Source organism: uncultured Roseibium sp. (assembly GCF_947496995.1).
GTDB lineage: Bacteria > Pseudomonadota > Alphaproteobacteria > Rhizobiales > Stappiaceae > Roseibium.
Genome location: NZ_CANMFD010000001.1, coordinates 1,434,728 through 1,549,540, shown reverse-complemented (window position 1 = coordinate 1,549,540; position 114,813 = coordinate 1,434,728). Strand labels below are relative to the sequence as shown.

104 protein-coding genes and 2 tRNA genes (2 of these 106 only partly in view) are annotated in these 114,813 nt (G+C 60.5%); 51 read left to right on the top strand and 55 right to left on the bottom strand.

Annotated elements, in window-relative coordinates; genetic code table 11:
• The 4 genes from Q1B40_RS06915 to Q1B40_RS06900 all read right to left on the bottom strand — a co-directional run.
• On the bottom strand, positions 1–1,007 hold the 5' portion of the coding sequence (locus Q1B40_RS06915) for an MFS transporter (RefSeq protein ID WP_299811763.1). It extends 184 nt beyond the left edge of the window; 1,007 of the gene's 1,191 nt are visible here — the first part of the coding sequence; the start codon lies at positions 1,005–1,007; the stop codon falls past the left edge of the window.
• Entirely contained in the window at positions 1,004–2,452 is a 1,449-nt protein-coding gene (locus tag Q1B40_RS06910) for an FAD-dependent oxidoreductase (protein ID WP_299811761.1), read from the bottom strand. The genes Q1B40_RS06915 and Q1B40_RS06910 overlap by 4 nt, the downstream gene beginning before the upstream one ends.
• A gap of 50 nt (positions 2,453–2,502) precedes the next feature.
• A complete protein-coding gene (locus Q1B40_RS06905) occupies positions 2,503–2,844 on the bottom strand; it encodes a helix-turn-helix transcriptional regulator (RefSeq protein WP_299812572.1) in 342 nt (113 codons plus the stop codon).
• 169 nt (positions 2,845–3,013) lie between these two features.
• Positions 3,014–4,615 carry a peptide chain release factor 3 gene (locus Q1B40_RS06900; RefSeq protein WP_299811759.1) on the bottom strand — a complete coding sequence of 534 codons (1,602 nt, stop codon included), beginning with the start codon at positions 4,613–4,615 and terminating at the stop codon, positions 3,014–3,016.
• 200 nt (positions 4,616–4,815) lie between these two features.
• Here Q1B40_RS06900 and Q1B40_RS06895 point away from each other — a divergent pair, with 200 nt between their 5' ends.
• On the top strand, positions 4,816–5,352 hold the full coding sequence (locus Q1B40_RS06895; protein WP_299812571.1) for a DUF2585 domain-containing protein: 537 nt from the start codon (positions 4,816–4,818) through the stop codon (positions 5,350–5,352).
• A gap of 54 nt (positions 5,353–5,406) precedes the next feature.
• Here the strand turns inward: Q1B40_RS06895 and Q1B40_RS06890 are convergent, their stop codons facing one another.
• A complete protein-coding gene (locus tag Q1B40_RS06890; protein ID WP_299811757.1) occupies positions 5,407–6,081 on the bottom strand; it encodes a GntR family transcriptional regulator in 675 nt (224 codons plus the stop codon).
• On the bottom strand, positions 6,074–7,120 hold the full coding sequence (locus tag Q1B40_RS06885; protein ID WP_299811755.1) for a Gfo/Idh/MocA family oxidoreductase: 1,047 nt from the start codon (positions 7,118–7,120) through the stop codon (positions 6,074–6,076). Before Q1B40_RS06885 ends, Q1B40_RS06890 begins: the two co-directional genes overlap by 8 nt.
• A gap of 186 nt (positions 7,121–7,306) precedes the next feature.
• On the opposite strand from Q1B40_RS06885, the gene Q1B40_RS06880 reads away from it, so the two are divergent.
• From Q1B40_RS06880 to Q1B40_RS06855, 6 genes are all read left to right on the top strand, one after another.
• On the top strand, positions 7,307–8,320 hold the full coding sequence (locus Q1B40_RS06880; protein ID WP_299811753.1) for a TRAP transporter substrate-binding protein: 1,014 nt from the start codon (positions 7,307–7,309) through the stop codon (positions 8,318–8,320).
• An 84-nt stretch (positions 8,321–8,404) separates the two neighbouring features.
• Complete coding sequence (locus Q1B40_RS06875) at positions 8,405–8,935, top strand: TRAP transporter small permease (protein WP_299811751.1); 531 nt, start codon at positions 8,405–8,407, stop codon at positions 8,933–8,935.
• Positions 8,932–10,215, top strand: coding sequence for a TRAP transporter large permease (locus Q1B40_RS06870; RefSeq protein WP_299811748.1), 1,284 nt, complete (start codon positions 8,932–8,934; stop codon positions 10,213–10,215). Before Q1B40_RS06875 ends, Q1B40_RS06870 begins: the two co-directional genes overlap by 4 nt.
• Before the next feature lie 110 nt (positions 10,216–10,325).
• Positions 10,326–10,616: a putative quinol monooxygenase gene (locus Q1B40_RS06865; RefSeq protein ID WP_299811746.1), complete on the top strand. Its 291-nt coding sequence runs from the start codon at positions 10,326–10,328 to the stop codon at positions 10,614–10,616.
• The gene (locus Q1B40_RS06860) at positions 10,613–11,410 is read left to right on the top strand and encodes an N-acyl homoserine lactonase family protein (protein ID WP_299811744.1); all 798 of its coding nucleotides are present in this window, start codon (positions 10,613–10,615) and stop codon (positions 11,408–11,410) included. Before Q1B40_RS06865 ends, Q1B40_RS06860 begins: the two co-directional genes overlap by 4 nt.
• A 94-nt stretch (positions 11,411–11,504) precedes the next feature.
• Positions 11,505–12,620: an isocitrate/isopropylmalate family dehydrogenase gene (locus tag Q1B40_RS06855; RefSeq protein WP_299812570.1), complete on the top strand. Its 1,116-nt coding sequence runs from the start codon at positions 11,505–11,507 to the stop codon at positions 12,618–12,620.
• Positions 12,621–12,645: 25 nt separating this feature from the next.
• Here Q1B40_RS06855 and Q1B40_RS06850 read toward each other — a convergent pair whose 3' ends face one another.
• Positions 12,646–13,680: a LacI family DNA-binding transcriptional regulator gene (locus Q1B40_RS06850; RefSeq protein ID WP_299811742.1), complete on the bottom strand. Its 1,035-nt coding sequence runs from the start codon at positions 13,678–13,680 to the stop codon at positions 12,646–12,648.
• A 202-nt stretch (positions 13,681–13,882) separates the two neighbouring features.
• Between Q1B40_RS06850 and Q1B40_RS06845 the strand changes: the two genes are divergently transcribed.
• From Q1B40_RS06845 to Q1B40_RS06800, 10 genes are all read left to right on the top strand, one after another.
• Positions 13,883–15,406 (top strand): sugar ABC transporter ATP-binding protein, encoded by a 1,524-nt coding sequence (locus tag Q1B40_RS06845; RefSeq protein WP_299811740.1) that lies wholly within the window; start codon positions 13,883–13,885, stop codon positions 15,404–15,406.
• Between the two features lie 2 nt (positions 15,407–15,408).
• Positions 15,409–16,431 (top strand): ABC transporter permease, encoded by a 1,023-nt coding sequence (locus tag Q1B40_RS06840; protein WP_208986146.1) that lies wholly within the window; start codon positions 15,409–15,411, stop codon positions 16,429–16,431.
• Between the two features lie 103 nt (positions 16,432–16,534).
• Positions 16,535–17,491, top strand: coding sequence for a substrate-binding domain-containing protein (locus Q1B40_RS06835; protein ID WP_299811734.1), 957 nt, complete (start codon positions 16,535–16,537; stop codon positions 17,489–17,491).
• 97 nt (positions 17,492–17,588) lie between these two features.
• Entirely contained in the window at positions 17,589–18,644 is a 1,056-nt protein-coding gene (locus Q1B40_RS06830; RefSeq protein ID WP_299811732.1) for a sugar phosphate isomerase/epimerase, read from the top strand.
• Positions 18,645–18,798: 154 nt separating this feature from the next.
• Positions 18,799–19,959, top strand: a complete 1,161-nt coding sequence (locus Q1B40_RS06825; protein ID WP_299811730.1) for a Gfo/Idh/MocA family oxidoreductase — start codon at positions 18,799–18,801, stop codon at positions 19,957–19,959.
• 234 nt (positions 19,960–20,193) lie between these two features.
• Positions 20,194–21,147 (top strand): galactofuranose ABC transporter, galactofuranose-binding protein YtfQ, encoded by a 954-nt coding sequence (ytfQ, locus tag Q1B40_RS06820; protein ID WP_299811728.1) that lies wholly within the window; start codon positions 20,194–20,196, stop codon positions 21,145–21,147.
• Between the two features lie 79 nt (positions 21,148–21,226).
• Positions 21,227–22,756, top strand: a complete 1,530-nt coding sequence (locus Q1B40_RS06815; RefSeq protein WP_299811726.1) for a sugar ABC transporter ATP-binding protein — start codon at positions 21,227–21,229, stop codon at positions 22,754–22,756.
• Positions 22,756–23,796, top strand: a complete 1,041-nt coding sequence (locus Q1B40_RS06810; RefSeq protein WP_299811724.1) for an ABC transporter permease — start codon at positions 22,756–22,758, stop codon at positions 23,794–23,796. The genes Q1B40_RS06815 and Q1B40_RS06810 overlap by 1 nt, the downstream gene beginning before the upstream one ends.
• The gene (yjfF, locus tag Q1B40_RS06805; protein ID WP_299812569.1) at positions 23,796–24,785 is read left to right on the top strand and encodes a galactofuranose ABC transporter, permease protein YjfF; all 990 of its coding nucleotides are present in this window, start codon (positions 23,796–23,798) and stop codon (positions 24,783–24,785) included. The genes Q1B40_RS06810 and yjfF overlap by 1 nt, the downstream gene beginning before the upstream one ends.
• Positions 24,782–25,501, top strand: a complete 720-nt coding sequence (locus tag Q1B40_RS06800) for a FadR/GntR family transcriptional regulator (protein ID WP_299811722.1) — start codon at positions 24,782–24,784, stop codon at positions 25,499–25,501. The genes yjfF and Q1B40_RS06800 overlap by 4 nt, the downstream gene beginning before the upstream one ends.
• Before the next feature lie 91 nt (positions 25,502–25,592).
• Here the strand turns inward: Q1B40_RS06800 and Q1B40_RS06795 are convergent, their stop codons facing one another.
• The 4 genes from Q1B40_RS06795 to Q1B40_RS06780 form a co-directional block, all read right to left on the bottom strand.
• Positions 25,593–26,312 (bottom strand): HAD family hydrolase, encoded by a 720-nt coding sequence (locus Q1B40_RS06795; RefSeq protein WP_299811720.1) that lies wholly within the window; start codon positions 26,310–26,312, stop codon positions 25,593–25,595.
• Between the two features lie 6 nt (positions 26,313–26,318).
• The gene (locus Q1B40_RS06790; RefSeq protein WP_299811718.1) at positions 26,319–28,001 is read right to left on the bottom strand and encodes an ABC transporter permease subunit; all 1,683 of its coding nucleotides are present in this window, start codon (positions 27,999–28,001) and stop codon (positions 26,319–26,321) included.
• Positions 27,998–29,041 (bottom strand): ABC transporter ATP-binding protein, encoded by a 1,044-nt coding sequence (locus Q1B40_RS06785; protein WP_299811716.1) that lies wholly within the window; start codon positions 29,039–29,041, stop codon positions 27,998–28,000. Before Q1B40_RS06785 ends, Q1B40_RS06790 begins: the two co-directional genes overlap by 4 nt.
• 167 nt (positions 29,042–29,208) lie before the next feature.
• On the bottom strand, positions 29,209–30,207 hold the full coding sequence (locus tag Q1B40_RS06780; protein ID WP_299811714.1) for an ABC transporter substrate-binding protein: 999 nt from the start codon (positions 30,205–30,207) through the stop codon (positions 29,209–29,211).
• A 206-nt stretch (positions 30,208–30,413) separates the two neighbouring features.
• On the opposite strand from Q1B40_RS06780, the gene Q1B40_RS06775 reads away from it, so the two are divergent.
• Entirely contained in the window at positions 30,414–31,169 is a 756-nt protein-coding gene (locus tag Q1B40_RS06775) for a DeoR/GlpR family DNA-binding transcription regulator (protein ID WP_299811712.1), read from the top strand.
• Positions 31,170–31,367: 198 nt separating this feature from the next.
• Here the strand turns inward: Q1B40_RS06775 and Q1B40_RS06770 are convergent, their stop codons facing one another.
• The 7 genes from Q1B40_RS06770 to chvE all read right to left on the bottom strand — a co-directional run bounded on the left by Q1B40_RS06770 (position 31,368) and on the right by chvE (position 40,561).
• On the bottom strand, positions 31,368–32,876 hold the full coding sequence (locus Q1B40_RS06770; protein WP_299811710.1) for an aldehyde dehydrogenase (NADP(+)): 1,509 nt from the start codon (positions 32,874–32,876) through the stop codon (positions 31,368–31,370).
• Positions 32,877–32,903: 27 nt separating this feature from the next.
• A complete protein-coding gene (locus Q1B40_RS06765; protein WP_299811708.1) occupies positions 32,904–33,827 on the bottom strand; it encodes a Gfo/Idh/MocA family oxidoreductase in 924 nt (307 codons plus the stop codon).
• On the bottom strand, positions 33,827–35,569 hold the full coding sequence (araD, locus tag Q1B40_RS06760) for an L-arabinonate dehydratase (RefSeq protein WP_299811706.1): 1,743 nt from the start codon (positions 35,567–35,569) through the stop codon (positions 33,827–33,829). The genes Q1B40_RS06765 and araD overlap by 1 nt, the downstream gene beginning before the upstream one ends.
• 3 nt (positions 35,570–35,572) lie before the next feature.
• A complete protein-coding gene (gene araD1 / locus Q1B40_RS06755; RefSeq protein WP_299811704.1) occupies positions 35,573–36,574 on the bottom strand; it encodes an AraD1 family protein in 1,002 nt (333 codons plus the stop codon).
• Between the two features lie 4 nt (positions 36,575–36,578).
• Positions 36,579–37,823: a multiple monosaccharide ABC transporter permease gene (mmsB, locus tag Q1B40_RS06750; protein ID WP_299811702.1), complete on the bottom strand. Its 1,245-nt coding sequence runs from the start codon at positions 37,821–37,823 to the stop codon at positions 36,579–36,581.
• Between the two features lie 13 nt (positions 37,824–37,836).
• Positions 37,837–39,351, bottom strand: coding sequence for a multiple monosaccharide ABC transporter ATP-binding protein (mmsA, locus tag Q1B40_RS06745; protein WP_299811700.1), 1,515 nt, complete (start codon positions 39,349–39,351; stop codon positions 37,837–37,839).
• Positions 39,352–39,496: 145 nt separating this feature from the next.
• Positions 39,497–40,561, bottom strand: a complete 1,065-nt coding sequence (chvE, locus tag Q1B40_RS06740) for a multiple monosaccharide ABC transporter substrate-binding protein (protein WP_299811698.1) — start codon at positions 40,559–40,561, stop codon at positions 39,497–39,499.
• 167 nt (positions 40,562–40,728) lie between these two features.
• On the opposite strand from chvE, the gene Q1B40_RS06735 reads away from it, so the two are divergent.
• Together Q1B40_RS06735 and Q1B40_RS06730 are read left to right on the top strand one after the other, a co-directional pair.
• The gene (locus tag Q1B40_RS06735; protein ID WP_299811696.1) at positions 40,729–41,685 is read left to right on the top strand and encodes a LysR family transcriptional regulator; all 957 of its coding nucleotides are present in this window, start codon (positions 40,729–40,731) and stop codon (positions 41,683–41,685) included.
• 229 nt (positions 41,686–41,914) lie between these two features.
• Positions 41,915–43,363, top strand: a complete 1,449-nt coding sequence (locus Q1B40_RS06730) for a DASS family sodium-coupled anion symporter (RefSeq protein ID WP_299811694.1) — start codon at positions 41,915–41,917, stop codon at positions 43,361–43,363.
• Positions 43,364–43,437: 74 nt separating this feature from the next.
• On the opposite strand, the gene Q1B40_RS06725 is transcribed toward Q1B40_RS06730, so the two are convergent.
• Complete coding sequence (locus Q1B40_RS06725; protein WP_299811692.1) at positions 43,438–44,205, bottom strand: IclR family transcriptional regulator; 768 nt, start codon at positions 44,203–44,205, stop codon at positions 43,438–43,440.
• A 113-nt stretch (positions 44,206–44,318) separates the two neighbouring features.
• Here Q1B40_RS06725 and Q1B40_RS06720 point away from each other — a divergent pair, with 113 nt between their 5' ends.
• A complete protein-coding gene (locus Q1B40_RS06720; protein WP_367279110.1) occupies positions 44,319–46,079 on the top strand; it encodes a thiamine pyrophosphate-requiring protein in 1,761 nt (586 codons plus the stop codon).
• Between the two features lie 850 nt (positions 46,080–46,929).
• Here the strand turns inward: Q1B40_RS06720 and Q1B40_RS06715 are convergent.
• The 10 genes from Q1B40_RS06715 to Q1B40_RS06670 form a co-directional block, all read right to left on the bottom strand.
• Positions 46,930–47,005 (bottom strand) — tRNA-Phe (locus Q1B40_RS06715).
• 332 nt (positions 47,006–47,337) lie between these two features.
• On the bottom strand, positions 47,338–48,933 hold the full coding sequence (locus Q1B40_RS06710; RefSeq protein WP_299811690.1) for a bifunctional UDP-sugar hydrolase/5'-nucleotidase: 1,596 nt from the start codon (positions 48,931–48,933) through the stop codon (positions 47,338–47,340).
• Positions 48,934–49,188: 255 nt separating this feature from the next.
• The gene (yacG, locus tag Q1B40_RS06705; protein WP_299811688.1) at positions 49,189–49,389 is read right to left on the bottom strand and encodes a DNA gyrase inhibitor YacG; all 201 of its coding nucleotides are present in this window, start codon (positions 49,387–49,389) and stop codon (positions 49,189–49,191) included.
• A gap of 49 nt (positions 49,390–49,438) precedes the next feature.
• Entirely contained in the window at positions 49,439–50,065 is a 627-nt protein-coding gene (locus Q1B40_RS06700) for a Maf-like protein (RefSeq protein WP_299811686.1), read from the bottom strand.
• Positions 50,066–50,106: 41 nt separating this feature from the next.
• The gene (gene infA / locus Q1B40_RS06695; RefSeq protein ID WP_068413114.1) at positions 50,107–50,325 is read right to left on the bottom strand and encodes a translation initiation factor IF-1; all 219 of its coding nucleotides are present in this window, start codon (positions 50,323–50,325) and stop codon (positions 50,107–50,109) included.
• Between the two features lie 243 nt (positions 50,326–50,568).
• Complete coding sequence (locus Q1B40_RS06690) at positions 50,569–51,021, bottom strand: low molecular weight phosphatase family protein (protein WP_299811682.1); 453 nt, start codon at positions 51,019–51,021, stop codon at positions 50,569–50,571.
• Between the two features lie 5 nt (positions 51,022–51,026).
• The gene (locus Q1B40_RS06685; protein ID WP_299811680.1) at positions 51,027–51,530 is read right to left on the bottom strand and encodes a UPF0262 family protein; all 504 of its coding nucleotides are present in this window, start codon (positions 51,528–51,530) and stop codon (positions 51,027–51,029) included.
• Between the two features lie 27 nt (positions 51,531–51,557).
• On the bottom strand, positions 51,558–52,865 hold the full coding sequence (gene hisD / locus Q1B40_RS06680; protein WP_299811678.1) for a histidinol dehydrogenase: 1,308 nt from the start codon (positions 52,863–52,865) through the stop codon (positions 51,558–51,560).
• Positions 52,866–52,940: 75 nt separating this feature from the next.
• Positions 52,941–53,378, bottom strand: a complete 438-nt coding sequence (locus tag Q1B40_RS06675; protein ID WP_299811676.1) for a DUF2948 family protein — start codon at positions 53,376–53,378, stop codon at positions 52,941–52,943.
• A 142-nt stretch (positions 53,379–53,520) separates the two neighbouring features.
• The gene (locus tag Q1B40_RS06670; RefSeq protein ID WP_299811674.1) at positions 53,521–53,766 is read right to left on the bottom strand and encodes a hypothetical protein; all 246 of its coding nucleotides are present in this window, start codon (positions 53,764–53,766) and stop codon (positions 53,521–53,523) included.
• Between the two features lie 147 nt (positions 53,767–53,913).
• Between Q1B40_RS06670 and Q1B40_RS06665 the strand changes: the two genes are divergently transcribed.
• Positions 53,914–54,393, top strand: a complete 480-nt coding sequence (locus Q1B40_RS06665; RefSeq protein ID WP_299811672.1) for a DUF3124 domain-containing protein — start codon at positions 53,914–53,916, stop codon at positions 54,391–54,393.
• 30 nt (positions 54,394–54,423) lie between these two features.
• On the opposite strand, the gene murA is transcribed toward Q1B40_RS06665, so the two are convergent.
• Positions 54,424–55,713 (bottom strand): UDP-N-acetylglucosamine 1-carboxyvinyltransferase, encoded by a 1,290-nt coding sequence (gene murA, locus Q1B40_RS06660; protein ID WP_299811670.1) that lies wholly within the window; start codon positions 55,711–55,713, stop codon positions 54,424–54,426.
• 240 nt (positions 55,714–55,953) lie between these two features.
• Entirely contained in the window at positions 55,954–56,133 is a 180-nt protein-coding gene (locus Q1B40_RS06655; protein WP_299811668.1) for a hypothetical protein, read from the bottom strand.
• A gap of 530 nt (positions 56,134–56,663) precedes the next feature.
• Between Q1B40_RS06655 and Q1B40_RS06650 the strand changes: the two genes are divergently transcribed.
• The 10 genes from Q1B40_RS06650 to Q1B40_RS06605 all read left to right on the top strand — a co-directional run bounded on the left by Q1B40_RS06650 (position 56,664) and on the right by Q1B40_RS06605 (position 67,728).
• Positions 56,664–56,738: transfer RNA gene (locus Q1B40_RS06650), tRNA-Thr, on the top strand.
• Between the two features lie 41 nt (positions 56,739–56,779).
• Positions 56,780–57,064, top strand: a complete 285-nt coding sequence (locus Q1B40_RS06645; protein WP_299811666.1) for a hypothetical protein — start codon at positions 56,780–56,782, stop codon at positions 57,062–57,064.
• 174 nt (positions 57,065–57,238) lie between these two features.
• Positions 57,239–57,784, top strand: a complete 546-nt coding sequence (locus Q1B40_RS06640; protein ID WP_299811664.1) for a heme NO-binding domain-containing protein — start codon at positions 57,239–57,241, stop codon at positions 57,782–57,784.
• A complete protein-coding gene (locus tag Q1B40_RS06635) occupies positions 57,781–59,142 on the top strand; it encodes an ATP-binding protein (protein WP_299811662.1) in 1,362 nt (453 codons plus the stop codon). Before Q1B40_RS06640 ends, Q1B40_RS06635 begins: the two co-directional genes overlap by 4 nt.
• A 207-nt stretch (positions 59,143–59,349) precedes the next feature.
• Positions 59,350–60,822: a bifunctional diguanylate cyclase/phosphodiesterase gene (locus Q1B40_RS06630; protein ID WP_299811660.1), complete on the top strand. Its 1,473-nt coding sequence runs from the start codon at positions 59,350–59,352 to the stop codon at positions 60,820–60,822.
• 139 nt (positions 60,823–60,961) lie between these two features.
• Positions 60,962–61,954 carry a response regulator gene (locus tag Q1B40_RS06625; RefSeq protein ID WP_299811658.1) on the top strand — a complete coding sequence of 331 codons (993 nt, stop codon included), beginning with the start codon at positions 60,962–60,964 and terminating at the stop codon, positions 61,952–61,954.
• 204 nt (positions 61,955–62,158) lie between these two features.
• Entirely contained in the window at positions 62,159–63,226 is a 1,068-nt protein-coding gene (locus Q1B40_RS06620; RefSeq protein WP_299811656.1) for a response regulator, read from the top strand.
• Positions 63,223–64,431: an HD domain-containing phosphohydrolase gene (locus Q1B40_RS06615; protein ID WP_299811654.1), complete on the top strand. Its 1,209-nt coding sequence runs from the start codon at positions 63,223–63,225 to the stop codon at positions 64,429–64,431. Before Q1B40_RS06620 ends, Q1B40_RS06615 begins: the two co-directional genes overlap by 4 nt.
• A gap of 463 nt (positions 64,432–64,894) precedes the next feature.
• A complete protein-coding gene (locus Q1B40_RS06610; protein ID WP_299811652.1) occupies positions 64,895–65,791 on the top strand; it encodes a phosphate/phosphite/phosphonate ABC transporter substrate-binding protein in 897 nt (298 codons plus the stop codon).
• A complete protein-coding gene (locus Q1B40_RS06605) occupies positions 65,776–67,728 on the top strand; it encodes an ATP-binding protein (RefSeq protein WP_299811650.1) in 1,953 nt (650 codons plus the stop codon). The genes Q1B40_RS06610 and Q1B40_RS06605 overlap by 16 nt, the downstream gene beginning before the upstream one ends.
• Before the next feature lie 265 nt (positions 67,729–67,993).
• On the opposite strand, the gene Q1B40_RS06600 is transcribed toward Q1B40_RS06605, so the two are convergent.
• Positions 67,994–68,635 (bottom strand): TetR/AcrR family transcriptional regulator, encoded by a 642-nt coding sequence (locus Q1B40_RS06600; RefSeq protein WP_299811648.1) that lies wholly within the window; start codon positions 68,633–68,635, stop codon positions 67,994–67,996.
• Positions 68,636–68,774: 139 nt separating this feature from the next.
• Between Q1B40_RS06600 and Q1B40_RS06595 the strand changes: the two genes are divergently transcribed.
• The 6 genes from Q1B40_RS06595 (at position 68,775) to Q1B40_RS06570 (ending at position 75,553) form a co-directional block, all read left to right on the top strand.
• A complete protein-coding gene (locus tag Q1B40_RS06595) occupies positions 68,775–69,608 on the top strand; it encodes a xanthine dehydrogenase family protein subunit M (RefSeq protein WP_299811646.1) in 834 nt (277 codons plus the stop codon).
• The gene (locus tag Q1B40_RS06590; protein WP_299811644.1) at positions 69,605–70,105 is read left to right on the top strand and encodes a (2Fe-2S)-binding protein; all 501 of its coding nucleotides are present in this window, start codon (positions 69,605–69,607) and stop codon (positions 70,103–70,105) included. Before Q1B40_RS06595 ends, Q1B40_RS06590 begins: the two co-directional genes overlap by 4 nt.
• On the top strand, positions 70,102–72,483 hold the full coding sequence (locus Q1B40_RS06585) for a xanthine dehydrogenase family protein molybdopterin-binding subunit (protein WP_299811642.1): 2,382 nt from the start codon (positions 70,102–70,104) through the stop codon (positions 72,481–72,483). The genes Q1B40_RS06590 and Q1B40_RS06585 overlap by 4 nt, the downstream gene beginning before the upstream one ends.
• 47 nt (positions 72,484–72,530) lie before the next feature.
• Entirely contained in the window at positions 72,531–73,586 is a 1,056-nt protein-coding gene (locus tag Q1B40_RS06580) for a C4-dicarboxylate TRAP transporter substrate-binding protein (RefSeq protein WP_299811640.1), read from the top strand.
• A 78-nt stretch (positions 73,587–73,664) separates the two neighbouring features.
• Entirely contained in the window at positions 73,665–74,228 is a 564-nt protein-coding gene (locus tag Q1B40_RS06575) for a TRAP transporter small permease subunit (protein ID WP_299811638.1), read from the top strand.
• Positions 74,225–75,553 (top strand): TRAP transporter large permease, encoded by a 1,329-nt coding sequence (locus tag Q1B40_RS06570; protein WP_299811636.1) that lies wholly within the window; start codon positions 74,225–74,227, stop codon positions 75,551–75,553. The genes Q1B40_RS06575 and Q1B40_RS06570 overlap by 4 nt, the downstream gene beginning before the upstream one ends.
• Before the next feature lie 129 nt (positions 75,554–75,682).
• On the opposite strand, the gene Q1B40_RS06565 is transcribed toward Q1B40_RS06570, so the two are convergent.
• Positions 75,683–76,597: a PhzF family phenazine biosynthesis protein gene (locus Q1B40_RS06565; protein ID WP_299811634.1), complete on the bottom strand. Its 915-nt coding sequence runs from the start codon at positions 76,595–76,597 to the stop codon at positions 75,683–75,685.
• An 85-nt stretch (positions 76,598–76,682) separates the two neighbouring features.
• Between Q1B40_RS06565 and Q1B40_RS06560 the strand changes: the two genes are divergently transcribed.
• Entirely contained in the window at positions 76,683–77,618 is a 936-nt protein-coding gene (locus Q1B40_RS06560; RefSeq protein ID WP_299811632.1) for a LysR family transcriptional regulator, read from the top strand.
• Between the two features lie 56 nt (positions 77,619–77,674).
• On the opposite strand, the gene Q1B40_RS06555 is transcribed toward Q1B40_RS06560, so the two are convergent.
• The 3 genes from Q1B40_RS06555 to Q1B40_RS06545 all read right to left on the bottom strand — a co-directional run bounded on the left by Q1B40_RS06555 (position 77,675) and on the right by Q1B40_RS06545 (position 84,211).
• Complete coding sequence (locus tag Q1B40_RS06555) at positions 77,675–78,589, bottom strand: DNA-binding response regulator (RefSeq protein ID WP_299811630.1); 915 nt, start codon at positions 78,587–78,589, stop codon at positions 77,675–77,677.
• Complete coding sequence (locus Q1B40_RS06550; RefSeq protein ID WP_299811627.1) at positions 78,579–81,968, bottom strand: ATP-binding protein; 3,390 nt, start codon at positions 81,966–81,968, stop codon at positions 78,579–78,581. The genes Q1B40_RS06555 and Q1B40_RS06550 overlap by 11 nt, the downstream gene beginning before the upstream one ends.
• Before the next feature lie 314 nt (positions 81,969–82,282).
• Positions 82,283–84,211 carry a PAS domain-containing protein gene (locus tag Q1B40_RS06545; RefSeq protein WP_299811625.1) on the bottom strand — a complete coding sequence of 643 codons (1,929 nt, stop codon included), beginning with the start codon at positions 84,209–84,211 and terminating at the stop codon, positions 82,283–82,285.
• 256 nt (positions 84,212–84,467) lie between these two features.
• Here Q1B40_RS06545 and urtA point away from each other — a divergent pair, with 256 nt between their 5' ends.
• The 8 genes from urtA (at position 84,468) to Q1B40_RS06505 (ending at position 94,672) form a co-directional block, all read left to right on the top strand.
• A complete protein-coding gene (urtA, locus tag Q1B40_RS06540; protein WP_299811623.1) occupies positions 84,468–85,754 on the top strand; it encodes an urea ABC transporter substrate-binding protein in 1,287 nt (428 codons plus the stop codon).
• A 277-nt stretch (positions 85,755–86,031) separates the two neighbouring features.
• Positions 86,032–87,654 (top strand): urea ABC transporter permease subunit UrtB, encoded by a 1,623-nt coding sequence (urtB, locus tag Q1B40_RS06535; protein ID WP_299811621.1) that lies wholly within the window; start codon positions 86,032–86,034, stop codon positions 87,652–87,654.
• Entirely contained in the window at positions 87,651–88,880 is a 1,230-nt protein-coding gene (gene urtC, locus Q1B40_RS06530) for an urea ABC transporter permease subunit UrtC (protein ID WP_299811619.1), read from the top strand. Before urtB ends, urtC begins: the two co-directional genes overlap by 4 nt.
• A gap of 4 nt (positions 88,881–88,884) precedes the next feature.
• Entirely contained in the window at positions 88,885–89,631 is a 747-nt protein-coding gene (gene urtD, locus Q1B40_RS06525; protein ID WP_299811617.1) for an urea ABC transporter ATP-binding protein UrtD, read from the top strand.
• A 100-nt stretch (positions 89,632–89,731) separates the two neighbouring features.
• Positions 89,732–90,427 (top strand): urea ABC transporter ATP-binding subunit UrtE, encoded by a 696-nt coding sequence (gene urtE / locus Q1B40_RS06520; RefSeq protein ID WP_299811615.1) that lies wholly within the window; start codon positions 89,732–89,734, stop codon positions 90,425–90,427.
• A 137-nt stretch (positions 90,428–90,564) separates the two neighbouring features.
• Positions 90,565–91,863, top strand: a complete 1,299-nt coding sequence (locus Q1B40_RS06515; protein WP_299811613.1) for an ArgE/DapE family deacylase — start codon at positions 90,565–90,567, stop codon at positions 91,861–91,863.
• A gap of 191 nt (positions 91,864–92,054) precedes the next feature.
• A complete protein-coding gene (locus Q1B40_RS06510; protein ID WP_299811611.1) occupies positions 92,055–93,362 on the top strand; it encodes a UDP-glucose/GDP-mannose dehydrogenase family protein in 1,308 nt (435 codons plus the stop codon).
• Between the two features lie 557 nt (positions 93,363–93,919).
• Positions 93,920–94,672, top strand: coding sequence for a sugar transferase (locus Q1B40_RS06505; RefSeq protein WP_299811608.1), 753 nt, complete (start codon positions 93,920–93,922; stop codon positions 94,670–94,672).
• 69 nt (positions 94,673–94,741) lie between these two features.
• Here the strand turns inward: Q1B40_RS06505 and aroQ are convergent, their stop codons facing one another.
• Positions 94,742–95,185: a type II 3-dehydroquinate dehydratase gene (aroQ, locus tag Q1B40_RS06500; RefSeq protein ID WP_299811606.1), complete on the bottom strand. Its 444-nt coding sequence runs from the start codon at positions 95,183–95,185 to the stop codon at positions 94,742–94,744.
• Between the two features lie 199 nt (positions 95,186–95,384).
• On the opposite strand from aroQ, the gene Q1B40_RS06495 reads away from it, so the two are divergent.
• A complete protein-coding gene (locus Q1B40_RS06495; RefSeq protein ID WP_299811604.1) occupies positions 95,385–95,606 on the top strand; it encodes a hypothetical protein in 222 nt (73 codons plus the stop codon).
• Between the two features lie 32 nt (positions 95,607–95,638).
• On the opposite strand, the gene Q1B40_RS06490 is transcribed toward Q1B40_RS06495, so the two are convergent.
• The gene (locus Q1B40_RS06490; RefSeq protein ID WP_299811602.1) at positions 95,639–96,160 is read right to left on the bottom strand and encodes a response regulator; all 522 of its coding nucleotides are present in this window, start codon (positions 96,158–96,160) and stop codon (positions 95,639–95,641) included.
• Positions 96,161–96,438: 278 nt separating this feature from the next.
• On the opposite strand from Q1B40_RS06490, the gene Q1B40_RS06485 reads away from it, so the two are divergent.
• Positions 96,439–96,627 carry a hypothetical protein gene (locus Q1B40_RS06485; RefSeq protein WP_299811600.1) on the top strand — a complete coding sequence of 63 codons (189 nt, stop codon included), beginning with the start codon at positions 96,439–96,441 and terminating at the stop codon, positions 96,625–96,627.
• Positions 96,628–96,639: 12 nt separating this feature from the next.
• On the opposite strand, the gene Q1B40_RS06480 is transcribed toward Q1B40_RS06485, so the two are convergent.
• The 15 genes from Q1B40_RS06480 to Q1B40_RS06410 all read right to left on the bottom strand — a co-directional run bounded on the left by Q1B40_RS06480 (position 96,640) and on the right by Q1B40_RS06410 (position 110,780).
• The gene (locus Q1B40_RS06480; RefSeq protein WP_367279109.1) at positions 96,640–97,341 is read right to left on the bottom strand and encodes a class I SAM-dependent methyltransferase; all 702 of its coding nucleotides are present in this window, start codon (positions 97,339–97,341) and stop codon (positions 96,640–96,642) included.
• A gap of 45 nt (positions 97,342–97,386) precedes the next feature.
• The gene (ccoS, locus tag Q1B40_RS06475; protein ID WP_299811598.1) at positions 97,387–97,539 is read right to left on the bottom strand and encodes a cbb3-type cytochrome oxidase assembly protein CcoS; all 153 of its coding nucleotides are present in this window, start codon (positions 97,537–97,539) and stop codon (positions 97,387–97,389) included.
• Between the two features lie 7 nt (positions 97,540–97,546).
• Positions 97,547–99,748: a heavy metal translocating P-type ATPase gene (locus Q1B40_RS06470; RefSeq protein ID WP_299811596.1), complete on the bottom strand. Its 2,202-nt coding sequence runs from the start codon at positions 99,746–99,748 to the stop codon at positions 97,547–97,549.
• A gap of 10 nt (positions 99,749–99,758) precedes the next feature.
• Positions 99,759–100,271: a FixH family protein gene (locus Q1B40_RS06465; protein ID WP_299811594.1), complete on the bottom strand. Its 513-nt coding sequence runs from the start codon at positions 100,269–100,271 to the stop codon at positions 99,759–99,761.
• Between the two features lie 10 nt (positions 100,272–100,281).
• Positions 100,282–101,745: a cytochrome c oxidase accessory protein CcoG gene (gene ccoG, locus Q1B40_RS06460; protein ID WP_299811592.1), complete on the bottom strand. Its 1,464-nt coding sequence runs from the start codon at positions 101,743–101,745 to the stop codon at positions 100,282–100,284.
• A gap of 165 nt (positions 101,746–101,910) precedes the next feature.
• Complete coding sequence (ccoP, locus tag Q1B40_RS06455) at positions 101,911–102,789, bottom strand: cytochrome-c oxidase, cbb3-type subunit III (protein ID WP_299811590.1); 879 nt, start codon at positions 102,787–102,789, stop codon at positions 101,911–101,913.
• Between the two features lie 3 nt (positions 102,790–102,792).
• The gene (locus Q1B40_RS06450) at positions 102,793–102,948 is read right to left on the bottom strand and encodes a cbb3-type cytochrome c oxidase subunit 3 (protein WP_103222083.1); all 156 of its coding nucleotides are present in this window, start codon (positions 102,946–102,948) and stop codon (positions 102,793–102,795) included.
• Positions 102,949–102,952: 4 nt separating this feature from the next.
• Complete coding sequence (gene ccoO, locus Q1B40_RS06445) at positions 102,953–103,687, bottom strand: cytochrome-c oxidase, cbb3-type subunit II (protein WP_299811583.1); 735 nt, start codon at positions 103,685–103,687, stop codon at positions 102,953–102,955.
• Positions 103,688–103,700: 13 nt separating this feature from the next.
• Positions 103,701–105,356, bottom strand: coding sequence for a cytochrome-c oxidase, cbb3-type subunit I (gene ccoN, locus Q1B40_RS06440; protein WP_299811581.1), 1,656 nt, complete (start codon positions 105,354–105,356; stop codon positions 103,701–103,703).
• A 374-nt stretch (positions 105,357–105,730) separates the two neighbouring features.
• A complete protein-coding gene (locus Q1B40_RS06435) occupies positions 105,731–105,871 on the bottom strand; it encodes a hypothetical protein (RefSeq protein ID WP_199823582.1) in 141 nt (46 codons plus the stop codon).
• Positions 105,872–105,990: 119 nt separating this feature from the next.
• Positions 105,991–106,257 (bottom strand): DUF1488 family protein, encoded by a 267-nt coding sequence (locus tag Q1B40_RS06430; RefSeq protein WP_299811573.1) that lies wholly within the window; start codon positions 106,255–106,257, stop codon positions 105,991–105,993.
• Positions 106,248–107,384: an alanine/ornithine racemase family PLP-dependent enzyme gene (locus Q1B40_RS06425; protein ID WP_299811571.1), complete on the bottom strand. Its 1,137-nt coding sequence runs from the start codon at positions 107,382–107,384 to the stop codon at positions 106,248–106,250. Before Q1B40_RS06425 ends, Q1B40_RS06430 begins: the two co-directional genes overlap by 10 nt.
• Positions 107,381–108,580, bottom strand: coding sequence for a DUF1611 domain-containing protein (locus Q1B40_RS06420; protein ID WP_299811569.1), 1,200 nt, complete (start codon positions 108,578–108,580; stop codon positions 107,381–107,383). Before Q1B40_RS06420 ends, Q1B40_RS06425 begins: the two co-directional genes overlap by 4 nt.
• 706 nt (positions 108,581–109,286) lie before the next feature.
• Positions 109,287–109,604 (bottom strand): hypothetical protein, encoded by a 318-nt coding sequence (locus tag Q1B40_RS06415; RefSeq protein WP_299811567.1) that lies wholly within the window; start codon positions 109,602–109,604, stop codon positions 109,287–109,289.
• 135 nt (positions 109,605–109,739) lie between these two features.
• The gene (locus Q1B40_RS06410; RefSeq protein WP_299811565.1) at positions 109,740–110,780 is read right to left on the bottom strand and encodes a TerC family protein; all 1,041 of its coding nucleotides are present in this window, start codon (positions 110,778–110,780) and stop codon (positions 109,740–109,742) included.
• 463 nt (positions 110,781–111,243) lie between these two features.
• Between Q1B40_RS06410 and Q1B40_RS06405 the strand changes: the two genes are divergently transcribed.
• On the top strand, positions 111,244–111,516 hold the full coding sequence (locus Q1B40_RS06405) for a hypothetical protein (protein ID WP_299811563.1): 273 nt from the start codon (positions 111,244–111,246) through the stop codon (positions 111,514–111,516).
• A 23-nt stretch (positions 111,517–111,539) separates the two neighbouring features.
• Here Q1B40_RS06405 and Q1B40_RS06400 read toward each other — a convergent pair whose 3' ends face one another.
• Entirely contained in the window at positions 111,540–112,022 is a 483-nt protein-coding gene (locus Q1B40_RS06400) for a MarR family winged helix-turn-helix transcriptional regulator (protein WP_299811561.1), read from the bottom strand.
• Between the two features lie 166 nt (positions 112,023–112,188).
• On the opposite strand from Q1B40_RS06400, the gene Q1B40_RS06395 reads away from it, so the two are divergent.
• The gene (locus Q1B40_RS06395) at positions 112,189–114,114 is read left to right on the top strand and encodes an FAD-binding monooxygenase (RefSeq protein ID WP_299811559.1); all 1,926 of its coding nucleotides are present in this window, start codon (positions 112,189–112,191) and stop codon (positions 114,112–114,114) included.
• 2 nt (positions 114,115–114,116) lie between these two features.
• On the opposite strand, the gene Q1B40_RS06390 is transcribed toward Q1B40_RS06395, so the two are convergent.
• Positions 114,117–114,813, bottom strand: the 3' portion of a protein-coding gene (locus Q1B40_RS06390; RefSeq protein WP_299811556.1) for a LysR family transcriptional regulator. The gene runs 200 nt beyond the window's last position; 697 of the gene's 897 nt are visible here — the last part of the coding sequence; the start codon falls outside the window, past its right edge; it ends in the stop codon at positions 114,117–114,119.

The window sequence follows — 114,813 nt, the reverse complement described above, 5'->3', positions numbered from 1 at the left end:
CGTCCCATCATGCGCGGGTAATCCTCCGCCCCGAAGGCGACGAGCGGTAGCGCTCCGCGTGCGATCGACCAGAGCCCGTTGCCTGCGCCATAGGCCAGAAGAGCCACCGCTGCGGGAATGCCCATCAGCAGGCCGGCAAAACCGAAGAAAACGAACGCGGTGGCAGCGATCATCGTCCAGACCGGATGGTGCCGTTCTCTGCCGAGCATCTCCAGAACACGTGCGCCGACTTGCGCCGGGCCGATCAGGGTTCCCAAGCCGACAGCGACAGCAAGTGCATACCCTTGTGCGGTCAAGATCGTGATGAGATGGACGGACCAGATCGAGGCAACCATGGCAAGCACCGTCCCGGCGGCCGCAATACACCAGAACCGCAACCGGAATGTGTTGCCGACGTTGCCGGCACCCGGTTCGGAGGGGAGGTCCCTTACAGGATCGTCTTGCTTGTCCGGCACTGCAAACCAGCACATGGGCGCCGTGATCAACAGGTGAACGAGCGCATAGACCAAGCAGGTAGCCCTCCAGCCGTAGCTTTCGACCAGAAAGGCCGAGATTGGCCAGCAAACGGTGCTGGCGAACCCGCCCCAGAGTGTCAGGACCGTGATTGCCGACCGGGCGTCGCGCCGGTAGAGGCGACCAAGGGTGGAAAAAGCCGCGTCATACAGGCCCGCCGACATGCCCAAGCCGATAAGGCACCAGGCCGCGAAGTAGGTCGGCAAGTTCGTGGCAAAGCCCAGCAAGGCAAGCCCGCAAGCAAGCAAGAGCATGCCCGCGGCCATGACCCGCCGTCCCCCTTCTGCCTGAATCAGACGGCCCACTTTCCTTGCGAACATCCCGGAAACGAGCAGGCCGAGCGAAATCCCTCCCGTGATCGCCGCGGAGCTCCAGCCGGTGTCCCGGGCCATCGGGGCGGCGAGAACAGCCAGCAGGTAGAACGAGCTGCCCCAGGCAAAGATCTCGACAATACCGAGTACGGAAATCGTGCGCGCCCGCTCGTTCCCGATCATGCCGGAACGGGCTCTGCGAGCTGATCGGCCGTGCCACAGCCGCATCCGGCTTGCCCCTCGGCCTTCGCCTGTTCGTCCTTCAGGCAACAGGCATCGTCATTTTTCAGCGGCGCTCCGCCACAACAACCGGTTTCCCCGGCTGGTTCGGTTTCAGCACCACCCCCGCAGCAACTGCCGCTGCTGTCCACCGGATCGCTCTTGCAGACACCGGTTTCCGGCAACTCGAGATGAACTTCACGAGCCGCAAGATGATCACCGGCGAGTTCGGCAACAACCGAGCGCACCTGCTCGTATCCGGTTGTCATGAGGAAGGTCGGGGCCCGCCCGTAGCTTTTGGATCCCACAATATAAAAATCCTTCTCCGGATGCGTGAGTTCGGTGACGCCATGCGGACGCACGGTTCCGCATGAATGCAGGTTCGGATCGATCAACGGCGCCAGCGCAGGCGTTGCCTCCACCGCAGGATCAAGGGACAGGCGCAATTCACTCAAGATAGATAGATCCGGACGGAACCCGGTCGCAACGATTATTCTGTCCACCCCGATTTCGACCGTTTGCTCCCCGTGAAGCGCATCCACGAACATCGTCTCTTCCAAATTGCGGATACGCCGGATCGAAAAGGGAGATTTCAGATCCACGCGCCCCGCGCGTATGGCTTCGACAGCGCGCAAACCCAGCCTGCCTCGGCCCGGCAACTCATCGTTCAGCCCGCCTCCGAGCAGTCTGGAAATGCCGCCTGCCCGGGTTGCCCAGGTTACCCGCGTCTGCGGGGCTTCTTCCTGTAGGTCGACCAGATCGAGCACCGCATTGATAGCCGAGTGTCCCGCTCCGACCACGAGCGTGTGCCTGCCCTCGTAACGCTGCCGCACCTCTCCCTTAACATCGGGAATGCCATAGGCGATGTTGCAGATGTTTTCCGGCTCACCCTCGACGGCAAGACCGTCCACACCTATCGGGTTCGGCTTTATCCAGGTGCCGGATGCGTCGATGACGGCACTCACCAGCTCCCGGTGGCGGCTGCCGTTCCGGTCACGCCAGACAACAACAAAGGGACTTTCCCCCCTCCCTTCGGAAGCAAGTTTCGACCGATCCTTCCTGCTGACCGAAACAACTTCCGCCCTCAGATTCACATGCCGCGCGATGCCGGGGTGGGCTGCCAGCGGAGCCAGATAGTCCCGGATCAGTTCGCCTCCGGTCGGCAGGTGGTCGGCGTCCGGGGCCTGCCAACCGCTGCTTTCCAGCAAGGCGCGTGCCGATGCATCGATGTTGTAGCGCCAGGGAGAAAACACGCGAACGTGGGACCATCTGGAAACCGATGCGCCGGCAATCGCGCCAAGCTCGAATACCATTGGGGTCATGCCCCGTTCGACAAGCCGTGCAGCTGCAGCAAGGCCGACAGGACCTGCGCCGATCACGGCAACAGGAAGTGATTTCCCCTGAGTCATTTCACTCTCCTTCTGTATTTCCGGAATAATGGAAATAAAAGACAAAAAAGTCAGCAGCGGCCCGGTGGTGTCGAAAGATCCTCATGGGTGGATGGGCCGCATCCACCTTCATCCGCGCAGCATTCGTCCGAAAGAAAGCCGATCAGCGCCGACATGGCCGGATACTCCGCGTGACAGATCAGGCTTGTCCCGGACCGCTCCTGCCGCACCAGCCCTGTGTCGATCAACCGCTTGAGATGATGCGACAAGGTTGATCCGGCGATTTCCATGCGCTCCTGAAGACTTCCGACAGTCATTCCGCCACGTCCGGCCCTGACCAGAGTGCGGTAGATCTGCAGTCTCGTCCGATTGCCTAAGGCTTCAAGTTGCCGGGATACTATTTCTATATTCATGGAAATAAATTTGGTCATCCGGACGTTTCTGTCAAGCGCTATTTCGAATTTTGTCGAAATAGCGCTTTATCCAGGTGTCCGGGTGATGGGGGCAGAACGCTCCGCCATGCTATCAATGGCACGGCCCCGGGGAGGGCTTCCCCGCTGCGATCGTTCCGTTTTGCGGCGGTTAAGCCTCGTAGACGATCTCGCGCGTCTCGCGGAATTTCACGTCCGGGAATTTCTCGGTGATATGGCCGATTTCCCAGGCGTTCTTGAACAGGAACACCGGTTTGTCGTCGCGGTCGTTGGCGATCGACATGCGGTGGCCTTCAATCATTTTCTGAAGGGTCTGGTTGTCGGTCTCGATCCAGCGTGCGGTGGTATAGGGCACGGTTTCAAAGCCGATCTCGGTGCCGTATTCGGCGTTCAGCCGGTCGACCACCACATCGAGCTGCAGCGCGCCGACGACGCCGACGATCCAGTTCGACCCCAGATCCGGCTTGAAGATCTGCACGAGGCCTTCCTCGGCCAGGTCCTGCAGGCCCTGACGCATCTGTTTAACGCGCATGGTGTCTGCAAGACGTACCCGGCGCAGGATTTCCGGCGCGAAGGCCGGCAGGCCGGTGACGTGGATATTCTCGCCCTCCGTCAGCGTGTCGCCGACACGAAGCTGGCCGTGGTTGGGCACGCCGATGACATCGCCCGGATAGGCAAGGTCGGCGATCTCGCGCTCCTCGGCAAAGAAGAATATCGGCGCGGTGACCGCGATCTGTTTGCCGGCGCGCACGTGTTTCAGCTTCATGCCCCGCTTGAAGGTGCCCGAGCACAGGCGCAGGAAGGCAATCCGGTCGCGGTGTTTCGGGTCCATGTTGGCCTGGACCTTGAAGACAAAGCCGGTGACCTTGTCCTCGCCCGGCATGATCGTGCGGCCGCCGGTGGCCGGCTGGGAATGCGGCGGCGGTGCGAATTCGGCGATGAAATCGAGCAGTTCCTCGATACCGTAGTCGCGCAGCGCCGAGCCGAAGAAGACCGGCGTCAGGTGGCCTTCCAGGAAGCTTTCCCGGTCGAATTCGGCATAACCTTCCGCACCGAGTTCAACGTTTTCCTCAAGTTCGTTCAGAACCCGGTCGAAGACCGTGCCGGTCAGGATCTCGTCGTCCAGGCCCGAAACGTCCTTTGTCTGGGTGTAGGCCCCTCCCCGCTCGCCGGCGGAGGTGTGGAATTTCTTCTTCTGCCAGTCGTAGACGCCGAAGAAGTCGGAGCCCATGCCGACCGGCCAGGTCTGCGGGCTGACGTCCAGCGCCAGCGCTTCCTGCACCTCGTCGAGGATTTCCAGGGCATGGCGGCCTTCGCGGTCGATCTTGTTGACGAAGGTGATGATCGGGATGTCGCGCAGGCGGCAGACCTCGAACAGCTTGCGGGTCTGGGTCTCGATACCCTTGGCGGCGTCGATCACCATGACAGCGGCATCGACGGCGGTCAGGGTGCGATAGGTGTCCTCGGAAAAGTCCTCGTGGCCCGGCGTGTCGAGCAGATTGTAGATGATGCCGCGGCGCTCGAAGGTCATGACGGAGGAGGACACGGAGATGCCGCGTTCCTGCTCGATCTTCATCCAGTCGGAGCGGGCGCGGCGACGTTCCCCGCGGGCACGCACCTGACCGGCGGCCCGGATCGCGCCGCCCGACAGCAGCAGCTTTTCCGTCAGCGTGGTCTTGCCGGCGTCCGGGTGGGAAATGATCGCGAAGGTGCGCCGGGCTTGATAGGGCGCCGCGCCGTTGAGGCTCGTCATGAAGGTCTCCTGGTCCGCTGATCCTGAAGAGCTGCGCAAACGCGACGGTTGGAACCGGGGCGCACCTTCAATCTTCATGGCCGGACGGATTGATGTATCGTTGGCGCAAGGTCATAGAGAGAATCAGGCGAAATTTCCAGCATAGAATCGCCGGTGCCCCTTTCCGCAGCAAGGAGTCCACCTTGAGCCACCGTAAATGCCTGATCATCGGCCTCGTGATGATCGCCGCAACCGCCGCCATTCTGCTGGCGATGGGGCGGATCCCGATCTGCGACTGCGGCTATGTGCTGTTCTGGACACCGGCCGACGATCTTGCCGGCTCGTCCCAGCACATTGCCGACTGGTACACGTTCTCGCACATCATCCACGGGTTTCTGTTCTATTGGTTCCTGTGGCTGCTGTTCCGGCGCAGCAGCGTGTGCGAACGGGCTCTTGGCGCGATCTTCATAGAAGCCGTCTGGGAGCTCTTCGAAAACAGCCCGTGGATCATCGACCGCTACCGGGAGGCGACGATTGCGGTCGGCTATACCGGCGACAGCGTTCTGAACTCGGTTTTCGACATCCTGTGGATGCTTGCCGGCTTCTTCTTCGCCTGGCGCCTGCCGGTCTGGGTGACGGTTCTGACCGGCGTTGTCTTCGAACTGATTGCCCTGTGGGTGATCCGGGACAATCTCACGCTGAACGTCCTGATGCTGGTCTACCCGATCGAGGCGATCAAGGTCTGGCAGGGCGGATGACCGTGACGCTCCAGGAGCGCAGACCGGTCTTTTGAACGTCCGCGCCCCAGTTGGTCACAGATGGAAGAGCTTGTGCTTCTTCAACAGCTCGATCAGCACTTCGCGTGCGTCCTGCCGGTGGCTTCTGTGGCTTTCGCGGGCCAGCGCCGCGTCGCCCTTGCAGATGGCATCGAAAACCGCCCGGTGATCGGCGTTGGATTTCACCGGCAGAGGCCGGATGTAGAGCGTCATCGCACGGGCTCGGCGGACCTGATTGGACATCATCGAGACAATCGACTGGACGCGCGAGTTTCCACCGAGGCGCACCAGTTCGTCGTGGAAGGCGTTATCGGCGACCGCCCAGGCTTCCCGGTCCTCGCGGACCAGCGCTTCCTCCATGGCCTCGATCGCCTGTTTGAGCGCTCCGAGGTCCTTGTCGGCATATCCCGCCTTCGCAGCTTCTTCTGCCGCCAGGCTCTCGAGTTCGGTCAGGACAGCGTAGATCTCTTCCATGTCCTTGAGCGACAGGGTCGCGATCCGGACGCCCTTGCGCGGGCGTACTTCCAGAAGCCCCTGCTGCGCCAGCATGAGCGTTGCCTCGCGCACGGGAGTGCGGGACATGCCGAGCCGGTCGGCCAGCTCACTCTCCAGGTGATCGGACCCCGCGGCCAGCTCGCCGTCGAAAATCAACTGGCGGATCTGCTCCATCGCCTGCGTGGTGATCGTTTTGGGTTTCTGTGCCTCAAGCACTGTCAAACTCCCGGATTTTCTGTCCCAGCCGATCCGAGTCGTAAATCGCCTGTTCGATCGCGATAACCTTGAGATAGTCGCGTGCCTTGTTCTCCAACGGCTTTCCGTCCAGAAGGCCGTCGATCACATGGTTTATCAGATTCCCGACACAGTCACCGCCAAAGCCTTGCCACTGCCTTGCGGCCAGCAGGACCTTTTCCTGCTGTTCGCCGAAGGCCCGCAGGCGCACCGAACCGTCGCCTGAAAGCGTGATCGTTCCCTGCGTGCCTTCCACCAGAGCTTCCCCGAGGGTCGTGCGGCAGTTCTCCGCCGCGTGGTCCAGCAGACGGTTGCCGTCGAACAGGGCCCGGACCCCACCCGCATAGTCGAAGACAAAATAGCCGGCGTCCTCTCCCTCGATCACGGGGTTCAGCCTGCGCAGATCCGCATAGACCGCCTCAGGTTCCCCGAGCAGGTAGCGGAAGGTGTCGATCCAGTGAACGCCTGTCTCGTGGATCAGAAGCCGCGGCATCTCCTGGAAATAGGGCTGGCGGTCGAGATAGGCGCGCGGCCCCTGCCCGTCCCCGGTCCGGAGCCGGAAGGTGAGCTGCAGCAGATCGCCAAGCAGGTTGCTCTCCAGGGCCTGCCGGATGGTGCGGTACCACGGCTGGAAGCGGAAGTTCTCATGGATGACAAGCGTGACGCCGGAGGCTTCGGCCAGATCCGTGGCTTTCGTGGCTTCCTCCAGTGAGGTGCAGAAGGGCTTCTGGCAGATGATGGCCTTCACGCCCCCGGCAATCGCCCGCTCAATTGCGTCAAAATGGGTTGGCGGCGGGGTGATGATGTCCAGCAGGTCGGGCTTCGCCGTTTCCAGCATGGTGTCCAGGTCGCCGAAAGCTGCCAGGCCGGTGGCTTCGGCCTTCTCCTGATCCCTGTCACAGGCACCAACGAGATGGGCGCGCGTGACCCGGCGCCAGGCTTCGTAATGAAACTGCGCGAAATAACCGGCCCCCAGACAGGCAACCCGCATGGCTTTCGAGCCTTCGTTCATGGACTTCATCCTCCCAGTCCTCCTGCCAACGCCCCTGCCACTCGTACGGGCAGCCTGTTCGAGACAGCAATTGCGTTGCTGGATTTTTGATAGTCGACATTACCGTCGTTGACAAGGGATTGGTTTGCGTATACGTAATTCAATGTTTAAATCAATACGGCCTTTTTTCCGAAGCCGCCGTGGGAGGAGATTGATATGTTAGACGAGAGAACCCTGAGCCGCCTGGCCTTGAGCACCGCCATCCTGGTGGCCGGCATGAGCAGCGCATGGGCCGTGGAAACCCTTCGTTTCAGCCATACGGACAATCCGGGCGGATCGCGCCAGGCCGCAGCTGAACTTTTTGCGGAAAAGGTCGCGGAATATACGGACGGGCGCTATGAAGTGCAGGTCTTCCCGTCAGGCCAGATCGCCAACGACCCGAAAGCCATCGAACTGCTGCAGCTCGGCGGCATCGATTTCACCGTATCGGCAACAGGCAGCTACGCGACCCATCTGCCGAGCCTCAACCTGACTGCCATGCCCTTCCTGGTCGACACCTATGAGCAGGGCTGGGAACTCTATGACAATTCGGACTGGCTGCAGGGCGAATTCGCCAAGCTGCCGGAAAAGGGCTTCCGGGTCCTGTCGACGTGGGAAGCCGGTTTCCGCAGTTTCACGACCAACGAACCGCTGAATTCTCCGGAAGACGCCAAATCCATGAAAATGCGCGTTTTCCCGAATGACATGATCCGCTGGTCCATGGACGCAATCGGCTTTCAGACCGTCGTCATGCCGATCACCGAGGTCTATCTTTCCATCCAGCAGGGCATCGTGAACGGCCAGGAAAACCCGGTCGACACGATCAAGTCGCTGCGGTTTTACGAAGTCGCGCCCTACATCACCCTGACGCGTCACGTTTACAGCCCCCTGCCCCTGACGGTGGCCGAGAAAACCTGGCAGTCGTTTTCCGATGAAGACAGGGAAGCCGTGATGAAGGCCGCGGTCGAATCCGCTGCGTTCAGCCGCAACCTGGTCAAGAGTTCGGTGGAAAGCCAGCTCGCCGAAATGCAGGAAGACGGCGCGACGGTGAGCGTGCCCGAAATCGGTCCGTTCCGCGATGCGGTGCAATCGGTCTATGGCAAGGCCAAGGACGTTTACGGCGCAGAAGCCGTCGACGAGATCCTGGCCGATGCCGCAGCCATCCGCGAAAAGCTGCCGGCCAAGAACTGATCAGTGACTTGAGTTAAATCCGGCCGGAACCCGGGCACTTTTTGCTGCGGTTCCGGCCCTATCCTCAAAATTATGAGAAGTCCCTTGGATTACCGTGATCATTATCCGGCCGCTTTGCGCTGGCTCAGTCACCTGGTCGACACCTGCCTGGTGCTCGGTGGTTTTTCGATTGTCGCCCTGGTCTTCTGCAACGCGTCTCTGCGGGGCTTTGCCGGGTTCGATCTGGCCTGGTCCCTGGAGGTCACCAGCTTCCTGCTGCTGTGGAGCACCTTTATCGGCTGCGCCGGAGCGGTGGCGCGCGGCGCACACATGCGCGTAACGGAAATTGTCGAGAAACTCTTCCCGCGCACGGCCCAGCGCTTGCTGTCCATCGCAATCGACCTGATCATCGTCGTGCTGCTGATCAGCCTGATCTTCACCGGCTACAACATCTCGGCCCATACCTGGGCGCAGAAGACGACGGTGCTCTACTGGCCGGTCGGTCTCCTGTACGCCTCCATGCCGGTCGGCATGGGCCTCAGCCTGATTTTCCATCTCTTCAACATGGTGTTCGACATGAGGAACCCGGTGGTTCCGCATGCAATCCACACCGACGGCGGCGAGACACTGACATGATCCTGCTTTTCGTTGTTGCGGTCTTCCTGACCACCATCTTTCTCGGTGTCCCCCTGGTCTGGGCGATCCTGATCACCGCCGTTCTGCCGATCCTGGTCTTCGATCTCGGCTATCCGCTGCAGGCGCTGTATCTGAATTTCATCGGCGGGGTCGAACCCAACCACTTCCTGGCGATCCCGCTGTTTATCGTTGCCGGCGAAATGATGAGCCGCGGCGGTGTCGGCCTGCGCATCATCGGTTTTGCCCGCGCGGCCTTCGGTTTCATGGCCGGCGGGCTCGGCATGGTCGTCGTCGGCGCCTCGATGATCTTCGGCGGCATATCCGGATCGGCAATCGCCGACTCGGCCGCCATCGGCTCGGTGATGATCAAGAACATGTCCCGCGAGGGCTACAATACGGCCTTCGCCGCCGGGCTTGTTGCCGCCGCCGGAACGATCGGCATCATCATCCCGCCGTCCATTCCCATGCTGATCTACGGGTTTGTCGGCAACGTCTCCGTCGCGGACCTGTTCCTGGGCGGCATGGTTCCCGGGCTTCTCTTCGGAGCCTTGTTCATGGCGGTCTGCTACTATGTCGGCAAGACTACCAAATGCGACCCGGGCGGCCGCAGGACGAGCATGAAGGAACTGACATCCTCCTTTATCGGCACGGCTCCTGCCCTCTTCATGCCGGTCCTGATCCTCGGCGGCATTTTCACCGGCTGGGTCACCCCGACGGAATCCGCCGCGCTGGCGGTCGTCTACGGTCTGTTCGTCACGACCGTCATCTATGGGGATTTTCATCTCAGGGACCTGCCGCGCCTCTTGGTCGATTCCTTCATCACCAGCGCGGTTGTCATGGTGGTGATCGGTGCGACGACCGTGCTCGGCTGGCTGATCACCCTGGAACAGATGCCGCAAATTCTCGTCGGCTTCGTCCAGGACTATTCGTCCGGTCCCTGGATGTTCCTGCTGATGGTCAACATCGTGCTTCTGGTTCTCGGTCTTGTTCTCGACCCGGTGCCGGCCATTCTCCTGACCGCTCCCCTGTTCCTGCCGACGGCCCAGGTTTTCGGTGTCGACCCGGTCCATCTCGGGGTGATCATGACCTGCAATGTCGCCGTCGGCCTGTTCACGCCGCCGGTTGGCGCGACGCTCTATGTCGCCTCGCGGATTTCCGGTGTCGGCGTCCTGTCCATCGCGCGCAAGATGGCGCCTCTTTATGTCGCCGCCATCGTCGCCCTGCTTGCGGTGACTTACATCCCCGCCGTTTCGATGGGTATGGTGCATCTGTTCCGCTAGATCATAGCCCCTCCGGCCGGCAGAGGCCGGAGGTTCGCAAGCAATTGAATTCAAAGTGTCAATGTCACCTGCAGCCGACAAGCGCGGAAGACACCCAGGGAGAGGAAAGAATGTTCGCAGTCACCGTAGTGTTCGAGATCCACGATGGCCAATTCGAGACCTTCATGCCTCTCATGATTGCCAACGCACAGGCATCTCTGAAGCAGGAGCCCGGATGCAGCCGGTTCGACGTATGCACCGATCCGGAAAGACCCGGCGAGGTCTTTCTCTACGAGCTTTATGACGATGAGGCCGCCTTCAAGGCCCATCTTGATACCCCGCATTTCAAGGAATTCGACAAGACCGGCGGCCCCATGATCGCAGGCAAGACCCTGCGCACCTACGCACAGGTGGCTTCATGACGCCCTGGGAAGTCTTCGCGGTCAAATACGCCGACAGGAACGCCCGGACGCGCAAGGACAGTTTTCTGTTCGACGACAATCACGACCAGCCGCACGAGATGAACTATTTCATCTGGGTGCTGCGCCGGGACGACGAAATCCTGATGGTCGACACAGGCTACGACCGGGAAGAAGGCGACCGGCGCGGCCGGCCCGTGCGGATGGAACCGGCCGAAGCGCTGGCGCCGCTGGGAATCGCGCCCGAAGATGTCTCGACCGTCATCGTCACCCACCTGCATTACGACCACGCGGGCGGGCTCAGGCACTTCCCCAATGCGACCATCCATCTGCAGGCCGCCGAAATGGCCTATGCCACCGGCCCCTGCATGTGCCACGGCACCCTACAGGCGCCGTTTACGGCGGATCATGTCTGCGAGGCGGTGCAGCGGCTTTATTCCGGCAAGCTGGTCTTTCACGAGGGCGAAGGCGAAGTCCGCGAAGGCGTGACGGTGCATTGCATCGGCGGCCACAGCAGAGGCCTTCAGGCGGTGCGTGTTCTCACGGATGCGGGCTGGATGTGCCTGGCCTCCGATGCTGCGCACTATTACGAGAACTTCCTGGAAGCCAAGCCTTTTCCGATTGTCGTCGATCTTCAGGAGATGCTGGAGGGCTTCAGCACGATCCGCAGGCTGGCAAGTTCCGACAAGCTTGTCATTCCGGGCCATGACCCGCTTGTGCGCAGGTTTTTCCCGGCAGAGGGAGCAGACCACATCATTCGCCTCGACCGCGGCCCCCTGAAGGAGCCCGGCACATGAAATTCGGCATCACCGCCGCCTCTTGCCTCAACCGGCATCAGTTGACGCGATCCTTGAATATTTTGACGTTGAATGGACTTAAGGAATGGCACTCATGAAAATTGCCCTGATCAAAGGCGACGGCATCGGCGTCGATGTGGCGGAGGCAACTATCGCCGTCGTCGAGGCAGCTCTTCAGAGCGCCGGTGAACCCCTGCCCGTTTACGACGCGATCCATGCGGGTGCAGGATACTTCAAGGAAACCGGTTTGGATATCGAGCCGGACGGGGAAGAGCGGGCGGAAGCCGCCGATGCGATCTTTCTCGGCGCCATCGGACTGCCGTCGATCCGGCACCAGAACGGCACGGAGATCTCACCGCATCTGCGCCTGCGCGACCGCTTCGGGCTTTATGCAGGCGTGCGTCCGGTCAAGGCCTACCCGAACGCGCCACAAAAACTTGCCGACCCAAGGGCGGCGGGCATCGACCTGATCATTCTGAGGGAATCGACCGAAGGCCTGTTCTATTCAGCCGCCGTCCATGACCGCAGCCTGGTTGTCACGGACGACGAGGTGCAGGATGTCCTGCGGATCACCCGCAAGACAACGACCAAGCTGCACAACTTTGCTTTCAACCTTGCGCGCAAGCGCCGGGAACGAGGGAAATCCGGCACCCTGACCTGTGTCGACAAGGCCAATGTCTTCAACTCGATGGCCTTCTTCCGAAAGATATTCGACGAAGTGAAGCAGACCTATCCGGATGTTCCGGTCGGCTATAATTACGTCGATGCGCAAGCGCTCGATCTGGTACGCAAACCCTGGGATTTCGATGTCCTTGTGACGGAAAACATGTTCGGCGACATCCTTTCCGATCTGGCGGGCGGGCTCGTCGGCGGTATGGGCATGGCGGCCTGTGCGGAGATCGGCGACACGACCGGCCTCTTTCAGCCCGCCCATGGCAGCGCACCCGACATCATGGGCCAGGACAAGGCCAATCCGCTGGCGGCGATCCTCAGCGGTGCGCTGATGCTGGACTATCTGGCTGAAAAATTCGACCGGCCGGGGCTTGCCGATGCGGCGGATCTCGTCAACGGCGCCGTGGAGAAAGGTTTTGCGGCAAACCTCCTGCGGCCGATGGAATTTGGCGGAGACATGGGAACGAAAGCGGTCACCAACCAGTTGCTGTCCCTCGTCGCCGATCAGACGTCCACGCGCAGATCGGCCAGCGCCTGAGGAACAGACGGAGCTTACCGGAAGACTACTGCGATTTGCGCGAAACGCCGGAGCAGCTCTCGCGCACGATGAGGTCGCCGTGCAGCAGCAGCGTTTGCGTGGAAAGAGACCGGTTCGCCAGACGGTCGAGAAGGATGTTCATCGCCTTTTCGCCGATGTGATGGCGGGGCTGGCGGATGGTGGTGAGGCCGGGTGTGAAGTTGTTGGCAAAGGGAATGTCGTCAAAGCCGAGCACCGAAAAGTCCTCCGGCACCCGATACCCACGCAGTTGCAGGGCGGAGATCACCCCGATGGCGGTGTTGTCGTTGAAACAGAAAAAGGCAGTCGGCAGGTCGTCCTTGATGAAGAGCCGTTCGACCGCCGCGCGGCCGCTCTCGCTGGAGCCGTCACCCTCGACTCTCCAGTCGCGCAGCCGTTCCGGCGATTCCCCGAGGCCCTTGCGGTAACCGGCATGACGCAGGTCGCTGCGGATGTCCGCCGGTCCGCCAGATATGTAGGTGATCTTTCTGTGACCGAGGGAAATCAGGTATTCGGTCGCGACCTTGGAGGCAGCGACATCGTCGACGCCGACATAACTGATCTCCGCATTGGCGACAGGCCGTTCCGTCGCCACGATGGGCGGCAGGGTCGCCAGCGGTGCCTGCGGCTCACCGGCCACGGGAATGTGCCCGGTCAGCAGCACCAGGCCGTCGGCCATACCGGTCGACAGGAAGCGCAGGTAGTTCTGCTCCAGACCCGTCGTTCCCTCTGTATTGCCGATCAGGACACCGTAGCCCCTGTCGTTGGCGGCTTTTTCAAGCCCTGTCAGGATACCGGCAAAGTTCGGATCGGCAATCGAGGACGCCAGCACCAGAACCATCTGCGAGCGCTGCATGCGCAGGTTCTGCGCCATGGCATTGGCAGTGTAGCCGGTGCGGGCAATTGCGGCGGTGACTTTCTTGCGGGTGCTTTCGGCAACCTTTTCCGGCGAACGCAAGGCCCGGCTGACTGTGGCGATGGACACGCCCGCAAGCTTTGCAACATCTTCAATTGTCGCCGGACGGTCTGCCGGTTCACCCATAATCCACCCTCGCCCATGCTGCGGTGCGGGCGTCATTTAAGTGCATGATTTTCAACACTGTCTAAGCTGTATACCGCCTAATGTGTTTCATGAAAAGGTTTACATTCGTCAATGTAAAGGTTTACACGCCTTATGAAAACGTTTACATTTTGACTGTGGCGCCATTGTGGAAGAGGGCAACGGCGCTTGGGAGGAAACATGCATGCACGCTGAAACGTCCGCTCCGGCGGCGATCATCGAAGCTGTAAACATCAGCAAATCTTTCGGGCCGGTTCCCGTGCTGTTCAGTGTCAGCATGGATGTACGTCCCGGTGAGGTCCATGCGCTGATCGGAGAAAACGGCGCCGGCAAATCCACCCTGATGAAAATTCTTTCCGGGTTTCACGACCCGACCTCCGGCCAGATCCGGCTTGACGGCAAACCGGCCGCCCTCCCCCCGAACGGCGCGGCGGAGAAACTCGGCGTGGTGCTGATCCACCAGGAACTCAATCTTGCCGAACAGCTGACCGTGGAGGAAAATGTCTTTCTCGGCCGGGAGTTGAAGAAAAACGGTTTTCTGGACCGGGCTGCCATGCGGGCAGCCGTCCAGAAACACCTGGATGAAATCGGCCTCGACATTCTTCCGACGGACCGGATTTCCAGCCTGACGATTGCCCAGAAGCAGATGGTCGAAATCGTCAAGGCCGTGAGCCGCAACGCCCGGATCCTGATCATGGACGAGCCGACCGCGGTTCTGACCGAAGAAGAGACCCTGGTGTTCTACCGGCAGGTGGAAAAGCTGAAAAACAGTGGCGTCGGCATCGTCTTCGTGTCGCACAAGCTCAACGAGGTGAAGGCGATTGCCGACCGGGTGACTATCCTGCGCGATGGCCAGTGGATCGACACCCGCTCCTCGCAGGACCTGACGCCGGACATGATGGCGCAGATGATGGTCGGGCGGGAACTCTCCGATCTCTATCCGCCCATGCAGGAGGCCGATGTCGATGCGGAAGTCGTGCTGGCGGTCGATCGTCTTTGCACCGCCGATGTCGACAACGTCAGCTTCAGCCTGCGCAAGGGCGAAATTCTCGGATTTTCCGGCCTGATCGGCGCCGGCAGAACCGCCGTATTCGAGGCCATCTGCGGCCTCGCTCCCATGGAGAGCGGCACAATCAGACTTTTCGGCCGCGACGTTGGCCCCATGACGGTTGCGGAAGCGAGAAACGCAGGTCTTGCGTATCTCACCAAGGACAGGAAAGAAAAAGGACTGCTGCTCAACAAGAAGATGCAGCCGAACCTGACCCTGTTCGCATTGCCGAAGTTCGTGAAGAATTTCACGATAGACCGGAAGGCGGAAGAAGACGCGCTACAGCGCGCGATCCGCCGTTTCGACGTGCGCACCCTCGATCCGGAAATCACGGTCGGCAAGCTCTCCGGCGGCAACCAGCAAAAACTTCTGCTTGCCAAGATCATGGAGTGCGATCCGAAAATCGTCATTATCGACGAGCCGACCCGCGGCATCGACGTGGGCACCAAGCAACAGATCTATCATTTCATCGCCGCGCTTGCCGCCGAAGGCGTTTCCGTTGTCGTGATCTCCTCGGAGATGCCGGAGATCATCGGCATCTGCCACCGGGTCATCGTGATGCGCGAAGGCCATATCACCGGTGTGCTGACGGGCGATCACATCAACGAAAACGAAATCATGCGCTATGCCGCAGGGCTGAAGCGAGAGGAACTCCATTGACCATGACGCGTGCATCCGAGGGCATGGCCGGCAAGAGCCCCAGACGGGTCTCCATCGATCTGAAGACGCTCGGTCCGGCGATTGCATTGCTGCTGCTGTGCATCATCGGGTTTCTGCTGAACCCGGCCTTCATCAGCGAGGGCAACCTCACCAATCTTCTGACCCGCTCTGCCTTCATCGGCATCATCGCCGTCGGCGCGACTTTCGTGATCACCGCGGGCGGTATCGATCTTTCGGTCGGCTCGATGGCAGCCGCCATCGCCGGCGTCATGATCATCGTCATGGACAATGCGGTGGAAACGCTCGGCAGCGGTGTTCCCACCGTGCTGCTGGGCTGCGGCGTTGCCATCATCCTTGGCATCGGCGCAGGCTGGGTCAACGGCGCACTGACGACGAAGGGCAAGATCGAGGCCTTCATCGTCACCCTGGGAACCATGGGGATCTACCGCTCGCTGGTGACTTACTTCGCCGATGGCGGCACGCTTTCGCTGAACTTCGAGGTGCGCGGCACGTACCGGCCCGTCTATTACGACAGTTTTCTCGGCCTCCCCTTCCCTGTCTGGGTGTTTATCGCGGTCGCTATCTGCGGCTGGCTGCTGCTCAACAGGACGGCGTTCGGACGCTATTGCACGGCGATCGGTTCGAACGAGGCGGTGGCGAAATACTCGGCCATCAATGTCGACCGGGTCAAAACGCTCACCTACATCATCCAGGGACTGTGCGTCTCGTTCGCCACGATCATCTATGTTCCACGCCTCGGCTCCGCATCCGCCTCGACCGGCGTGCTCTGGGAACTGGAGGCGATTGCCGCGGTCATCATCGGCGGCACCGTGCTCAAGGGCGGTTACGGACGGATCGGCGGCACCATACTCGGCGCCCTGATCCTGACGACCATCGGCAACATTTTGAACTTCACCGATATGATCTCAAATTACCTGAATGGCACCATGCAGGGTCTGATCATTATCGTTGCGGTTTTTTTACAGCGCAGCGACTGGAAGCTCGGCAAGAGCAAAAAGTCGTAACACGCAACCCATAGAGATCGGGACCCGTCCCCAAATTCAAGAAGAACGGTTCGCACCGGACGGGAGAGGTGCGTCCAGATCACCAGTATTGGAGGAGGAAACAATGCTCATGAGGAAAACTTTAGGCATGATGGCCGTGACCGGGGCACTGGCATTTGCCGGATCCGCGGTCGCACAGGACACCATCAAGATCGGCGTCAGCTATCCGACCCCGACCCATGCGTGGGCGGCCGGCATGAACTGGCACGCGGAGCAGGCTGAAAAGCGTCTGGAAGAGCTTTATCCGGATGTGGACCTGATCCTGGTCAATTCACCGGATCCGGGTGCGCAGGCCAGCGCGCTGGAAGATCTTGTCTCGGTCCATCAGATCGACGCGCTGGTTGTGCTGCCGTTCGAATCCGAGCCGCTCACCGACCCGGTGCTCAACGTCAAGAAATCCGGTGCCTGGATCACCGTGGTGGACCGCGGCCTCAGCCAGCCGGGCATCGAGGACCTTTATGTCGCCGGCAACAATCCGGAACTGGGACGGGTCTCCGCCCAGTACATGAAGACCCGTCTGAAGGATGGCGACAACATCGTTATCCTGCGCGGCATTCCGACCGTGATCGACAATGAACGTTTCGACGCGTTCATGGAAGAGATCGAAGGGGCCGGCATCAATGTGCTCGACCACAAGCATGCCAACTGGAACCGCGACGACGGCTTCGAAGTCATGCAGGATTTCCTGTCCCGTTTCCCGGACATCGACGCGGTCTGGGCACAGGATGACGACATCGCCATCGGCGTGGTCGCTGCCCTGAAACAGGCAGGCCGTGACGGTGACGGCATGTTTGTCGTCGGCGGTGCCGGCATGAAGGAAACCATCAAGAGCATCATGGACGGCGACACGTTGATCCCGGTCGATGTTCTCTACCCGCCCGCGATGATCGCCACCGCGATGGATGCAACCGTCGCGGCCTTCAAGTCGAACGGACCGGTCGCGGGCCGCTACATCCTCGGCGCGACGTTGATCACGCCCGAGAACGCAGCAAACTATTACTTCCCGGATTCGCCGTTCTAAGGCACCGGAGAGTAACGGGCCGGGACCTTTCGCGATGGGGTTCCGGCTCTTTTTCCCGAATTTCCCGATTTCCAATTCCCATCTCCAGGAGGCAATCATGAAGACGATAAAAGGCCCTGCGTTGTTTCTTGCCCAGTTTGCAGGGGACGACGCGCCGTTCAATTCCTGGAACTCGATCACAAGATGGGCCGCGGACTGTGGCTACATCGGCGTCCAGATTCCCAGCTGGGACGGCCGGCTGATCGACCTGGAAAAAGCCGCCAGTTCCAAGACCTATTGCGACGAACTGGTTGGAACCGCCCGCGACAACGGCATCGAGATCACCGAGCTGTCCACCCATCTTCAGGGCCAGCTGGTCGCGGTTCATCCGGCGTATGACACGGCTTTCGACGGCTTCGCTGTTCCGGAAGTCCGCGGCAATCCGTCGGCGCGGCAGGCCTGGGCGGTGGATCAGGTGAAACTTGCTCTTGCGGCGAGCCGAAATCTCGGCATTTCAGCGCACGCCACCTTTTCCGGCGCACTCGCCTGGCCATACATCTACCCTTGGCCGCAACGTCCCGCCGGGCTTGTCGAGACGGCATTCGACGAGCTCGCCCGGCGCTGGCGGCCGATCCTCGACTATGCGGACGAAATGGGTGTCGATGTCTGCTATGAAATTCACCCGGGCGAAGACCTGCACGACGGCATCACCTTCGAGATGTTTCTTGAGCGTGTGAACGGGCACGGCCGCTGCAAGATGCTCTACGATCCCTCCCATTACGTGCTGCAGTGTCTGGATTATCTGGACAACATCGACATCTACAGCGAGCGGATCGGCATGTTCCACGTCAAGGACGCGGAGTTCAATCCGACCGGGCGCCAGGGTGTCTATGGCGGGTACCAGCCCTGGGTGGAGCGCGCCGGACGGTTCCGCTCACTCGGGGACGGACAGGTCGATTTCGGCGCCGTTTTCTCGAAGATGGCTGCCATAGATTTCGACGGCTGGGCTGTCGTAGAATGGGAATGCTGCCTGAAACATCCGGAGGACGGAGCCCGCGAAGGGGCGCAGTTCGTCCGCGACCACATCATCCGCGTAACCGAAAAAGCCTTTGATGATTTTGCCGGTGGCGGTACTGATGAGGCAGCCAACCGCAAGATGCTCGGCATCGGTTAAATGCTGAAGTCGAGTTGCTGCAAGCAAGTCACTCGAGAACCTCATCTCCGGAAAGACCACCAGGTCCGTCCCGAGGGATGCGGGCAGCATGAAGACACAAGAACGGCTGAATAACCCGGCGCTATAGCCGGGAAGACGAAACAGGAGGAGCAATATGGCGATTGAAGGCAAGGATAACCCGCAGACCCGCCCGATCCGGCTGGGCATGGTCGGCGGTGGCAAGGACGCCTTTATCGGCGCGGTTCACCGGATCGCCTCCCGCATCGACGGGCGGTATGAACTGGTCGCGGGAGCACTGTCCTCGACCCCGGAGAAGGCGCAGGAGTCCGGACGGGTGCTCGGCCTGAAGGAAGACCGGATTTACGATTGCTTCCTCGACATGGCAAAGCGCGAGGCCCGGTTGAAAGACGGTATCGAGGCGGTCGCCATCGTCACACCCAACCACATGCATTATCCGGTGGCGAAGGAATTCCTGAAGCGCGGGATCCATGTGATCTGCGACAAGCCGCTAACCTCGACGTTGCCCGATGCCAAGAAGCTCGCCAAGGCGGCGAAAAGCTCCGATGCCCTTTTCTTCCTGACCCACAATTACACCGGCTATCCGATGGTCCGCCAGGCTCGGGAACTGGTCAACAATGGCGATCTCGGCACCCTGCGCGTTGTGCAGGTCGAATATGCCCAGGATTGGCTGTCGACCGACGTGCACAACAAGCAGGCCGACTGGCGCACGGATCCGGCCCGCTCCGGGATTGGCGGATCGACAGGCGACATCGGCACGCATGCCTTCAATCTGGCCTGCTTCATCACCGGGCTTACCGCCGAAAGCCTTGCGGCCGATCTGCAGTCCTTCGTGCCGGGCCGCAAGGTCGACGACAACGCGCACGTCATGCTGCGGTTCGACGGCGGCGCGCGGGGCATGTTGTGGTGTTCGCAGGTGGCCCCCGGCAACGAGAACAGTCTCAAGATCCGGGTCTATGGCGACAAGGGCGGGCTGGAATGGCACCAGGAGGATCCGAACTATCTGCAGTTCACCCCTCTCGGCGAACCGCAGAGACTGCTCACCCGCGGCGGGGCCGGCATGTCCGCCTCGCTGGCCCCGACCACCCGTGTTCCGCCGGGCCATCCGGAAGGCTATCTGGAAGGCTTCGCCAATCTCTACACTGAAGCAGCCGACGCCATCCGGGCGCATCAGGACGGCAAGTCCACCGCCACGCTGGTGCCCGGCATTGACGACGGTCTGGCGGGCGAGCAGTTCATCGACGCCTGCGTCCGCTCTTCGACCAGAAACGCCGCATGGGTGAAACTGAACGGCTAGATTGCCTGTCATTCCACAGACAGCCCGGGCATCCCTTGCCCGGGCTTTTTTGTGTCCGGAACGGGTCGCCTGCCCGGAACGTCACTGTTCCCCGATGGCAAACTTCACATATTTCACGTTACTTATCTGATGGTTAGGCTATTTCTCTCACGCGAACAAACCGTCTCGCTTTACAAAAGTAATAAAGTATTACTTAATGACCTTGTGAGGAAAATTTACCTTGTGGAGGAGACTATGAAATTAAAGGCAATGCTCATTGCCGGGGCGATGTCGTTCGTCCCGATGACCGCCATGGCGGCCGACCTGACCATCGGTTTTTCGCAGATCGGATCTGAATCAGGCTGGCGTGCCGCCGAGACAACCGTGACCAAGCAGGAAGCGGAAAAGCGGGGCATCAATCTGAAATTCGCCGATGCCCAGCAGAAACAGGAAAACCAGATCAAGGCCATCCGGTCCTTCGTCGCCCAGGGCGTCGATGCCATCCTGCTCGCCCCTGTCGTCGCGACCGGCTGGGACGATGTTCTGGAAGAAGCCAGGGACGCCGAAATTCCGGTGGTCCTGCTCGACCGGACGATCGACGCGCCCGATGATCTTTACATGACTGCCGTCACCTCCGACCTCGTCCACGAGGGACGGGTTGCCGGACAATGGCTTGTCGACGAGACGGCCGGCGCCAAATGCGACATCGTCGAATTGCAGGGAACCACCGGTTCTTCACCGGCGATTGACAGAAAGAAAGGCTTCGAAGAAGCCATCGCCGGTCATGACAACCTGAACATCGTCCGCAGTCAGACAGGCGACTTTACCCGCAGCCAGGGCAAGGTCGTGATGGAGAGCTTCCTGAAAGCTGTCGGCGGCGAAAACATCTGTGCACTCTACGCCCATAACGACGACATGGCTGTCGGAGCGATCCAGGCCGTCAAGGAAGCCGGACTGAAGCCGGGCGAGGACATCAAGATCGTGTCCATCGACAGCGTTCCGGATATTCATCTGGCGATGTCGAAAGGCGAGGCGAATGCCACGATCGAGCTGACCCCGAACATGGCCGGTCCCGCACTGGATGCGCTCGAAGCCTATCTCGCGGACGGCACAACCCCGCCGAAGTGGATCCAGACCGAGTCCAAACTCTACACTCTCGAAGATGATAACATGGCCATCTACGAGATGAAGAAAGACCTTGGATACTGATATGATCCCGTGCCGGGCGGCTTTACCGCCCGGCACATGATAAGTCTTCAAGAAAGTAAATTCGGGGGGATGCCACTCGATGGCGCGAGCGACCGGCCCTGTGCTTGAGTGCAAGGGCATTTCCAAGTTTTTTCCCGGGGCGATTGCCCTGGATGCGGTAGACCTGACCCTGTACCCGGGAGAGGTTCATGCGCTGCTCGGTGAGAACGGCGCCGGCAAGTCTACCCTGATCAAGTGCCTGACCGGAGCCTATCGGCGCGACGCCGGAACGATCGTGCTGGACAACCGCGAGATCTCTCCGCACAGCACCCAGGAAAGCCAGAAGCTCGGCATCGGCACAGTCTATCAGGAAGTCAATCTGCTGCCGAACCTGAGCGTTGCCGAAAACCTGTTTCTTGGCCGGCAACCCATGAAACACGGCCTGATATCACAGCGTAGGATGCTTGCCATGGCCAGCGATCTGCTGGCGGAATTCGGTCTTGCCATCAATCCCGCCGAGCCGCTTTCGGCCTATTCCGTCGCGGTTCAGCAGGTCATTGCCATTGCCCGCGCCGTCGAGCTGTCGGGCAAGGTGCTTATTCTCGATGAGCCGACCGCAAGTCTCGACAGGGACGAGGTGGACCTGGTCTTTTCGGTGATCGAAAAGCTGAAGGCCCGCGGCCTCGCCATTGTTTTCATTACCCATTTTCTCGATCAGGTGTTCGAAATCTCGGACCGTGCCACCATTCTCAGGAACGGCCGCATCATCGGAACAAAGCGGCTTGCGGACACGACCCAGACCGAGATCATCACGCTCATGCTCGGCCGTCAGCTGGAGGCGCGCATCCAGGATCGCGCCCCGACAGAGGCCGGCGACGTTCTGGTTGAACTGCGCAACTACGGCCGGCGCGGGGTTATCGAACCTTTCGGCCTGACGGTGCGCAAGGGCGAAGTTGTCGGTCTGGCCGGACTGCTGGGCTCGGGCCGGACGGAAACCGCGAACCTGATTTTCGGCGCCATCCAGGCCGATCAGGGCGAGGCCCTACTGGAAGGCCGCAAGATCAGCCTGAAGAATCCCCGGGAGGCGGTGGCACACCGGTTTGCCCTGTGTCCCGAAGACCGCAAGAACGACGGCATTGTCGGTGATCTCTCGGTGCGCGAAAACATCATTCTGGCGCTTCAGGCGCGGCAGGGCTGGTTCCGCCCGTTGCCCAGGGCCAAGATCAACGAACTGGCGGAGGCCTATGTCAAGGCTCTCGATATTCGTCTCGCCAGTCTCGACATGCCTATCCGGCTGCTGTCGGGCGGTAACCAGCAGAAGGCGCTTCTGGCCCGCTGGCTGGCGACAAACCCTGCTTTCCTGATCCTGGACGAACCGACACGCGGCATCGATGTCGGCGCGCATGCGGAAATCATCGCCCTGATCGAGCGCCTGCGCGAAGATGGCCTTGCCCTGCTCGTGGCGTCCTCTGAAATGGAGGAGCTGGTTGCCTATTCGACGCGGGTGATCGTGTTGCGGGACCGGCGCCAGATGCGCGAATTGAAAGGCGACGAGATCACCACCGCCAACATTGTCTCGGCGATTGCCGACGAACCCATGACCAACGAACCTATGGAAGGGGTGGTCTGATGAAGCATCACATCAACACCACCCTGAGGCGCATCGCGCCGCAGCTGGTCATTCTAGCCGGCGTTCTTCTGCTGAATTTCCTGGTCTTTCCGGACTTTTTCCGGATCGAGTTCCAGCACGGCCGCCTTTTCGGCAACCTGATCGACGTGCTCAACCGCGGCGCGCCCACTGCCCTCCTGTGCATCGGAATGACCCTCGTCATCGCGACCAAAGGCATCGACCTCTCGGTGGGTGCAGCCATGGCGATTGCCGGGGCGGTGGCGGCAGCGCTGGTCGTGGACGGTCACAGCTGGCAGGTGGCGCTGCTCGGCGCGCTGTGCGCCGGTGCCGTGTGCGGCGCATGGAACGGCGTTCTGGTTGCCGTGCTGCGCATCCAGCCGATCGTCGCGACCCTGGTATTGATGGTGGCCGGGCGCGGCATTGCCCAGCTCGTCACCGAAGGCACGATCCTGACCTTCCTCAATCCAGGCCTGATCCATCTGGGCGCTGGCACCGTCGCGGGTATCCCGACCCCCATTCTCATCTGGCTCGGCCTCGGCCTGGCCGTGACGGCCATCGTCCGCAAGACCGCGCTCGGCATGTTGATCGAGGCAATCGGCATCAATGAAAGCTCGTCGCGTCTGGCAGGCATCAACAGCCGGGTGCTGATCATTTCGGTCTATCTGATTTCCGGTTTCTGCGCAGCGCTGGCCGGCGTGATCGTCGCAGCGGACATCAAGGGCGCGGATGCCAACAATGCCGGGCTCTGGCTGGAGCTCGACGCCATTCTGGCGGTGGTGATCGGCGGCAATTCCCTGCTGGGCGGCCGGTTTTCCATCATCGCTTCGCTGCTCGGAGCCCTGATCATCCAGTCGGTCAATTCGGTCATCCTGCTGTCGGGCATGCCGCCGGAATTGAACCTTGTCATCAAGGCGCTGATTATCATCGCAATTCTGGTGATCCAGTCGCCGACCGTCAAACACGCGCTCTATATCCTGCGTGCCTCGGCGGACCCAATTCCCCCCGGATCCATCAAGGAAGCGAAAGAAAGTCCGCAATGATCCGTTCCACGCATCTTCCGCTGCTGATCACCATCGCCACCTTCCTGCTGGCCTACACCCTGTGTGCCTGGCAATACCCGTCAATGCTGTCGACCCGGGTTCTGGCGAACCTCCTGACGGACAACGCCTTCCTCGGCATCGCAGCCGTCGGGATGACATTCGTCATCCTGTCGGGCGGCATCGACCTCTCGATCGGGTCTGTCATTGCCTTTACCGGCGTCTTTCTCGCGGTGATCCTGCGCGACACCTCGATCCACCCTCTGCTCGCCTTCGCGCTCATTCTTGCGATCACGATCTCGTTCGGCGCATCCATGGGGGCCATGATCCATTATCTGGAAATGCCGCCCTTCATCGTCACGCTTGCAGGTATGTTTCTGGCGCGCGGGGCAGCTTACGTCCTGTCGACCGACAGCGTTCCCATCACCCATGAATTCTACGACACGCTGCAGTCGCTTTACTGGAAGGCTCCGGGCGGCGGGCGTTTCCGGTTGACCGGCATGATCATGCTGCTGACCTTTGCGGCCGGGATCATCGCCGCGCATCGCACCCGCTTCGGTCAGAATGTCTACGCCCTGGGCGGCGGGCTTCAGACCGCCCGGCTGATGGGCGTTCCGCTGGCGAAAACCACCATCGGGATCTACGCCACTTCCGGCGGACTTGCCGGGCTGGCGGGGATCGTCTTTTCGCTCTACACCTCCGCCGGCTACTCTCTCGCCACCGTCGGCGTCGAGCTCGATGCCATCGCCGCGGTGGTGATCGGCGGCACCCTGCTGACCGGTGGCACCGGTTTCGTCGCAGGTACATTCTTTGGCATTTTGATCATGGGGTTGATACAAACCTTTATCGTGTTCGACGGAACACTGTCGAGTTGGTGGACCAAAATCGTGATTGGCGGTCTGCTCTTTGGCTTCATCCTGCTTCAGAAGGGTCTCACTTGGGCAACGACACTGCGCAGAAAACCAGCGCCAGAGTTCGCCGCGCAATCATGACATTCGTCGCCACCGGCGGATTGGGAAGTCAGACCGGCAATCACACCGATCAGGTTGTAGAACAGATCGGCAGGGCCATCGTTGCCGGCGAGTATCCCCCGGAAACGATGATCCCGCTCGACCCGGATATTTCGGAAATGTTCTCCGTGTCGCGCACCGTCGTACGCGAGGCAAAGAAAACCCTCATTGCCAAGGGCCTGATCCAGTCCAAGGCCAAGGTGGGCACCCATGTGCGCCCGGCTTCGGAATGGAACATGTTCGATCCGGACGTGCTGCGCTGGCACGCTGCGCTCAAGAACCAGCGTCCGTTCCTGGAAGATCTCTTCGAGATCCGGCTGATTTTCGAACCCGCCGCCGCGAGCCAGGCGGCCAGACGCGTATCCGATGCGGAATGCGTCGCCCTGTCGAAGCTTTGCGACAATCTCGCAACCGGCAAGGACCGGGCCGCCGTTGCGGTCGCGGACCTGGAGTTCCACAAGCTGATCCTGAAACTGTCCGGCAACCGCTTCCTGCAATCTCTGGGAGATCTCGTGCAGGCCGCGCTCTATTCGCTGTTCATTGCCGAAGCCAACGAGCGCAACGATCAGGAAACCTACGAATTCGTCGAACGCCACAGGGCCATCGTCACCGCGATCAAGGCGGGCGATGCGAAGGGCGCTTATGACGCGATGGAAGCTGTCATTCTGGCCGGACGGAAGATCGAATTGAACGTTTAAGTCCGTTCCGTCATTCGGCAGGAAAGACCGTCCGCTCCAAAAAACCTAGTCCGGAGACGACCTCAAGGCCTGCCTCGAGGAAAGAGGTTATCTATCCCACCGCCGTGAGACCGAACAGAGCCGTCAGGCCGGTGATATCGGCCAGGACCACGTCGGCCAGGGATTTCAGCTCTTCCTCGGACCCCGTGCCCGTCAACACGCCGATGGCCAGACCCGCACGGCCCTCACGGGCCATCAGGATGTCCTGCGGATTGTCACCGACGACGGCGACGGACGCGGATGCCAGATCGCAGGAGCGGCAGAAGGCGTCGAGCATTCCCGGTGACGGCTTGTGGCCATGCCCCGTGTCATAACCGGTGACGAAGTCGAAGTGATGCGCCAGCCCCGTTGTCTGAAGAAAGATACGGATCGCCGCCTCGCTGTCGCTGCTGGCAACGCCCAGTATCAGACCCCTGGCCTTCAGCATTTCAAGCAGGCTGGCCGTGCCTTCTATGGCCGATGCCGTCTGCATGGATGAGCCGAAGAGGACATCGAGTTCTGCCACCAGCTGGGTCTCCGGCAACCGGGCTCCGACTGCAGCCCAGAGTTCCGCGATTTCCGAACTGTTGCCAGCGGCGAGCACGCTGCCGCTTCGGGTCTTGCCTGTGTCCGGATCGACTCCGGCAGTCACAAGCAGTTGCTGAGCAAGCCCCTGTTCCCCGCCTGCGGCCAGCAGCGCAGCCCTCCGGTTGGTGCGCCCCCAGCTTTCCTCGAAGTGCAGCAGGGTTCCGTCCTTGTCGAAAAGGACGCCTCGAATGTCCGGACGGTTCATACGTACCTACCTGATCAGAGAGACATGCCGCGCGCCGGCCAGCCAGAGGACGCACCGTGCGAGGAGCAGTGCGCCGAGCACGATCAGCATGATGCAGACGGAGAACGCCGCCGCCTGGTTGTTGGCGCCCCTGTCGGATAGCTGCAACACCGAGACAGCCGCGACCTGTGTCTGCGGTGTGATCAGGAAGATCACGGCGGAAAGCGACACCATTGCCCGCATGAAGAAAAACACCCCGACCCCGAAGAGCGTCGGCCACAGGATCGGCAACGTCACCCGGAACAGGGTGCGCAGCTGGCTGCCGCCGAGCATGGTCGACGCTTCGTCGAAAGTGGCGCTGATCTGCTTTAGCGACGTGGTCGCGATCAAAAACCCCTGGGCGTGGTTGTAATAGACGTAGAGCAGCACGATCAGGGGGAACGTCCCGTAGAGGACGTTGAGCGGGTTTGCCGTACTGTTGAACGCCAGGACGTATCCGAGGCCCAGCACCATGCCGGGGATGGAGGTCGGCAGAATGGCAAGGAAAGAGATCGGACCTCGCAGGGGCGTGCGGAATTTCTGGGAGACGATCGCAGCGACCGTCACCAGAATGACGCCAAAGATCGCGGTCGCGAAGGCAACGCCTATCGAGTTCCACAACGGCTGCGCCCCGTTTTGAACATCGAAGGAATAGTGCTTCAGGGAGAAAGCCAGATTGTACGGCCAGAGCTTCACAAGGCTGGCCAGAAGCACGATCAGCGGCACGGCCATGAAGACACAGGCGACGGCATATGTGTAAAGACCGAAGACCAGATCCCGACGGCGGTTGTCACGGACAGTCAGCGGTTTGGACTGGTCGGTAATCAACGCGTGCTGCCGCTTCGCGATCCTGCGCTCCAGCAGTTTGGAGATCACCGCGGGTGCCAGCAGCAACACGCCGATCACCGCGCCGAGACCGAATTTCCCCTGACCGATGACCTTGTTGTAGATCTCGGTCGCAAGCACGTTGAAGTCGCCGCCGATGACGATGGCGTTGCCGAAATCCGTGATCGTCAGCGAGAAGACGACAAAGCCTGCCGCGGCAATGCCGTAGCGGGTCGAAGGCAGCGTGATGGTCCGGAAGATGCGGAATGGCTTTGCTCCCATCACCACAGCTCCCTCGTAGAGCCGCGCATCGGATGCGGCCAGGGCCGCAGACAGGATCAGGAAGGCATAGGGGAAGGTGTAAAGCACGTCCGCCAGGACAATGCCCCAGAAGCCGTAGATATCGAAATCGAAACCGAGGAACCGGTTGAAGGCGCCATTGCGGCCGAACAGGAAGATCAACCCCTGGGCCTGCACCAGCGAGGGCGCGAACAGCGGTGTCATTACCACCAGACGCAAGAACCCCTTGAAGACGACATGCGTGCGCTGGATGGCGTAAGCGTAGGTATAGGCGAGACTGAGCGAGAGTATCGTTGTCAGGACGGCAACGGCGAGACTGTTGCCGACAAGTTCCCAGACACGCCCGGACTGCAGGGTTTCGGTGTAGTTTTCCAGGCCCCACCCGGTCTCACCGACAAAGCTGCGCAACAGGATGCTGGCCACCGGTATGACGAGAAACAGGATCATCATGACCAGAACGGCGATGGACACCACCAGCGCAAACGAACGGTCGCCGATCCTGAAGCGACGGACCGGCGGTGTGGGTGCAACGGCCTGGTCCGTCATTGGCTCAACCCGCAGAGCGATTCTGCGCCGAAATTCAGACAGACGCGGTCGCGTGGCTGCGGAATATACTCAGGTCCGTGCAATTGGACGTCGAGCGGCTGGTCCGGCGCGCAGTCCGGTCGCACAGTCAGGACCTGGATGTTGCCGAGAAACCTGACCTTGGTGACCTCGCCGAAAAGGGCATTGCCCATATCGAGCGGTTCCGGGGAGATGCTGATTGCCTCCGGCCTGATGCCGAGAAGATCCATGCCTTCGGCGTCCGGTCCGGCAGTCAGGGTCTGCGAGCCGAATTCGATCGCGCCGTTAGCGGCAACTCCCACCTGCATCACGTTGAAATTGCCGATGAAATCGGCCACGAAGCGGTTCTTCGGATGTGTGTAGATCTCGAACGGCGATCCGACCTGTTCGATCCGCCCGCCGTTGAGGACGACGATCCGGTCCGCCATTTCCAGCGCTTCGCTCTGGTCGTGGGTGACCATGATGGTGGTGATGGCCAGTTCCTTCTGGATGCTGCGGAACTCGCCGCGCAGCTCTGCCCGGACATTGGCGTCGAGCGCCGACAGGGGTTCGTCCAGCAACAGCAAGGTGGGACGGGGAGCAAGGGCGCGGGCGATGGCAACCCGCTGCTGCTGCCCCCCGGACATTTGCGAGGGCAGCTTGTGTGCCTGGTCGGCAAGCTGCACCAGATCGAGCATTTCCATCGCTCGGCTGGTGCGTTCCGGTTTCGCCCATCCCCGGCATTCCAGGCCGTAGAGCACGTTTTGAAGCGCAGTCAGGTTCGGGAACAGCGAATAGGACTGGAATACCATGCCGAAATTGCGCTCGGCCGGCGGCGTCCTGGACATGTCCCGGTCCGACAACCGGATGGAGCCCTCCTCGGCGACTTCCAGTCCGGCGATCACGCGCAGCAAGGTCGTCTTGCCGCATCCCGATGGCCCGAGGAAACAGGTGAAGCTCGATTCCGGGATCGTCAGCGTCAGGTCGCTCAGCGCCTTGACCTTCCCGAAGGATTTGGTCAGTCCTTCAATCTGCAAAGCCATCAATTCATCCCATGCGATTTCCGGAAGTCGTTGTGAAGGCGCCCTCGCGCGCCAGCATCCGAGGGGAGATCCCGGCATGGCCGGTCAGGATCAATGCCCCGCTTATCCGCACGAATGCGGAAAAGCGGTTCGATCCTGACAAGTCACACCCGGAACCCTGGTTCCGATCAGTTCTCGTAGCGGCGCTGCCACTCGGAGATGATCCGGTCCCGGTCCTTGCCCGCGGCCTGAAAGTCAGTCGGGTAAAGGATGCTGTTGGTGTCTTCCGGCATTCCTGCGGACCTGAAACGCTCCGGCAAGGACCCGCCCGGCACGGTGACGATGGCTTTCCAGTCGTAATAGGCGTTGACCGCTTCCGGCGTCAAAGTCCAGTCCAGGAAGCGGCGCGCGTCTTCCTTGTTCTTCGACGAGGCGACCAGTGCGTTGGCTTCCAGCTCATTGCCGGCGCCCTCGGCCGGGATGACCATGACCATCGGGAACCCTTCCTCGATGTTCTTGATTGCCCGCATGTCGAACGAGGCCCCTACGGCATATTCGCCCGCGGCCGCCGCGTTGCAGGGTTTGGAACCCGACTTGATGTATTGGGCGATATTGCCATCCAACTGATCCAGGAAAGACCAGCCTTCGTCCTCGCCCTTCATCTGCAGGATCGAGCTGACCTGGATGTAGCCGGTGCCGGACGAGGCCGGGTTCGGCATCACCACTTCACCCTTGTATTTCGGGTCGACAAGATCGGCCCATGATTTCGGCACGTCCAGACCGAGCTTCTCGACACGTTCCGTGTTGACGCAGAAAGCCGCCATGTAGCCGGTAACGGCGAACCACATGTTGTCTCCGTCCCGGAACGCCGCCGGAATCGCGTCGACGCCATTGGCCGCATAAGCCTCCAGGGTGTCGGCAATCTCCGGATTGACGATGGTTGAGGCGGCAAAGCCCCAGATCACGTCATGCTGGGGGTTGCCCTTTTCCGCGATGATGCGGGCGGCAAGATCGCCCGTCGACAAACGCAGCATGTTCACTTCAATATCAGGCATCGCCTGTTTGGCCAGCTCCAGAAACGCTGCCGCTTCATCTTCTTCGTAAGCCGTGTAAACCGTGATTTCGCCTGCAAGTGCAGCCGTCGGCAACAAGGCAGCCAGAACGCCTGCGAGAACTGTATTTTTCATTTCACCCTCCTCAAGGTTTGGCCGCGGCGCACATTTCTCCGACGGCACCCGGCAGAGGACAGTTTATGGAATTTTTCTTACAATAAAAGTAGGAAAGCTTACATTTTCTGTTTTGATGACATTTGGGGCTGAAAGCCTCCCCCGATTGAATTGAAGAGGCAAACTGTCTAAGGGAAACAGACGGAAAAGCGCGGGTGTGAGATGCAATGAGAAAGAAACAGCAGCGTAGGGATGCTCTGCTGAAGCTGGTCGCCGAAGAAGGCTATCTGAGCCTCTCGGAGATCGCGAAGTCGCTGGACGTGTCCGAGCAGACGATCCGCCGGGACTTTCAGGCGCTTGAGGAACAGCCCAATATCCGGCGCACTCATGGGGGCATCACGCTTGTCCAGCCCATCGCCAAGGGCGACTATTCAAAGCGTCTTCGCATCGCATCCAGCGAAAAGACCTCCGTTGCCCTGAAGGCTGCGAATTTCGTGAAGGATGGCGCTTCGGTGTTTCTCGACCACGGCACCACGTCGGAAGCGGCCGCTGAGGCGCTTCTGGCACGCAAGAACTTGCGCGTCACCACCTACAGCATTCGCATCGCGGCGCATTTTCTGGATCGGGACGATATTACCGTCGCCATCCCCGGAGGGATTGTCCGGCAGGAAGATGGCGCGATCGTCGGCCCCCACAACGACGACTTCATGAAGCAGTTCCGGTTCGACTACGCCATCATCGCCGTTTCCGGCCTGGATGATAGCGGGCGGCTGGCCGACAACGACCTGTTCGAGGTCAAGAGGGTGCAGGCGGCCATGCAGCAGGCCGACAAATCGATCCTCATGCTCACGTCAGACAAGATCGGTGTGAAAAGCCTGTTCGAACTCTGCCATCTCAGCGAGGTCGATCTTCTGGCCGCCAGCGCCCCGGCCACGACCGCACTCGACGGCCTTCTGACCACATCGGGCATCAAGCTGATCTAGGGTACGACCCCATAAGATCATACTCTCGGGCACCGAAATCGGCAGATAACACGCGATCCCGACCCAATGAGAAACCGGGATGAACGTGTCATTTCCGCTCATCTTCCGGCAACAAAAAACCATCCTGAAGAAAGCCTTCAGGATGGTTTTGGTGTTTTTTCGAACCGGCTGCAGAGCGTCAGCCCGCTCTTTTCCCGATCAGCGCGTCGGCAGGAGCGCGTCCGGGATGTTCTGGTAGCATACCGGGCGCAGGAAGCGGCGGATGGCAAGGGTTCCGACCGAGGTCGCACCAAAATTGGTGGACGCCGGATAAGGTCCGCCATGAACCATCGCATCCGCCACTTCAACACCGGTCGGAAAGGCATTGGCGAGCACACGGCCGGCCTTGCGTTCCAGGACAGGCATCAGACGCCGGGCGAGGTCCGTGTCGCCGTCATCCATCTGCAGCGTGCAGGTGAGCTGTCCCTCCAGACCCCTGGCGATCTGCAGGAGTTGCGCTTCGTCCTTGACGCGCACAACGATGCCGAGGGGACCGAAGACCTCCTCGCCAAGTTCTTCGTCGGCCAGCCACGCTTCGCCGGTGGTCTCAAAGAGATAGGGTGCTGCTTCCCGGGTTTCGCATGAGGTTCCGATCAGCTCGCGGACACCGGTCGAGCCGGACACCTTGCGGCTCCCGAAGCGGAAAGCCTCGGCGATACCGTCGGTAAGCATGGTCTGTGCGCCGATTTCCGACAGCGCACTCTTGGCGGTGTTGAGGAAAGCGTCCGCATCCGGTCCGTCGATGACGAGCACGATGCCCGGATTGGTGCAGAACTGCCCTGCCCCCATGGTCAGCGACCCTGCCCAGCCCTTGGCGATTGCTTCGCCGCGAGCCCCCAGGGCGACGGGAAGAACGAACATCGGATTGACCGAGCCAAGCTCTCCGAAGAACGGGATCGGCACCGGACGCTGTGCACACAGATCGAACAGCGCGCGTCCGCCGCGCAACGAGCCGGTGAAACCGACGGCAGTGATCAGCGGATGCTGGACCAGAGCCTGGCCGACGTCATAGCCGTTGCCCTGGATGAAGGAGAATACGCCGGGATGCAGTCCGCAGGATTTCACGGCAGCCGCGATGGCTTCGGCAACGATTTCACCGGTTCCAGGATGCGCCGGATGGCCACGCACCACGACCGGACAGCCGGCTGCCAGAGCCGATGCCGTGTCGCCGCCGGCGGTGGAAAAAGCGAGCGGGAAATTGGAAGCGCCGAAGACGGCGACTGGGCCGATCGGCCGCTGGACGAGTTTCAGGTCCGGACGCGGCAGAGGCTGGCGGTCCGGCAGCGCCTCGTCGTGACGCATATCCAGATAATCGCCTTTCAGGATATGGCTGGCGAACAGGCGCAACTGACCGGTGGTGCGTCCGCGCTCACCCTGAAGGCGTGCTTCGGGAAGGCCGGTCTCCGAGGTACCGATGGCCGTGATCGCTTCCGCGCGCGCCTCGATTTCATCGGCGATCGCATTCAGGAACTTCGCCCGTTCCTCGCTGGAGGAATAGCCGTAGCTCCAGAAGGCCTCTTCGGCAGCCTTGCAGGCCGCATCGACGTCCTTCACGGTTCCGGAGGAGAAGTTGAAGGACTGGCCGTGCGCCGGCTGGGAGCTGAAAGTCTTTTCGCTCGTGGACCATTCGCCCGCGATGAGCTGTTTTCCGTGCGGCATAAAAGTCATGTCAAACCTTCCGGTTTCAATAGGGTATCAATAGTGGAACGGTGCGGTGACGACCCGCTTTCCAAGGGAAAAGGCGTCACAGACGTGAATCATGGGTGAGAGATCCATATCGCTTTCGCCGGCTTTTACCAAGGCCGCCATGCGCGCATAAAGGTTCGCATATTCATGATTTGCGCCCTGTTTGACGAGTTTTCCGTCAATCTCCAGCCGTTCACCGCCGAGCGACAGGCTGGCACTGCCGCGATCCGTCTCGATTTCGATATTCCAGGTCTGTGGGCCTTCCTGCCGCCAGTCGAAATCGGCGGTCATCCGAGCACCGGACGGATCCACGAAATCGAGCCGGGCGGCAATCGGTGTGTCGCGGTTTTCCGGGACCTCCAGCGTCGCACCCGACAGGTGCACCGGATAGGGCAGAATTTCCGTCAGGATCGAGAGCGCGTTGATGCCCGGATCGAAGACCCCCATCCCGCCCGGTTCCCAGATCCACTCCTGACCCGGATGCCAGCGGCGGACATCTTCTTTCCAGGTGATTTCCAGCTTTTTCAGGGGCCGCTCCGCCAGCCAGGCTTTCAGATCCGGAACGCAATCGGCATGGCGCGAATGCCAGGTCGCGAAGATCGTCACGCCGTTTTCCTTCGCCAGCGCTTCAAGCGCATAACATTCGGCAAGGCTCTGGCCCGGAGGCTTTTCCAGCATGACATTCCTGCCGGCCTTGAGCGCTGCGGCGGCATAGGCAAAGCGAGGCTGTGGCGGGATTGCGAGCGACACAGTGGTGATGTCCGGGCGGGTTTCCAGCAGCGCGTCCATCGACTCGAAATGCTCCACGCCCTCGACAGCGGAATTGCGACTGACCGCCGCCTCGAGAGACCAGTCGGGATTTGCCGTAATCGCGGGAATATGCTGGTCCCGGGCAATCTTTCCGATACCCACCAGCGCCAGTTTTTCAGCCATCAATGAGAGTCCTTTGGTACCGCGGACCCGCGGCATCCTTTCAGGAAGTCGAAATCGGCGCCGGTGTCGGCACCTTGAACATGATCGTGGAACAGACGTGCGTAGCCACTGTCCGGTACGTGGTGGGAGGGCGTCCACTCGTCAAGCCTCAGGGCAAGCTCCTCTTCCGAAATCTCCAGGTGAAGCTTCCGGTTCGGAACGTCCAGTTCGATCATGTCCCCCGTGCGCACCACGGCCAGGGGGCCGCCGGCGGCAGCTTCCGGCGACGTGTGCAGGACGACCGTGCCATAGGCCGTGCCCGACATGCGCGCGTCGGAGATCCGCACCATGTCAGTGATGCCTTTCTTCAGCACCTTCGGCGGCAGCCCCATGTTGCCGACCTCGGACATGCCCGGATAGCCCTTGGGCCCGCAGTTCTTGAGCACCATGATGCAGGTTTCGTCGATGTCGAGCGCATCGTCTTCGATACGGGCCTTGTAGTCGTCGATATCTTCAAAGACGACCGCCCTGCCCCGATGCTGCAGAAGATGCGGTGAAGCCGCCGAGGGTTTCAGAACCGCTCCGTGAGGCGCCAGATTGCCTTTCAATACGGCAATGCCGCCTTGCTGCGTCAGGGCCTTCTCGACGGGCAGAATGACATCCTCGTTCCAGTTCCGGGCGTTCTTCACCTGATCCCAGACCGTATCACCCGCCACGGTAATCGCGTCCTTGTTGAGCATGCCCGCTTCGCCAAGACGCTTGATCACCACCGGCAATCCGCCGGCATAGAAGAACTCCTCCATCAGGTATTTGCCGGAGGGCATCAGATTGACGACGGTCGGAACATCCCGTCCGAGCTTGTCCCAGTCCTCCAGCGACAGGTCCACCCCCACCCGGCCGGCAATCGCCAGCAGATGGATCACGGCGTTGGTCGATCCGCCGATGGCACCGTTGGTGCGGATGGCGTTTTCAAATGCCTCCCGGGTCAGGATGTCCGACGGCTTGAGGTCGTCCTTCACCATCTGCACGATCCGGCGGCCGGAGAGATGCGCCATGACGCGGCGGCGGCTGTCGACGGCGGGTATGGCCGCGTTGCCGGACAGCGCCATGCCGAGCGCCTCGGCCATGGAGGCCATGGTGGACGCCGTGCCCATGGTGTTGCAGGAGCCTGGTGACCGGCTCATGGCCGCTTCCGCTTCCAGGAACTCCTCCTGTGTCATCTCGCCGGCCTTGACCGCTTCGGAGAACTTCCACAGGTGGGTGCCCGAGCCGACGCGCTCGCCCTGGAACCAGCCATTGAGCATCGGACCGCCGGTGACCACGATGGACGGCAGGTCGACGGAGGCCGCGCCCATGAGAAGCGACGGGGTTGTCTTGTCGCAGCCGACCAGAAGCACAACCCCATCGAGCGGGGTTCCCCGAAGGGCTTCCTCCACATCCATGCTGGCGAGGTTGCGGAACATCATTGCGGTGGGACGCAGTGTGCTTTCGCCGGTCGAGAAGACGGGAAACTCGAGGGGAAATCCACCCGCTTCGTAAATGCCGTGTTTGACCCGCTCGGCCAGGTCCCTCAGATGCGCGTTGCAGGGTGTGAGCTGGGACCAGGTGTTGCAGATGCCGATCACCGGGCGGCCGTCAAAAAGGTCGTCCGGCAGGCCCTGGTTCTTCATCCAGCTGCGATGATAGATGTGGTCGCGGCTGGTGCCGCCGAACCATTCGGCCGACCGCAGCTTGCGCGGCCATTTCGCGGGTTTGAAGCTCATGATCTAAAGAACCTTCACTTGCGTGGCCGCTGTCTCCGCAGGCTGGAAAGTCAGGCGATTGCGGAGCGCGACGCCGAAGCCCGGCGCGGAAATCTCCACTTCATCCCCTTCCTTGCAGGAAATGCCGTCGGCAAAGGACAGCGTCGCCGTGCCGAACATGTGAACGTGAATGTCGCCCGGCTGGCGGAAGACATCATATTTGAAATGGTGGTGTTCCAGATTGGCCAGCGTGTGGGACATGTTCGCCTCGCCCGACACGAACGGCTTTTCCCACAATACCTTGCCATCCCGGCGAATGCGGCTGGTTCCGTTGACGTTCTCCGGCAGGGCTCCGACCAGCAGTTCGGGACCGAAGGATGCCGGACGCAGCTTGGAATGGGCCAGGAAGAGATAGTTCTGCCGCTCCATCACGTGATCGGAAAACTCGTTGGCAAGCGCAAAACCGATCCGGAAAGGCGTCCCGTCATCGGCTATGATGTAGATACCGGCGATTTCCGGTTCCTCGCCGCCGTCCTCGCAAAAACCGGGGCTGACCAGATCGCCGCCCGGCGCGACGGCACAGGTGCCGTTTCCCTTGTAGAACCATTCCGGCTGCACGCCGACCTTCCCGCCTTCGGGCCGTCCGCCTTCAAGCCCCATGCGGAAAATCTTCATGGAGTCGGAAATATTGGCCTCTTCGTCACCGGCGCCGGCCTTGGCGTGCATGGCATCGCGCGTCGCTGCGGATCCCAGATGGGTGAGACCGGTGCCCGTCAGATGCAGATGGGCGCTATCGGGATGGGTGATCGGCAGCAGGAGGCGTTTTTCCTCGGCCAGCTTTTCCAGATCGACCGCCTTGCCAAGTTCATGACCGCGGATGCATTCCGCCAGGCTCTGGCCTTTGCCGATTGCTTCGCGGACGAGATCATAGGTCGAGCCCACGCCTTTCAGGATGCAGGCTTCGCTACCATTGCGAATGACAACGGCCTGATTGCCGCCGTCGTCCAGTATCTGGGAAATCAGCATCCTCTTATCCCTGCTTGTTCTTGTTGTAGACGTCGAAAATCACGGCTGCGAGCAGCACCAGGCCCTTGATCATCTGCTGGTAATCGATGCCGATGCCCATGATCGACATGCCGTTGTTGAGCACGCCCATCAGGAAGGCCCCGACCACCGCGCCGACGATTGTCCCGACCCCGCCCGACATCGACGCCCCGCCGATGAAGACCGCGGCGATCACGTCCAGTTCAAGCGCGAAACCGGCCTTTGGTGTTGCAGTGTTGAGACGGGCCGCGAAGACGAGACCGGCAGCGGCCGCCAGAACACCCATGTTCGCGAAGGCCAGGAACGTAAGCCGCTCAGTCTTGATGCCGGACAGCTTGGCGGCCTTCTGGTTGCCGCCCAGCGCGTAGATCCGCCGCCCGACTGTCGTGGTCTCGGTGATGAAGGCATAGATCACCGTCAGGACACCCATGGTGATCAGCACATTCGGCATGCCCCGGAACAGGGAGAGCTTGTACATGACGAAGATCAGCGCCGTGGCGATGATGGCTGTGCGGGCGATGAAGAAACTTTTCGGCTCGTCCTCGATGCCATAGGCCTTGTTCTGGGCCCGCTGGCGCAGACCGATCCAGACAACCAGCGCGGCAGCGGCAATGCCCGTCACCAGCGCCAGGACATTCACCTTGCGGGCGCCGAAAAACTCCGCGAGCCATGCCCCCAGACCAGTGGGGAAGATATCCGGAACGAAGCCGGTTGCGATCAACTGGAACTCTTTCGGGAACGGGCCGACCGACTGGCCTTCCAGAAGCCACAGCGACAGGCCGCGGAACACCAGCATGCCGGCTAGCGTCACGATGAAGGACGGGATCTTCCAGTAGGCGACCCAATACCCCTGGGCCGCGCCGATAAGACCTCCCGTGACCAGGCAGATGAGGATCGTGAGGATGACCGGCTGGTTGAGTTCGACGATCAACACGGCGGCCAGGGCGCCGATGAAGCCCATCACCGAACCGACCGACAGGTCGATATTGCCGGAGACGATGACGACCAGCATGCCCAGCGCCATGATGATGATGTAGGAATTCTGCAAAAGCAGATTGGTGACGTTGACGGCACGCAGCAACGTGCCGTCGGTCACGATCTGGAAAAACACCATCACCGCGATCAGCGCGAAAAGCAGGCCGTATTGCCGAAGGTTCGCGGAAATATACGCACCGATGCCTTTGGACCTTACCGCCGGCGCCGCATTGGTATCGCTTTCAGCCACTTCCATGGGGTTCACTCTTTCATTCGTTGACGATGAGCGACATGATGCGCTCCTGGCTCGCATCGCCGGCGGCAAGTTCGCCGACAAGAGCCCCTTCATTCATGACGTAGATCCGGTCGCACATGCCGAGGAGTTCCGGCATTTCCGACGAGATCATGACCACGCCCTTCCCTTCGGCGGCGAGGTCGTTGATGATGGAATAGATTTCGTATTTCGCGCCGACATCGATGCCTCTCGTCGGCTCGTCCAGGATCAGGACTTCCGGTGCGGTGAACAGCCATTTCGCCAGCACCACCTTTTGCTGGTTCCCGCCGGACAGATTGACCGTTTTCTGGAACACCGACGGGGTCCGGATCGCCAGCGCCTTGCGGTATCTTTCGGCGACCTTCGTTTCCTCGTTGCGCTTCAGCACGGAGCCGGAGGAAACGCCCTCCAAATTGGCAAGTGTGGTGTTGAACCGGATGGTTTCGTCGAGCACGAGCCCGAGGGCCTTGCGGTCTTCCGTCACATAGGAAATCCCGGCGTCAATCGCCCTGTCCACCGAGCTGACATCCACCGTCTTGCCGTTCAGCCTGACTTCGCCGGATATGTTGCGGCCATAGGAGCGGCCGAAGATGGACATGGCGAGCTCGGTCCGGCCGGAGCCCATCAGGCCCGCGATCCCCACGACTTCCCCGGCGCGCACATTGAACGAGGCGTTGCGGATGACCTGGCGCTCGGCATGCTCGGGATGCCAGACATTCCAGCCCTCAACTTCCAGAAGCACTTTTCCGGGCGTGCGCTTGTGGTCCGGGAAGCGGTGGGTCATGTCCCGGCCGACCATGTCGCGGACAATCTCGTCCTCGCTGAGACCCTTGCTGGCGTCCAGCTTGGACACCGTCATGCCGTCGCGAATGACGGTCACGCTGTCGGCCACATAACGGACCTCGTTGAGCTTGTGGGAAATGATGATGCAGGTAACACCCTGCGCCTTCAGTTCCAGCATGAGGTCGAGCAGCTTGCGGCTGTCGTTTTCCTGCAGCGCGGCGGTCGGTTCGTCCAGAATGAGCAGCTTGACGTCCTTGGAGAGCGCCTTGGCGATTTCGACGAGCTGCTGCTTGCCCACGCCGATGTTGTCGACCTTGGTCGTCGGAGCTTCCACCAGCCCGACCTTGGCGAGGAGTTCTTCGGTGAACTGGTTGGTCCGGCGCCAGTCGATCACACCGTTCGATGCGCATTCATTGCCCAGGAAAATATTCTCCGCGATGGAGAGTTGCGGCACGAGGGCCAGTTCCTGGTGGATGATGATGATGCCCTGTTTCTCGCTGTCCGAAATACCGGCAAACCGGGCCGGCTTGCCGTCGAACAGAATGTCGCCGTCATAGTCGCCGTGGGCATAAACCCCCGACAGGATTTTCATGAGCGTTGATTTTCCCGCGCCGTTCTCACCGACGACTGCATGGATTTCGCCCTTTTGAACATCGAGACTGACCCGGTCCAGCGCTTTCACGCCCGGAAAGGTCTTGCTGATGTTCTGCATGGAAAGGAGTGCCATGGCCCCCGGTCTCCGAATTCCGAAAAAGATCCGCCCGCAAGTCCGGTGGTTCCGAACTCGGTCGGCTTCCCTCATTTCCGGGTCTGCACGGAAATGAAGGAAGGACCGGGTCTGCGGGCGGGAGGTGCTGCTTGGGAGCTCTTGTTTATTTGACCTGGTCAGCCGTGTAGTAACCGCTGCCGATCAGGATTTCTTCCCAGTTGCTCGCATCGACCGCGACCGGCTCCAGCAGGTAGGACGGCACGATCTTGACACCGTTGTTGTAGGTCTTGGTGTCGTTGATTTCCGGCTCGCCGCCTTCCAGCAGCGCGTCGACCATGCCGACCGTGACACGGGCAAGTTCGCGGGTGTCCTTGAAGACCGTGGAATACTGTTCGCCGGCAAGGATGGACTTCACGGACGGAACTTCCGCGTCCTGGCCGGTGACGATCGGCATTTTCTGGTCGCCGGAGCCGTAACCGACGCCCTTCAGCGACGACAGGATGCCGATGGACAGGCCATCGTAGGGGCTCAATGCGCCATGTAGCGTCTTGTCGGTGTAATGGGCGGACAGCAGGTTATCCATACGGGCCTGGGCGACAGCGCCGTCCCAGCGCAGTGTGCCGACCGTGTCCATGCCCGTCTGACCGGACTGGATGATGATGGTACCGTCATCGATCAGCGGCTGGAGAACGGACATTGCGCCATCGTAGAAGAAATAGGCGTTGTTGTCGTCCGGAGAACCGCCAAACAATTCAACATTGTACGGGCCGTCGCCGAAGCGTTCCTTCAGGCCGCCGACCAGCGACGTTGCCTGCTGAACACCCACCTTGAAATTGTCGAAGGTCGCGTAATAGTCGACATCGCCGCTGTCGCGGATCAGCCGGTCATAAGCGATGACCTTGATGCCGGCAGCAGCGGCATTTTCGAGTGCATTGGAAAGCGTGGTGCCGTCGATTGCCGCGATCACGAGCACATCGGCGCCCTTGGTGATCATGTTTTCGATCTGGGCCAGCTGGTTCGGAATGTCGTCTTCGGCATACTGCAAGTCGGTGGTGTAACCGGCTTCGGTGAACTGCTCGACCATGGAGTTGCCGTCGGAGATCCAGCGGGCCGAGGATTTGGTCGGCATGGCGATGCCGATGGTGCCCTTGTCCTGCGCCATAACGGCACCGGACATGAGAGTTGCCACAGCCGCAGCCGCGACCAGAGCCTTGGAAACAAACTTCATATTTTCCTCCCGTGCCGGTTTGCGACCGGCCACAAACTTATTTCCGGCATGAACTGATGATGCCGCGGCTACAAATGCGAGAAAAACAACATGACGGTCAAATTATTATTCATTATCGTTACATATCCATATCGGTATAGATTTGATCTCTCCTGAAGCGAGCCATCATGAGCCTGGACCTGCTGCGGCGCGGCCTGAAAATTTCGCATCTGCGCCTGCTCGCCGAACTGGCGCGGCAATCGCGACTGACCAACGCCGCGACCGCGCTCGGCATCACCCAACCGGCAGCCTCACGGCTGATTTCGGAGATCGAACGGATCACGGAAGCCGCCGTCTATGTGCGCAGCGGCCGGGGTATCGAGCTGACCGACGTGGGCCGAAAGCTCGCGGAACGCTGCGTGCGCATCTTGCAGGAACTCGGCGACGCGGGCCGGGACATCGAGCAGCATATGTCCGGCCAGAGCGGCCATGTCAGCATCGGCTCGGTTACCGGACCGGCCATCGAATATGTGCTGCCCGCGCTGCGCCATATCCGGCTCAGTTACCCGGACATCTCGATTTCCGTCGATGTTGCCCCCAGCCGCGACCTTGCGCCGAAACTGGAGGACGGGCGGCTGGATTTCTCTCTCAGCCGGGTGCCCGTGGATGAGGACCCTGCCCTTTTCGAGGAACGGCCACTCCTTCGGGAACCGGCGTCGATCATCGCCCGCATCGATCATCCGCTGACACGAACCGGCACTCCCATACCGGCGGAAGCCCTTCTCGGCTTCGACTGGGTTCTGCCCCCGGCCGGAACGCCGATCCGGGCAACGGCGGAACAGGCGTTGCGGGACAAGGGGCTGACCCTGCCCTCCAGAGTGCTGACCACCTCCTCCTTCCTGTTCACGCTGGCGACCGTCCAGAGAACCAACGCCATCGCTCCGGTCGCCCAGTCCGTCGCCAGAAGTTTTGCCGAAGGCACCGACGGAACACCCGGAACACTCACGGAACTTCAAAGCGACCTGCCGCTGTCGGTGGAGACCTATTCCTTCCTGACGCGCAAGGGTCAGGTGCTGACGCCTGTTGCGCAAGTGGTCGCCAGAGAAGTGCTGAGGGCCATCGGCGATGGGTCGGGTCCTGGCTGAAGAGCCGGAGCTGGCAGCAGGCAAATGAAATATATTCCGCTTCGATCCTTGCCGTGGCACGGTGGGGCCGATGCTTGACCGAGCCAAGAAATGTCACGAGATTCGAGCGCAGCCTTGAGGGAAACCAGACCTTGTCCTTACTCGATGTTCCGATAGTCGCGCTGCCTGCCCCGGGGTTCGGGCTCGCGCGCCGAAACGGCGTCCGCCCCGACATGGTATCGGCGAAGACATGAGCGAAGAGGGGCAGACGGTCCTGAAAGGTTACAGTCTGGCCGGCATGCTGGCCGGTCCGGCTGCCGCGCTGATGATGCTGGCTCTGCCTGTTCCGGCAGGTTTGACGTTCCAGGGCTGGGCGACAGCCGCCATCGCCGTCTGGATGGCGATCTGGTGGGCGAGCGAGGCGCTGCCGGTTGCCGCGACGGCCCTGTTACCGCTTGTCTTCTTTCCGCTGTTCGACATCTCCGACTTCGGCCAGACGGCCGCCCCCTTCGCCAATCCGCTGATATTTCTGTTTCTCGGCGGTTTCCTGATTTCGCTGGCCCTGCAGCGATGGAACCTCCACCGTCGCATCGCGCTTCATATCCTGTCGGTCGTCGGCAGCAGCCCCTCAGCGCTGATTGGCGGCGTGATGGCGGCAACGGCCTTCCTGAGCATGTGGATCAGCAACACGGCGACAGCCATGATGATGATGCCGCTGGCCGTGTCCCTGACGTCGGTCCTCACGGATGCGGGACAACGCGAAAAGTCCGGCATCTCCTCCGCGCTTCTGCTCGCCGTTGCCTATTCCGCATCGATAGGGGGACTGGCCACCCTTGTCGGCTCGCCGCCCAATGCCCTGCTCGCCGCATATATGGAGCAACGCCATGGCATTCATGTCGGGTTTCTCGACTGGATGGTCATCGCTCTCCCGGTAGTTCTGGCAATGTTGCCGATCACCTGGTTTCTGCTCACCAGGGTGGATTTTCACCTGGAAGACACATCCACCCAGACGGGCTCGGAGGTCATAAGGCAGGAACTGGACAAAATGGGTTCGGTCAGCGCCGCGGAAAAACGGGTCGCGGCGGTATTCGCGCTCGTCGCGGCGCTCTGGATCTTCAATCCCCTGACCGCCGACTTGACCGGGCTGTCCGGTCTTCATGACGCAGGCATCGCAGTCTCCGGCGCACTCCTGCTGTTTCTGATCCCCTCCGGCACCCATGCGCGCGTCTTTCTGCTCGACTGGAATTGGGCGAAGCGGGCTCCCTGGGATATTCTCATCCTGTTCGGCGGCGGCCTGAGCCTGGCTCAGGCGGTCGACAAGACCGGCCTTGCCTCGTGGATCGGCAACGGCCTGTCCTTTTTCGAAACCTGGCCGGTGTTCGCGCTTGTGCTGGCTGTTTCACTGCTCGTCATCTTTCTGACCGAGCTGACGAGCAACACGGCGACGACAGCGGCGTTCCTGCCTGTTGTCGGCGCTGTCGCCGTTCAGGCCGGCCTCGATCCGCTGTTCCTTGCCGCGCCGGCCGCCATTGCCGCCTCCTGCGCCTTCATGCTTCCCGTGGCGACCCCTCCGAATGCCATCGTTTTCGGCACCGGGCAGGTCAGCATTCCCCAGATGATGCGGGCGGGCTTTCTCGTGAACCTTGCAGCTGTCGCGGTGATCACGCTGCTGACGACACTGATGTTCGGCAGCGGATAGCTAGGTCAGGGTGGTTTCGGCACGCTCGGAGCGGCACGCCTTGCAGGGATCGAAACCGTCCTGCTTCCCGCCGGTTATCTCTGCGGTTCAGCAGCAAGGCTGCTGCGAAGATTTTCCGCCGTGGCTTTCAGTTGCGCCAATGCCTTGCCTGCTCCGGCGCCCGACAGGCGCGCTGCCGGGCCAAAGACCGACACGCCCGAGATCATCCGGCCGCTACCGCTGAACAGAGGCACGGCGACTGCGTGGAGCGTGTCTTCCCGCTCGCCGCGGTTTTCCGCAAAGCCGTCGCGGCGGACCTTTACAAGCTCCGCGCGCAGCGCGTCCTCGCCGATGATGGTCGCGCCGGTAAACGTCTTCGGCTCGACCCGCTTGAAATAGGCGTCCAATTCCTTGTCCGGCAGATGCGCCAGCCAGAGCTTGCCGTGCGCGGTGCACCAGGCCTCAAGTTCCGAGCCCACGCGGATATCGACCAGCACGGGCCGGTCAGGCACGGCGCGCGCGATGCAGACCACCTTGTCCGAGCGGAACAGGGTTGCCATGGAGGCTTCACCAAGACGATCCGTGAGCGCGTTCAGGGCCGGCTGCAGAAGGCCCGCCAGCGAGCCGCCGTCAAGCAGCCGCTCCGCCAGACCGGCGAACAGGAACCCCAGCCGATAGCGGCCGCGCTCAACGGCAATGAGCGCGCCGACGTGCTCCAGCGTCTTGAGGAAACGATGCGCGGTGACGGCATTCACGCCCAGTTCGGCCATCACGTCGGCAGCGGCGATCACCGTCCTGTCCGCGTTGAATAGCTTCAGGATTTCAAAGGCCTTCACCACGGAACCGTTGATCTGCGCCACCATCGCCGAATGAGCCTGCTTTCCTGATCCGCAAACGGGACTGTTGACGGATGATCTCTATTATTTCAATATAAGATATATAAGTTACTATTATAGTAATAATGGAGAATGTCAAGATGGCGGCGGCAGGTCCGAAGTCCCCAGCGCAGAAGAGTAAATCCGCATCCCCGGCAGGCAAGACCGGGTCGGGCACGATGACGTGCGGAGGCGCGCTGCTCTCCCGGCTGAAAGCACTCGGTATCGATTACATCTTCGCCAATTCGGGCACCGACTTCCCGCCGATCATCGAGGGCCTCGCGGAAGCTGCCGCAAGCGGCATAGACCTGCCGGAAAGCCTGGTCATTCCGCATGAATCGGCCGCCATGGGGATGGCGCACGGCTATTATCTTGCCACCGGCAAGACGGCGGCGGTGATGGCGCACACCAATGTGGGCCTTGCCAACTGTTCCATTGGCGCGATCAACGCGGCCACCGAACATGTCCCCGTGCTGCTGTTTTCCGGGCGCACGCCGACGACGGAAAAAGACCGTTTCGGTTCGCGGACGGTGCCCATCGGCTGGGGCCAGGAAATGCGCGACCAGACGGCCCTGGTGCGCGAAGCGTCGAAATGGGATTACGAGCTGCGGTTTCCCGAACAGGCGGTGGAAACCGCAGACCGGGCGAAGGCCATCGCGGAGACCGCGCCGCGCGGTCCCGTCTACGTCAGCCTGCCGCGCGAGGTCCTGTGCGAGCCGACAGGCACTGAGCAGCTCGACCTTCCCCCGATCATGCGCCCTGCCCGCCCGGGCCTGAGCGACGCGGATTTCGAGACGGCAGCAAAATGGCTCGCGGAAGCGGAAAACCCGGTCATCTTCGCCCAGCACGGCGCGGGCGGTCCGGACGGATTTGCCGCGCTCAGCGAGCTGGCGGAAAAATGGGGCATACCTGTGTGCCAGTACTGGGCCGTGCAATGCGCCATCGACAGCGACCACCCCATGGCCGCGGCCGCCCCGCCCGCCCCGCTGCTGGAAAAGGCGGACGTCATTCTGGTGATCGACTGCCTCGCCCCCTGGGCGCCGGACGCTCACGGCCCGCGCCCGGGCGCGAAAGTCATTCATCTTGCCCAGGACCCGCTTTTCAGCCGCGTGCCGGTGCGCAACTTCCAGTGCGATCTGGCCCTTGCTGCGGATGTCGAGCCTGGTCTGCTGGCCCTGAAAAAGAAACTCGAGGTATTCACCCCGTCAGGGCGGGAGGAAGCAAGGCGCAGGTTCTGGGCGGACACGAACGCCGGAACCCGCCAGAAGGCCATTGCCTCCGCAAAATCCGGCGAACGGGACCCGATGACCAAAAGCTGGGTCAGCCTGTGCCTGTCCGAAGCGCTGGCCGGACGGGACGCCTCGGTTCTGTCCGAACTGGGTTGCCCGATGGACGCCATGTCCCTCACCCACGCCAAGGCCTGGTTTCAGGAACCGCATTCCGGCGGGCTGGGCTGGTCGTTCCCGGCGGCGCTCGGCATGAAGATCGGCGCGCCGGAACGCACCATCGTCGCCACCATGGGCGACGGCTCCTACATCTTTTCCAATCCGGTCGCCTGCCACCAGATCGCCGAGGCCCACCGGCTGCCCATCCTGCTGGTCATCCTCAACAACGCGGAATGGGGCGCCGTCCGCCAGTCGGTGCTCGGCCTCTATCCCGACGGCCACGCCGCCCGCAGCAACCAGGTGCCCCTGACAGGCCTCTCGCCGGTCCCCGACTTCGCAATGATCGCCCGCGCCAGCCGCGCCCACGCCCAACGCGTCGAACACGGCGCGGACCTGCCGGGTGCGATCGAAGCGGCGCTGAAGCATATCGATGAACAGGGAACGATGGCGCTGCTGGATGTGCAGGTGGCGCCGTAAGGCAGGCACAGACCGCATTTCTCAAAGCGGCTCGGAGTGCTGACGACCCTTCAATTCGTCATCACCTCCGTTGAATGTATGGAGCGGCTGAGAACCGCCCTCACGGTCGCTATCCCGGATGCAGTGTCGCGCAGATCCGGGATCGGTGAACTGGCGGATCTTTGGCCGAGCCTCTTCTCACATGAGGGTGTGCGTCTCTTCCGACTCCGTTTGCATTTCACCTGGCCGGGAATACGGACGAGGGGCTGCTGCTGCAATCGGGTTCATGGTATCCGGAGGAATCTTCCCAGTCTTTCGGGGAAGCCCGGGCGGATACCGTCTTGGTTTGGCAATGCTTCCTTGCAGCGGGTGTCACCCCGGGCGCAGCGAAGCGGAGACCCGGGGCCCACTCGCGGTGCCGCTTGCTGAAGCAAGGGCGATTGTTCATCGGCGGACGCCACCCGCTTCGGGCCTGCGCGCCGTATTGTTTGTCCCGGGGGCTGTGTGTGAAGCAGCCTTGGAGATATCCTACAAAGCCTCTGCGAACGAGTAGGCCCCGGCTCAGCGCTGCGCTTGGCCGGGGTGACAGCCGAGGGAGGTACTCAGTTTTTTCGGTTCACTCAACAGAGTTGATGACGGTGGTAACACAGTCGCAGTCCGGCTGCCACCCAAGCTACGACCCCTGCGTGCCCATCGCCAGCGATGTTGATTGCGAGGGAGGCCGCGGCAGATTTCCGAGTTCTCTTCTCTTATTCAGACAGCAACAACAACACGCCACTGTACGAACGTGCACATTGTAAAAGCCGACGGGCACTCAAGATCACAATGAGGCCGTTAGAAGCTTGGTCTTGAAGAGAAATTCAGGGGGAAGTGGTGCCCAGAGCCGGAATCGAACCAGCGACACGCGGATTTTCAATCCGCTGCTCTACCAACTGAGCTATCTGGGCGTGCCTTGCGAAGCGTCCGGAACGGTGTCCGTTCGCTGAAAGCCCGGTCCTTATAGAGGCTCCCCATGACCTTGTCCAGCGTCCCGGCAAAGTTTTTTGCCGGTTCACGGCAAGGTAACGGGGGAAAACGTCACCGTCTGTTAAACGGCTGAAAAACAATAATTTTCTCGTGACCGCGATACCGTAAACGGCGTCCCTCCTGCACGGCCACAAGAGTGGGTGACGGGGCTATTGATCAGCCGTTCCAAAAGTCGCCGGACAAGGCGGTCTCAAGCGCGCCGCCGCGGCGGCGCGCTTTCGTGGTTCAGGGCCGTTTCCGGCCGGCAACAGACCTACTTCACGGTGATGCGGTCGTCGGTGTAGGCCGTGTATCCGTTCTGGGCGGCGAGATATTCGGACACCACATCGGCCAGATCCGGGCCGAAGTCATAGGCGTTCATGCCGTTGGTCTCGAAGATGTCATAGCCGTCGCCGCCGCCACGCATGTAGTTGTTGGAGACGACGCCGTAGACCTTTTCCGGATCGAGCGGCACGAAGCCGTCACCATCTTGAACCATCACGTCGGAGACGCGCTCGCCGGCCGGCTTGGTGGCGTCGAAGCTGAACTTCAGCCCGGCAACCTGCGGGAAGCGGCCTGCGCCTTCTTCCACCTGGCTTACGCCGTTTTCAAGGGCAGCGATCACGTCCGAGCCCTTCAGCTCGAAGGTGGACAGCGTGTTCTGGAACGGCAGGACGGTGAGAACCTCGCCCTTGGTAATTTCACCGCCATCAATGGAGGCGCGCAGACCGCCGCCGTTCTGGATGGCGATCTGGACACCCTGGTCCTTCACACGCTCCAGCATGGCGTCGGCGACGAGAACACCCATTTCGCAGACCTTGGCGCGGCAGACTTCCCGGTCGGCGCCGATCGGCGCCGTGGCCTGGGCAACGACTTCCTGACGGATTTCGTCAAGCGGCTCGGCCAGCGCCTTGATGCGGGCGACCAGCTCCGGATTTTCAACAATCTGACCGTCAATGATGATCGGCTCGCCGACGGCTTCGGTGAGGACACCGTTGTCGTCGAAGGTCACGTTCAATTCGCCCAGGAACTTGCCGTAGGCGTAGGCCTGGACAATGGCGGTCGGTGTGCCGTCCGGGCCGTCGACCATGGTCGGATAGGGGCCTTCAGCCTTGTCCGACGTGTTGGAGAGATAGGTGTTGGAATGGCCGCCGACGATAACATCGATGCCCGGCGCCTTGGCGGCAACTTCCTGGTCGACCTTGTAGCCGGAGTGGCTGAGGACGATGATCTTGTTGACGCCTTCGGCCGCAAGCTTTTCAGCTTCCTTCGTCACCGCCTCGACCGGATCGGAGAAGGTGATGTTGTCGCCCGGGCTGGCCAGTTCGTCGGTGTCTTCCGGCGTCAGACCGATCAGACCGATCTTCTCGCCGCCGCGCTCGATGACGATGGAAGGCTTGAGAACGTCGGCGAGCTGCGGTTCGTTGGAGACATCCGCGTTGGACATGAGAACCGGAAAATCGACCGCATCCATGAAGCCGCGCAGGATTTCCGGGCCGTCGTCAAATTCGTGGTTGCCGACGGTCATGGCGTCGTAGCCGAGCTTGTTCATGAACTCGGCAGCAGCCTTGCCCTTGTAGTAGGTGTAGAACAGCGTGCCCTGGAACTGGTCGCCGCCATCGACGAGGATGGCGTTGTTGCTGGCTGCCCGGCGGTCCTTGATGACCGTGTCCAGACGCGCCGTGCCGCCGAAGCATTTGCCTTCAGCGTTGTCTTCGGCGCTGCAGCTCGAATCGTATTTGCTGATCGGCTCGATGCGGCTGTGGAAGTCGTTGGTGTGCAAAATCGTCAGCGAATAATCAGCATAAGCTGCTGTCGACAGCGCCGTCGTCATGGACAGCACCGCGGCGCTCAGAAAACGTTTGTTCATCGGACCCTCACCCTTCGGATTGGTTATTGTGCCGAAGCCGGAGGTCATGTGCTCCGGCCCTCACCTCCCGTATCCGCTGCCGATCCCCAGCGGGCTTGCCGCCGGAAGGTACGGCCAGGCAAACCACAAACGAGATCAAACGGACCGAGCTTGTCGGTGTAGAGCGATCTTGGTGCAGATTTATGACGGCTGCAAGTAACTTACGCAAAGTCACGCTGCTGGAAATTTAGCCAAATAACAAATTGGGCAAACCGGTCAATCTTCCGGGATATTGCTTTCGTCAATGTCGTCGGTTTCGACCGCCGGAATGGCGTAGCTTCCGGTGAACCAGCGGTTCATGTCGATCTTGGCGCAGCGGTCGGAGCAGAACGGATAATCGTCCGGCGTCGACAGTTTCGAGCAGATCGGACAGGGGCGCATGCGGCGCTGCGGTTTCTGGGCTGTGGTGCCGGCCATGGCGGCCTCCCCTTTCCTGAGTGTGAGCGAGCGGATGCCCCGAGCGAGGTCAGGCGGCGGCCGTCGCCCAGCCCTTGTGAACCGGATATCCGGCCGCGGTCAGCAGATACGCGGTCTCCACCAGCGGCAGTCCGACGACAGCCGGATAGGAACCGACCAGCTTGACGACAAAGCTGCCCGCCAGTCCCTGGATGGCATAGCCACCGGCCTTGCCGCGCCATTCGCCGGAGGCGACGTAGTCGTCCATGTCCTTGCGCGACAGGCGCTTGAAGCGGACACGGGTTTCCACCAGCTTGGAACGCACCTTGCCGCTGGCCTCAGCCACGGCAACGGCCGTGAAGACCCGGTGTCCCCTGCCGGACAGGAGCGACAGGCACATGATCGCCTGATCCGTAAGCTCCGCTTTCGGAAGGGCCCGACGGCCGACGGCGACCACCGTATCGGCGGCAAGGACCACGCTGTCTGCCAGACGGTCCGAAGCGTCGACCGTCTGGCGGACGGCTTCGGCCTTCGAACGGGCGAGCCGCAACGCGAGAGCGCGCGGCGTCTCGTGCTTCTTCGGCGTCTCGTCGATATCGGCAGGCAGGAGATGATCCGGTTCCAGCCCGATCTGCTGCAGCAGCGCGAGGCGGCGCGGCGATGCGGAGGCCAGGATCAACTGAGGGGCATTCATCATGAAAACGCGAACCTTGCAGCAGGGGTCACCATGCAATCCGCTTACTTGAAGCGGTAGGTGATCCGCCCCTTCGTGAGGTCATACGGGGTCATCTCGACGAGAACCTTGTCGCCCGCCAGAACGCGGATACGGTTCTTGCGCATGCGCCCGGCTGTGTGGGCGATGATTTCGTGTTCATTTTCAAGTTTTACGCGGAACGTCGCGTTCGGCAACAGTTCTGTTACGACGCCCGGAAACTCCAGAGCTTCTTCTTTGGCCATTTGATATCCTGAATAAAGCGGGTCCTGCCCGCGGGTGCGGGGGAAACTAACGGATTAGGGACAGAAAGTGAACCTTTCTTTCGACAGCCGACCAAAGAAACCCCGGCTTATACAGATCCCCTGCGGCGGATAGGGGTTTTCAGGCCCTGCAGGGGACCCATGAGCCGCGGAATTACGGCATTTGCACGTCAATTCGAAGTGCTGGAAACCTTGTCCATCCAGGCCGGAAGTGCACCGGTCAGATCAGCCGCTCGGCGGCGGAGCCCAGTCCAGGCGCTTCTTGATGCGCATCATCAGCTGGTCCCGGACGGCCCGGTATTCATTCAGGATCTGCTCGCGGCTGCCGGTCGCCAGGGTCGGGTCGAGCGTCGGCCAGTATTCCACGTCGACGGCCTCCGTGCGGGTCATGTCGAGCGCCTTGTGGTGGGCTTCAGGCGCCAGCGTCACGACCAGGTCGAACCCGGATTCGTCCAGCTGTTCGAAGGTTCTGGGCTGATGCTTGCTCATGTCCACGCCGATTTCGGCCATGACCGCATCGACGAAGGGGTCGATCTTGCCCTGGCGCACACCGGCGGAACGCACATAGACCTGGTTGGGAAACAGTGTCCGCGTCAGGGCCTCGGCCATGGGCGAGCGCACGGAATTCATCCCGCAGGCGAACATTACCGCAGTCGGACGCAGGCCCGGCCCGGTCATTCCGGTCAGCCCTTCCAGTGAAGGGCATAGACGAGCGTGAACAGCCGTCGTGCGGTTTGCATGTCCACCTCGACCTTGCCTTCCAGGCGCTCCATGAGGACGGTCGAGCCCTCGTTGTGAACACCGCGCCTGCCCATGTCGATGGCCTCGATCTGGCTGGGCGTCGCGTGGCGGATCGCGTCGTAATAACTCTGGCAGATCATGTCGTAGTCCTTGACGATCTTGCGCAGCGGCGACAGGGACAGGACGTGGGTGACGACCTCCTGCCCGTCTTCCAGCTTGATCCGGAAAACAAGTTTCTTTTCGATCACCGAAAGATCGAGGATAAACCGGGCGGACGGATGCCCCACCGGCTGGAACCTGTTTTCCTCGATCAGGTCGTAGATCGCGACCGCCCTGTCGTGCTCCACTTCCGGAGTTGAACGGGAAATGGAGGCTTCATCCAGGATCACATCCACCAGCTTGCCGCCGGAGGCGTTCGGATCTGTGTCCGCTTGCGGTTCGCTCATGCTGCAGAAGCCTCTCTCGGGTATCGGCTACAGGTTCAGTCTGATGGAAACAGAGCGCGCGTGCGCAGACAACCCCTCCGATTCACCAAGGGCGATGGCCGCCGGGCCGAGCGCTCTCAGATTATCCGCGCTGCATTTGAGAACCGACGTGCGCTTGACGAACTCCAGCACGGAAAGGCCGGAGGAGAACCGGGCCGAGCGTGCCGTCGGCAAAACGTGGTTTGAACCGCCGACATAGTCGCCGATGGCTTCGGGCGTATAGTGCCCGAGGAACACCGCTCCGGCGTTGCGCACCTTTTTCAACAGCGCTTCCGGGTCGGCCACCGCCAGCTCCAGATGCTCCGGCGCGATCCGGTTGGCGAGCGGCATGGCCGCTTCGAGAGTGTCCACCAGAATGATGGCGCCGAAATCGCGCCAGCTTGCCCGGGCGACGTCTTCGCGCGGCAGCGTCTTCAGCTGCGCCTCGACGGCGGTTTCCACCTCGTCGGCCAGGTCCGCGCTGTCGGTGATCAGGATCGACTGGGCTGCGGTATCGTGTTCGGCCTGCGCCAGAAGGTCGGCTGCCACCCAGTCGGCATTGTTGTCGCCATCGGCGACGATCAGGACTTCCGAGGGGCCGGCGATCATGTCGATGCCGACCGTACCGAACACCCGGCGCTTGGCCGCTGCCACGAAGGCGTTGCCGGGCCCGACGATCTTGGCGACCGGCGCAATCGTCTCGGTGCCATAGGCAAGGGCCGCAACAGCCTGGGCGCCGCCGATCCGGTAGATTTCCGTAACGCCGGCGATCCGGGCAGCGGCAAGAACCAGAGGATTGAGCACGCCGTCCGGGCTGGGAACCACCATGACGATACGCTCCACGCCGGCGACCTTCGCCGGGACCGCGTTCATCAGCACGGAACTCGGATAGCTCGCCGTTCCGCCCGGCACATAGATCCCGACCGCTTCGACGGCAGTCCACAGGGACCCCAGTTCCACGCCGATCGGGTCAGTGTAGCGATCGTCCTTCGGCATCTGCCGGGCATGATGCGCGTGGATCCGGTCATGGGCGAGTTGCAACGCATCCAGCGTTTCGCGCGGAACCTTTCCGGCGGCGGCTTCGATCTCCGCGGACGAAACCGTCAGTTCCGCCATATCGGCCGCATCAAGCCGGTCGAACTTGCGTGTGTAGTCCAGAACGGCCCGGTCGCCATGGCTGCGGACGTTTTCAAGAATGTCCCGGACGATGTGATCGACATCTTCCGACACTTCCCGCTTTCCGGCCAAAAGGTCCGCGAATTTCGCCTCAAACCCGGCGTCCTTGTCTGAAAGGCGTTGAACCACGCAATTCTCCATTTTTTTCGGCGGTAATTCTCGCTGCCGGTTCTCAGCCCCAACTCGCGGGTCCGGCACCCTCGGGCTTAGGAGCGGTCAATCCAGATCGTGCTGCGGCAGGTTCGGGGTCGACCAGGCAGCGCCAAGGTCGGAGAGCTGTGCCTCGATACATTCCACATCCAGGTTCAGGCTCGCACCACCGGCAAAGGCAAGCTCGATCTGGCCGGAAGGCTCCTTGCCGGGCTTGAAGGTCACGGCCAGCAGTTCCAACACGGCGCCCTTGGCATCCTGACGGATATTCTGCGCCTTCATGGCGTTGACCTGGGCAAAAGCCAGAGCCGAGCGGCGGCGTTCGTGTTTTTTCGACCGTTTGTCGGTTTCCTTGTCCCAGACAAACCGGTTCACGACGAAGACCGCCTTCTTTTCCTTCGGCAGATAGCGGATATCGGCGACGGTCAGGACGGCGTCCTGCAGATGGGCGGAGAGAACCTGAAGGTCCTCCTGATCAAGGGCGGCGAGTTTCAATTGATCCATGTTGGCCTGAATTCCGATCCGGTCATGCGTTTCTGGGCGGAAGGCATATAAGCGCAATGCGCGCCAGTCCCAAGGCTGTTGACGTAATGCGGAAACCGGCCTTTGGCAATGTCGAATGCGGCAGACCGGCCGTGCCCTGGGGCTATTGCTCCTCATCCAGCCGCCGGCGAAGGTCCGCCTTGCCTTCCTCCAACCGTCGCCGCAGGTCCGCTTTCTCCTCATCCAGTCTTGCGATGCGCCTGAAGACGCGCCTGCCGAGCCAGAGGCCGGCAACCACCAGGAACAGGCCCAGGGTGGGGCCATAGGGGGGCGGCAGCAAAACCACGGCGGCCATCCCGGCGAAAGCAAATCCCAGCTGGATCAGAAACCGGATCGTCTGCGCGCCCATGATGTTTCCCCTCCCGCCCTGCAAACTTAAGCGCCCTACCGGGACCGATCAGGACCGCCGGTGACGGCAGCGGCTTGCACTTGACACCGGGTTCCGGGAAAGTGGACCATCATCCTGCGTTCTTCAAGCCGTTTGCCCGGATTGCCCATGATCAAGATCCTGATGTCGCTCGTCGTTGTCGTCGGTGCTGTGCTGCTCACGCCTGCCAATGCGCAGGAAGTCGCAGCAAGGGTGCTCGGTGAGATCGTTTATGTGCCGGCCTATTCGCGCATCTTTTCCCATCCGGACCGGTCGGACCTGCTCGCCGCGACGCTGGCGGTCCACAACATCGATCCGGACACGCCGATCACGCTGCAGTCTGTCGAATATCACGGCGAGGACGGAACGCTCTTGCGTGAACTTCTGGACAATCCGCTCGATCTTGGCCCGTTGCAGTCCGGAACCGTTCTGGTTCCGATCAACGACACCACGGGCGGTGTCGGTGCGAATTTTCTTCTGGAATGGACTTCGGCAACGCCGGCGCTCAGCCCTATCGCCGAGGCGATCATGACCAGCGGCAGCGGCGGACCGGGGCCATCCTTCACCTCGCGCGGGCGGGTGATCGAGCAGCGGATCCCGGCGGACTGATATCGTGAAACGTATCCGGGAAGTGAAGCTTCAGCTCGAAATCCGCTCGATCTGCGCACCGCAGCGGGTGAGCTTGTCTTCCAGGCGCTCAAAGCCCCGGTCGAGATGGTAGACGCGGTTGACGGTGGTTTCTCCCTCCGCCGCGAGACCGGCGATCACCAGCGACACGGAAGCCCTGAGGTCGGTCGCCATCACCGGCGCGCCGCGCAGGGTGGAGACACCCTCGACCGTCGCCGTGCGGCCGTCCACATGGATGTTGGCCCCCAGCCGCGCCAGTTCCTGCACATGCATGAAGCGGTTTTCGAAGATGGTTTCGGTGATCCGGCTGGACCCGCCCGCCTTTGTCATCAGCGCCATGAACTGCGCCTGCAGGTCCGTCGGGAAACCCGGGAAAGGTTCCGTGGTCACATCGACGGGCTGAATGCCGTTGCCGTTGCGGTAAACCTTGATGCCGTCCGCTGTCTGGGTGATCTCGGCGCCGGCCTGGCGCAGGGTGTCCAGCGCCGATTCCAAGAGATCCGAGCGAGCGCCCTGCAGCAGCACATCGCCGCCGGTCATGGCAACCGCCATGGCATAGGTGCCGGTCTCGATCCGGTCCGGCACCACGGCATGGCGCGCACCGTGCAGGCGCGGCTTGCCCTGAATGCGGATGGTGGAGGTGCCCTCGCCTTCAATCTCCGCGCCCATCGCCTTGAGACACTTGGCCAGATCGACCACTTCCGGCTCGCGGGCGGCGTTGATGATTTCCGTTTCGCCCTGCGCAAGCGTCGCGGCCATCATGATGGTGTGGGTGGCGCCGACGGAGACTTTCGGAAATTCAACGCGGGCGCCCTTCAGGCCGCCGGGCGCCTTGACGACCACATATCCTGCCTCGATCTCGATATCGGCGCCGAGCGCGGCCAGACCGTCGATGAAGAAGTCCACCGGGCGGGTGCCGATGGCGCAGCCGCCGGGCAGCGAGACCCGGGCTTCGCGGCAGCGGGCGACCAGCGGGCCGACGACCCAGAAGCTGGCGCGCATCTTGGAGACAAGTTCATAGGGCGCGGTGGTGTCGACGATCTCGCGGGCGGTCAGGTTCAGCGTCTGACCGGCCAGTTCGTCCTGGCCGTTGCGCTTGCCGTTCACCGAATAGTCGACGCCGTGGTTGGAAAGGATCTGCGTGAGCTGCGCCACGTCGCGCAGGCGCGGCACGTTGGTCAGCGTCAGGGTCTCGTCCGTCAGGAGCGAGGCGATCATCAGCGGCAGCGTCGCGTTCTTGGCTCCGGAAATCGGGATGACCCCGTTCAGTTCCCTGCCGCCGACAACCTTGATACTGTCCATAGTCTTCCCCGAACCCGAACCGCGAACCGGCGCGGTCTTTTCCTGGAACCTCCCGCGTCCGGATGAACGCAGGCTGTGAAAATCGCACGGCCGATCATCTTCATATCAAGGCTGATCCGGCCAAATTCAAACAAGTCCTGCGATCTACACGCAACTTGTGGCCCATGCAAGGCAGAGCACGGGCATTGCAGAGGCAATCAAACGGGAGACGGATCGCCGGATTCGTGCCGTCAGTGCGCCTCACTCCTCCTTGCGGCTTTTGGCGGCGCTCTTGCGGCGGCGCAGGTTTGCCCTCAGGGCCTCGGCAAGACGCTCCTGCCGCAAAGTTTCCCTGTCCTTGCGGACGTCCTTGTCCCCGGTCCCGGCCGCCTCGCCGGGATCTTTGGCAACAGGTTGGCCGGGCTGATCTTTTTCGCTCATGGCAATGCGCTTCAAATGACTGGATCCCCTTCTCTTTACCAAGCCCGCCCTCTGCTGAACAGTCCGCCATGCCGACATGCAGCCATCGCCTTCCGCCCCCATCTCCCTTGCAACCCGGCCCTGCCGGTTGGATCGGGGCTGTCTCTTCATCCAGTCGCGTGGTCCAAGTGTCGCATTTCCATCGGGCAGCGCATGTCGCCCCCCTATCCGGCTTTGACACCCCCTTTCGCTCCCGGCTCCCCATATGAACCAGCCCCAGCCCGACCGCAGCCGATATCCACAGGCGGCAAAACCCGCACCTTTGCAGGAGGTTACGGGGCGAAAGCCGTCCTGTGAGGCAAGGTCTTCCGCCGGCCGGATTCGAGGGTGGTAAAAAATCCAAATCACCGCTTGCGTCCCCGGCCCGCATATGGCAAAAGCGCCCTCAATCCGGTCGGCCCCGCTGATCGGACCAGGCATTTGCGTCCTTAAAGCCGCGCTTTTCCCCCGGAAAAGCCCCATGCGGCCCGCCTCTTAAAGACGCACCGGATGCTGCCGTAGCTCAGGGGTAGAGCACTCCCTTGGTAAGGGAGAGGTCGAGAGTTCGAATCTCTCCGGCAGCACCATCAAAATCCAGAACCAATCAACACTAAAGATGTCAGGCGCCTTGATCGCTCGGTGGTGTTACGAGTGTCTCCACTACAGCCCGCCCAAGGTCGTCAACGGCCTTTGCAAGCACCGGGTCCGGATGGGCCGGGAGGCGCGTATAGAGGCAGTTCACGCTTCCAAGGCACTCATCATCGTCCGACAGGAACGGAAAGTTGACGATGGACTGGATTCCAAGCGCGATGATCGCGGCGTGATCGTCGAAATGGGCGCGGATGGCCGAATGGCCATCCGATATCAGGGGACTTTTGTGGCGGATCAGGTGGTTTGCCCAGGGCGCACCTGATCACATGCACGATGGCGGAAAAGACACTTGCATGAACCGGGGCATCCACACAGGGAGCCGCCCGGCAAACCCGGCGCGGTTCAATCAAGATAAATTTTCACCTTTAGCTCCCCAAATGGGTACTGCGGACGTCGGGATAAGAGGCTAGGTCTGGTCTCGGAAAAGGAGAACACCATGAAAGGTATCGTTTTCAATGAGTTTTTCTCTTTGGTCGACGAGGCATTCGGTGCAGAGGTAACCGAAAAGATCATCGTTGATGCAGAGCTCGCGAATGATGGGGCTTACACAGGAGTTGGCAACTACGACGCAGCGGAAATGGTTCGGCTTGTCAAATGTCTGCACGCGGAATCGAACGTTCCTGTCGCCGACTTGCTGCAAACATTCGGAAAACATCTTCTGGGAATCTTCAAGGCTGGGCACACTGCCTATTTCGAATCTTGCAAAAGCCTGTTTGAATTCGTCCGGTCGGTCGAAGATCAGATCCATGTCGATGTGCTGAAGCTTTATCCGGATGCAGAATTACCGCACCTGACAGCCACGCAGGTCAGCAATGACGAACTCCGTCTGGTTTACCGCTCAAGCAGGCGTATGGCTGATCTGGCCGAGGGCCTGTTGTGGGGCGCGATCGACCACTACGGTGAGGCAATAGATCTGACGAGAACCGAACTGCCGGACGTGAACGGCGACCAATGTGCCCAGTTTACACTCGTGAGGAGGTGACCCTGACAAATCTGCCTTACGACACTTTGGTCAGACGGCTTGCAAGGGAGCGGAATGCTCGACTGGAAGCTGAGAATCTTTTGGAGAAAAAGAGCCTTGAGCTCTACGAAAAGAACCAGGATCTCGCCGCTTCACTTGTCATGTTCGACAAGGAGAGCACGCTGCTGAGTGCTGTCTTCAATGCACGCTCTTCAGGGCTCGTCCTTACGGACAATGCGCTTCGAATTGTCAGATTGAACCTGTCGGCATCCACACTTCTGGACGTACCGCAAAAGCCGGAATTGGCAGCGCCACTGACCACGTTTCTCGGAGGATCCGAGGAAACCAGTGCATGGATAAACGCGCGCTCCGGGCCGCATGCCCGTTTCGATGACAGCACGGCAGAAGGGGAAGTGACACGCCCGGATGGTGAGAAATTACCCGTCAGAATTTCATGCACCGAGATCGGGCACGATGGGCTGCTTCTGTGGATTTTGGTGGACATCAGACAGCATCTGTTAGTCGAAGCCGAGAAGGAGCTGCTGGAACGCAGCCTTAACCAGGCACAGAAAATGGAAGCGCTGGGCACGCTCGCGAGTGGCGTTGCGCATGAAATCAACACGCCAATTCAATATGTTGGAGACAACGTAAAGTTCTTTCAGGAATTCTACGATGGTATTGTCGGCTTGCTGAAGGCCTATGAGCCGCTCAAAGAGGCCGTGATCGAAAAAGGTATCCTGGCCGATCTGACGGCCGCGATCTCGGAACAGTATGAAGAAGGCGATATCGAGTTCATTCTTGAAGAGGCTCCGGTCGCCATCGAGCAATCCCTTCATGGCCTCCAGCAGGTCGCCTCCATCGTATCGGCGATCCGGGAGTTTTCGCATCCAGGCGATGCTGAACTTCAAGCCGTGGATATCAATAGCATCATTGAAACCACGGTGTCGGTTTCACGCAACAGTTGGAAGCATGTGGCCGAATTGGAGCAGGACATTGACGAAGACCTGCCCGAGATCATCGGTCAGCCGGGCGACTTGCACCAGGTATTGCTGAATTTGATAGGCAACGCCGCGGATGCGATCGAGGAGAGCTCGCCATCAGCGGGCGGCCAGATCCGCATTGGAACACGCAAAGCCGGAAAATGGGTCGAGGTTTCGATCTCGGACAATGGCATGGGTATCGATGAAGCCACCCGAGAGCGGATTTTCGACCCTTTTTTCACCACCAAGGCACCTGGCAAGGGAACCGGTCAGGGTCTCGCCATCGTCTACAAGATCGTTCACGTCAAGCATGGCGGCCAGGTTATGGTAGACAGCACACCTGGGGAAGGAACGACCTTCCGACTGAGGTTTCCTCGCGCGCAGCAAACCGATCACTGACGCAACCTGTCTGACGTTCAGGGCGACGCCGATCGCTCCAGACAGGTCTCGGATCATGAGCATTGTCACCTGTTTTGGAGTTTTCTCGTCCAATGTGTCCAAGCGTCCCCAAATGAGGATATCGTTCGGCCCGTCCGTTCAGCTTTAATGCCGGAACAAATTGGTTTCGTCCGCCAGTGTGGCGGTTCGATCGGGAAGGCAAGTTGAATGTTCAAGGGCAATCGTAGAACGGATCTGATGTCCAGGACATCGAGTGGCATTGCCCAGGTCCTCGGGGACGCGGCAAGTGGAATTGCGTGCTTGTTCGATCCGGGTACGGGTGCGCAAGCCAAAGACCGGCTTTTTCAAAGTGATCCTGAATCTTGTGGCCACCCTGCCGACGATCAAGATTGCAGCAGGCAAATCGATGCCCTCACGCAACTGCCCAATCGCAAGGTTTTTTTCGATCATGTGAACAGGGTCTGCAGCAGCGCCGATGACACACCCTCTTTCGGTTTGATTGTTCTGAAACTGAGCCGTTTGAAACATATAAATGCTCATTTCGGCTATGGCCGTGGAGACATGATGCTGGCCCATGTCAGCAACGAACTGGCAACATACGTTCGTAAACTTGATCAACGAAACTACATTGCACGGACCGGAGATGCCGAGTTTTCGTTTATAGTGCACAATGTGGAGGATGATTGCGAACTCAAGGTCCTTGGGTACATCCTGCTGGCAATCGCAAATGTTCCACACATTCACGAGAACTTCTATGCACGGCTGGATGGCAATGTCGGCGTTGCCGTTGCCAACAGCGAATGCCTGTCCGCTCGTGAACTGATACTCAGAGCTGACCTGGCCATGCAAGAGGCTTGCAAGAACGGGAGCAATGAGACCGCCGTTTATACGCCTTCTCTTAAAACCGGGCCAATTCGAAATCGAAAGATCGAGAGCGAGCTTCGGTTAGCGATTGAATCCCGTGAGATTTACGCCGTGTATCAACCCCAGTTTGACATTATCAGTGGCCAAATGGTCGGCATGGAGGCACTCGCACGTTGGAAACACCCGGAATTGGGAATGATCCCGCCAACTGAATTCATTGACGTGGCGGAGCGCACGGGAAGTATCGTCCCGCTTGGACAACATATCTTGAGACTCGCTTGCCGAGACGCGGTTGCCATGCGCGGTGCCCCATGCGTGTCGGTCAATCTCTCCGTGCTCCAGATTGTTCAGGACGATGTGCCGGAGTTCACCAGACATGTGCTCAGCGCTACGGGTCTCAAGCCTTCGCGATTAAAGCTGGAAGTCACTGAATCCGCCATCATCAAAGACAGCAAGAGAATTTTCGACACGCTCACCAGTTTGAAGGCGCTTGGCGTTTCGATCTCACTGGACGATTTCGGGACTGGCTATTCGGCGCTGTCCTATCTGACCGATTTCGAATGGGACGAATTGAAAATCGACAGAAGTTTTGTCGCAAAGGCTCTGAAATGCGACAAGGCACAACATATTGCGCAGACGATCGGCGGAATCGCCGAGAAAATGAAGGCCCGACTGACAGTAGAGGGAATAGAAACCTCGGCGCAGCGAGATCTGTTTGCTTCCATAGGCTACCAGGTTGCACAAGGCTTTTTTTATGCCAGACCGATGGCATACGCAGATCTCAATCTATCGCCGCATGTCCTGAACAAACAGTAATACGCTTTTGCAGACTTTCACCAGATCGCGCAGTTCGAATAGAAGAAAAAATCTACCTCTACCCTTGTAAATATTATCAATATGTTTTCTTGTTATGCGTCTAAACATTTGTTTTACTTTGTGGTACTAGTGTTGCCGCATGAATGCAGAGCGGCAACGTATCCTTTTCGTCGATGACGAAGTCATTGTACTGGATTCCCTTCGCCGGGTCCTGCGGGGCGAGCGCGAACGTTGGGAGATAGTCTTCGAGTCCGACCCGTTGACAGCAATCGAGTTAGTGCGTTCAGACCATTTTGACGTGGTCGTCAGCGATCTGCGCATGCCCGGCATGACGGGCATCGAAATGATCGAGAAGATACGTCTGCAGCAAACTGCGGATACAGAGTTCATCCTGCTCACCGGCAATGCAGACCTGGCATCTGCGATAGATGCCATCAACAAGACAGGCGTTTTTCGTTTTTTGACAAAACCATGTTCGGCAGAGAACCTGGTGGAGGCTCTGGACGTCGCCCTGTCTGCGATCAGATGCCGTCAGGAACACCCCGGAAATATGGCGACAGCGGCGCTTTCCGCCATGTCGCCGGCGGTCGCCGTCGTCGACGGGGATTGCAGGATTGTCTACTACAATGACAGTGCCGCCGAAGTTCTGAAAACACACAGCGGCATCGTTGTTGATCGCAACGGTGCCTTGAAAGTCAATGCTTCGGTAGACCGGCAGGAGTTCAAGGAGGCCGTGCAAAAGGCCTCCATGGACATCGACAAAATGCCAAAATTCGTGTCGCTAACCGATCCGCATGATCTTGAGCCGCTTACCGCAGTGATCACCCCACTGGGACAGAAACGGGTTGCAATCATGTTCACTGTCCCAGGGCGTTTTGAGCCGCCTTCAGCCGAAAGTCTGATCGATCTATTTGGATTGACCCCCGTGGAAGCCGTGATTGCGCAGACAATAGCCAACAGCGGAACCGTTGAGGACGCGGCGGCGAACTGTAATGTCACCCAGGAGACAGCCCGGACTTATCTCAAACGCATTTTTCAAAAAACCGGCGTCCGACGTCAGGTCGACCTGGTGCAACTGATACTGACGACACCCGCAGCATTGGTTCGTTCACGGACCGTTGTGACGGACTAGATTCTTCTGACAAGTTTTCTGCTGATCCATAGATAGACGGCAATCAGATCTGCGGCAGAAAACCATAAAGCATTGCTTTAATTAATTTTATCGCCGGGAACCATGCGTGTCGTCACGGGCAGCAGCGGCAAGAAACTCCAGATTTGAGTACAAAAATGATCGTGGGCAAGCGTTGTTCCCAAATGGGGATATTGGCGCACGCTCTTGGCATTTATCTTCCTCGCTGTGAGTAGCGAGAGGGTGAAAAGAAAAATGTCCCGCAAAGTGAGCATCCTGTTTGTCGATGATGAACCCAACATCTTGAGAGCTGTGCGCCGACAAGTGCGTCACTATCGAGATCAATGGGACATGCACTTTGCGAATGGCGGAGTTGAGGCCGTTAAGGTCATCACTCTCGAAAATATCGATATCGTTGTTACGGATATGCGAATGCCCGAGGTGGACGGGTCGAAGCTGCTGGAATGGATATCTGCACACCACCCGACAATCATTCGGATCGTTTTGTCGGGAGAGGCCAAGCTCGAGGAAATCTATCGTATCGTCGGCCGCAGCCATCGTTTTCTGGCCAAACCATGCTCACCGGAGGCCATCCTTTCCGTGCTGTGCGATATTGTAAATGCCCAGTTGCATGACCAGGTGGAAAACGGCAGCTTCGAGCTGTCCATGCTCGACAAACTTGGAACTCCGGCAACAACCTTTGAGGAGTTCCGCTGCGCACTGAATGCTGATGAACCCAATATCGAGCATGTGCATCAAATTGTGGGCAGCGACCCAAGTTTGTCACTTCGCCTGCTGCAGCTGAGCAACTCTGCCTACTTCAAAAAGCCTGTCAGCACATGTTGCGTAAGAAGGGCCGTAGCGAACCTCGGGATTGATCGGCTTCGCGATCTCATGGATGCGGCGCGCCTGGGTCAGGACAGCAAAGCACCGATTGAAAGCGAGCTGGCTACGGAAGAGGCATATTGGCTCGCACGCGCCTGCCGAAACCAATGCGCAGAGTTCACGAATGATCCCGAAGCATTGGCGGCAGCGTACCTGTTGGGACTGGCACTGCGATGCGGCGCCGTCGACACCACAGGCTCGCTCGCTCAGGTTGCCAAGCGAGCGGCGTTTCTGACTGTCTTATTCGGACTGCCCCAAGTGCTGCATGTCTCTCTTCTGGGCCTGGCAGCAACCAATGCGGCAGCTCCTTTTGAACAATGGCCGCGGCTGATAGCCAACGCCATCAATGAGTTTGGAAACCAAACCAACAACAACGAGGCCGCAGCATGACACAGAACCGCAAAGTTCTTCTTGTCGACGACGAGATTCACGTTCTCGCCGCCGCCAAACGCGTGCTGCGCCGCTCGGTAGACGTTGTAACGGCCAACGGTCCGCAAGAAGCGCTGGAAAAAATCAAGAGCGTAGGTCCGTTTGCAGTTGTGGTTAGCGACCAAAACATGCCCGGTGTTGACGGTATTAAACTGCTTGGTCACATATCAAAAAAAGCCCCATCGACCACGCGGATAATGCTGACTGGGAACAACGACCAGAAGACGGCGATGAACGCCGTCAATGATGGGCGCATCTTTCGCTTCTTAACAAAACCATGCGATTCCGATGCGCTCACCAAAGTAATCGAAGAAGGGATAGCACACCACCAGACAGTCACAGCTGAACGAGAGCTGCTTGAACAGACATTGTCAGGCAGCGTCAAGATGTTGGTCGATGTCATTGCCATGTCGCGTCCGCGAGCTCACTTGCGCGCAACGATGATTCAACGTTGGGCGCGCAAGGTAAACAAGGCTCTGGAAGCTAAACCCTCACTCGAACAGGGTATCTCCGCGATGCTTTGCACACTTGGCTATCTGACATTGGCCGACGACCTTGCCGAGAGATATTTCTGCGGTTCTACGCTAACGCCTGAGGAAAAGAATGTCGTGAATGAATCTGCTGCCATGGCACGCGACCTTGTGTTGCACATCCCCAGAATGGAAGGCATTGCAGATGCGATCTACTATTGCCGCAAGGGATTTGACGGCAGCGGGTTCCCGAAGGATGACATCAAGGGAGAAGACATCCCTGAGGCGGCCCGGGTATTGTGTGCACTCATCGATCTGGCCGAGATTTCGACCGGCGAGTCGCCATCTTATCTGGCCTGTATGGAGGAGCTGAAACAAAACGCTCCGCGCTATGACCCGCGCATACTTGAGGCCATGCGAAAAGTTCTTGGCGGAGACCAGCATTTTGCCGGAAGCCCGAATGCGCAACGTATTTCCGTACCTGTTCTGCAGCTTCAGGCGGGAGACCTCCTTGCCTCCGATATTCGCGACACAGATGACAGGTTGTTGCTTGCAACGGGAAGTCTGTTGAGCGAAATCACGCTGAAAAGACTTCGCTCGATGCGGACACTTGTAGAGGCCGACTCCTCCATCGATGTCTGGCGTGAAGGCGCGCCGGTTTCAGACGAACCGCAGCAAACGGCCCTCGTTTCCTAGGGCGTAAACTCATGAATGAAGATGAAATGGTTTGAGGCGAATTGGTCTTCATCAAGGAGCGAAAGCGCAGGAAATGTGGTTCATTTTCAAGCCTTTTGCGACGCTCGAGCATCCCGTGTTCACTCGAACACGGACAAGATGCTCGACCACTTGGCATGCGATCAACTTGTCTGCTTTCGTGTTCACACGAAAGCAGGTTGATCTTTGGAGGACCAATTCGGTCAAATCCGAAGGACATGGAAATGGCTTCACCCCTTGTCGTCAGCGTGCTTGACCGGGCAGGAAGCCCGCTCATCGCACGCTTCCTAACGGGGTTTCGCCATTTCCCATGCCATTCCGTCTTCATTTATGAGTTTACGCCCTAAGTGTTTACCAAGGAAGAAAGGAGTAAATTTTGTCCCTATATGGGGATCGTTCCTCCTAGTCCTTTTCGGCAAATTGCTGAAAACGAAAGGAACGATCCATGACCATTCCATCAATTCTCCATGTACCACAGAACAACTCGCGGCTGTCCGCTTTGTCTGCTCTTTTGCTGCAAAGTGGAGCCGCTTTTTTGTTGTTTGGAAATCAACCTGTTCATTCTGAAACGGTCTATACTTTCGGTGTCGTTCCACAACAGTCTGCAAGTCGGTTGGCTCAGGTCTGGATTCCGCTCCTGGAAGAACTGGAAAAATCGACAGGCTACAAGTTTCAGTTCGCAACGGCCAAAGACATTCCCACTTTCGAAGCCTGTCTGAATGCGAAGGCTTATGATTTCGCCTATATGAACCCCTACCACTACACCGTGTTCCATGAGCGCGCGGGTTATCAGGCTTTTGCACATCAGGCTGACAAGAAGCTCAAGGGCATTCTGGTCGCCCGTACCGACAGCAACATCGACGATCTCAACCAGTTGCAACACGCGAAAGTGGCATTCCCTTCGCCCGCCGCGTTCGGTGCGAGCGTGGTCCCGAGGGCCGAACTTACTTCCAAAAATATTTCATTCGAACCGTCTTATGTGAAGTCGCATGACTCGGTTTATCGCAGTGTTGCTCTGGGACTTTTTCCTGCGGGCGGAGGCGTTGGAAGGACATTCGACAATATTCCTGATGAACTCAGAGCGCAGCTAAAGGTGATTTACAAAACAGATGATTATACGCCGCATGCGTTCGCAGCATCCGCAGAAGTGCACGCTGACGATCGCAACGCAGTCGCAGCTGCGCTTATAGGCATGACTGAAGAAAACATCCTCAAGTCGCTCGGCATGACGGGTTTTGTTTCTGCTTCGAATGACAACTGGGACGATGTCAGGTCCTTGAACCTTTCAGTGGGACAAACGGAAATTGTTTCAGCAGGAGAAGAAAAATGTCATTCAAGCTGAAAACCATACTTGGTATTGCACTGATTGAGGTTTTTGTTCTGGCGATATTGGTCGGTACAAGTCTTCATGACCTTAGATCTTCCAACGAAAGAGAGCTCAAGTCGCGGGCGCACACATCCGCCCAGCTGCTGGCGACGATGACAGCAGACGCAGTGGTTGCTTCCGACCTGGCGACCCTGGATGTCCTCGTGGACCAAGCACTGTCGAACGAAGGGCTCATGTATGTTCAGATCAAGAATGATGCCGGACTTGTGCTGGCAGAAGGAGGAGCAGTTCCAGCTGCCCCCGAGACCTCCGGGAACACCGTAAACGGCGCGCGCCTGGCGGATGACACATTTGGCGTGAGCGTACCCATCGAAGTCGGAAAGACTTCCTTTGGTTCCGTCCAGATCGGTCTGTCAACATCCGTTATTGACAGCGTGGTCGCAGCGGGCACGAAACGCATGCTGACGATCGCCGGCGTGGAAGTGATCATCGTCGCGATCTTCGGATTTTTTCTCGGGACGATCCTGACCCGGCAGCTCAACCAACTGCGCGACAGCGCAGCTCGGGTGGCCAAGGGCGAGTTCGGGTATCATATGCCTGTAACAGGCAACGACGAACTGGCTTCCACCGCCCGGTCGTTCAACAAGATGTCCTCTGCGTTGGCGCAATATGCAAAAATTGCGAAAAATGAAAAAGACGAAGCGGAGGCGGGCCGGAAATTCGCGGAAACCTTGCTTCATAACGCAATAAACAGCGTCTCCCAGGCCATCTTCATCGTTTGTGAGGACAAGAAACTTCGCTTTGTGAACAAGGCTGCTTTGGACCTTTACAAGTTGCCGGAAGACAAGCCGCTCACGGGTGTCCCGCTTAAGGACTTGCTCCATACGGCCTACGCGGCATCGGCTACGGACGATATGGAAAGTCAGATGATTATCGTCGACGACCGACTGGGACGTCTGGACCTGGGTCTGGTGCAAACATGGCAAAGCCGTTGGGCAAGAGACCAGAGGATCCTCCATACACAGCGCCCCATGATCTCCGGCGGATTCGTCCTGGTGGATACTGACATTTCGGAGATGTATGAAGTCAACGAGAAGAACCGTCGGCTTGAAATGGAACTTATGGAAACCCACAAACTTGAATCGCTGGGAACCCTGGCCAGTGGTGTCGCTCACGAGATCAATACGCCGACACAATTCATCGGAGACAATTTGAAGTTCCTGAGTGAAGCCTTTGACGATTTGACCGAGGTTTTGGATGACCAGAAAGGCACAACTGCCGAAGCACACGCGGAAAAACTCGAGGCCATGGATTGGGACTTCCTGAAGGACGAAATACCGGCGGCCTTGTCTGAAGCGGCACAAGGCGTTGCCTCAATTGGGAAAATCGTTCAATCGATCAAGGAATTCGCACATCCGGATGATTCCGAAACAACTGAAACCGACGTGATCAAACTCGTCGAAAATGCGACAACCGTATCAAGATCGCAATGGCGCCACAGTGCGGAGCTCGACTTTAAAGCTGACGAAAACGAGATCATGATCCCCTGTTATCCGGGAGATGTTTCTCAGGTCATTATCAATCTGATTGTCAATGCGGCGGATGCCATTGCCGAACATGCCCAGTCTAGCGACTATGCAGGCGGGATGGGCGAGATCGCGGTGAGCGTAACAAAGGACGATGCCTATTGTACAATCACAATTGCCGATAACGGACCGGGTATTCCAGCGAAATCCCTGCGCCGCATCTTCGACATGTTCTTTACGACCAAACCGCCAGGAAAAGGCACAGGTCAGGGACTGGCCATCTGCAAGTCCATTGTAGAGATCAAACACAAGGGCAAGCTGACAGTCCATTCGGAAGTTGGCAAAGGCAGCAAATTCGTCGTTCGCCTCCCACTCGACCCCGCGTCAACGACAGAAACGCAACCGACGCGGTCCGAGGCTGCCTGACAGAGGGACGTAACGACAGGACCTTCTGCAGGACTTTGTCGTAAATTCCCTTGCGAATTGCTGTGATGCAATCGGAAGAAAATTCCCCGCTCCTACGGAGCGGGGAGCAACGCTGTAAACCGCCCTATCCTGATCCGTCATTTGAGCGGCCCTCGAGAAGTCCATGTTTTCGGCTTCGAGGCAACTGTTTCCCTCTTCAAGGGTATTCAGGAGCGTGTTCGAGGTTTCTCCCTCCGGCAGCAGCATCAAGAGCCTCTGACTACCCTCACCCCTGCTCTACCCCGAACGCCAGCAGAAAGCGGTCCACCGCGCGCGTGATCGCCACGGACGGGTCGTCCGGGCACGGGGTGCGGTAGATGTGCTGGCGGATGCCGATGTAGACGATGCCGCCGTGGAGGTTCCAGATATCCTCCATGGTCGGCACTTCGTCGGAGCGCGCGGCGAATTCGATCTCGTGCAGAACCGGCTTCAGGATCAGTTCGCCGAGATGCTTGAGATAGCGGCGGTTGAGTTCGGCACCGGACAGGCCGGAGGAAATGAAGATGCGCATCCACTCATACTGAAAAATGAGCGTGCTGTACTCCTTGTAGAACGCCAGCAACCTGTCGCGCAGCGGCACCGAGCGGTCCGTCAGGCGGTCGGGCCAGTCGGGCGCGAGCCGGTTGAGATAGACGTGTTCATAGACCGCCTCGATCAGTTCGTCCTTGGTGGCGAAATAGTTGAACAGGAGCGACTGGGTCACACCCAGGCGTTTGGCGAGATCCCGCGTCTTGCCGTCGAAACCGACCTCGGCAAAGAAAGCCACCGCCCCGTCGATGATCTGCTGGCGGCGCTCCTGCGGCGGCAGCCTTCGCCGCCCCGGTCTTTCCTCGATGACGGTGCTTTCCACCGGTCCGTTGATGTCCATGATTCCGTCCGCGTTTTTGCTTCGAAAAATATTCTACTTGCATTCGCGTCAGAATTATAGATCATTTGCTCAATAAGATTGATCAAATGCTCAATAAGCGACGCGAGGAGGCGTTGCGGGCATTACGGGAGGGGTGGCCATGAAGGCATCGGTGGGCGGATATGCCCGCGCATCCGATTTGCAGCATGCGCTTGAGCTGCTGTCAGGCTCGGACGGACTGGGCCGGGTTCTGGCCGGCGGCCAGAGCCTGATTGCCGCGATGAACATGCGCCTGTCGGCGGGCGACCTCCTGGTCGACATCTCGCGCGTTTCCGAGCTCTCGGGAGTGTCGGATGCGGGCGACAGGCTTCTGATCGGCGCCCTCACCCGACATGTCGAAATCGGCAGAAATCCCCTCATCCGCGAATACGCGCCGCTTCTGTCTCAAGCTGTCCAATACATCGCCCACGCGGCGATCCGGAACCGGGGAACGATCGGCGGCGCCCTAGCCCATGCCGATCCGGCCGCCGAATTTCCGGCCTGCATCCTCGCTCTCGGCGCGACCTTGCACATCGAGGGACTGACCGGACGACGGGACGTTGCAGCGGAAGACTTTTTCCAGGACGTCTTCGAGACCGCCATCGGCGAAGGCGAGATCCTGACCGGGATCTCCATCCCGAAGACCGAGGCGAACGAAGCGCAAGTGATCGAGGAAGTTGCCCGCCGCTCAGGCGATTACGCATTGGCCGGACTGTGCCTGGTGAAACGGTCGGCCGGTCATCGTCTGGCGCTGTTTTCGGTCGGACCCAGACCGCTTCTGGCCCGGTCCGCGATGGCCGCTCTCGACCGGGGTGACCTTGAGGGCGCGGCGGAAGCCCTGTGCGACGACATGGACCCGCCCTCCGACACACAGGCCAGTGGCGCCTACCGGCAGCATCTCGCCCAGGTTCTCCTGCGCCGCGCCGTTGCAAGAATTGAGGGAGCGAACGCATGAGCGAAGCCTTCCGCGACAGGATAGACATCACCCTGACAGTGAACGGAGAGTCCGTCGAGGCACGCGTGCCAGTCGGTCAGCATCTCACCGACTTTCTGCGGCTCGAACTCGGGCTGACAGGCGCGCACGCCAGTTGCGAACACGGAGTTTGCGGTGCCTGCACCGTACAGGTCGACGGTGCTCCGATCCGCGGATGCCTGATGCTCGCTCCGCAGGCGGACGGCGCCGAGGTGTGGACCGTCGAGGGCCTGACGGACACGGCGGCGATCAAGGATCTGCAAGAAGCGTTCGTGGCGAAAAACGCACTTCAGTGCGGCTTCTGCACACCGGGCATGCTGGTCGCGGCGAAAGACCTTCTTTCCCGGGGCGGTGTCCCCTCCCGGCAGGAGATCCGCGAGCACATGTCGGGAAACTACTGCCGCTGCACCGGCTATGAAGCCATTGTGGACGCTGTTGAAACAGTGGCGCAGGCGCGCGCCGGAAAGGGAGCGGCATGACCATCGAGTTCGGCAATCCCGACAGACCAAACTCCTACATCGGCAAGACCGTGCCGCGCCCGAATGCCGGCCGTCTGGTGCAGGGCCGCGGTCGATATGTCGACGATATCGTGCTGCCGCGCATGGTTCACGTCGCTTTCGTGCGCTCGCCTTTCGCTCATGCACGTATCACCGGCATCGATGCCGGCGAGGTAAAGTCCGTCAAGGGCGTGCTCAGGGTCTTCACAGGCAAGGATATCGCCGAGGTCTGCACGCCGTGGGTCGCCGTTCTGGCGCATCTGAAAGGCCTGAAGTCGCCGCCCGAATATCCGATCGCCGTGGACAGGGCCTGCTGGGTCGGAGAACCGGTTGCTGCGGTTGTGGCCACCTCTCGGGCCGCCGCCGAAGACGGGGCAGCGCTGATCGATGTCGATTATGACCCGCTTCCGGTCGTGACCGACATGATGAGCGCCCTGGATGCGGACACACCTGTCCTCCATGAGGATATGGGTGACAATCTCGCCTTCCGGCGCCTGCATGAGGCAGGCGATGTCGAGGCCGCGTTCAAATCCGCGCACAAGGTCGTCTCGACGCGTTTCCGAACCGCCCGGCACACGGGCGTGACGCTTGAGCCGCGCTCCATTCTTGCCGACTGGAACCCGGCAGAAGGCCAGTTGACCGCCTATCACGCGACCCAGGCGCCGCACATGATACAGACGGTGCTTGCCGAGCATCTCGGCGTACCGGAAGGCCGGGTCCGGGTGATCTGCGGCGATGTCGGCGGGTCCTACGGCATCAAGGTTCATGTCTATCCCGACGAAGTGGCAACAGCCGCAATTGCCAAAATCATGGCACGGCCGGTGAAATTCGTGGCGGACCGCCTGGAAAGCTTCACCACGGACATCCACGCCCGCGATCACGAGATCGAAGCCAGGATCGCCGTCGAGGAAGACGGCAGCATCACAGCCATGGACATCGACGACTGGACGGCAATCGGCGCCTATTCGGTCTATCCGCGCACCTCGGCGATCGAGGGCAATCAGGTGGTGAACCTGTGCGGCGGTCCTTACGACTTCAAGAACTACCGGGCGCAGACCACGGTCGTTTTCCAGAACAAGACCCCGACGTGTCAGTATCGCGCCGTCGGTCATCCCATCGCCGTGGCGATCACGGAAGGCCTGGTCGATCAGGCGGCGGCGGAGCTGGGCATGGACCCGGTCGAAATCCGCCGGCGCAACATGTTCCGCGACGACGCCTATCCCGTGACCTCCCCCGCCAACATGCGGTTCGAGGGCCTGTCGCACCATGCGTCCATGGACAAGCTCATGGCCCTCATGGACTACGACGGCCTGCGCGCCGAACAGGCGGAACTGCGCAAGGCGGGGATCCATCGCGGTATCGGCATCGCCAGCTTCATCGAGCTCACCAACCCCTCCCCCTTCATGTACGGTATCGGCGGCGCACGCATTTCGGCGCAGGACGGCTGCACCGTGCGCATGGATCCGGACGGCTCCCTCGTCGCCCTGTCCGGCGTGACCGAGCAGGGCCAGGGAACCGAGGCCATGCTCAGCCAGATCGTGGCCGAGGGTGTCGGCGTATCGCCGGACAAGGTGCGCGTCATCACCGGAGACACGCAGGTCACGCCTTATGGCGGCGGCACCTGGGCCTCGCGCGGGGCCGGCATCGGCGGCGAAGCCGCGCTGCAGTCCGCCCGGGCGTTGCGCGAATCCATCCTGACCGTCGCGGCCGCTATGCTGCAGACTGAGCAATCCCGGCTGGACATCCGCGACGGGCAGGTCGTTGACGCGGCCACCGGCGACAACCGCATGCCCCTCGAGGAACTGGGCCGGATCGTCTATTTCCGGGGAGACACGCTGCCGAAAGGGCTGCCCCGGGAGCTGGTGCAGACCCGCCATTTCATCACCTCCGACTATCCCTTCGCCTTCACCAACGGTGTGCAGGCCTCCTACCTGGAGGTCGATATCGAAACCGGGGTCGTGAAGCTGCTGAAACACTGGTGCGTCGAGGATTGCGGCCGGATCATCAATCCGCAACTCGTCGACGAGCAGATCCGCGGCGGCATCGTCCAGGGCCTCGGCGGAGCGCTGTTCGAGGAGATCCACTACGACGCGGACGGCCAGCTTCTGAACGGGTCGATGGCCGATTATCTCGTGCCTATGGCGGCCGAGATGCCGGACATGGTCGTGGGCCATGTCGAGACTCCGACGAAGGAAAGCATGCTCGGCGCGAAAGGCGCGGGAGAAGCAGGTACGGCCGGCGCCCCGGCCGCGGTCATGAATGCGATCAACGATGCATTGCGTCCAAGGGGCGCTCAGGTCACCGAGATGCCGTTCACACCGGAGCGTATCCTGCGGGCACTGGGCGTATTGAAGGACTGAACCAGCGGGGGCTTTGGAGGAAGAGCCCCTCATCCAGGGAGGAAAAAATGAAACTCGTAACTCTAGCAACAGCGACTGCAATCCTTGCCGGCTCCGCCGGCTGGGCCGCAGCGGAAGAGACAATCACCGTCAACATCGGTTCGTCGCACCCTGAACAGAACATCTGGGTCTACGCGATGAAAAACACCTTCCAGCCGGAGGTGAACCGTATTCTTGAACAAGCGGGCGACTACAAGATCGACTGGGTCGAGGCCTATGCCGGCACGCTCTACAAGTTCACCGACACGCGGGAAGCCGTCATGGACGGTATCGTCGATGTCGGGATGGTGGGTACGGTCTGGGAAGGCGCCAACATGCCGCTCCAGAACGTGACCTACTTCACCCCCTTCGCGACCGAAGACCACAAGATGATCATCGAGATTTTCGATGACCTTTCCGAAAACCTGCCCGAGCTGCGCGACAGCTGGGCGGACAACGGCATGGTGCATCTGTCCTCGCTCATCACCGACAGCTACGACATTTACGCCACCTTCCCGGTCAACACGATGGCGGACCTGCAGAACCGCAAGCTGAACGCTCCGGGGACATCGGCCAACTGGCTCCAGGAAACTGGCGCCACACCGGTCGACGGAGCGCTGACGACCTATTACACCAACATCCAGACCGGCGTGACCGAGGGCACCCTGTCCTTTGCCTCCGGCATCCTGCCGACGCGCGTCTATGAAGTCGCTCCCGAGCTGACCCGTGTGGGCATCGGGTCGATGTATTTCGGCGGCATCGCGGCCAACAAGGCGTTCTTCGACGGCCTGCCGGAGCCCGTTCAGGCGGCGTTCCGCGAAGCCGCGAAAGCCACATCCGCCGCGCATGGCCAATATGTCGAGGATCTTGCCAAGCGGGCCCTGGTCGAAATGCAGGAAGCCGGCCTAACCATCCACGAATTGCCGGAGGCTGAAAAGACCGCCTGGGTCAATGGCCTGCCGAATATCGTTGCGCCCTGGCTCGAGCAGACCGGCGATGACGGACGTGTGGTGCTGAAAGCCTATTTCGACGCCTTGCGCGCACGGGGCGCAGAACCGCTGCGGTCCTGGGATGAAGGCCAGTGATCTCAGGCATTGACTGACCTCGGGCCCGCCCGGCACCATGGCCGGGCGGGCCTTTTTCAACACAGAGCGGGTTTTAGAATGAGCGACGACATTGCGGTCGAGAACGACGACGCCTTCGTTCCGAAGTTCTCGGAGGCTCCCTTCGGAGCGCTCCTGGGCACGGTCGCCGCCGTCATGTCTTCCATCGGCACTCTGGGGATCGGCGCCCTGATGGTGCTGATCGTTGCCGATGTGCTGGGCCGCAACTTCTTCAACGCGCCCATCACGGGCGTTGCCGAGATCGCCGGGCGCACCGTTGTCGCCATCGTTTTCCTGCAGATCGCAGCGGCCATCCTGCAGAAGCGCCTGACCCGGGCCGACTTTCTCATTCGCCGACTGAACGGACGCTCTCCACGCACAGCCGCGATGATCGAAATGATCTTCGCGCTGACCGGCGTCATCGTTCTGGTCGCAATCCTGTGGGCCTCCTGGCCCAAGTTCGCCGATGCCTGGCAGACATCGGAGTTCTTCGGTGTCCAGGGCGTCTTCACCATTCCCACATGGCCGTTCCGCGGGATCACGATCCTGGGTTCGGCGGTCGCCGCACTCGCCGCGCTGTACCGGGCACAGGATGAAGCCCGCAGGTTCCGGAGGCTCGCATGACGACGCTCACCATCGGGCTTCTGCTTGTCTTCGCCCTGATCGTCCTGGTCCTTCTGGGCATGCAGATCGCCTACGCGCTGTTCACGGTGGCCTTCGCCGGGATCTGGATCATCCGCGACAATATCGATCTCGCCTTCCGGATGCTGGAGCTGACGGTCTATAGCGGCATCGCCGATTATCTCTTTGCCACGATCCCCCTGTTCGTGTTGATGGGCCTGCTCGTCAGTGTGTCCAATGTCGGCCGGGACACCTTCGAAGTGGCCGAAGACCTGCTGCGCCGGGTGATCTGCGGGCTTGGCGTCGCCACCGTTGCGGCGAACACCATTTTCGCAGCGGTCACGGGGGTTTCCATCGCCTCCGCCGCCGTCTTTACCCGGGTCGCAGTGCCTGAAATGCGCCGTCACGGCTATCGCGCGTCCTTCGCCGCCGGAACGGTGGCCGGGTCCTCCGTGCTCGGCATGCTGATCCCGCCCAGCCTGCTGCTGATCATCTACGGGGTGCTTGCCGAGGTTTCCATCGGCGGCATGTTCATTGCAGGCATCGTGCCGGGCCTGTTGCTCGCCGGCGGCTTCGTGACGATGCTGATCACCGTCACCGCGCTGTTCCCGGGCTTCGTCCTGACCGATCCGAATGCCTCACGCGAGCGCCGCCTCGACCGGGATATCGAACGCATGCCCGCCGGACAGATGATCGGCAAGCTCATCCCGATCGTCCTGCTGGTCATCCTGGTGCTTGGCGGTCTTTATACCGGCTTCTTCACTCCGACCGAGGCTGGCGGCGTCGGCGCATTCGGTGCGTTTCTCGTCGCGCTTTCACGGCGCTCCCTCGACCGGCACAAGCTGTGGCAGGTGATGAAGCAGACCGGCGTGATCTCGGTCTCGATCCTGCTGCTGCTGATCGCGGCGAGCTTCTATTCCCGAATGCTGTCAATCGCCGGGCTGCCGAACGCCATCGCCGGACTGGTGACCGACACCGGGCTTGGTCCGTTCGGCTTTCTGGTCTTCTGCGCGCTCATCATCCTGATCATGGGAATGATCCTCGACAGCACTTCGATCCTGCTGATCATGGTCCCGATTACCGCGCCGATCGCGCAAAGCATGGGGATCGACCTCAGTCATTTCGGCATCGTCATCGTGATCGCAGTGGAGATCGGACTGCTGACGCCCCCCTTCGGCATATCGGTCTTCACCGTTCACAACACCCTCAACGATCCGACGGTCTCGGTGGAGGAGATATTTGCCGCCACGCTTCCCTTCATTGCGGTGATGCTGTGTGTTCTGGTGCTCGTCATCCTCATGCCCGCTGCAGCCACCGTCTTCCTTTGAGGAAAACTTGTCTGTCATTGTCTGTGAAATCTGACCGGTCAACGAGGCTGGTTCATGCGGAACGATTGAGGTCCTTTCGGTTACTCCCATCGAAGCTACGACACGACTGACAGGAGCAGCCGCTCGCCGTCATATGGTGACGGTCATTTCCTCCATGACCGATCCGTAGCCACCTGCCATCAGACCGGTGATCTTCCCGTCCTCAAGCTCGAGGTCGACGGTGATGACACTCGGCGAAGGCGGCTCCATGAAGTGACCCTGCTCGATGACCAGACGGGGCTTTTTGATGTCCATCAGGTCGTGGAGCACGCTGGCCAGAGGCCCGGCCGCCATGCCGGTGGCCGATTCCTCATCAATCGCATATCGCGGCGCGAACATGCGGGCCGTGGCGTCCCCCTGTGTGGCGCTGCGGTCGGTCGTGAAGACATAGTAGCCGATCAGGTCCAGCTTGTTGCTGATGGCCTCGATCCTTGCCTGGTCCGGCGCAATCCGCTTCAGAACACCAGCGTCGCGTACAGCCACGACGATGAAGCTGTTGCCCGTGTTGACGAGCACCGGGCGGAGGCGCCCGTCGAGTTCGTGTTCGCCGATGCCGAGGGAGGCCAGCACATCCGCCTCGCTAACATCGCGATCAGTCCAGTCCGCACTCTGCTCGTATTTCGGGGCGAGCTGTTCCATGTAGGCGGCGCCGTCCTTGATGATGATCTTCCGCGGGCCGTCGACGGTCTCCTTCGACGTGAGCCCGTCCTGCACCCGCCCCAATTCCGCCAGATAGCTGAAGGTGGCGATGGTGGCGTGACCGCAATGGGCAATCCTCCGGTTGGGCGTGAAGAAGTCCAGCCTGAAGCCTTCGGATGCGGATTTCGACACGAACGCCGTCTCGGAAAGTCCGATCTTGCCGGCAATCGCAAGCATGTCCGTTTCGGACAACATGTCGGCATCGAGCACGACCCCGGCCGGATTGCCGCCATGGGCCTGTGTTGCGTTGGTGCGCGTAACGAACCCGTTGACGATACGGGCGGCGATTTTTCTGATTTCGTTCATATCCGTGACCTTTTTCTCATTAACTGATAACAACAATCATCCAGATAAACTAAAGCCGCAATGCCTGAATACATGAGTGAAATTCATGAATAGCGAAGATGCTCTCCGCAACCGCCTCATGCAGAATGCGACCCTTTTGAATGCAATTCTCGAGGAAGGTAACTTTTCCCGGGCGGCTTTGGCGGTCGGTCTGGAGCAATCGGCCGTCAGCCATCGCATCAAGTCGCTTGAGACGGTACTCGGTACGAAGCTGTTCGAGCGGACGACACGCCGGATCGTGCCGACAGAGGCGGGCCGGATCGTGTGCGAGGCCGCGCAGCGTTGCCAGGAAATCTGGGGCAGCACTCTGGTTCGGGTCGCCGACGTGAAGACGTCCAGGACCCTTCGCCTTTCCGTGTCCTCATCCCTTGCCATGAAATGGATCGTGCCGGCGCTTCAACGCGCCCAGGCGGACGGCCTTGACCTCGTGGTCGATGTCGAGGACCGACTGGCCGATCTCCACGGCGGCGAAGCCCAGGCGGCGATCCGCTACGGTGTCGGGCCCTATCCAGGTTTTCACGCTGATGCCCTCATTCACGCCCACCTTGTCCCGGTTGCCCGTCCGGGCCTCGTTTCCGGCGATCTGGCCCCGGCTTCCGGGGATGGCGGCGTGCCGCTTCTGGCCGACAGGTCCGGTGAGACGGACGGAACGGGATTCAGCTGGAGGGCCTATTACAGCGGGCGCAACTGGCCGGACGCTCCCGGGAAGATAAGCAATTCTTTTGCCCGCGCCGATCTTGCGATTCAGGCCGCCATCAGCGGCATGGGGGTCGCCCTCGGACGAACGCTCCTGATCGAAAACGATATCGAGGCAGGTTTTCTCGAAGTCGTCGGCAAGCCTGTCGCCTCAAAGGCGAGATACTGGCTTGTGACGACGGCCGCCTATTCGGAAACGGACGGCTACCGCCATCTGCGAGACTGGATTCGCCGTGAAATCGACACCGCACGCAGACAACACGAGCATCTGTTCTCCCTCCCCTGAAGAAGACTGGCGTCAATCGCCGGTCGAACCTGTCGCCACCAAGAGTGCGGATACCCTCACAGCGCATAGATCACTTCCGCGGCCCTGACCGCAGCGGAGGCCCGGTTTTCGACGCCGAGTTTGACGAAGATCTGTTCCAGATGCTTGTTCACCGTACGCGGCGAGAGGCCGAGGATTTCGCCGATATCCTTGTTGGCCTTGCCCTTGGCGATCCAGATCAGCACTTCGGCTTCGCGCTGGGTCAGTTCGAAGCGCTGCTGCAGGGCGCGGATCTGGCCGGCTTCGTCCTCCGCCGTCACCCTGAAGAGATTCTCGTCCGGGCCGACCCGGCCGAGGGGGTGGAGCTGGACTGCAAGGTCCTCCGACAGGCCGAGCATGAAGCTCTTGCGCCGGTCGTCCGCAAGCTCGACGCTGTCCAGCCATTCCCCGAGCGCCCGGCCGAGCGCAAACAGGCTGGCCTCCGCGTCGCCGGTCCTTTCCAGAAGGTTCCGGATCTGCGGCGTCGACCACAGCACGCCGCCATCGGCCGAAACGGCCACAAGGTGACGACCGGCGGCATCAAGCGCCACATGGGCGCTCTGAACGGATCTGGCGTTTTTCAGATGAACCTTGATGCGCGCCTTCAGTTCATCGACATCAATGGGCTTTGTCAGAAAATCAACGCCGCCGGATTCCAGCGCCTTCACGATGTGCTCGGTTTCCGAAAGCCCGGTCATGAAGATGACCGGGACATGCCGGAGTGCAGGATTGTCCTTGATGTTGCGGCAGGTGTCGAAGCCATCCAGTCCCGGCATCACCGCATCCATGAGGATGGTGTCCGGGGTCACCTTCTCGCATACGGAGAGCGCCGCTTCGCCGCTGGTGGCTACCAGAACTGCAATCCCGGTCTTTTTCAGTGCCTCGGTGACGAACCCGAGGGTCTCCGGGCTGTCGTCCACCACCAGGACCGTATCGCGGCGATCATCCGTCATGGGTTTCCAGTCCGTTGAGCACGTGCCTGTAGGCGTCGAAGTCGAAACGGTTGAGATGTTCGTGCAGCGTGTCGATCAGCGGCCCGTTTCCCGGTGTCTGCGCAAGTTCGCTCAACTTGGCTTCGATCCCCTCCACATAACCGATCTCCGCCAGTGATATAAGGTCCGCCACGTGATCGGCACCCGGAGAGCGCAGCGGGCTGCCGGAGGCCGGCGCCGCATCGGCCTTCTGCGGCTTTTCCGTCCAGACGACACCCAGGTGTTTTTGCAGAAGATCGAGAAGCTGGCCGATGGTGAAGGGTTTGGCGAGGGTCGCATTGTGGTGGACAGGACCGTCCGGCCGCAAGGCCTGATCGCCGATGTTGGCTGAAAGCATGACAATCGGAGCGGTGTCCCCCCGCGCCCGCAGGGTTTCCACCAGCTCCCAGCCGTTCATGCCGGGCATCAGGATGTCGACAAGGTAGAGATCCGGGTTCAGCCCCTGGACATGTTCAAGACAGGCCGCGCCGTGTTCGGCTTCCACAACCGCGAACCCCACGGGCTTGAGAATATCGCTGACGAGCGCTCGGTGATCGGAATTGTCGTCGATGACCGCGATGGTGCGGCGTGCGCCTTCATAGCCGCGCACCTGCCGTTCAAGCCGAACGGTGTCCACCGGCCGGTCGACGGCGGAGAGCATGAGGCGCACCTCGAAGGACGCGCCCCCGCCCGGCTCGCTGGACAGGGCGATTGCACCGCCCATGGATTCGGCCAGGAGCTTGGTGATTGTCAGCCCCAGCCCGAGGCCGGGCGTGCGCGCGCCATAGGCCGCCTTGCTGCGCCCGAAGGGCTCGAAGATTTTCGCCTGTTCGTCCAGCGGGATGCCGGGACCGCTGTCGGCGACGACGAAGCCCGCGACCTGCGAGCGGTAGCTGACCGTGAGGGAGACCTTGCCTTCCTGTGTGAACTTGATGGCGTTGGACAGCAGGTTGACCAGGATCTGGCGCAGACGTTTTTCGTCCGAACGGACAAAGACCGGCAGGTTGGCGGCACGGACGTAGTCGAACCCGAGCCCCTTGGCGGCAGCCTGCATGCGGAACATGTCGACGATCTGGTCGAGAAAGTCGTGAATGTTGATTTCGTCGGAATAGATCTGCAGACGCCCGGCCTCGATCCGGGAAATATCCAGAAGCCCGTCGATCAGGCCGGAGAGATGCTCCGCGCTGCGGCGGATGGTGCTGACGGCGGGTTTGCGCGCCGCCGGCAGCGTATCGTCGCGCTCCAGCACCTGGGCATAGCCCATCACCGCATTGAGCGGCGTCCTGAGTTCGTGGCTGAGGCCGACCACATAGCGGCTCTTGGCCAGATTGGCCGCTTCCGCGTCCTCCTTGGCCTTCTGGAGCGCGGCGTCGGTCACGCTGTGGGCATCGATTTCCTTCTGCAGAAGCGCATTCTGGCGGGCGGATTCCTCCTCCGCCACCCTGCGCGTGTCGTTGGCCAGAACCAGAAACCAGCAGGCGATGCCGGCGACGATGGCAAAGACGAAGAAGATCAGCGCGACGGTCTGGCCGATGATGCCTGTCGGGTCGCCAAGCCGGCTGGCGGCCTGACCATAAATGATCCACAGCACCAGGCCGATGGAGGCTATCGACAGGATGGACATCAGGGCGTAGCGCCCGAGGCGGGTGCGGAAATAGACCAGCAGCGCTTCGGGAAGGACATAGCCGGCGACCGTGCCGAGCTGATGGGTGAACCGGGCCTTCGGCTTGCAGGAATCATGACAGCGGGCGTCGAGCGTGCAGCACAGCGAACAGATGGGCGCCTGATAGGCCGGGCAATAAGCCATGTCCTCCGGCTCGAACGGGTTCTCGCAGATCGAACAGGCGATATGCTGCAGTTGCTGCCAGCTCATGCGTGGCTTTCGCGCCAGGTAGAAGCGGCCCCCTGTGGCAAAGGCGATCAAGGGCGCGGCGATGAAGGCGACCGCCATGGCGAGGAAGGTTGCCAGCGCCGCGGCGCCCTCTCCGAATTGCCCGAAGTGGGCCGCCAGCGCGATGCCCGCAGCAAGCAGCATCGCACCGGTGCCGACAGGATTGATGTCGTAAAGATGGGCCCTCTTGAACTCGATACCGGGCGGCGACAGGCCGAGCGGCTTGTTGATGAAAAGATCGGCCGAAATGGTGGATAGCCAGGCCATCGCGATGATGGAAAAGACGCCGAGCGTTTCCTCCAGAAGACGATAGATCCCGAGCTCCATCAGAAGGAGCGCGATGCCGACGTTGAACACCAGCCAGACCACCCGGCCCGGATGGGAATGGGTCAGACGGGAGAAGAAATTCGACCAGGCCAATGAGCCCGCATAGGCGTTCATGACGTTGATCTTGAGCTGGGCAACGACGACAAAGGCCGCCATCAGCAGCAGGACCAGGGTCTCGTTGGGGATCATGTAACCGAAGGCGACCGCATACATGCGCGAGGGCTCGTCGGCATGTTCTACAGGCACCCCGTGGGAGAGCACCAGCACGGCCAGAAACGATCCGGCGATCATCTTCGGCGCGCCGAGCACCACCCAGCCGGGGCCCGCCAGGAAGAGCGCCAGCCGGTGGCGGCGGCGGCCGAAGTCCTGGGCCGGCAGAAAGCGCAGGAAGTCCACCTGCTCACCGATTTGCGCCATCAACGCGAGAATGACCGCCGATGCAGCCCCGAAACTGACCAGATTGACGCTTTCCCAGCCTCCGGGGCCGGTTTTCGGCGCCTGCGTCAGCGGATCGATGCCGGTGAACATCAGCCAGCTCCCGACTGCATGCCAGTCGGTGAAGGCGATGAAGAAGAAGGGCAGAATGTTCAGGACAATCCAGAATGGCTGGGTGGCGATTTGAAACCGGCTGATCCAGGTGATCCCGTGAGTCACCAGCGGAATGACGGCAACCGCGCTGACGATATACCCGAGCCAGAGCGGCACGCCGAAGGCGAATTCCAGCGCGCTCGACATGATCGAGGCTTCGATGGCGAAGAGGATGAATGTGAAGCTGGCATAGATCAGCGACGTGACCGTCGAGCCGATATAGCCGAAACCGGCGCCGCGGGTCAGAAGATCGATGTCGACGCCGTAGCGCATGGCATAGCGACTGATCGGCAGGCCGACGATAAGCAGCACAAGGCTGCCGACGAGAATGGCGATGAACGCGTTGGCGGTGCCGTGTGACAGCGTGATCGCGCCGCCGATGGCCTCCAGGGCCAGAAAGGAGATCGCGCCGATGGCCGTCTGCGAAATTGCACGGGAGGAAAAACGGCGCGCGCTTTTGGCGGTAAACCGGAGCGCATAGTCCTCGAGGGTCTGATTATTGACCCACTTGTTGTACTGGCGGCGGACCGGAAGAATGCGCTGACGGGCAGTCATCGATCTGTCCAAACATTAAGCATATGCCCGTTTTTTCACCACTAATATCACCAGTGCAGCGGCATTCTCTCGCCGGTGCAGCTGTTGCCGTCCCCATTTTCCGTTTCTTTTGCACGTTTCATACCATTCCGGTGATGCGCGTGATCCGGCCTCTCGCACAGACTCGCGCCTTCACCGATACCGCCCGTTGGAATTGCGTCCGAAACCAGGGGGCGATCTCATAAAAGGAGCGATACGCAAACCGGCCACGGCCCGTCAGCCGGTAAGCGGGCGAGCCTATTTCCGCCAATACATATTGGGGTTGGACAACCAGGTTATTCGGCGGCGACCTGCACTGCCCAGGACTGCCCGGTCTCCAGACCGTCCTGTGCGGCTATCGGAATTTCCATCGTGCACCGATACGCTTCGCCAAGCTCGATCGACAACTTGCCGCGCCACTTGATCTTGACCAGGGACGTGACCAGCTTGCTTCCGAATCCGGTGCCGGTCGATGCCACGGCGGTTGACCCTCCCGGATCGACCCAGTCGATTGTCAGCGTCTTGCCGTCTTCCCCGTCAGCGATTGACCAATTCACCTTTACCCGCTCCGAGGGGCTGGAAAAAGCGCCATATTTGGCGGAATTGGTCGCCAGTTCGTGCAACACCAGCCCGAGGTCGAAACAAAGGTCGGACGGCAACACGATATCGCGGCCATTCAGATCGAAACTGCCCTCGAAGGGACTGAGTGTCTCCGAAACGAGTTCGACCAGCCGGGTGGATTTCCAACCGTCGGAGACAACCCTGTTGTTGACCCGCGCCATGGCCCCCAATCTGTTTCCGAAAGATTTCTTGGCATCTTCGATGTCAGTCGTGGACCGGATGGTCTGCTCGAAGATCGAGGAAACCAACTGCATCAGGTTCCCGGTCCGGTGAGCCATCTCCCGGATGATGAGACGCCTGCGTTCCTCGCTCTCGGCGAGACGAAACCTGCTTGCGATGATGTTTGCCGCCGACGCGACGAACTCAACCTCGGACGGGCCGAATTTCCGGCATACGGTCGTATGAACGCCAAGCACGCCGTAAGGTCTGGAACCGAGACCGGCGATCGTCGCACTGATCCCGCCGCGCACACCATGCGCTATGAGAAGGTCAGGTCCGCTGAAGCGCGTTTCGGCAAGCAGGTCATCCACTACCACCGTGTCCTTGCTCAGGAGGGTGAAACCCGCCTGTGACCCCTCGTCGATGTCGACGGTCGCCGTGCCGACGAGCCCGTCCTGCCAGCCGACACCGTTGGAAAGAAGCAGGCCGTCCGCTTCGGGAACAAGCTTCAAGACCTTCACCAACGGACAATGCAGGACTTCCGAGATCTTTTCGACAATCAGGTTCAGCGTCGTTTCCAACGTCTCGTCCCTGAGGGCCATGGCGCTCAGTTCGGCAATCGCCTTTTGCTGCCGCAACCTTTCTTCCAGTTCCCTGGTGGCCTGTTCGCGGGCGCTGATATCTCTCGAAACAACAAGATAGCCGATCATCTCGCCCCGCTCGTCTGTGCGTGGGGAAATGATCTCATCCCACCGTGTCATGCGTCCGGTGGATGACGTGAAGGTGGCGGAAAACCGCCCCTGCCCTTCTTCCAGCGCCTGCCGGGTGGCAGCGATCGACGCCTCGCGATCCTCTCCCTCCCAGAAATCGAAATACGAGAGCCCGACCGCGGATTGCGGGTCGGAAATCTCCAGAGCCTCAACGCCGCACGGGTTGATGGATTGCAGACGGCCGTCGAGATCAAGCAACTTGATGCAATCCTGGCTCTGTTCCAGCACCTGCCGGGCGAAGCTCTCGCTCCTGGAGCGATTCTGTTCCGCCTGCCGCACCGCGGTCACATCGGCAATAGTGTTCAGTGCGCCGATCATCGCTCCGGCGTCGTCGTACATCGGGCGCGGGTTGACGATTACGGAGCGGCAACTGCCATCCGGCCGTTCGATGACCAGTTCAATATCGTTCTGCGCCCGACCATCGGTCAGACATTGCGCCATCGGACATTGATCCAGGGGAACCACCCGACCATCCGTGTCGTATATCCTAAAGGAGCCGCACCATCGCGCGTGCCCCAATTGAGGCCGATCCCCCCAGAACTCGACCGCCGTCTCATTGAAGTAGGTCAGAAGTCCGCTGACATCGGTGGCATAGATGGCGACCGGCAGAATGTTGAGCATCGCTTGCGTTTGCGGGGCCAGGGAACCTCCCACACGCATATCACCGTCCGTCATTTCGATTGCCTTCCTGAAGCTAATCGTGGCGTTGATTGCAAAGATATCACGTATTCTCAAAAGCAAATAAACGTTTTAGGGGTGCCGAGAAAACACCGTGCCTTTCGCGACGAAGGCACCTTCTTTCCCACTACGTCAAACGACGTATGTTGCAGCGCGATAGTTCCGGCGCACGATCCTTCCCCGACAGCGGCACTCCTTCCAGCCGCCAACCGCCGGCACGGGAACCGGCGGCGTCATGCACAAGGGGAACTCAATGAAAAAGACCTTCACCAAACTCGCTCTGACAGGCCTGTTGGCCTCCACGATCATCGGCGGCGCATCCGCCCAGGAAGACACCATCAAGGTGGGTATCCTGCATTCGCTGTCCGGTACGATGGCGATTTCGGAAACCACGCTGAAAGACGCCATGCTGATGCTCATCGAAGAGCAGAACAAGAAGGGCGGCCTTCTCGGCAAGCAGCTTGAGGCTGTCGTGGTCGATCCGGCTTCCGACTGGCCGCTGTTCGCCGAAAAGGCGCGTGAGCTGATCGAAGTCAACGGCGTCGATGCCGTGTTCGGCTGCTGGACGTCCGTGTCGCGCAAATCCGTGCTGCCGGTCTTCGAAGAGCTGAATTCCATTCTCTTCTACCCGGTCCAGTACGAAGGCGAAGAAAGCCAGCGCAACGTCTTCTACACAGGCGCCGCTCCGAACCAGCAGGCCATTCCGGCCGTCGACTACCTGATGAACGAAGAAGGTGTCGAGCGCTGGGTTCTGGCCGGTACCGACTATGTCTATCCGCGCACGACCAACAAGATCCTCGAAGCCTACCTGAAGTCCAAGGGCGTGGCTGAAGAAGACATCATGATCAACTACACGCCGTTCGGTCATTCCGACTGGCAGACGATCGTGTCCGACATCAAGACCTTCGGGTCCGCCGGCAAGAAGACCGCCGTCGTCTCCACCATCAACGGCGACGCCAACGTTCCGTTCTACAAGGAACTCGGCAACGCCGGCATCAAGGCCGAAGACATTCCGGTCGTTGCCTTCTCCGTCGGTGAAGAAGAACTCGCCGGTCTCGACACCGCGCCGCTGGTCGGCCACCTGGCCGCCTGGAACTACTTCCAGTCCGCCGACACCGATGCCAATGCCGAATTCATCGAAACCTGGCAGGCCTATGTCGGTGACGACAACCGGGTGACCAATGACCCGATGGAAGCCCACTTCATCGGCTTCAACATGTGGGTCGAAGCGGTCGAGAAGGCCGGTACCACCGATCCGGACGCGGTAATCGATGCCATCGTCGGCGTCAGCGTTCCGAACCTGACCGGCGGCTACTCCGCGATGATGCCGAACCACCACATCACCAAGCCGGTGCTGATCGGCGAGATCCAGGATGACGGCCAGTTCGAAACCGTCTGGGAAACCTCCGGCCTCGTTGTCGGCGATGCGTGGTCCGATTATCTGGACGGCTCCAAGGATCTGATCTCCGACTGGCGCGCACCGCTCTCCTGCGGAAACTTCAACACCGCAACCGGCAAGTGCGGCGGTTCCGGCTCCTAAGCCGAACCAGGATCGGGGTGGGCCTTGTCGGGTCCACCCCTTTTCCGGGTTTCGTCCACGAGAATACCCCCACCCCTAACCCCTCCCCACAAGGGGGAGGGGAACCAGGCTGAAGCCGCCAACTGCCTCCTGCTTTTCTAATAGCGAGGCTGGTCGGGTAGGACGGTCTCAACAGGCAAGGCCAGATCCCCCTCCCCCTTGTGGGGAGGGGTTAGGGGTGGGGGTTCCTTCGAACCCCTCGAGCAACATGCAAACAAACCCTCGCAAGGCGGACACGATGTCCCTTCTGAAGTCATTCTTCCTGCTTATCGGCCTGATGATCTGCACTTTAAGCGGGCCGTCCTTCGCCCAGTCAGATCCGGAGGCCCTGCGGCCGCTGATCAACGGGCTGGCCGAAGGCAAATACGCCGAAACCGAGAAGCAGATCGGCGCATTGGTCGCCACCGGGGATCCTGCGGTTGCCCCGGCGCTTGAAGCGCTTGGCGAGGGGGATCTTTATGCCCGCAAGTCGGACGGGGCGGTGTTCATCGCCAAAAAAGCCGGCAAGGGCTACGCGCTCACCGATCCGCTGACGCTGGAACCGGCTGGAGAGGCTGGCCGCCGCGAAGTGTCCAAGATCAAGGTCAACAACAAGCTGCGGCGTGTGCTGCGCTCGGCGCTGGGTTCGCTCACACTGATGGCGGCGGATCCGCAGGTGCGGATGACTGCCGCTGAGGCAATCTTCAAGGCGCGGGATCCGGAGGGCATCGAAGCGCTGGATGCGGCGCTTGCGGCGGAAACCGATGACGGCGTGCGCAAGGTGATGGAGGAAGCCAGGGCGGCAGCCGTCCTGAACTCCGATCTGGACGACGCCCGGAAACTGGAGGCGATCGAGACGCTTTCGGTGATGGGCAACCGGGATGCCCTGTCTCTCCTGATCGGCGTCCAGTCGAGTGCCGGCGGCGCGGTGCGCGATGCGGCAACGCAGGCCGTTACCAAGATCCAGAAATCCATCGCCGCATGGGATGCGGCCCAGAACATCTGGTACGGACTGTCCCTCGGCTCGGTGCTGTTGCTGGCAGCCATCGGCCTGGCGATCACCTTCGGCGTCATGGGGGTCATCAACATGGCCCATGGCGAGATGGTGATGATCGGCGCCTATGTGACCTTCGTGGTGCAGGAACTGATCCGCACCTCGGCTCCGGGGCTTTTCGACTACTCCCTCCTGATCGCCCTGCCGCTGGCCTTCCTGACGTCCGGGCTCATCGGCGTCGCCATTGAGCGCGGCGTCATCCGCTGGCTCTACGGACGCCCGCTGGAAACCCTGCTCGCCACCTGGGGGATTTCCCTGATCCTGCAGCAGGCGGTGCGCTCGATCTTCGGGCCGACCAACCGGGAAGTAGGCAATCCGGACTGGATGTCCGGGGCTTTCGAACTTGGCCAGATGACCATCACCTATAACCGCATGTGGATCATCGTCTTTGCGATGCTGGTCTTCGCCGGGCTGATGCTGGTGCTGAAGAAGACACCGTTCGGGCTTTACACCCGTGCCGTGACACAGAACCGGCGCATGGCCGCCTCCATGGGCATCCGCACGCCCTGGGTCGATGCGATGACATTCGGCCTCGGGTCGGGCATCGCCGGGATCGCCGGTGTCGCGCTGTCGCAGATCGACAACGTTTCGCCGAACCTCGGCCAGGGCTACATCATCGACAGTTTCATGGTCGTGGTCTTTGGCGGTGTCGGCAATCTTTGGGGCACACTTGTGGGCGCCATGACACTGGGCATCGTCAACAAGTTCCTCGAGCCTTACGCAGGCGCCGTGCTCGGCAAGATCTTCGTGCTCGTGATCATCATTCTCTTTATTCAAAAGCGTCCGCGGGGGCTGTTCGCCCTCAAGGGCCGGGCAGTTGAAGCATGATGACTTCCTTTCTCTTCCGCGCCATGGACACCCGTGCAGGGATCTTCCTGGCGATCATGGCCGCGGTGATCATCCTGGTTCCGGCCGGAAACCTCCTGGCTCCGGAAGGCTCCGCCTTCCATGTGCCGAACTACGCCGTCACCCTGATGGGCAAATATCTGACCTATGCCCTGCTGGCGCTCGCGGTGGATCTCGTCTGGGGCTATTGCGGCATCCTCTCGCTCGGTCATGCCGCCTTCTTCGCCCTCGGCGGCTATGCCATGGGCATGTACCTGATGCGCCAGATCGGCACGCGCGGCGTCTATGGCGATCCGAACCTGCCGGATTTCATGGTGTTCCTGAACTGGCAGGAACTGCCGTGGTACTGGTACGGCTTCGACATGTTCTGGTTCGCCGCCCTGATGGTGCTGCTGGTGCCCGGCTTTCTGGCCTTCGTCTTCGGCTGGTTCGCCTTCCGCTCTCGGGTCACCGGCGTTTATCTGTCGATCATCACCCAGGCGCTCACCTATGCGCTCCTGCTTGCCTTCTTCCGCAATGACATGGGTTTTGGCGGCAACAACGGCCTGACCGATTTCAAGGACATCCTCGGCTTCGACATTCAGGCCGACACGACCCGCGCCGGCCTGTTCGCAGCCTCGGGTGTGGCGCTGGTCCTGTGTTTCATCGTCTGCCGGGCGCTGACCCGCTCCAAGCTCGGCAAGGTTCTGGTCGCCGTGCGCGACGCAGAAAGCCGGACCCGCTTTCTCGGCTACCGGGTCGAACACTACAAGCTGTTCGTGTGGACGCTGTCCGCCATGATGGCGGGAATAGCCGGCGCGCTTTACGTGCCGCAGGTCGGCATCATCAATCCGGGCGAATTCGCCCCGGCCAATTCCATCGAAGTGGTGATCTGGGTCGCCGTCGGTGGACGCGGCACGCTGGTGGGTGCGGTGCTCGGCGCGGTTCTGGTGAATTTCGCCAAGACATGGTTCACCGGTGCCCTGCCCGATATCTGGCTCTTTGCCCTCGGAGGCCTCTTCGTGTTCGTCACGCTGTTCCTGCCCAAGGGCATCGTCGGCACGGTCAGCCAGGGCTGGACGGCTCTCCGGCAGCGCAAGGTGTCCGCCGCCTATGAAGAGGGATCGGACGAGCCGCCTTCCGCACCCCCGCATTCGCCCGGCGCACCTGCCAATGTGACTCATTCGAAGCGGGCGCCGGGCGCGGCCGAACCCCAGCCAGCGGAGTAGACCCATGGCCAGATCAAGCAGTCTTCTTTATCTCGATGGCGTGTCGGTCTCCTTCGACGGCTTCAAGGCGCTGAACGAGCTGTCGCTGACCATCGGGCCCGGCGAAATGCGCGCCATCATCGGTCCGAACGGCGCCGGAAAAACCACCATGATGGACGTCATCACCGGCAAGACGCGGCCGGACAGCGGCGAGGTGTTTTTCAACGGCACCGTCGATCTTACCGGCGAGGACGAAGCCTCCATCGCGGAACTGGGCATCGGCCGAAAGTTCCAGAAACCGACAGTCTTCGAGAGCCACACGGTCTGGGACAACCTGGAATTGGCGTTGAAGGCCCCGCGCGGGCCATTCGCGACCCTCTTCCATGTCATTTCCGGCGCCGAAAAGAAGCGGATCGAGTATCTGCTTGAGCTTATTCGCCTTGGCGGCAAACGCGGCGAGCTTGCCGCCAATCTCAGCCACGGTCAAAAGCAGTGGCTGGAAATCGGCATGCTGCTGGCGCAGGACCCGAAACTGCTTCTTGTCGACGAACCGGCAGCCGGCATGACCGATGCCGAAACCGCGGAAACAGCAGAATTGTTGAAGGATATTGCCAATGATCACTCAGTCGTCGTGGTCGAGCACGACATGGTGTTTGTGCGTTCCCTGGGCGTCAAGGTCACGGTCCTCCACGAAGGCTCCGTCCTTGCCGAAGGATCCCTCGACCACGTCTCAGCCAATGATCGGGTCGTCGAAGTTTATCTGGGACGGTGACTGTCAGGCATGAATTCCGCCCACCTTCCTCCCCGAAAACGAATTGAAACACAGAGTCCGGAACTCCTTCCAGGATATTGTGTCCGTTAGGTCAGAACCCATGTTGCAAGTTGACAATATCGATCTCTTCTACGGCGCTGCCCAGGCTCTCAAAAGCGTGTCCCTCACTGCCGAGACCGGCAAGGTCACCTGCCTGATGGGCCGCAACGGCGTCGGCAAGACGTCCACCTTGCGTGCCGTCGCCGGTCAGCACGGTATCTCGTCCGGCAGGATCGTCTGGAACGGGGAAGACATCTCCTCCCTGCCCGCCCATGCCCGTGCCCGAAAGGGCATCGCCATTGTTCCGCAGGGCCGGGAAGTCTTCCCGCTGCTGTCGGTAAAGGAGAACCTCGAGACCGGCTATGCGCCGATCGCCCGCCGGGACCGGTTCATCCCCGAGACCATCTTCGAGCTCTTCCCGGTGCTGAAGGATATGCTGGGCCGCCGGGGTGGCGATCTTTCCGGCGGACAGCAGCAGCAGCTCGCCATCGCCAGGGCGCTGGTGACCCGGCCGAAACTGCTTGTGCTGGACGAACCGACAGAAGGCATTCAACCCTCGATCATCAAGGATATCGGCAGGGCGATTTCCTGGCTGCGTGACCAGGGCACCATGGCGATCGTGCTGGTGGAACAGTATTTCGAATTCGCCCGGGACCTCGCGGACGACTATGCGGTTATGGACAGGGGCGAGATCGTTCTGTCGGGGACCGGCGCGGATCTGTCGGAAACCGAAGTCAGACGCTTTCTGACGGTGTGACGGGGACCAGCCGAGCACGCGACCGGATGTGTTGAAGTCTCCGTCTCTTCACCGCGGGATTTGACGAAGCAGACCGAATTGATAGGGTGCGGGCAAACATTCAGCCCGCCTCCCCCTTCCCATATGGACTGCCATGCATGCCCTCCTTGCTTCCTGAAAACGCCATCTCTGCCATTACAGATGCGGTAGACGCGAGCTTCGAAAAAGAAATAGCCTTTCTGCAGGAGATCGTCCGCTCCCCTTCCCTGCGCGGGGAGGAAGCGGGCGTGCAGGAAATTGTCGCCGGCGCGCTGAATTCAAGAGGCTATCAGGTCGAGACCTATCCGATAGACACCGAAGCGCTGAAAGACCATCCGGCCTATTCCCCGGCAACAATCGATTACGCAGGCACATACAATGTCAGCGGACGGAAACAGCCGCAAAGCACGCAGGGCCGGTCGCTGATCCTGAACGCCCATGTTGATGTGGTGCCGACGGCCAATCCGGATCACTGGACCCATCCGCCATTTGCCGCGATCCGCGAGGGCGACTGGCTTTACGGGCGCGGCGCCGGCGACATGAAGGCCGGGCTCGCGGCCAATCTCTTTGCGGTCGATGCGATCGAGGCTGCGGGTTTCCAGCTTCAGGCGCCGCTGGAATTCCAGTCCGTCATCGATGAGGAGGTCACCGGCAACGGCACGGCCGCGGCCATCCTTCGCGGCGCTTCGGCCGATGCCGTCCTTATTCCCGAACCGACGGATGAAGATGTCATCTTCGCCAATTCGGGGGTCATCAAATTCCGGATCTCGGTTCAGGGCGTGCCGGCGCATCCCCGCGAGCCGGCTTCCGGCCTGAGCGCCATTGAAGCAGCGTTTCTCGTCATCGGCGGCTTGAAGACCATTGAAAAGCGCTGGAACGACGAGAAACATCAGCATTCCGGATTTGACAAGCTGAGCAATCCGGCCAGCCTCAATATCGGCACCATTCACGGCGGAGAATGGCCGGCCTCGATCCCCTTCGAATGCAAGCTGGAGGGCCGCATCGGGTTTTATCCGGGAGATACGCCCGCACACAGGATGGCGGACTTTGAAAAGGCCCTGGAAAGCCTGTGCAGTGAAGACCCGCGCCTGGCCAGGGCGAAGCCTGAGCTGGAATGGATCGGAACCTGTCAGGCGGGATATCGGCTGGAAGAAGGGTCGGCAGCAGAAGCGGCGCTTTCCGCAGCCCATGAATGCGTGACCGGCACGCCGCTGCGCAGATCGATCATGGCCTGCTACCTGGATGCAGCGCTCTACATGAACCATTGCGGCATCCCTTCCCTCACCTACGGTCCGCTCACCCGCAACATTCATGGGATCGACGAATGCGTGAACCTGCCTTCGCTGAAACGCGTGACCCGGACGATTGCGCTGTTTACCGCCCAATGGTGCGGCATTTCGCCAAAATCCGGGCTTTGACATTGATCTCAATGCAAGCCGATTGATTGCTGCGGCGAAAGCCGGTACCAACGCGCTCGAATTGAGTTTTCGGCCTCGGCGGCCCAGTGATGGTCCGTCCGGCCTTCCGGATATCGCTGAACCCGTGCCATCCGGCATGGATGCAGTGTGCACCGGATAACACCGACACTGAAAAAGCTTTAGGACTTGCCATGCGCGTTGCAATGATTGGGACCGGTTACGTCGGTCTGGTTTCCGGGACATGTTTTGCCGATTTTGGCCATGTGGTGACCTGTATCGACAAGGACGCCGGCAAGATCGACGCCCTTAACGCCGGCACGATCCCGATCTTCGAACCGGGGCTTCAAGATCTGGTTGCGAAAAACGTCGCCGAAGAGCGGCTGTTTTTCACCACTAAGGCGGAAGACGCCATAAAGGACGCGGATGCGGTGTTCATCGCCGTCGGCACGCCGACCCGCCGGGGCGACGGGCATGCGGATCTTTCCTACGTTTATGCGGCGGCCGAGGAGATCGCCGGTCTGATCGACGGTTTCACGGTGATCGTTACAAAGTCGACCGTGCCCGTCGGAACCGGCGACGAAGTCGAAGCCATCATCCGCAAGACAAATCCGGACGCCAATTTTGCGGTTGTTTCCAATCCGGAGTTCCTGCGCGAAGGCGCGGCGATCAACGATTTCAAACGGCCGGACCGTGTCGTGGTGGGAACGGACAGCGAAGATGCCGTTGGCGTGATGAGAGAGCTTTACCGTCCTCTCTATCTCAACGAAACACCGATCATCGTCACAAGGCGCCGGACCTCCGAACTCATCAAATACGCAGCAAACGCGTTTCTGGCCGTCAAGATCACGTTCATCAATGAAATCGCGGATCTGTGCGAGAAAGTCGGCGCCAACGTTCAGGAAGTTTCCAAGGGAATCGGGCTCGACAACCGCATCGGCTCCAAATTCCTGCATGCCGGGCCGGGCTATGGCGGTTCGTGCTTTCCAAAGGACACGCTGGCGCTTTCCAGGATCGCGGCAGACGCCAACAGCGACCTGAAGATCGTCGACTCGGTTATCGAAGTGAACGCGGCCCGGAAGAAGAAGATGGCCGACAAGGTCATTGACTTCATGGGCGGCGACGTCAACGGCAAGACCGTGGCGCTGCTCGGCCTCGCCTTCAAACCCAACACCGACGACATGCGGGAAGCCCCGAGCATCGATATCGTCGAGAAACTGCAGGCCGCAGGTGCGAAGATACGCGCCTACGATCCGGCCAGCATGGAAGAAGCCGGCCACATGATGACCGACGTGTTTTTCTGCGACGGTCCCTACCATGCCATCGAAAACGCGGATGTGGTGGTGATCGTCACCGAGTGGGACCAGTTCCGCGCACTGGACCTGGAACGGGTCAAGTCGCTTTTGAAGGCTCCGAAAGTAGTCGATCTGCGCAATATCTACACGCAGGACTACATGGCCGCGCACGGGTTCGAATATACCAGCGTCGGCCGGAGCTACTGACGCCGCCTGACTGATATTGCCTCACGAACGCCGGACCCCATGAGACCCGAAGGGTCGCTTTTGCGGCCCTCGGACGGCAGCCAGACCCTCAGCGCGTCATCAACTCTGTTGAGTGAGCAGAGAAGCTGAATACCACCCTCGGCTGTCACCCCGGCTCAGCGCTTCGCTGCGCCCGGAGTGACATCCGGTGCAAGGGAGCGATGCCAAATCAAGAACGTAACCGTCCGGAAGGGCGCGTCGGGGATTTGGCTGCCGTCTGAAGGCCGCAGCGAACGCCTTCCGTCCAGTCTTCATCTCGCGACTGCACCCCTGCCTTAAACGCGGGATTGCATTTCGCGTGTATTCGCGCGCGAAATGTTACCAATATTTCATGACGGAATCGCTTTCGCAATGTTGTCCTGCCGTCTGCCGCATGGTAACCAAACCTTTAATGGATTAAATTTTTCCAAGACTTGTTAACCATTTGGTAACGATGCCGTGGCGTGAGCTGAAGCAACCGGATATGTTGGTTTTCAGAAACGTTTTGGTCCCCAGGCAATAGGTTGAGGCTGTCGAAGTTGGTTGACGAAACTGTTTCATATGACCGGAAAGACGGCCATCGGCAGGCAATCGATTTTGCCGGTTACGAGGTTCTTGGCTTCCCGCTCAAAAAGCGTCCGGACGGCTACAACCCGGCTTTTATACGTCGTTGGAAATTGCGCCGGGTCGCCGGAAACGTTCTTAAAAGAAGTCTCGATCTGGCCGGGGCCTCGGCAGGACTGGTGTTGTTGCTACCGCTCTTCGCGCTCATCGCGATTGCCATCAAATCGACCAGCCGCGGCCCGGTCTTTTTCCTGCAGCAAAGACATGGCCTGAACGGCGCGCTCTTCACCGTCATCAAGTTCCGCACGATGCACATGCATATGTGCGACAAATCCGGCATTTCACAGACGGTCGCAAACGACCCGCGGGTGACCTGGGTCGGCAGATTTCTCCGCAGCAGCAATTTCGACGAGCTGCCGCAACTGTTCAACGTTCTGAAGGGTGACATGTCCCTGGTGGGACCGCGTCCCCATGTTCCCGGCATGTTTGCCGCAGGGGTGCCATACGAGATATTCGACCCCCGGTACATGAGCCGCCATCAGGTCCGCCCGGGTCTGACCGGCCTTGCCCAGGTCAACGGTTTCAGAGGCGAAACCAAAGACAGGCATGCCGCCCGCATGCGTCTGGAACACGATCTCAAATACATCGAAAACCAGTCGTTCCTGCTCGACGTGAAGATCCTCGCCGACACGGTCGTCCAGGAGTTTTTCAAAGGCAGCGGTTACTGACGGAAACGGTAGCCGACCCGCACATATTCGCGCGGAATTGACTGCGCGCCGATCGGTCCCGGGACCAAGTTATTCAGTCGCAACCAAAGTCGCCATGTGCTGCATGGCGAGCTGATATCCATCCACACCGCAGCCTGCGATCACCGCGTCCGCTCTTGCGGATACGTAGGAATGATGGCGGAAGCTCTCCCGTTTGTGGATGTTCGAGATATGCACCTCGATCACCGGAAAGCTGCAGGCGGAAAGAGCATCCAGCAAGGCGATGGACGTATGGGTATAGGCGGCAGGATTTATGATCAGCCCCAGCGCGGTTTCGCGGGCTTCGTGAACCCAGCCGATCAGTTCATGTTCCGCGTTGCTCTGATGGAAGACGACCTGCAGTCCGGATTTTCCGGCCTCGATCTCGCACATCGCACGAACGTCATCCAGCGTCTGGAATCCGTAGATCTCAGGTTCCCGCTTGCCGAGAAGGTTGAGATTCGGTCCGTTCAGAACATAGATGACCTTGACCATAGGTAATTCCCTTTTCCTACCTTGAAAGTATGGCGTTCAACGGCGATTTGTTCCTGTCAAACCCGCGCTTTTTCGCGAAAAGATTGTGGACGGACCACCAACACAACGCAAAAACTTCAACCTCGACTTGCCTAAACATGGTTTACGTATTATTAACAATAATATTCCAGTTTGAAATGAAACAGATCAACGGAATGTCATGATCAAGTTGCGCGAACGGCTGGACACTCTTGAAGCACTGATGGCGGCGATCGAAGGCTATCAGAACTTGCCGCTGGATGTCCTCTCCCAATTTCTGCTTGACCATTATACGGTGGATCTGGATGTGCTGGCGCAATTCGCCGATGAGATGGAAGCAAGGTCCGGAAATGCGCTGAACACCGCCTACGCGGCGGCATCAAACGCGCAATCCGCAGCCTGAGCAGCAGCCAACACCTTCTCCAAATTCCGAAATTATCCGATAGACGCGGCGTTTTGCTCGTTCTCAGCCGGTTCAGGTCCTTGACCTGCCTGCCAGATTTTCTGGCGGTTGCGGATTTCCCGGGGCGCCGGTCCGAAATAGGTCGCGGTCTTGATAAAATCGCGCGGATGCAGGATCACGCTCGACACACGCTGATACAGGGACTTGGCCGAGATCGGCTTGGACAGGAGTTCATGAACCCCCAGGCGCCGTGCTTCCACAATCCGGCTTCGCTCGGTATGGGCCGTGACCATGATGATCGGAATATAGGCGAAAGGATTGTTCGGGCTGCGGATCATGCGAACCATATCGGCCCCGTCCAGAATGGGCATGACCCAGTCCAGAATCAGGATATCCGGATTGGCACGGTCCATCGCTTCGAGGCCGGAGGCTCCGTCCTCGGCTTCCACGATGCGGCGTGCGCCGAAGCCCTGCAACATGGTCCGCAGGATGGTGCGCATGTAGGCACTGTCCTCGACCAGCAGGAATGTCAGTGAGGCAAGGTCCAGGCTCACCAAATCCTCCTAAGTTTCAAGGCAAGTCTTGTCATGAAAGTCTGAACAATGGGTTAGCCTCGAGATTCCCGATGAAAGAGCCGCCCGGTGAACGTGATATCGCGGCCGCACCCGGCCATTGCTGATCAGGGCTTTACGGAACATTTTCAAACGACACACCGGTATTCACAGCCCGGTAATCTTGCGCGGAATTAATCCTTTTGCCGAAGCGGTGTTAACGGGTCTTTCAAGCCTGCGGCACCATCCTGAGCCAGGGCACAGCAACAGGCGAGAGACCTTTGTCAACGATTGTACGAACCATGTCCCGGGATCCGGAAACATCAGAACAGGACGAACCGCTTTCGCGTCAGCGCAAGCAGAGTGAACCTGTGTCCGGTGAAAAGATCCGGGAAAATCTGTTGCTTCTCTCCGGCATCGGCCTTTTGCTGCTGGCCTCCGGCATGGTGCTTTCCAACATTCTCTCCTGAGGCGCGACGCCCTCAGGTTTTCGGTGATTTGCCGGAAAACAGCGCCACACAACCGATCAGCTTAATCTCGACCACAGCAAACCTGCGCGACAATTCGGCCTCCAGAGCTTCCAACGTGTCGTGCTCATTGGAAAAGACACCCTTGCGATTGTAGATACGCATGAGCTGGCGGGCAGCGGCAGAGCGGGGCACGTCACCCTGCAGGATCGTCGCGCCGAAAACGGTCCCGTCTTCGGCAAGATGCGGCAGCAGGTGATCGAAGATCACTGCCTTTTCGGGCATGGTTCCCGGCAGACAGTGCAGCACATAGTTCAGCGCAATGGAGCCGAAGCTGCCAAGCGATGCCGGCCAGGGCACCAGGGCGTCCGCCTGGACCAAACGGGGACTGTAGCGCTCTATTCGGTCGGCCGCCTTTTCGAGGCAGTGCTCGTTCGGATCAAGCAGGGTCACATTCGGGCCGGAAGCAGGAAACTTCGCCCTGTCCAGAAAATATCCGGTACCGACGCCGATATCCAGGTGGTCGGCGGAGAGGTGGCGGTTATAGAGATCGATCATATGGCGGCTCGGGCAGCGCCAGATGAGCCGGTTGGAGACCCCGAGCACCAAAGCGTCATAGACGGCCAGCGATGTCTTTGAATAAACCGCGTAGCCTGCCCTGTGCGCGTCCGGAAAGTGCTCCATACCATTTGCCTCGTCGAAATTACCAAGGCGCACAGCGCTAATTCCGCGCAGAGAGGTTGTCAAGAAGCGCTCGTTGGTTCAATCGTCCGGAAGGTCGTCATCCTCCAGAATGCGCCACTTGGCGCCCTCCAGATCGTCATACTGGCCGCTTTTCAGGGACCACAGGAAAGCGCCCAGCCCAAGAGCTCCGAGCAAAAGCGCAATCGGGATCAGGTAGATCAGGACGTCCATGGCAGCGTCATCCTTGAACCTTTTCGCCCCAGCGCAGCTTGAGAGCATTGGCCGTGACAGCCAGCGAGGAGGCGGACATGGCAACGGCCGCCATCAGCGGCGTCACGAAGCCGGCGACAGCCACGGGAACTGCAATCAGGTTGTAAAGGGTGGAGATCCAAAGGTTCTGTTCGATGGCCGCGCGGGCTCTTTTCGACAGACGCAGCGCATCGGCTACGGGCTGCAGTCTGTCGCCCAGGAACACTGCGTCCGCGGCCGCCTGGCTGAGATGAACCGCCGAGACGGGCGACAGGGAGACATGGGCCCCTGCGAGCGCTGGCGCATCGTTAAGGCCGTCGCCCACCATCAACACCTTGCGGCCGGTCTGCTGCAGCGATTCGAGACGGGCAATCTTCCGCGCAGGCTTCATTCCGGCCTGCCAGTCGGCGATGCCAAGCGCCTCCGCGCAACCGGCCACCGCCGGCTCCGTGTCGCCTGAAACGATCTCCAGCGCGTATCCCGCAGCCTTCAGATGATCGATCACCGCACGGGCATCGGGCCGCAGGCTCTGGCGGAAAGGCAGAAGCCGCACCGGCCCGTCACCTAACCTGATCGCGAGAAGCGAGGCGCCGGGAACTTTCTTCAACGCGTCCTCGACCTGCTGTGCCCTTGCGCCGCAGAACTGCGGGCTACCGAGCCGCAGGCGGTCGCCTTCCACGAGGGTCTCCAGGCCGGCACCGGGGACTTCCTTCACCTCAGGCAAGGGGATGATGGCGTGCGTTGCCCTGACAAGGGCTGTCGATAACGGGTGACGGCTGGCAAGCGCCAGACGCCCCGCCAGTGCGACCAGATGATCATTCGCGTCGAACGGACCACAGAGTTCCGGTTCGGCAAGGGTCAGCGTGCCGGTCTTGTCGAAAAGGATGGTGTCGATGTCGGCGAGGCGCTCGATGGCATCGCCGGAATTGAGCAGCACGCCACGGCGGAAAAGCTGCCCCGAGGCGACCACCTGAACAGCGGGTACGGCAAGGCCAAGCGCGCAGGGGCATGTGATGATCAGAACCGAGATGGCGATCACCAGCGCCGGCTGCCACTCCATGCCCGCAAGCAGCCAGCCCAGAAAGGTCAGCCCGGCAGCGCCGTGGACGAGCGGTGCGTAGAGCCGCGCAGCCCTGTCGGCGATGCGGACATATTTCGATTTCGCCTGCGAGGCGGCTTCCAGAAGTCTGTTGACCTCATCAAGCAGCGTTGCACCGGAGGCAGCTTCAACGCGCACCTGAAGGGCACCGGAACCGTTGAGCGTTCCCGCATAGACGCGCTGACCGCACTCCACGGGTACAAGACCGCTTTCGCCGGTGACGAGGCTCTGATCGATCTCCGAGGTTCCCGTTTCCACCACGCCATCGACCGGAACCCGCTCGCCCGCCGACACCAGCACGAGATCGCCTGTCGCGATCCTGGAGAGCGGGACTTCGCGCACATCGCCGCCGGGCAGGATCCGGGCGGCGACTTCCGCCTTGAGGGCGGCGATGTTTTCGGCAAAGGAGCGGGTGCGCCCGCGCATGTTGTGATCGAGATACCGGCCGACCAGCAGGAAGAACAGCAGCATGACGGCCGATTCAAAATAGGCGTGATGCTGGTGCTGCACCGTCTGCACCACGGACAGCGCCACAGCCAGAACCACACCGATCATGATCGGCACATCCATGTTCAATCGCCCGGACGCCAGTGCCTTGAAGGCGCTTTTGAAGAATGGCCGTCCGGCATAGGCCACCGTCGGCAGGGCTATCAGGGCAGACAGCCAGTGGAAGAAGTCCCGTGTCTCCGTGTCGATCCCGGTTGCGTTGCCCGACCAGACGGAGACCGAAAGAAGCATGATGTTCATGCCGGCGAAGCCCGCGACGGCGAGACAGCGCAGCAGCTCCTTGCCGGTACGGTCCTGACGGTCTTTCTGGCTTGCCGGGTCGAACGGATGGGCGGTGTAGCCAAGCCGGGACAGCTCGGCGACGATTTCGTCCGCGCCGGTCTGGTCCTCCACCCAGTCGACGGCAAGACGCTGACTGGTCAGATTGACACGGGCAGTGCGGATACCGGGCAGGCGTTTCAGCCCGCGCTCGATATCTCCCATGCAGGCAGCGCAGGTAATGCCGTCGACGGCAAGGTCCATGTGGACAGCACCGTCCTTGCCGGGGGTTACGAATGACTGCCAGTCGCGCTGATGAACGGTCACGTCGATTGCTCTATTCCTTCAGGAAGATCCGGTTTTCGGATTTGAATTTCCGCACCCCGTCCTCTTCGATCTCAAGAATAAGCGTCCAGTTGCCTGCCGGAACCTTCTCCAGATCCGCAGTATAGCGTCCGCCGCCATCGGCGGTCAGAAAAGCTTCGATATCCGACGTTTCGCGGGCCGGATGCCGCAAAAGGGCGTGCACTTCGACCCCGTAGAGAGGCGTTTCGTCGGCGTCTGCCGCGGTCACGACCAACCGGCCGGTGCCTTCGGCGGCCTGAACGACTTCACCCGACACCTGCCAGTTCAGAGCCGCCTGTGTCCTGGCTGCGGCAATTTCCTCGTTGTATGCCTGACCGGCTTCATACGGGCGATCCTCGACCACGCCCGGGAACGATCCGAGCGCGAGGTAGATGAAGATGCCGTTCGCCGCGAAGATCACGCCGAAGAAGGCGAACAGCCAGACAAGGACCGTCTTCCCGGTGATTGCCTTGGGATCCTTCATGCTGGATTGAACCATCGACATTTAATCCTCCTCAAGGCTTTTCGGGCGCTTTGAAATTGTCTTTTGCGGTCACCACCTCACCCATCACGCTGTCGGTGATGCGGAAGGTCACGGGTGTTGAAGCGGGCATCTTTTCCCAGGGCGGCGAAGTCACCAGAATGCGGACTTCCCGCGTGGTGTCCGGCCCGACCTCGATGATCGGCCGTCCGGCGAAGGTGGTTTCCACGCCGACGGCTTCCATTCTGGTGTTGGGCGGCATGCCCTCGATATTCAGCATGAAACTGCGGGGATGCTGGCGCTTGTTGGACAGGCGCACCGTATAGCCGTTGCGGACCGTGCCGTCGGACTGTTCCACGAAGACCGGATTGCGGTCATGCAGAACGCTGATGTCGGCAAAATCGCGGGTCAGCAGCGCGAACATCATGATAGCGCTGACAAGGACGATGAGACCGGCATAGATCACCGTCCGGGGCCGGACGATCTCATAGACCGGTTCCTTGCCCTCGATCCTGCGCTGGATGTTTTCGTCGGTATCGTAGGCGATCAGACCTGTCGGTTTGCCTACCTTGGTCATGATGTTGTCGCAGGCATCAATGCAGAGCCCGCACTGGATACAGTCGAGCTGCATGCCCTTGCGGATATCGACCCCGGTCGGGCAGACCTGGAAACACTGGTAGCAGTCGACGCAGTCCCCCGCCGGGAGCCCCTGCTCCATCAGCTTTTTGTTCTGTTTCAGGGAGCCGCGCGGCTCGCCCCGGTCCCAGCGATAGGTGACGTTGAGGGCCTTTTCATCCGTCAACGCCGCCTGAATGCGCGGCCAGGGGCACATGTAGATGCAGACCTGTTCGCGCATGAAGCCGGCCAGAAGATAGGTGGTCGCCGTCAGGATCGCGATCCAGACATAGGCGACGAGCGGCGCCTCAAACGTGAGAAGCTGCCAGACAAGCGTCGGCGCGTCGTTGAAATAGAGGACCCAGGCACCCCCGGTCCACCAGGCGATCATCAGCCAGAAGAAATGCTTGGTGACCCGCTTGCGGACCTTGCCGAAGGTCCAGGGTTCCTTGTCCAGATTGATGCGGTCCCGCCGGTCGCCCTCGATCTTGCGTTCGATCCACAGGAACATGTCCGTCCAGACGGTCTGCGGGCACAGATAGCCGCACCAGATCCGGCCGGCGACCGCGTTCATCAGGAACAGCGCCACTGCGGCAAGGATCAGAAGGCCGGTGAGATAATAAACCTCCTGCGGCCAGATCTCGATGAAGAAGAAGTAGGCCCGCTTGTGCACCATGTCGACCAGAACGGCCTGGTCGGGCGCGTTCGGTCCACGGTCGAAGCGGATGAACGGCAGGAAATAATAGATGCCAAGCGTGATGAAGAGCAGCGTCCATTTGATCCTGCGGAACAGGCCGTGGGTCGCCATGGGATAGATCTTCTTGGCCGACGCGAACCACTCTTCAGTGTGTGCGTCGTCATGGCTTTCCGTGTCCGTGGACATTCCGTCCGTCCTTCTGTCGACAAGAATCCTGCCCCACCAGGATCGGGTAGATAACGGCGGACCGCAGGGTCCATCGCACTTGAAATACTAATCCGGCGCAAGCGGACTGACTTTGCGCCGGATCAATTCATGCGCCCATTGCGCGCCTTGCCGCAGTGCCGCGGCTTATTGACCGCCCCCGAAGGAGTGGACATAGACCGTGAGCGACTTGATCGTCGCCGGGTCCAGCCGGTCGACCCAGGCAGGCATGACACCGTTACGCGGCGCATGGATCTGCGCCTTGATGTCGTCCAGGGAGTTGCCATAGAGGTAATTGGCCGACATCAGGCTCGGTGCGCCGACTTCCTGAATGCCTTCCAGGTTTTCGCCGTGGCAGGCCGCGCAATTGTCGTCGTAGAGCACCTGTCCGGCGGCCAGATCGACGCCGTCCTCGGTCTCCACACCGGCCTTGGAGGCCACGAAATTGGCAACCTCGGCGACTTCCTTACGGGTCAGCAGTTCGTCGCGGCCGAAGGCCGGCATCTCGCCGATGCGCGCCTCGTCATGGTCCGAGCGGATGCCGTAGAGCAGCGTGGTATGGATGTCGTCCAGCGTACCGCCCCACAGCCAGGTATCGTCCTGCAGGTTCGGATAGCCTTCGGCTCCCGTTGCACCTGAGCCGTGGCACGGCGCGCAATTGTCGCCGAAGGCGGCCTGCCCGTTCGCCTGGGCGAACTGCAGCAGTTCCTGATCGTGGGAGATATCTTCCAGGGACGTGGCGATGATCTTGTCAGCGAACTCGGAACGCCCGGCGACCCCCTCGTCAAAGGCGGCAATCGCTTCGGTCCGCTGATTGGCGCCCAGCACACCGGTGGTGTAGCTGGAGATCAGCGGCCAGGACGGGTAGAGCACCCAGTAGACCGCCGCCCAGACGATGCAGGCATAGAAACTGTACAGCCACCATCTCGGCAGCGGGTTGTTCAGTTCCTTCAGTCCGTCCCACTCGTGGCCGGTCGTCTCAACGCCGGAGATCCGGTCGATTTCTTTGTCGTGCGTGTCTGCCATGGTTCAGTCCTCCCGGAACGGGATTTTGGCGGCGTCATCGAACTTCTTGCGGTTCTTCGGCCACAGGGCGTAGGCCAGAACCACGCCGAACAGGATCATGAAATAGATGAGGCCCCAGGTCTGCGCGAAGGCCGCAACAGCGGTATATGTCTCGTTCATCGCCTTACCTCGCGTTTGCCTTGTCGTCATAGATGGAGAAGTCGACCATGGTGCCCAGCACCTGAAGATAGGCGACCAGCGCGTCCATTTCGGTGACGTCCTTCAGGTTGCCGTCGAAGGAGCGGACCTTTGCCGTCGGCCAGCGTTCCTCGAACTCGTAGGCCGCATCGGTGTCCGGCCTTGCCTGACCCATGAGGTCAGCTGCGGCGTTGTCGATCTGCTCCTGCGTATAGGGCGTCCCCAGGAAGGCGTTCACCGAGAGATCCGCCTGGATGTCGCGGCTGCTCAGCCGGTTTTCCGCCAGAAACGGATATCCGGGCATGATCGAGGCCGGGACCAGGGAGCGGGGATCCTTCAGGTGCTCCACATGCCAGTCGTCGGAATATTTTCCGCCGACGCGGGCAAGATCCGGTCCAGTGCGTTTGGAGCCCCACTGGAAGGGATGGTCGTACATGCTTTCGGCGGCCAGCGAATAATGGCCGTAGCGCTCCAGTTCGTCGCGCATCGGGCGGATCATCTGCGAGTGGCAGGTGTAGCAGCCCTCGCGGATGAAGATGTTGCGCCCGGTGAGCTCCAGCGGCGTATAGGGCCGCATGCCCTCGGTCTTCTCGATCGTGCTCTTCAGGTAGAAGAGCGGTGCGATCTCGACCAGGCCGCCGATGGCGACCACGACCAGGATCCCGATCAGGAGGACGAAGGAGTTCTTTTCAAAGACTTCGTGTTTTTTCCAAGCTGACATTTTCGTCCCTCCCTTATTCGGCCGGAGCCAGGGAGCCGGCCGGCGTGGCTTCGGCTTCCTCAGCCTCACCATGACGGACAGTCATCCAGAGATTATAGGCCATGATCACGGCGCCCAGCAGGAAGAGCGCGCCACCCAGGGCCCGGATTATGTAGAAGGGATGCATCGCCTCGACGGTTTCCACGAAGGAGTACTCCAGGAAACCGAGCTGATCGTAGGCACGCCACATCAGGCCCTGCATGATGCCGGACACCCACATGGAGGTGATGTAGAGAACGATCCCGAGCGTCGACAGCCAGAAATGCCAGTTCACCAGTTTCAGCGAATAGAGGCCCTTCCTGTTCCACAGCCACGGAATGAGGCAGTAGAGCGCGCCGAAGGAGATATACCCCACCCAGCCGAGCGCACCGGAATGCACGTGGCCGATGGTCCAGTCGGTATAATGCGACAGGGAGTTGACGGAACGCAGGCTCATCAGCGGGCCTTCGAAGGTCGACATGCCGTAGAAGGCGACGGAGACCACCATCATGCGCAGCACCGGATCGGTCCTGAGTTTGTCCCAGGCGCCCGACAGCGTCATCAGGCCGTTGATCATGCCGCCCCAGGAGGGCATCCACAGGATGATCGAGAAGGTCGCACCCAGCGTCGAAGCCCATTGCGGCAGCGCCGTATAATGCAGGTGGTGCGGACCGGCCCAGATGTAGATGAAGATCAGTGCCCAGAAGTGCACGATGGACAGGCGGTAGGAATAGACCGGCCGGTCGGCGCGCTTGGGGATGAAGTAATACATGATGGCCAGAAAGCCGGCGGTCAGGAAGAAGCCCACCGCGTTATGGCCGTACCACCACTGCACCATGGCATCCTGCACGCCAGACCAGACAATGTAGGACTTGGTCGAATAGGCCGAGACCGGGATCGTCAGGTTGTTGACGATGTGCAGCATGGCGATGGTGACGATGAACGCCAGGTAGAACCAGTTGGCCACGTAGATGTGCGGTTCCTTGCGCTTCCACAGCGTGCCGAGGAACAGGAGCAGGTAGGCGACCCAGACGACGGTCAGCCACAGGTCGGCGTACCATTCCGGCTCGGCGTATTCCTTGCTCTGCGTCGCACCGAGGAGATAGCCGGTGCCGGCGATCACGATGAAGACGTTGTAGCCGACGATCACGAACCAGGGCAGGATCTTGCCGGGCATGCGCGCCCGGCTGGTGCGCTGGACCACATACATCGACGTCGCCAGCAGCACGTTGCCGCCAAAGGCGAAGATCACCGCGGAGGTGTGCAAGGGGCGCATGCGGCCGAAATTTGTCCAGGGCAGATCGAAATTCAGCGCCGGGAAGGCAAGCTGTAGGGCGATCACCAGTCCGACGGTGAAGCCGGCGAGGCCCCAGACCATCGCCGCGACCGAGCCGAACTTGACCGGACCCATGTTGTAATTGGGTTTACCGCCGATTTCCTGCGGGATCGGTTCCCCGCCATCATCGAAGTAATTCTTGAAGATCCAAAACACGCTGACAGCGGCGATAAGTGCGCCGATGCCCGCATGAAATGCCATGACCTGATCGAAGGTTTTGCCCGCCACAATCAGGCAGGCGAATGCAAGCAGCACGAGGAAGATGGCGAATCCGCCTTCCTCGAGCGAAACCATTTTGGCCTTGTTTTGTGCCATTTTTAGCGCCCCAGTCTTTGATATCGTTACAAGGTGCCAACGATGGCACGAGCATTCGCACGACTCGCTTTGAGCCGCGTTGATTCATATCAAGACGCTTAGGAGGCGGTGCGCGGGATGGCGCTTGCACAAACTGCCGCATGGCGGGTGCATTGTGTCGCAGGAAGGTCTGCAATCCGGCCGATGGAGATGCCGGCTGGAGGTGTCAGGTGGAGATCGAAACTCTTTGCCTGACCGTCGTCATCTTTGCAATGTCATGACCGGCCGGCCTCGATATCGAGGCCGGAAACACCGGCGTCCGCGGAGCCGGACGGTCCGGTCCCGGAAACATTCTGAAGGCAACGGCGCTTAAGCGGGGCACCGCTGCCCCGAAGTCATTTCTTCTTGCTTCCACCGGCAAACGCGGAAAGGCCCTTGTTCAGGAAGGACGATGACGTCTGGGCCGGTTCGGCCGCTTTCGGCGCCTTCTTCGGTTTTCTGATCTCGCGATTGCTGCGCTTCTGTGATTTGGCCATGGTTGTCTCCTGTAGTGGGAGCCGCATTTGTTGACGTCATGCGGTGAGGCCGGCTCCTGCCCTTCCGAAAAGGATGCGAATGGACACTCTTGCGACTGTCCGTTTTCCCTGCGGCGCGACTAGCTGATATCGGCGGCGGTCAGAATGAGGGTCGCGCCCCGGCGCCGGGAATAGGCCTTACGGGCATGTCCCTCGACCGTGTCACGCATGCCATCGAAGGCCGCCAGAAACAGCGTCTCGTCTGACATCGGCTTTTCGGTCATCGTCCTGAGTGCGTCGACCTGCACGAAGATCGAGATCTCGAAGACACCGTCATATCCCGTGAACCGCACGGACTGCCGTCCCGGGTCGAAGCTTCGGCTCTGATTGGGAAAGTTCAATGCCATTGATGCAATTCCTCCGATGATCGCGGTCCGGGCGCCATTCGGGCCTCAAATGCCCCCTGTCCGGCAGGCAAGCTGTAGGTCTTGGTGACGAAAGGCGATGTCATGGCGCGCAGCAGCGCGCTGTAATTGAGCTGGAAGGTCATTTCGGACCCCGCACTCACATAGGATTTTCCGGTGTCCACCATCAGGTGGTCGCTGCTGGCCCCCAGAACCTCGATGCCAGGTGCGGCTGTCAGGCCGAGAGGATCTATGTCCTGCCGGCCCAGCGCCAGTATCGTGCGGAAGGCGCTGCCGTCCTGCCCGGATGGCGGCATCGCGCCAAAGGCTGTCTGCGCGATCTTTCCCCAGGGCCGGGAGGGTTTGGTCTTGGCCTCGATGACTTCCGCGACCAGAGAGATCGCGTTGGTGTAAAGACCTTCAATCGGTTGCCGGTCGAGGGGGTTCAGTCCCAGAAGGATCGACTCGCCAAGCCGGAGGTTGTTGATGCGGCCTGCTTTTTCTCCGGAGAGCGCCCATTCGAGATTGCTGGAATTGCCGCCCGACACGACCCGGATGACAAGGCCGAAGGCTTCGTCCAGCACATCCGCCAGGCGCGACAGGTCGGACATGTTCCCGGCATCGGGAGACACACCGCTCTGGCACGCCAGATTGGTGCCGATGCCTTTCAGGTCGATATTGGGAAAACGCAGCGCCGCCCGCACGGTTTCCTGAAGGTCCCCCGGCATGATGCCCTCACGCAGGTCGCCCATTTCCACCATCAGCACCACGCCATGACGCCTGCCGGCCCTGCGGGCCGCAGCCGACAGGGCGCCGATGACGTCAAGCTCCGTGTTGAAACTGATGTCCGCATGGGCAACCACGCGATCGGCCTGGCTTGGCATGGGCGACCGTATGAGGGTCATGGGCGCCTTGATGCCCGCCCGGCGCATGGCCTCGATATTTTCGATACGGGAGTCGCCGAGCCCCTTTATACCGGCCCCAAGCAATGCATTTGCAAAGCGCGGCTCCCCGAGGCAGGCCTTGGTGACGCCGGTCACGGAAATGCCGCGACCGCGCAGCTGCGAAACCAGGGCGGAGGCATTGTGGCGTATCTTCTCAAGATCGACTTCCAGGCGCGGTGCGCTCATTGGATCAAAGCGGCGTGCTTCCTCTCAAGTTCCGGAAAGGACGAAAAGACCATGTCCACCAGCCGGTCTTCCGGGCGCGCCAGCGCATCCGTGACCGGAATTTCAAGTTCATTCTCATAGGCGGACATGGCCGCGCCGATCTCGGCGTCCGTCATGTCCTCATGATTGATCGTCAGGCCGATTACCTTGGTATCCGAGAAGGCCTCGATAAGCGCGATCTCGGATTTCGGTTCGGGCATCTTCATATGCTCGAAATCGCAGCGGTTCTCGCGGTGTGGCGCATGCTGCAGGATGACGCCCTGCGGAGCGCTGCCACGCAGGATGAAGGCCGACGTACAGAAGGCAGGATGGCTCAGCGCCCCCTGCCCTTCGATAATGATGACGTCCGGCTGGTCGCCCTTCCAGGCATCGACAATCGTCGCCTCCAGTTCGCCGCAACAGAACTGCGAGGGCACGGCGTCCAGAGCAACGCCGTAGCGTCCGCCCTGCATCAACCCGGTCTGACCGGTGGACACCATGACGGCGCGCACGCCGCGTGCGACCAGTGCCCTGGTCAGGATGCTGGCGGTGGTGCGCTTGCCGATGGCGCAGTCGGTCCCCAGGACCGCGATCCGCGGACAGGTCACGTCATGAATGGCGCCGCTGAACAATCTCAGGTCGTTCTTGGGGCGCGGTTTTCTGACATCGATGATCACAGCTTTGTTGGCAACTGCTGCCGCCGCAAACTCCGGGTCGTCGCCGAGAAACTCGTGCAACCCGTTGACCACATTCATGCCGTGGCCCAGAGCGGCAAGAACGATCTTGCGCTCTTGCGGCGACAGCATTCCCGTCGCCGGCGCCATGCCATAGATGAAATAGTCAGGCTTGCGGCGCGAACCGGCCAGCGCCTGGTCTAGACTGGCGAAGACGGGAATTTCGTTCGCCTTCCCGTCCAGCACCTCGCCGGCATCGCTGCCTGCTTGCGTGCTGTCGATGATCGAGAGAACTTCATATTTTTCGGAGTGGCGCACGAGACCGTTGGCCGTCTTGCCGTCGATCTTGCCGAAATTGCCTTCGCAATAGACCACCGCAGTCGCAATCGCGGCTTCAGCCGGTTTTGCAATCGGTGCAACAGGTGGAACCGGGGCATTCCTGGCGAATGACAGATGCAGGACAGGTCTTGCTTTCACTGTGTTCGCGAAGGGAATTACGGTCATAAAGGCTCCTTGGGAGTAAACGCCGGCGCATGGCCGGACAGGCACGCGAGGACGGCCGCCTCCGCGCCCGGCAAGCGGGCGCGCGGAGGAAGAAATTGATTAAGTTTCAAGCTGGTATCCGCCCGACAACGACTTCTTCGCGCTGGATCGATGTGCCGCGCGCGTTCGTATTCAGGGGATGTGCATGATCAAACGGATCGAAGGACAACGCAGGCCACCGGCACCGCGGTCCAGGAATGCGTCAGGAAGGGCCCATGCGCCCAAAACGATCCGGTAACATCGCCATCATGCGCCATTTGGCGGGGAATGTACAACGCCAATTGTAAAAATCATCATGTCACCAGGCGGATTGCTATTGAAAGCCGCTCCACCATGCCGTGTAGAATCACCCACGAGACATCCGTCAAACGTGCCGGATTTCGCCCTGCCCGGCCCAGGAATTTGCTGAAGAGACGCAGATATTCCAATCCCGGACCGCGGTCGAGGACCCGATGGACAGTGTGCCGGTTCGTACCCGCCGCGATCGTCTCCACGCCTTGGGCGCGAAACATTCTGTCAGAAGGCTGGAATGGAGAGGCCAACCTTGACAGGATCGATCACGGTGTTGGTGTGGAAGCGGCAGATATCCGGACTTCGACGGAAATTCGGTGCGAAAACCCATCGAAACCGGCAATCTCCTCTGTCAGGATAAAGAGGAGGCTCTTCTCTATTCCTTGCCTGGTTGATCCGGCAACTCCTGCGGTGCAATGACAGGCGTCTCGCCGGTGTCCGGCGCGGGCTGGACGAGGTCCATGTCGCCGACCGGGGCCGGTTGAAGGATGCCGTCGCAGTCGGTCAGCTTGCCGGCATTTGCCTCATCTTCCGCAGTCAGGGTTTCGGTTTCCTCGTTCTCGGGATCGACCTCGCAGTTTTCCGGCTCGTCGGCCAGGACCGGAGGCGTGAGAAGCGCGAGCAGCGCAACAAGGGTCGCGAAACTGACCGGCACCAGCTTCATTCCGTCTTCCTTGTGTTTCGGGCGTAGCATGGTTTCTCCATAGGACTGTTCTCAGAGCAAGAACGCATTGGCAACCGATCGGTTCAAAAAAGAATCAGGAAAACGCTGGGTCACCCGGACAGCATGACGCGGCGCGTGGCTCTGCGGGCCTGCTGACTTCGGACCTTATTGACGCGCATCGGAAGAGGCGCCGCAGGGATCCACGCCGAGGGCTCCGGCGGGTTTCTTCCCGGCGGATCCGGTCTCATCCATTGTCGGCACCCGGGATCCGGGCATCAGCAAGGACAGCAAGACCCCGCCTGCAAGGAGGGCGATCGTGATGGACAGGGACAGCATCGGCGGGAATTTTTCCAACCCGAACAGGTCGGACAGAAAGATCTTGCTGCCGATGAAGATGAGCACCAGCGAAAGCGCCGGCTTCAGATAGGTAAAGCGGTCGATCATCACGACCAGCACGAAGTAGAGCGCGCGCAGGCCGAGAATCGCGAAAATGTTGGACGTATAGACGAGATACGGCTCGGTGGTGATCGCGAATATGGCCGGTATGGAGTCGATCGCGAAAATGACATCCGCAGTCTCGATCATGATCAGGGTCAGAAACAGCGGTGTAGCGAGCCATTTCGACCCGGAGCGCACGAAAAACCTGTGTCCGTGCAAGGTCGGGGTCAGCGGCAGCCATTTGCATGACAAACGCAGTATCGGGTTCGATGCGACATCGTATTCCTGCTCACGGGCAACAAGCATCCTGATGCCGGAAAAGACGAGGAAGGCGGCAAAACCGTAGAGCACCCACTCGAACTGCGAGACGATGGCCGTGCCCGCCCCTATCATCAGACCGCGCAGCACGATGACACCGAGAATTCCGTAGATCAGAACCCGGTGCTGAAGCTCCTTCGGAATGGCGAAGTAGGAGAAGATGACCGCGATGACGAACACATTGTCCAGCGCCAGGCTCTTTTCGACGACGAAGCCGGTGACGTAAAGGACCGCGGCCTGCGTGCCGAGCATCAGCCAGATCCAGAGGCCGAACAGAAGGCCGAGGCCTATATAGAACATCGACAGGAGAAGGCTTTCCCGTGTGCCGATTTCATGCGGGTGACGGTGGAGGACGCCCAGATCGAAAGCCAGCAAGCCGAGCACGAACGTGAGAAACACAGCCCACATCCACACGGGTTCGCCCATCACCTCAACGAGCAACAGGGTCATGTCAAAGGTTCCACCAGCGCCATTCTTCAACACCGGGCACATGACAGGGCTGGCTGGTCGTGCGGGGAACTCATCTGCGAGCGGAAATCACGTGGGATGGTGACGAAAGCTTTGCAAGTGGATCGCGATGCGGAAAATTGAATTTTCAGCCGGAGGTGTTTCGCGTTTACCGGGCCCTGTCGGACGCCGAACGACGTCTGGCTCAGGCGCCCTTTTTCTTGAGGGGGAGAAGTCCGAAAAAAGCCGTAATCCAGACACCGCTATCTATAATCCGGGCAAAATCACGGCATGAAAGTCGGCGGAAAATATATTTTTCGTCTAATTGCGTGCCGATGCCGGAACAGCAACATCCATTCAGGACCGGGATGCGCCGGAAGGGTGATTTCACCAATCCATACCCTGGCGGATCCAGCCGGTTCGTGCCTTTCGAGGAAACTTCCGAAAGGCGTTGGAGTGCGGATTGATGTCCCTGAATTTCGAAGAAGACGACGCACGCGGCAGGCATCGCGTGCTTACGGCCAGCAGCCTGCTTAGCGTCGTATCGGCCACTGTCCTGATCGACAGTCTGATACTCGTCTTCTCCTGCCTGATCATCTGGTCGGTGGGAGGCTACCTGATGCTTTCCCTCATACCGTTCGCCATCCTGACCCTGACGGTTGGGCTGCCGACAGTCTGGGCCTGTGTTGCCGTCGCCGTGCTGGCTTTTCACGCCGAAACGGACCCGGAAAACAACTGACGGCGACAGCCCACGGCAAATCGCTACTTCGCGTTCCCAGGGTCGCCTGACACCTGGCGCAACGGTGCGCGGCTGAAGTCGTTCGCGGCGTCCGTCGCCTTGCGCAACAGGCGCATGAATTCCGTCGCCTCAGCCTCGTCGAGACCGCTCAGTATGAGCTTCTGCGCGGTCTCCACCGCCGGCTCAATCCTGTCCAGAGCGGCTTCGCCGGTCTCCGTCATGCGCAGAACGCGGGCCCGGCGGTCCGTGCCGCTGACCTCACGTGTCAAAAACCCCTTCTGCACCAGCCGGTCGACCACGCCTGCAATGGTCGTGCGATCATAGGCGATCAGACCCGCCAGCGTCGCCTGATCGATGCCGGGATGGGTGCGGACACGTACGAGCGCCGCGTACTGAACCGGTGTGAGGTCGAAACCGGCGCTTTCAACCTGTGCATGGAACACGGCAACCGCGATCTGCTGAAGGCGGCGCACCAGGTGGCCGGGCATGTCATTGATGTCTTTCACGGCCGTCTCCGAACCTCTCCACTCGAATTGACAGTATGCTGATCATCAGTATACTGAGTAAATATCGCATCTGTCGAGGCCAGTGTCAGCATCGCGGAAGGATTGTCAAAACGGGAGGCCGCCTCCGGCAGAGACGGCGGAACACGACGGGCGGAGGAACGGTCCCATGCAATTTCATCTGAACGGCTTCAAGACCGGTGATCCGGAAACCTGCGCGCAGACAGACATCCCCGGCATGCTGGCGAATACCGATGATCTTCCGGAGACCGTCGATGTCCTGATTGTCGGCTGCGGCCCGGCCGGACTGACCCTTGCCGCACAGCTTTCAGCCTTTCCTGCCATCCGCACGCGGATCGTCGAGCAGAAAGCGGGGCCGCTCGAGCTTGGACAGGCCGACGGTGTCGCCTGCCGGACGATGGAGATGTTCCACGCCTTCGGCTTCAGCGAAAAACTGATGAAGGAGGCTTACTGGGTCAACGAGACAACCTTCTGGAAACCGGATCCGGACCGGCCGGAGACCATCACCCGCAGCGGCCGGGTTCAGGACGTGGAGGACGGGCTTTCCGAGTTCCCGCATGTGATCCTCAACCAGGCCCGGGTGCACGACTTCTATCTCGATGTCATGCACAAATCCGCGAACCGGCTGGAACCGAATTATTCGCGGCGCATGGCCGGTCTTGAGGTCGACCCTTCCGAGCCTGAAGATGGATACCCGGTCACGGTTCATCTGGAGCGGACCGATGCGGGACATGAAGGAAAGACGGAGACCGTCAGAGCGAAATACGTCGTCGGCTGCGACGGTGCGCGCAGCACGGTTCGCAGGGCCCTCGGGCGCGAGCTTGCCGGAGATTCGGCCAATCAGGCCTGGGGCGTGATGGACGTGCTCGCCGTCACCGATTTTCCCGACATCCGGTTCAAGGCGCTGGTCCAGTCGAAGTCCGAAGGCAGCATCCTGATCATTCCTCGCGAGGGTGGTTACCTGGTGCGCATTTATGTGGAACTCGACAAGCTCAACGAAAACGAGCGCGTCGCGGGACGCAACATCAGCATCGATCAGCTGATTGCCGCCGCACAGAGAATTCTTCATCCCTATGCACTGGATGTGAAGGACGTTGCCTGGTGGTCGGTCTACGAGATCGGCCAGAGGCTGTGCGACCGGTTCGACGATGTTGCGGACGGGGAAGACCGCCCCCCGCATGTCTTCATAGCCGGCGATGCCTGTCACACCCACAGTCCGAAAGCCGGTCAGGGCATGAATGTCTCCATGCAGGACACATTCAATCTGGGCTGGAAACTCGCTCACGTGCTCCTCGGGCGAAGCTCCCCGGCTCTGCTGCACAGCTATTCCGAAGAGCGTCAGGAGACTGCACGGACGCTGATCGAATTTGACCGTGAGTGGTCACGCATGCTGAGCGCCCCGTTGAAATCGGAGCGCAACCCGGGCGGCGTCGATCCGGAAGACGTGCGCAGGCACTTCGTCGAGCATGGACGCTATACCGCCGGTACGGCAACGCGATACAGGCCTTCCGTCCTTACCGGCGGATCAGATCATCAGCACCTGGCGACCGGTTTTCCGGTCGGCATGCGCTTTCACTCCGCCCCGGTGATCCGCCTGGCCGACGCCAAGCCGGTCCATCTCGGACACACAGTCAAGGCGGACGGGCGCTGGCGTCTCTTTGCCTTCGCGGGCTCGGAAGATCCGATGGTGGAAAACGCCATGATCCACCGCCTGTGCACGTTTCTCGAAACCGCACCGGCCTCGCCGGTCAGAAAATACACCTCGGAAAGTGAGGACATCGATGCGGTCCTCGACGTGCGGGCGGTCTTTCAGCAGAGCCATCGCGACCTCTACCTGAGCCGCCTGCCGGACTTCCTGCTGCCCGCGAAAGGCCGTTATGGACTGAAGGACTATGAAAAGATGTTCTGTCCGGACGCGGAGAGCGACATTTTCGATATGCGCGGCATCGACCGCGCCTCGGGCTGCATGGTGGTCGTCCGTCCGGACCAGTATGTCTCACTGGTCCTTCCCCTGGATGCCCATGCGGACCTTGCCGCGTTTTTCGACAGGGTTCTGCTGGCTGAAGTGAATTAGGATCAGCTGGCGGTGTCGCCCGCAATAACCTGCAAGGCCTCCATGACCTGCTCCGCCGCACTGCCACGGCGACTGGTTGGCAGGAGCCAGAGGGAGATGGCCTCCCCCGCCGGCACTGTTTCCGAAAATGGCGCGACAAGGGCTCCGGACGCCAGATGAGGAGCGACCAGTGCCCGGCGCGACATCAGCACACCGACGCCGCTGAGGGCTTCCTGAAGGGCGAGCGCATAGAGGGAAAACACCGGACCGCGCGGTGCGAAGCCTTGACCCGGCATGACCTTTTCCGCCCAGGCGGCCCAGTCCCCTGCCCAGGCCGTGTCCGTCAGGCACACGGCATCCTTCAGGTCCTGAGGCTTTCTCAAACCCTTTGCCACTTCCGGCGTGCAGACCGGAAGAAGTTCATCCTCCGCAAAGCGAATACTGCCATCGGGTGATCGCGATCCGTAAAAGAGACAGAGATCGAACGGGACCCGTTTCAGGTTCGGCGGTCGTTCCAGCGCCGTCACAGAAATATCGATGCCGTCCAGATGTTCGCGGACGGCGGGCAGTCTCGGCGCCAGCCAGAGCTGGGCCAGGGCCGGCAGCGCGGCGATATGCACCTTTTGCGGCGCGGCATCGCGCCTGAGGTCCCGGACGGCTTCTCCCAGGACGTCGAATGCGGTTATGAACCCATGCAAGGCCCGTTGTCCGAGAGGCGTC

Bases quoted from the DNA above. Each gene is read 5' to 3' on its own strand.
- Q1B40_RS06910 (WP_299811761.1), bottom strand. From the start codon at position 2,452: ATGACTCAGGGGAAATCACTTCCTGTTGCCGTGATCGGCGCAGGTCCT.
- Q1B40_RS06905 (WP_299812572.1), bottom strand. From the start codon at position 2,844: ATGAATATAGAAATAGTATCCCGGCAACTTGAAGCCTTAGGCAATCGG.
- Q1B40_RS06900 (WP_299811759.1), bottom strand. From the start codon at position 4,615: ATGACGAGCCTCAACGGCGCGGCGCCCTATCAAGCCCGGCGCACCTTC.
- Q1B40_RS06885 (WP_299811755.1), bottom strand. From the start codon at position 7,120: ATGAAGTCCATGAACGAAGGCTCGAAAGCCATGCGGGTTGCCTGTCTG.
- Q1B40_RS06880 (WP_299811753.1), top strand. From the start codon at position 7,307: ATGTTAGACGAGAGAACCCTGAGCCGCCTGGCCTTGAGCACCGCCATC.
- Q1B40_RS06870 (WP_299811748.1), top strand. From the start codon at position 8,932: ATGATCCTGCTTTTCGTTGTTGCGGTCTTCCTGACCACCATCTTTCTC.
- Q1B40_RS06865 (WP_299811746.1), top strand. From the start codon at position 10,326: ATGTTCGCAGTCACCGTAGTGTTCGAGATCCACGATGGCCAATTCGAG.
- Q1B40_RS06860 (WP_299811744.1), top strand. From the start codon at position 10,613: ATGACGCCCTGGGAAGTCTTCGCGGTCAAATACGCCGACAGGAACGCC.
- Q1B40_RS06855 (WP_299812570.1), top strand. From the start codon at position 11,505: ATGAAAATTGCCCTGATCAAAGGCGACGGCATCGGCGTCGATGTGGCG.
- Q1B40_RS06850 (WP_299811742.1), bottom strand. From the start codon at position 13,680: ATGGGTGAACCGGCAGACCGTCCGGCGACAATTGAAGATGTTGCAAAG.
- Q1B40_RS06845 (WP_299811740.1), top strand. From the start codon at position 13,883: ATGCACGCTGAAACGTCCGCTCCGGCGGCGATCATCGAAGCTGTAAAC.
- Q1B40_RS06840 (WP_208986146.1), top strand. From the start codon at position 15,409: ATGACGCGTGCATCCGAGGGCATGGCCGGCAAGAGCCCCAGACGGGTC.
- Q1B40_RS06835 (WP_299811734.1), top strand. From the start codon at position 16,535: ATGCTCATGAGGAAAACTTTAGGCATGATGGCCGTGACCGGGGCACTG.
- Q1B40_RS06830 (WP_299811732.1), top strand. From the start codon at position 17,589: ATGAAGACGATAAAAGGCCCTGCGTTGTTTCTTGCCCAGTTTGCAGGG.
- Q1B40_RS06825 (WP_299811730.1), top strand. From the start codon at position 18,799: ATGGCGATTGAAGGCAAGGATAACCCGCAGACCCGCCCGATCCGGCTG.
- ytfQ (WP_299811728.1), top strand. From the start codon at position 20,194: ATGAAATTAAAGGCAATGCTCATTGCCGGGGCGATGTCGTTCGTCCCG.
- Q1B40_RS06815 (WP_299811726.1), top strand. From the start codon at position 21,227: ATGGCGCGAGCGACCGGCCCTGTGCTTGAGTGCAAGGGCATTTCCAAG.
- Q1B40_RS06810 (WP_299811724.1), top strand. From the start codon at position 22,756: ATGAAGCATCACATCAACACCACCCTGAGGCGCATCGCGCCGCAGCTG.
- Q1B40_RS06800 (WP_299811722.1), top strand. From the start codon at position 24,782: ATGACATTCGTCGCCACCGGCGGATTGGGAAGTCAGACCGGCAATCAC.
- Q1B40_RS06795 (WP_299811720.1), bottom strand. From the start codon at position 26,312: ATGAACCGTCCGGACATTCGAGGCGTCCTTTTCGACAAGGACGGAACC.
- Q1B40_RS06790 (WP_299811718.1), bottom strand. From the start codon at position 28,001: ATGACGGACCAGGCCGTTGCACCCACACCGCCGGTCCGTCGCTTCAGG.
- Q1B40_RS06785 (WP_299811716.1), bottom strand. From the start codon at position 29,041: ATGGCTTTGCAGATTGAAGGACTGACCAAATCCTTCGGGAAGGTCAAG.
- Q1B40_RS06780 (WP_299811714.1), bottom strand. From the start codon at position 30,207: ATGAAAAATACAGTTCTCGCAGGCGTTCTGGCTGCCTTGTTGCCGACG.
- Q1B40_RS06775 (WP_299811712.1), top strand. From the start codon at position 30,414: ATGAGAAAGAAACAGCAGCGTAGGGATGCTCTGCTGAAGCTGGTCGCC.
- Q1B40_RS06770 (WP_299811710.1), bottom strand. From the start codon at position 32,876: ATGACTTTTATGCCGCACGGAAAACAGCTCATCGCGGGCGAATGGTCC.
- Q1B40_RS06765 (WP_299811708.1), bottom strand. From the start codon at position 33,827: ATGGCTGAAAAACTGGCGCTGGTGGGTATCGGAAAGATTGCCCGGGAC.
- araD (WP_299811706.1), bottom strand. From the start codon at position 35,569: ATGAGCTTCAAACCCGCGAAATGGCCGCGCAAGCTGCGGTCGGCCGAA.
- araD1 (WP_299811704.1), bottom strand. From the start codon at position 36,574: ATGCTGATTTCCCAGATACTGGACGACGGCGGCAATCAGGCCGTTGTC.
- mmsB (WP_299811702.1), bottom strand. From the start codon at position 37,823: ATGGAAGTGGCTGAAAGCGATACCAATGCGGCGCCGGCGGTAAGGTCC.
- mmsA (WP_299811700.1), bottom strand. From the start codon at position 39,351: ATGGCACTCCTTTCCATGCAGAACATCAGCAAGACCTTTCCGGGCGTG.
- chvE (WP_299811698.1), bottom strand. From the start codon at position 40,561: ATGAAGTTTGTTTCCAAGGCTCTGGTCGCGGCTGCGGCTGTGGCAACT.
- Q1B40_RS06735 (WP_299811696.1), top strand. From the start codon at position 40,729: ATGAGCCTGGACCTGCTGCGGCGCGGCCTGAAAATTTCGCATCTGCGC.
- Q1B40_RS06730 (WP_299811694.1), top strand. From the start codon at position 41,915: ATGAGCGAAGAGGGGCAGACGGTCCTGAAAGGTTACAGTCTGGCCGGC.
- Q1B40_RS06725 (WP_299811692.1), bottom strand. From the start codon at position 44,205: ATGGTGGCGCAGATCAACGGTTCCGTGGTGAAGGCCTTTGAAATCCTG.
- Q1B40_RS06720 (WP_367279110.1), top strand. From the start codon at position 44,319: ATGGCGGCGGCAGGTCCGAAGTCCCCAGCGCAGAAGAGTAAATCCGCA.
- Q1B40_RS06710 (WP_299811690.1), bottom strand. From the start codon at position 48,933: ATGAACAAACGTTTTCTGAGCGCCGCGGTGCTGTCCATGACGACGGCG.
- yacG (WP_299811688.1), bottom strand. From the start codon at position 49,389: ATGGCCGGCACCACAGCCCAGAAACCGCAGCGCCGCATGCGCCCCTGT.
- Q1B40_RS06700 (WP_299811686.1), bottom strand. From the start codon at position 50,065: ATGATGAATGCCCCTCAGTTGATCCTGGCCTCCGCATCGCCGCGCCGC.
- infA (WP_068413114.1), bottom strand. From the start codon at position 50,325: ATGGCCAAAGAAGAAGCTCTGGAGTTTCCGGGCGTCGTAACAGAACTG.
- Q1B40_RS06690 (WP_299811682.1), bottom strand. From the start codon at position 51,021: ATGACCGGGCCGGGCCTGCGTCCGACTGCGGTAATGTTCGCCTGCGGG.
- Q1B40_RS06685 (WP_299811680.1), bottom strand. From the start codon at position 51,530: ATGAGCGAACCGCAAGCGGACACAGATCCGAACGCCTCCGGCGGCAAG.
- hisD (WP_299811678.1), bottom strand. From the start codon at position 52,865: ATGGAGAATTGCGTGGTTCAACGCCTTTCAGACAAGGACGCCGGGTTT.
- Q1B40_RS06675 (WP_299811676.1), bottom strand. From the start codon at position 53,378: ATGGATCAATTGAAACTCGCCGCCCTTGATCAGGAGGACCTTCAGGTT.
- Q1B40_RS06670 (WP_299811674.1), bottom strand. From the start codon at position 53,766: ATGGGCGCGCAGACGATCCGGTTTCTGATCCAGCTGGGATTTGCTTTC.
- Q1B40_RS06665 (WP_299811672.1), top strand. From the start codon at position 53,914: ATGATCAAGATCCTGATGTCGCTCGTCGTTGTCGTCGGTGCTGTGCTG.
- murA (WP_299811670.1), bottom strand. From the start codon at position 55,713: ATGGACAGTATCAAGGTTGTCGGCGGCAGGGAACTGAACGGGGTCATC.
- Q1B40_RS06655 (WP_299811668.1), bottom strand. From the start codon at position 56,133: ATGAGCGAAAAAGATCAGCCCGGCCAACCTGTTGCCAAAGATCCCGGC.
- Q1B40_RS06640 (WP_299811664.1), top strand. From the start codon at position 57,239: ATGAAAGGTATCGTTTTCAATGAGTTTTTCTCTTTGGTCGACGAGGCA.
- Q1B40_RS06630 (WP_299811660.1), top strand. From the start codon at position 59,350: ATGTTCAAGGGCAATCGTAGAACGGATCTGATGTCCAGGACATCGAGT.
- Q1B40_RS06625 (WP_299811658.1), top strand. From the start codon at position 60,962: ATGAATGCAGAGCGGCAACGTATCCTTTTCGTCGATGACGAAGTCATT.
- Q1B40_RS06615 (WP_299811654.1), top strand. From the start codon at position 63,223: ATGACACAGAACCGCAAAGTTCTTCTTGTCGACGACGAGATTCACGTT.
- Q1B40_RS06610 (WP_299811652.1), top strand. From the start codon at position 64,895: ATGACCATTCCATCAATTCTCCATGTACCACAGAACAACTCGCGGCTG.
- Q1B40_RS06605 (WP_299811650.1), top strand. From the start codon at position 65,776: ATGTCATTCAAGCTGAAAACCATACTTGGTATTGCACTGATTGAGGTT.
- Q1B40_RS06600 (WP_299811648.1), bottom strand. From the start codon at position 68,635: ATGGACATCAACGGACCGGTGGAAAGCACCGTCATCGAGGAAAGACCG.
- Q1B40_RS06595 (WP_299811646.1), top strand. From the start codon at position 68,775: ATGAAGGCATCGGTGGGCGGATATGCCCGCGCATCCGATTTGCAGCAT.
- Q1B40_RS06590 (WP_299811644.1), top strand. From the start codon at position 69,605: ATGAGCGAAGCCTTCCGCGACAGGATAGACATCACCCTGACAGTGAAC.
- Q1B40_RS06585 (WP_299811642.1), top strand. From the start codon at position 70,102: ATGACCATCGAGTTCGGCAATCCCGACAGACCAAACTCCTACATCGGC.
- Q1B40_RS06580 (WP_299811640.1), top strand. From the start codon at position 72,531: ATGAAACTCGTAACTCTAGCAACAGCGACTGCAATCCTTGCCGGCTCC.
- Q1B40_RS06575 (WP_299811638.1), top strand. From the start codon at position 73,665: ATGAGCGACGACATTGCGGTCGAGAACGACGACGCCTTCGTTCCGAAG.
- Q1B40_RS06570 (WP_299811636.1), top strand. From the start codon at position 74,225: ATGACGACGCTCACCATCGGGCTTCTGCTTGTCTTCGCCCTGATCGTC.
- Q1B40_RS06565 (WP_299811634.1), bottom strand. From the start codon at position 76,597: ATGAACGAAATCAGAAAAATCGCCGCCCGTATCGTCAACGGGTTCGTT.
- Q1B40_RS06560 (WP_299811632.1), top strand. From the start codon at position 76,683: ATGAATAGCGAAGATGCTCTCCGCAACCGCCTCATGCAGAATGCGACC.
- Q1B40_RS06555 (WP_299811630.1), bottom strand. From the start codon at position 78,589: ATGACGGATGATCGCCGCGATACGGTCCTGGTGGTGGACGACAGCCCG.
- Q1B40_RS06550 (WP_299811627.1), bottom strand. From the start codon at position 81,968: ATGACTGCCCGTCAGCGCATTCTTCCGGTCCGCCGCCAGTACAACAAG.
- Q1B40_RS06545 (WP_299811625.1), bottom strand. From the start codon at position 84,211: ATGACGGACGGTGATATGCGTGTGGGAGGTTCCCTGGCCCCGCAAACG.
- urtA (WP_299811623.1), top strand. From the start codon at position 84,468: ATGAAAAAGACCTTCACCAAACTCGCTCTGACAGGCCTGTTGGCCTCC.
- urtB (WP_299811621.1), top strand. From the start codon at position 86,032: ATGTCCCTTCTGAAGTCATTCTTCCTGCTTATCGGCCTGATGATCTGC.
- urtC (WP_299811619.1), top strand. From the start codon at position 87,651: ATGATGACTTCCTTTCTCTTCCGCGCCATGGACACCCGTGCAGGGATC.
- urtD (WP_299811617.1), top strand. From the start codon at position 88,885: ATGGCCAGATCAAGCAGTCTTCTTTATCTCGATGGCGTGTCGGTCTCC.
- urtE (WP_299811615.1), top strand. From the start codon at position 89,732: ATGTTGCAAGTTGACAATATCGATCTCTTCTACGGCGCTGCCCAGGCT.
- Q1B40_RS06515 (WP_299811613.1), top strand. From the start codon at position 90,565: ATGCCCTCCTTGCTTCCTGAAAACGCCATCTCTGCCATTACAGATGCG.
- Q1B40_RS06510 (WP_299811611.1), top strand. From the start codon at position 92,055: ATGCGCGTTGCAATGATTGGGACCGGTTACGTCGGTCTGGTTTCCGGG.
- aroQ (WP_299811606.1), bottom strand. From the start codon at position 95,185: ATGGTCAAGGTCATCTATGTTCTGAACGGACCGAATCTCAACCTTCTC.
- Q1B40_RS06495 (WP_299811604.1), top strand. From the start codon at position 95,385: ATGATCAAGTTGCGCGAACGGCTGGACACTCTTGAAGCACTGATGGCG.
- ccoS (WP_299811598.1), bottom strand. From the start codon at position 97,539: ATGGACGTCCTGATCTACCTGATCCCGATTGCGCTTTTGCTCGGAGCT.
- Q1B40_RS06465 (WP_299811594.1), bottom strand. From the start codon at position 100,271: ATGTCGATGGTTCAATCCAGCATGAAGGATCCCAAGGCAATCACCGGG.
- ccoG (WP_299811592.1), bottom strand. From the start codon at position 101,745: ATGTCCACGGACACGGAAAGCCATGACGACGCACACACTGAAGAGTGG.
- ccoP (WP_299811590.1), bottom strand. From the start codon at position 102,789: ATGGCAGACACGCACGACAAAGAAATCGACCGGATCTCCGGCGTTGAG.
- Q1B40_RS06450 (WP_103222083.1), bottom strand. From the start codon at position 102,948: ATGAACGAGACATATACCGCTGTTGCGGCCTTCGCGCAGACCTGGGGC.
- ccoO (WP_299811583.1), bottom strand. From the start codon at position 103,687: ATGTCAGCTTGGAAAAAACACGAAGTCTTTGAAAAGAACTCCTTCGTC.
- ccoN (WP_299811581.1), bottom strand. From the start codon at position 105,356: ATGGCACAAAACAAGGCCAAAATGGTTTCGCTCGAGGAAGGCGGATTC.
- Q1B40_RS06435 (WP_199823582.1), bottom strand. From the start codon at position 105,871: ATGGCCAAATCACAGAAGCGCAGCAATCGCGAGATCAGAAAACCGAAG.
- Q1B40_RS06430 (WP_299811573.1), bottom strand. From the start codon at position 106,257: ATGGCATTGAACTTTCCCAATCAGAGCCGAAGCTTCGACCCGGGACGG.
- Q1B40_RS06425 (WP_299811571.1), bottom strand. From the start codon at position 107,384: ATGAGCGCACCGCGCCTGGAAGTCGATCTTGAGAAGATACGCCACAAT.
- Q1B40_RS06420 (WP_299811569.1), bottom strand. From the start codon at position 108,580: ATGACCGTAATTCCCTTCGCGAACACAGTGAAAGCAAGACCTGTCCTG.
- Q1B40_RS06415 (WP_299811567.1), bottom strand. From the start codon at position 109,604: ATGCTACGCCCGAAACACAAGGAAGACGGAATGAAGCTGGTGCCGGTC.
- Q1B40_RS06410 (WP_299811565.1), bottom strand. From the start codon at position 110,780: ATGACCCTGTTGCTCGTTGAGGTGATGGGCGAACCCGTGTGGATGTGG.
- Q1B40_RS06405 (WP_299811563.1), top strand. From the start codon at position 111,244: ATGTCCCTGAATTTCGAAGAAGACGACGCACGCGGCAGGCATCGCGTG.
- Q1B40_RS06395 (WP_299811559.1), top strand. From the start codon at position 112,189: ATGCAATTTCATCTGAACGGCTTCAAGACCGGTGATCCGGAAACCTGC.